We start from the raw sequence: 110,866 nt of genomic DNA, 5'->3' as shown, positions 1-110,866 counted from the left end.
TCGTCCACGGACTCGGCGGCGAGCCGCGCGAGGGTGTCGATGAGCTGGGTGGAGTCGCCCACCGGGGCCACCGGCTCGGCGTCCGGGAGCTGGCTGAGCAGCGTCGTGATGGACCGGACGGCGTCCGCTTCACCGACTGCCGGGAGGATCCTCGTGGGCATGCGGGCCTCTCACTTGTCCTTCGCGAGTTCGTACGTCCGGTCCTGCTCCGGGACCGTGCTGTCGCTGCCGGGCGCGACGAGGGCGAGCCGGACCCGCTGGGCGAACGACTCGGCGTAGGTGATGCGCTGGGCGTCGAGGGCGGACAGCGCGAAGGTGATGGGAACGGCGTCGGTGGGCCGCTGGGTGCGGTTGTTCTCGTCCGGCTTCAGCGCGGTCAGGTCGCCCACGTCGATGACCTTGGCGTTCGTCACGATGATCTTCGACTGGTCGGGGTCGCCCTCGCGCTTGCCCTCGAACGTGGCGTACACGTTGACCGAGGAGCCGGGCGTGATCTTGCCGGCCACGCCGGTCGCCGCGTCGATCATGATGGCGACCTCCTGCTGGCCCGGCTGGAGGGCGGGCCGGCGGACGATCATGTCGGACTGGAGCAGGGAGCCCGAGCGCAGCGTCGTGACGGCGATCTTGCCCTGGATCTCCCGCAGATCGGTGACGGCGTTGCCGGACAGCCACCGTTCGGGCATCTTGATCTTCTCGAACTGGCCCGTGGTGAGCGTGGTGTAGGGCGGCACGTCCGACTTCAGCCGGTAGGCGGTGACCTCGGGGCCGACCTTGGACTTCACGTCGCCTATGACGGAGAGCACGCCGGCGAAGGCGCCCAGGGCGCAGACGACCGACAGGAGCAGGAGAATCACGCCGCGGCGCTGACGGGAGTTCATGAACCGTACAACCTCGTTGGGGGTAGCGGTCGGTCGGGATCGGAGCCGTGCGGACGAGCGGTGTCAGGTGTCACCCCGGGCGACGTCCACCCGGCGCCCCGACGGCGGTTCGGTTCTCGAGCTGCTTGATGGGCGGGCTGTCGTAGACGGGTGGCATGGCCGAACAGAACACGCAGCGGTCGCCGATGACGTCGATGCCGCACCAGTGGCAGCTGCCGCGCCGTACGGAGGTGACCAGCTGGTAGAGGACCGACAGGTCGGGCAGAAAGCTGCAGAACTCGATCAGCTTGCCGGTGCCCCACCAGCCGGGCGACTCGGCCGGCAAAGGGATCTCGCGCAGCCCCTGCACCTTCCAGGAGGGGGCGAGGGTGGTGGTGACCCAGTCGGACTGGAGCTGTCCCTTGGCGACGAGCATCCAGGTGCCGAACTCGGGGCCGGGAAGGGCGGCTTCGGGGGTGATTCTGACGAGCTGCGGCTCGGGGTGGGCGAGTACGCCGAACTGGCTGCCCGGGACCCAGGACTTGGCGTGCGACTTCAGACCGACGGGGACGCGGTCGAGCCGGGTGACGGAGCCCAGCAGCGCCCCGGCGTGGATGTAGTGGACGAGCAGCCGGCCTGCCGAGGCGAGCACGCCGGGGCTGATGTCGCAGGACGCCAGCTGCCGTAACTGGCGGGCCAGGACCGCCAGTCCGAGCGGGGGAAGGTCCGGGTTGAAGAAGGCGATGCGGTCGCTCTCCATGAGGGAGCGCAGGGTGTGCAGCCGGCGCTGCACGGCGGTGGGCGCGGCCTGGGAGCAGACCACGATGACGTGTCCGTGGTGCTCGACCAGGGTCTGCAACTCGGCGAGCGCCTGTTCCATGGGGCGCCGGTCGATGTCCCTCAGCACGACGGCGGGCAGGGTGCGTTCGTCCTGTGGCGGCAGCGCCATGTCGGCACTGGTCACGGCAATGGCAGTTGGCACGCGCAGATCCCCGTTTCCCCATGCCCGTCGGCGCGCCGGTGTGACTCCGGCCCACTTCGGTGACTTCACTGCGTGACTACCTCAGCACTGTATCCACGGCTCTGTGACCGGAGAACAGCGTTTGTGTAGCTCGGGAGCAACTGTCGTTGCACAAGATGCGCCAAAACGGGGCAGGTTGAGCATCTCGCCGGTCGCAGTCAGGGCCCGGGCAAGGGGGCCCGGAGGGCTCAGCGGTGGGGCCACTGCTCGACAGGTTGGCCTGGACCTCTTGACAGTACATCTGGTCTGGACCATTTTCTTGTCATGTCCAGACACAGACGATCCATGCGACTGTGGTCGGGTGCCGTCACGGCTGCCCTGGCCCTCACCGTCACGACCGTCGGCCAGGCCTCCGCCGCCGACGTCAACAACGCCAGGAACGCCGGCTTCGAGTCGGGCCTGAGCGACTGGACCTGTTCCGCGGGCAGCGGTACGGCCGTCTCCTCCCCGGTGCACGCCGGCACTGCCGCGCTGAAGGGGACCCCGGCGGGGCAGGACAACGCCCGGTGCTCCCAGACGGTGCGGGTGAAGCCCGGCTCGACGTACACCCTGGGCGCCTGGGTCCGGGGCGGATACGCCTACCTCGGTGTCACGGGCACGGGCACGACCGACGTGTCGACCTGGACCCCGGACTCCTCCTCCTGGAAGCAGCTCTCGACGACCTTCAGGACGGGCTCGTCGACGACCTCCGTGACGGTGTACACGCACGGCTGGTACGGGCAGGCCGCCTACTACGCGGACGACGTGTCGGTGTTCGGGCCCGACGGGGGCGGCGGCACCGATCCCGGCCCCACGGTCCCGGCCACGCCCAGCGGTCTGAACGTCTCCGGTACGTCGTCCTCGTCCGTGTCGCTGGCGTGGAACACCGTCTCCGGGGCGACGGGTTACACCGTCTACCGCGACGGCACGAAGGTGACGGCCGTCTCCGGCACCTCGGCGACCGTGACCGGCCTCGCCGCCTCGACGTCGTACTCCTTCCAGGTCGCGGCGGCCAACGCGGCGGGCGAGTCGCCGAAGTCGGCGGCGGTGACGGGCCGGACGAACGCGCCGACGGGTCCCGGTCCCGCACTGCCCAGGCACGCCGTGACCGGCTACTGGCAGAACTTCGACAACGGCGCCACCGTCCAGAAGCTCGCCGATGTCCAGTCGCAGTACGACATCATCGCCGTCGCCTTCGCGGACGCGACCTCGACGCCGGGCGCGGTGACCTTCAACCTGGACTCGGCCGGTCTTGGCGGCTACACCGTCGACCAGTTCAAGGCCGACGTCAGGGCCAAGCAGGCCGCCGGCAAGAAGGTCATCATCTCGGTCGGCGGTGAGCGCGGCACGGTGGCGGTGAACGACGCGGCCTCGGCGGCGAACTTCGCGAACTCGGTGTACGCGGTGATGCGGGAGTACGGCTTCGACGGCGTCGACATCGACCTGGAGAACGGCCTCGACGCGACCTACATGACGCAGGCCCTGCGGTCGCTGTCGGCGAAGGCGGGCTCGTCGCTGATCATCACGATGGCGCCGCAGACCATCGACATGCAGTCGACGTCGAACTCCTACTTCCGGACGGCCCTGAACATCAAGGACATCCTCACGGTCGTCAACATGCAGTACTACAACAGCGGCTCCATGCTGGGCTGCGACGGCAAGGTGTACAGCCAGGGCTCGGTGGACTTCCTGACCGCCCTGGCCTGCATCCAGCTGGAGGGCGGGCTCGCCCCGTCCCAGGTCGGGCTCGGCCTGCCCGCCTCGACCCGGGGCGCGGGGAGCGGCCATGTGCCGCCGTCCGTCGTGAACAACGCCCTGGACTGCCTGACCAAGGGCACCGGATGCGGTTCCTTCAAGCCGTCGCGGACGTATCCCGACCTGAGGGGCGCGATGACCTGGTCGACGAACTGGGACGCTGCGGCGGGCAACGCCTGGTCGAACGCGGTCGGGCCGCACGTCCACGGGCTGCCGTAGCGGCGCCGGACGCCGTCACCCCATCGGCCGGTAATGGCCAAGCACCCAGGCCAGCTGCGGGAACCACTCCTGGAGCCGGGACCTGGGCTTGGCCTCCACCACGCATTCGTAGAACCTGCCGTCCATGTGGACCACCGAGACCATCAGGGCCTTGCCGTCGGGGCTCGCCCGGTAGTGGACGCCGCGGATCTCGGGCCAGCGGAACTCGATCGTCTGGCCGGACGACTCGAAGGCGACACCCGACGCGTCGACGACGACCGCGTTGCGTTTGTCGACGGCGAGGAATTCCGGGCCGGCAGGTGCGGGTGCCGGTTGCTGGGGCGGTGTCTGGGCGTACGGGGGTGGCGCGGGCGGATACGGGGACGGCAGGTACGGGGACGACGGGGGCGCGTAGGCGGGCTGAGCGGGCGCGTACTGCGGCGGGGGCGGGCCGAAGCCGGGGCCGGGTGGTGGGAGTGGCTGCTCGGTCATCCGTCGATTCTCCCCGCCTGTCTCCCCTCCTAGAAGAAGTCCCCCCACGGCTGGTCCCAGATCTGCTTCACGCACAGGACCAGGAACAGCAGCCCCGCGATGGCGAGCATGGCGTTGCTCACGGGGCCGTTGCGCCACTGCCTGGGCGTACGGCTGGAGTTCAGCAGCCAGAGCAGGGTGCCGGCGAGGAAGGGCAGGAAGGCCGCGCCGAGGACGCCGTAGATGATGACCAGGCGGAAGGGCTCGTCCTCGAAGAGCAGCACGATCGGCGGGAAGGTGAGCCAGAGGAGGTAGGCGCGGAAGGGCCAGGAGCGTTCGCGCCTGCCGGAGGCGATCTCCTCGCCCTTGACGCCCTCCTTGCCCGACAGCCGTGATACGAAGTCGGCGAACATCAGGCTCACGCCGTGCCAGACGCCGATCAGCGAGGTGAACGACGTGGCGAAGAAGCCGACCAGGAAGAACTTGGCCGTCGCCGCGCCGTACTCCGCCTCCAGGATGTCGCCCAGCTGGATCAGGCCCTTGTCGCCGCTCGCGATCGCGACGTTCGCCGAGTGGAGCAGCTCCGCGCCGACGAAGAGCATGGCGATCACGAAGATGCCGGTCGTGGCGTAGGCGACGCGGTTGTCCAGGCGCATGACCTTCATCCAGCCGGTGTCGGTCCAGCCCTTGGCGTTGACCCAGTAGCCGTACGCAGCGAGCGTGATCGTGCCGCCGACGCCGCCGATCAGGCCCAGGGTGTTGAGGATCGAGTCCTTCTCGTCGGGCAGCACCGGGAGAAGACCGGCGAAGGCGTCGAGGAGGTTCGGGGTGACCCGGATCGCCACATACACCGTCACCACGAACATGACGCCCACCAGGACCGTCATGACCTTCTCGAACACGGCGTACTTGTTGAACCAGACGAAGACCAGGCCGACCAGGCCGCAGGCGATGGCCCACCACTTCAGGTCCATCACGTCCGGGAACAGCGCCTGCAGCGGCAGCGCGCTCGACGACATCGCCGCCGCGCCGTAGACGAAGCCCCAGACGACGACGTACACGGCGAAGAACCACGTGGTCCAGCGGCCGAGGCTCGCCCAGCCGTCGAACAGGGTCCGCCCCGTGGACAGATGCCAGCGGCCCGCGGCCTCGGCCAGTGAGATCTTCACCAGGCATCCGATGATCGCGGCCCACAGGAGGGTGTAGCCGAAGTTGCTGCCCGCGATGAGTGTGGCGACCAGATCACCGGCGCCGACCCCGGTCGCCGCGACGACGATGCCCGGCCCGATGTACTTCCAACTCGCCTTACGGGGCTGAGGAGGGTGCTGGGCCGTGTTCTCCGTGGTGTTGCCCGTGGTGTCCGCCATGGAGGTCAAGAAACATCAAAGAGCCCGGGCCGACAAGAGGGCCTCACGGAATCCCCCCAGGGGCGCGGGGCTGTGTCGATTTGCGGCTCCGCCGCGTGGGCGCGAACAACCACAAGGAACCCGCGGCCCGGGAACAGGCCAAGGCGGCTATGACAAACCGCCATGGCCCACCCAGAGAGGGTCACGGCTGTCGCCGACCACAGCCGTCCGCCCCGCACGTGCCGAGCTCGAACCACACGGTCTTGCCCGGCCCGTCCCGGTGGCAGCCCCAGCGCTGGGCGAGTGCGTCCACCAGGAACATCCCACGGCCGTTCTCCCCGGTACCCGCGTCCAGCACCCGCGGCACCCGGCGCTCCGCGTCGGCGACCTCGCAGCGCAGTACGCCGTGCGCGGCGAACAGGGTCAGCCGGAAGCCGCTCTCGGCGTGCACCACGGCGTTGGTGGCCAGTTCGCCGACGAGCAGTTCGGCCACGTCCGCAACCTCCCCGCGCTCCGCGAGCCCCCAGCCTTCCAACTGTCTGCGGACCTCCGCGCGTGCCTCGCGGACGGCGGAGAGCCGGGGCCCGTACTCGACGCTGAGGTGGCCCGCTCCCAGGGGTGGCTGGGGGAACGGACCGTACCGTGCGTCGGGGTCCGGGAGGTGGCGCCCGGAGAGTTGCAGCATGGGTCCAGGGTGATCCCCGGGGACGGTCCGGCGCAGGGGGAGGACTACCCGATCCCCTACCTGCTTGTGCAGGTCACCCGTACTGGAGGCGGACCGTGGCTCCCTCGGTGTCGTCGCGGATGTCGACGTACGCGCACACCTGGCGCGCGTACCACAGGCCCGGTCCGGGGTCCTGGCCGGTGGGCGGTGGCGGGACGAAGCCGGCGAGTGGGTCGTCGATCCGGCGGGCCGAGCGCAGTTCGCAGACGCAGGCGGGCGCCTCGCCCCACAGCAGGGCGGTGCCGTCGAGGGGGGCCAGGGCCGCCGCCGTCTCGGCGACGGCCGTGGCGAACAGTTCGGCGTCGGCGGCGGGCAGGCCGCGGGTCTGCGCCCAGGACCGTACGGCCGCGGCGTGCGGCTGTGCGAGGCGCTCGGCGCCGACCGGGGGCAGCGGCAGCGGCACGGCGTCGAGTTCGGCCGCGAGCCGTGCCGGGTCCTCGTAGACCTCCGTGTCGGGGTGGGTGCGGCGGGCCGCGGCGACGACGGCGGGCCCGGCGGTGCGGGTGTCGTAGGCGCACAGGGCGGTGGTGGCCATCGGGGCGAAGAGGGGGTTGGCGAGGGCCTCGTAGCGGATCCACTCGGTGGTCTCGCGGGCCGAACGGCCGGCGCGGCCGCTCCACACGGGCTCCATGAGGAGGTGGATCCGGCCGCCCGGGGCGGCGTGGGCGGCGAGGTAGGCGGCGGCCCGGGCCACGGCGTTGGCGGCGGAGCCGGTGTACCAGTCGGTGTGCGGGATGCAGGTGATGTCCTTGGCGTCGCCGCCGAGGGCGTCCCGGAGCAGGTCCAGGTTGCGGGGGTCGGCGATGGCCACGGGCGGTGGTTCGCCGGGGGCGGCGAGGCCTTCGCCGAGGAAGGGCAGGGCGGCGGCCAGGAAGTCCTCGTCGGACTCGAAGACGGCCATGCGGTGGTCGAACGGGGCGGGTAGGGAGGGCTGTCGGACGGTCATCTGTTCCCCTCGGGAGGTGGGTGGGTGTTCCGGTGCGGGAGGGTCAGCGCTGTGCCGTCACCCAGGCGGCGATCTGGCTGCGGTTGCTGAAGCCGAGCTTGCTGAGGATGCGTTCCACATGGCCTTCGGCGGTGCGGCGGGCGATCACCAGGCGGTCGGCGATCTGCTGGTTGGCGAGCCCCTCGGCGACCAGCCGGGCGACCTCTGACTCGCGGCGGGTCAGGCGGACCGTGGTGTCGTCGTGCGGGGCCGGGGAGTCCCCGGGACGCGCGCGGACCGGCTCCTGGAGGGCCTGGCCGACGATTTCCGCGAGGCCGAGTCCGCCACCGCGCCGGTGAGCCCGTTCGAAGGCGTCCCGTCCGAGGGCCCGGCAGGCTCGCTCCTCGCTGTCCCGGCGTACGGAGTTGAGGGTGCGCGCGCCCCAGCGGCCGGTGTCGATGTCGGCCCAGACGCGGTCGGCGCCGCCCATCAGCAGGGCCGCGTGCCGGTGGGCACCGCGTTCGGCGGCGATCGACGCGAGCAGGTCGAGGGTCAGGGCGATGCCGATGATGTCGTGGACGGCGTGTTTGAGCCGCAGGGCCTCGCGGGCGTGCCGTTCGGCCCGGGGCCAGTCGTGGCGCACGGTGTGCGCGAGGGCGAGGATGCGCAGTACGTACGACCGAACCCACTGCTCGCCGTGCCGTTCGCACAGCCGCAGGGCCTGCTCGCAGACCTCGACGGCACGGTCGGCCTCGCCGAGGAAACCCAGCGCGCAGGCGAGTTCGACCTGGTCGAGGCCTACGAGGCTCAGGTGCTGGCCGGGTACGCGGCCGCGGGCGACGGTGGCTTCGAAGTGCGTCAGCGCGCCGGGCAGGTCGTCGCCGAACAGCCGGATGACGCCGATGACGTACTCGGCGTGGGCGGCCTCCGCGGTGTCGCCCAGGGCACGGGCGAGGGCGAGGGCGTCGGTGGCCTGGCGGCGGCCCCGGGGGAAGTCCTGGGTGGTGGCGGCCAGCAGCCCGGCGACCCAGAGGCCGCGGGCCCGTTCCCGGGTGGGTTCGGGGCTTGCGGCCAGGGCCCGTTCGAGCCAGTACAGGCCCTCGCGGGGGGCGCCGCAGGCGTGCCAGTAGAACCAGAGGGTGCCGGCGAGCCTGAGTCCGGCACGCTCCTCGCCCGGGGTGGACAGGCTGAAGTCGAGGGCGGCACGCAGATTGTCCCGGTCGGCACGCAGCCGCGCGACGGTCTCCGGCTGCCCCGGCCCGAACCAGCCGCGCTCGCACTCCTCGGCCTGCCACAGCATCCGGTCCCGCTGCCGCCTCCGCGCGGCCCCCTCCTCCCCCACCGTCCGCAACCGCTCGAGCCCGAACTGCCGCAGCGTGTCCAGCATCCGGTACCGCACCCCGCCGGGCCCCGGCTCCCGGCACAACACGGACTTGTCCACGAGCCCGGCGACGGCGTCGAGGACTTCATCGACACGGAGTCCGACCGGTCCTGGCCCGGCTTGCCAGCTGCCTACGGCGTCTCCGGCGTTCCCGGCCGGGGGCAGAGCGACGGCGCCGGGGTCGGACACGGGCGGGGACAGCGTCACATCCCCCAGGCCGGACACAGGCGGCAGCAGGGGCGCGCAGCCGGATCCGGCCACGGCCAGGGACGGGGTCACACCGCCCGGACACGGAACGGGCCGAGGCAGCGGCACGCCGCCCGGCCATGGCACGGGCGAGGGCGGCATCCCACCAGCGCCGAGCGGAGCGGCCGGGGGATGGCGGCGTGGCACGGGACTCGGCGTGGTCCCCTCGGCCGGGCCGGGTGCGAGTGGTGGGGAGTCGACGGGATCGGCGGCGAGCGGGGGCAGTGTCGTGGTTCGCGTGAGCGCCTGCGCGGGGTGAGGGCGCTCCAGGGTCGCGCCTGCCCGCACCGCCCCGCCACCGAAGCCCGTCGCGGCCTCCGGCAGGACGAACTGCGCCGAAACCAGACCCGTTCCCCACCCCGCGTCCCCCTCCCCTGTGTCGTCCGCGCACACCGCTTCCGCCGTCTCCAGGTCGAAGCCGCCCGCCAGAACCGACAGTCGGGCCCATACCGTCTGCTCGGGGCCGGTGCACAGGTCATGGCTCCAGGCGACGGCTGCCCGCAGGGTCTGGTGGCGGGGCAGGGCCGCGGGGCTGCCGGTGGTGAGGTAGCGGTAGCGGTCGTCGAGGCGGTCGAGGAGCTGGTCGACGTCGAGGACGCGCATCCGGACGGCGGCGAGTTCGATGGCCAGGGGAAGGCCGTCCAGGCGGCGGCAGAGGCGGGCCACGGACGCGAGGTTGCCGGGGGTGAGGCGGAAGCCGGGGACGACGGCGGCGGCACGGTCGGCGAAGAGGGTGAGGGCCGGATAGCCCTCGGCGGCGGACAGGTCTCCGTCGGGGTCGGGCACCGGCAGCGGCCGTACCTCCAGCAGATGCTCCTCGGTGAGGCCGAGCCGGTGCCGGCTGGTGGCGAGGATCCGGACGCCCTCGGTGCCGTGCAGCAGGGCCGCGGCCAGCCGGGCGCACGCGCCCGCCAGATGCTCGCAGTTGTCGACGACGAGGAGCAGCCGCCGGTCCCGTACCTGCTCGACGAGGGCGTCCAGCGGCGGCTGCGCGGAGTGGTCGTGCAGCCCCAGCGCGTCGGCGGCGGCGAGCGGGACGAGCGCCGGGTCGTGCAGCCCGGAGAGGTGCACGAAGCGCACGCCGTCAGGGAAGGCGCGCCGCACACGGGCCGCGATGCGCGCGGCGAGCCGGGTCTTGCCGACGCCGCCCGGTCCGGTGAGCGTCACCAGCCGTGCGCGGGACAGCAGTTCGCGGCCTTCGGTCAGTTCGCCACGCCGGTCGACGAAGCTGGTCGTCTCGGCCGGCAGCTGGTTGTCCCGTCGTGGCGCTGATCCGCCCATGATCAGCCAGTCCTCTGGGGGTGTGGTCCGAGGATCCGGACAGTCCGGCTCCCCTTGCGCGGATCCTCACTCTCCTCCGCCCCATTCACATACGCACGCGCGAGTCACACCCGTGGGTGTACTTCGCCCGGGACACCTCGACCGCCGCGCCGCACGCGTACACTGCGCGACCGCTTTCAGTCTTGACCTGCTCATGCCATTGGCAGAACGATGTGCGCCACCCGCACTACGTACGTCGCAGGAACAACCCCACCTCCCGCAAGGAGATTTCATGCGACTTCGCATACGAGGCTCCGGGGCCGGCACCGGCAGACGCACCGCCGCCCTCGCCGCCCTTCTCGCACTCGCCCTCGCGGCGCCCCTGTCCGCGACGGCGCCGGACGCCACCGCCGACAGTGCGCCCAAGGCGGCCCCTTCGGCAGACGACGTCAGGCAGTACGAGGTCCATCTGCACGCGACGGCCAAGGACCGCACGGCACTTCAGCGCACGGGCGTGACCGTGGACGAGTCCCACGGCCACGGGGTCGTCGTCTCCGGGCGCGCGGACCAGATCAGGAAGCTGCGGACACTGGGCTACGAGGTCACCGCCCTCGGCGCGGTGCCCGACCGGTCCGCGGGCGAGGACGACGTCCGGATCTACGACTTCCCGTCCGCCGACTCGCGCTACCACAACTACGCGGAGATGACGACCGAGATCAACTCGATCGTCTCGGCCAACCCGTCGATCGCGAGCCGGCGCGTGATCGGCAAGTCGTACCAGGGCCGGGACATCGTCGCCCTCAAGATCAGCGACAACGTGGGCAGCGACGAGGCCGAGCCGGAGGTGCTGTTCACGCACCACCAGCACGCCCGCGAGCACCTGACCGTCGAGATGGCGCTCTACCTGCTGCGCGAGCTGACCTCCGACTACGGTTCCGACTCCCGCGTCACCAGCATGGTGAACAACCGTGAGATCTGGATCGTCCCGGACCTCAACCCGGACGGCGGCGAGTACGACATCGCCACCGGGTCGTACCGCTCGTGGCGCAAGAACCGCCAGCCCAACTCGGGTTCGTCGTACGTCGGCACGGACCTGAACCGCAACTGGAACTACCGCTGGGGCTGCTGCGGCGGCTCCTCCGGCTCGGCGTCCTCCGACACCTACCGGGGCACGGCGGCGGAGTCGGCGCCCGAGGTGAAGGTCGTCGCCGACTTCGTGCGCAGCCGGGTCGTCGGCGGGAAGCAGCAGATCAAGGCCGGTGTCGACTTCCACACGTACAGCGAACTGGTGCTCTGGCCGTTCGGCTACACGTACTCGGACACGACAACCGGGATGACCGCGGACGACAACGCGGCGTTCAAGGCAATCGGGCAGAAGATGGCCGCGAGCAACGGGTACACGGCGGAGCAGTCCAGCGATCTGTACATCACGGACGGGTCGATCGACGACTACCTCTGGGGCACCCACAAGATCTTCGGGTACACGTTCGAGATGTATCCGAGGTCCGGTGGAGGCGGGTTCTACCCGCCCGACGAGGTCATCGAGCGGGAGACTTCGCGTAACCGCGACGCGGTGCTGCAGCTGCTGGAGAACGCGGACTGCATGTACCGGTCGATCGGCAAGGAAGGCCAGTACTGCGCCTAGTCGGCGTCCTCCTCTGCGTCCTCGTCGAAGTAGGCGTCCAGAACCGCGTCCAACTGGGCGTCCCACTCCGTGAAACGGCTCCTGGCCGGTGCTTCGATCTCGATCGGGTACCAGCGCCGGTCAGGGGTGTGGACGGTGACGGTGTAGCGCTTGCCGAAGCGGGCGGTCTCCGTCTCGACCGCGCCGATCTCGTCCCAGCGGAACTCGCACTCCTGGTCGTCCAGGGAGAGTCGTACGCCTCTGTGGTCGGCGACCAGTTTCGCGCGGCGGTCGGACGCCTCGAAGACGGGACCGCCTTCCGGTGCGGCGTCCTCCTCCGCGGCGTCCTCCACCGGCTCCGCGGCGTCCTCCACCGGCTCCGGGGCGGCCTCTTCGGCCCCCTCGGCTTCCTCGGTCTCCTCTGTGTCGTCGGCGGCTTCGGCGTCTTCGGCTTCCGCGACCTCGGCTTCCTTCTCCGGCTTCTCGTCCCCTGTCCGTGCGGACGCGGGGACGTGAGCCCGGGGATGAAGGCCGGGTCGAATCCGGCGCCTTCCAGGGGCTGGCTGCTCGAACCTATGCGCTGCTCCACAGCGCAGCAGTATGGTCGACAAACCTGTGCCGCACACAACCGGCCCCGGCATCGTTATCAGACGCCTACAAGCACCGAGCGGCGCCTGTGCGAACAAGCCGAGCACCGCCACCGCCCTCACGAACCCAACCGACCGTTCGGTAACATGTTCGACCGGCAGGGTCCGGGCGGCCGGCCCTGATCCCGAAGGACGGACCACGGAACGGACGGGGGAACACCGATGACGAGCACTCACGCCTTATCCGAGGCCGGGAGCAGCCCACCACCGGAGAACGACACGGTCATCGACGTTCGGGACCTGCGGATGCGCTACCGCAGCCAGGAAGTACTGAAGGGTGTCGAGTTCACGGCCCGGCGCGGCGAAGTCGTCCTGTTGCTCGGCCCCAACGGCGCGGGCAAGACGACCACGATCGAGGTCCTGGAAGGCTTCCGGATGCGCTCGGCCGGTGACGTGACCGTTCTCGGCACCGATCCGGCCGGCGGGGACGAGCGGTGGCGGGCCCGCCTGGGCATCGTGTTGCAGTCCTGGCGTGATCACGGCAAGTGGCGGGTGCGGGAGCTGCTGGCCCATCTCGGCTCGTACTACGCGCCGTACTCCACCGCCCTCGTGCGGCGGCCGTGGGACGCCGACGAGCTCCTCGCCGCCGTCGGCCTGACCGAGCAGGCGGACAAGCGGGTCGGAACCCTGTCCGGCGGGCAGCGCAGGCGTTTCGACGTGGCCGTCGGCATCGTGGGCAGACCCGAGGTGCTGTTTCTGGACGAGCCGACGGCCGGTCTGGATCCGGAGGCGAAGAACGAGTTCCACGGCCTGGTGCGCGGGCTGGCGGACGAGAACACGACTGTTCTGCTGACCACGCACGACCTCGCCGAGGCGGAGCGGCTCGCCGACCGGATCCTCATTCTGGCCGGTGGCCGGATCGTGGCCGACGGCTCGGCCGAGGAGCTGTCGCGGCAGGTGTCGGCCGAGGCCACGGTGCACTGGACGCGGGACGGTCGGCCCTTCGAGGAGACGACGGCCGATCCCACCCGGTTCGTCCGCCGGCTGTTCGAGGAGCACGGCGAGGCGATCGGCGGGCTGGAGGTGCGCCGGGCGAGCCTGGAGGACACCTACCTGACGATGGTGCGGGAGCTCGAGGCGGGGAGCGTCCCCGATGAACAGGCGGTACACGCTTTCGGAGAGGGTTCGCGATGAGTCCGGTGTGGAACGCGGCGGCGCTGGGGGTACGGCGCGGCTGGACGGAACTCCGGCAGACGTTCACCACCGGCCAGGACGTGTTCGGGTACGTGATCTGGACGGTGCTGCTCATCGTGCCCCTGTACCTGGCCAGGGACGAGCCGCTGAAGGGCGCCGGCATCTCCACCGGCGCGTTCATGCTGCCGAGCCTGCTGGGGATGACGCTCGCGTTCACCGGGATGATGACCACGGCCCAACTGCTCGCGAGCGAGCGCGAGGACGGCACCCTGCTGCGGGCCAAGGCCGTGCCCCACGGCATGGTCGGCCACCTGGTCGGCAAGATCGTCATGGTGTCGGGGACGGCTCTCGCCTCCATGGCGTTCCCCTTCGCCGTGGGGGTGTTCCTGGTGGACGGGGTGGCCCAACAGGGTGGCGGGGCGCTGCTGACGCTGGTGTGGGTGGTGCCGCTGGGTCTCCTGGCCACCCTGCCGATGGGCGCCGTCATCGGCTCACTCGTCGACAGTCCGCGCGCCGTCGCTTTGCTGATGCTTCCGGTGATGGGGCTCATCGTGATCTCCGGGATCTACTTCCCGCTGTCGAAGCTGCCCGAGTGGCTGCAGACCGTCGGGCAGATCTTCCCCATGTACTGGCTCGGCATCGGTCTCCGCTCGGCGCTGCTGCCGGCCGATGCGGCCGCCGTCGAGATCGGCGCATCCTGGCGGCACCTGGAGACGGCGGGTGTGCTGGCCGCCTGGGCGGTCGCCGGGCTGCTTCTCGCACCGTCCGTCCTGCGCAGGATGGCCCGCCGCGAGTCCGGGGCCGCGATGGCGGAACGGCACCGGAAGGCGATGCAGCGCGTCGGCTAGTGATGTGCCGGGGGCGGCCCGGCTCCTGTCAGTCCGGGCCGGGCAGGCCGCGGCGAGCAGGGCGCGGCGAGCAGGGAGTCCGCCTCGTCGGATGCCCTGCTCGCCGCGGATGCGGACGCGTTCCTCGCGCCGGGTGGCGAAACCCCGCGGTCACAGCACTAGACGAACAGGCTCAACACGGCTGCCACCACAAAACCCGCCACCGACAGCACACTCTCCAGCACCGTCCACGACTTCAGCGTGTCCCGCTCGCTGATGCCGAAGTACTTGGCGACCATCCAGAAGCCGCCGTCGTTGACGTGCGAGGCGAAGATGGAGCCGGCCGAGATGGCCATGATGACCAGGGCGACGAAGGCCTGGGAGTGGTCGCCCTCGGAGAGGAGCGGGGCGACGATGCCCGCCGTCGTGACGATCGCCACCGTCGCCGAGCCCTGGGCGACGCGCAGGACCACGGAGATCAGGTAGGACAGGACGAGCACCGGCAGGCCCACGTCGTTGAACGTGTCGGAGAGGGCCTGGGCGACGCCGCTGGCCTTGAGGACGGCACCGAAGATGCCGCCCGCGCCGACGACCAGCAGGATGTTGCCGACCGGCTTGAGGGACGCCGTGGACACCGTCTCCAGGGACTTGCGGGACCAGCCGCGCCGGATGCCGAGCAGGTAGTACGCGAGGAACAGGGCGAGTGTGAGCGCCACGAAGGGGCTGCCGAAGAACTCGATCACCGAGCGCAGCGTGGAGGGGTCCAGGGCGATCGAGGAGAAGGTCGCGGCCAGGATCAGGACCAGCGGGGTGCCGATGATGCCGAGGACCGTGCCGAGGGAGACCGGCTGCTCGCGCGGCTCCGTGCCGGTCGCCCGCTGCTCGTCGAGAACCGCCTGCTTGGCCTCCTCAGCCGCCTCGACCATGTCCTGCGGCACGGCGACGAAGATGCGGCGGCCGATCCACGCCGAGTACGCCCACGCGGCCAGCACGGCGGGCAGTCCGCAGACGATGCCCATGAGGATGACCCAGCCGAGGTCGACGTGGAGGAGACCGGCCGCGGCCACCGGGCCGGGGTGCGGCGGCAGGAAGGCGTGGGTGACGGAGAGGCCCGCGAGCAGGGGCAGACAGTAGAGCAGGATCGACTTGCCCGAGCGCTTGGCGGCGGCGTAGACGATCGGTGCCAGGACGAAGATGCCGACGTCGAAGAAGACCGGGATACCGAAGATCAGGCCGGTCAGGCCCATGGCGAGCGGGGCGCGCTTCTCGCCGAAGAGGTTGAGGAGCCGGCTCGCCAGTACCTCGGCGCCGCCGCTGACTTCGAGGATCGCGCCGAGCATGGTGCCCAGGCCGATGATGATGGCGACATGGCCGAGGATGCCGCCCATGCCGGACTCGATCGTGGAGACGGCGTCCGACTTCTGAACCGTGCCGAAGAGTTCGGTGACCGACAGTCCGGCCGCCAGGCCGACGGCTATGGAGACCGCGAGCAGGGCGACGAACGGCTGGAGTCTCATCTTGATGATGAGGAACAGCAGGAGCCCGATACCGAGGGCGGCGGTGAGGAGCAGTCCGGCCGTGCCGTCCACGAGGAGGAGCAGGCCTCCGGTGTGGGGTGGGGTCTCGGCAGGGGCGGACGCGGCGAGCGGAAGGGACATTTGGGGGTCCTCTACTTAAATGCATACTGTTTCGGGGTAGGGGGGAGCGCGGCGCGGCGCACCTGTGGCGCCGCGCCTGAAAGGGCGAGGTGTTGGAGGTCAGCCGAGGACGGCCAGCGCGTCGATCTCGACGAGGAGACCCGCGGGCAGACCGACGTAGACCGTGGTGCGCGCGGCGGGCGGCTGGGTCAGGCCCTGCTCCTCGAAGTACGCGTTGTAGATCGCGTTCATCTCGGCGAAGTGGTCGACGTCGGTGAGGTAGACGCGGATCATCATCACGTCGTCCCAGCCGGAGCCGCCCTCCTCGAGGATCGCCTTGACGTTGGCCAGGGTCTGGAGGGTCTGCTCGCGCAGGGTCGGCCCGGCGGGCGTGGGCGCCTTGCCCTCCTCGGCGGGCAGGAAGCCGACCTGGCCGGCGACCTGGAGGATGTTGCCCTTCCTCACACCGTGCGAGAACTTCGCCGGCGGCGTGGTGTGGGTCTTCGGGGTGAGTGCGATCTTGTCCGTCATACGGTGCCCTTCACTGGTGTTCTGCCGGAGTACTCCCCGCTGATGGCGTCCGCCGTACGGCGCACCAGCGGCAGGAGGGTGAGGAGTTCGTCGGCGGTGACCACGACGTTCGGCGCGGAGACCGACATCGCGGCGACGACCCGGCCGTCGGCGCCGCGGATGGGCGCCGCGACGCAGTTGATGGACTCCTCGTGGCCGCCGAGGTCGGTGGCCCAGCCCTGTTCGCGCACCTTGTCCAGCTCGCGCAGGAACGCGCCGGCGTTGGGTGTCGAACGGGACGTGTACGTGGGGTAGTCGAGCTTCTCCGCCACGGCCCGGCGCTCGTGCTCGGGCAGGTCGGCCAGCAGCAGCTTCGCGACCGCGGCGACGGTGATGGCGACGGGCTTGCCGATCCGGGAGTACATCCGCACGGGGTAGCGGCTCTCGACCTTGTCGATGTAGAGGACCTCGTTCTCCTCGTACACGGCGAGGTGCACGGTGTGCCCGCAGCTCTCGTTGAGGCGGACCAGGTGGGGATGGGCGATCTCGCGGACGTCGAGGTTCTCCATCGCCTCCTGGGCGAGCGCGAAGAGGCGGGCGCCGAGGCGGTAGCGCTGGTCGGACTGGCGGTAGACGAGGCCGTGCTCGTGGAGGGTGCGCAGCAGACGCAGGGCCGTGGACTTGTGCACGCCGAGGCGGTCGGCGACCTGCCCCAGGTCGGCGGGGCCCTCGGCGAGCAGCGGCAGGATACTCAGCGCGCGGTCGACGGTCTGGCTCATGGCGTACGTACCTCCTCGGCGGCCCGCTGTGCCTCCGCGGTCCAGCCCGGGCCGAGTCGCAGTCTCCCCCATGCCGCGTCGTCCAGGGCGGCGAGCAGGTCGGCGTGCTCCCGGGAAGGGGGTGTGGCGTGGTCGCCGGGGACGGTGAGCGCGGCGGCGGCCATGAGGTGCCCGTGCCGCAGCCGGTCCCGGACGGGCAGGCCGCGCAGGGTGGCGGAGAGGAACCCGGCGGCGAAGGCGTCGCCCGCGCCGACCTCGGCGACGACGTCGACCCGCGGGGCGGGGACGAAGGTGACGTCCCGCTTCTCGAAGACGGTGGCTCCCGCGGCGCCCTGCTTGACGACCAGCACGTCGGGTTCGGGGAGGGCGGCGCGGACGGCCTCGGGGCTGTGCAGCCCCCACGCCTCGTCCTGCCCGACGAAGACGAGGTCGGCGCCCCGGGCGAGGTCCCGCAGCACCTTCGGGGCGTCGGTGTCTCCCCAGAGTCCGGGCCGGTGGTTGACGTCGAAGGAGACCAGGGGACGGCCGGGTCGGCGGGCGGTCAGCTCGCGCATCAGCTCCAGGCAGCTCGCGGACAGCGCGGGCGTGATCCCGGACAGGTGCAGCACCCGCCCGGCGCGTACCGCCGCCGGATCGGGGTCCGTCACGCTCATCGCGGACGCCGCGGAACCGGCCCGGTAGTACGCCACCTCGTGCGCGTCGCCGGCCCGGTCCCCGGCGGTGCGGAAGTAGATGCCGGTGGGGCGGCCGGGATCGCGCCGGACGTGGGCCACGTCGACCCCGTACCCGCCGATGGCCTCGACCAGGTGATCACCGAAGGGGTCGTCCCCCACCCGGCTCACCCACCGCACGGAGTGCCCGGCGGCGGCCAGCACGCATGCCACGTTCGACTCCGCTCCGCCGATGCCCCGGTCGAAGGAGGGCACGTCGGCGAGTCGTCCCGGCCGGGAGGGCAGGAAGGTGACCATGGACTCGCCGAGCGCGACGACGTCCACGACGTCGGGGGCGTTGCAGGGTCCGGTGGGGGTCACGATGCTCGTAGCTCCTCGTCGAGGCGTCGGGTCGGTCGGTGGCCGATTCATTGACCGGGGGTGGCCGAGATGTTAGACAGCGTTCAGCGACATACGCAATGCAGATTGCAGAGAATGCAACACAGCTGATCAGGAGGCTCCATGACAGCCGACACCGCCGCCGAGTCCCTCGCCCGGCTCGCCGCCGAGCGCGTCGACCACCGCTTCAAGGGCCTCCCGCCGGACGCCGACGGGCTGACCGTGGGCGAGCTGGCCGCCCAGCGCCGCAGCCTCTTCACCGGCGGCTTCGGCACACCCGTGCTCGCGCTGTCCGCCGAGCGCCTGGAGCACAACCTGAAGCTCATGGAGACGTACGCGGTCCGGCACGGCCTGGCCTTCGCGCCGCACGGCAAGACCTCCATGGCGCCACAGCTGTTCCAGCGGCAGATCGAGCACGGGGCGTGGGGCATCACGCTGGCGGTCCCCCACCAGGCGCGGGTGGCGCGCGCGTTCGGGATCCGGCGGATCTTCCTCGCGAACGAGCTGGTCGACCCGGTGGCCCTGCGCTGGGTCTCCGCCGAGCTGGACGCCGACCCGGACTTCCGCTTCGTCTGCTACGTCGACTCCGTGCGCGGAGTCGAGCTGATGGACGCGGCCCTCGGCGGTGCCGGGCGGCCGGTGGACGTCGTCGTCGAACTCGCCGCCGGGGAGGGCGCCCGGACCGGGGTGCGTACGGAGGCGGAGTGCGCGGCGGTCGCGGACGCGGTGGCGCGCACCCGGACCCTGCGGCTCGTCGGTGTCGCGGGCTACGAGGGCGAGGTGCCGAAGGCCGACCAGGAGCGGGTGACGGCGTGGCTGCGGCGGCTGGTCGCGCTCGCCGCCGGCTTCGACGAGGCCGGGCGCTTCGAGGGCGTGGAGGAGATCGTCGTCAGCGCGGGAGGCAGCGCCTGGTTCGACGCGGTCGCCGAGGTCTTCGCGGAGATCCCCGGACTCTCCCGTCCCGTATGCAAGTTGCTGCGCTCGGGCGCCTACGTCTCGCACGACGACGGCCACTACCGCAAGCTGACCCCGTTCAACCGGGTCCCCGAGGAGGGCGCCCTGGAGCCGGCGTTCCGCCTGTGGACGCAGGTGGTGTCGCGGCCCACCGCCGAGCAGGCCTTCGTCAACGCGGGCAAGCGGGACGCGGCCTACGACCTCGATCTGCCCTTCGCCCAGGTGATCCGCCGCGACGGCACCGAGCGCCCGGCCACCGGGGTGTCGGTGACCGGCCTGTCCGACCAGCACGCCTGGCTGAGCACCACGCCGGAGGCGGATCTGGAGGTCGGGGACTGGGTCGGGCTCGGCCTGTCCCATCCGTGCACGGCGTTCGACAAGTGGCAGCTGATCCCGGTCGTTTCGGCGGACGGCACGGTCGTCGACTACGTCCGTACGTTCTTCTAGGAGGCCCGCGCGATGGAAGAGCTCGTCATCCGGGACGCGGAGGTCGTGGACGGCTCCGGCGGACCCTCGTACCGGGCCGATGTCGTGGTCGACGGCGGCCGGATCGTGTCGATCGTGAAGGAGGCCGCGGCGGCCGGCTGCCAGCGGCCGAGGGCGCGCCGGGAGCTGGACGCGGAGGGGCTGGTCCTCTCCCCCGGCTTCGTCGACATGCACGCCCACAGCGACCTGGCCCTGCTGCGCGACCCCGACCACAGCGCCAAGGCCGCACAGGGCGTCACCCTGGAGGTCATCGGCCAGGACGGACTGTCGTACGCGCCGGTCGACGACCGCACGCTCGGCGAGGTGCGCCGGGCGATCGCCGGGTGGAACGGCTCCGGTGACGACATCGACTTCGACTGGCGGTCGGTGGGCGAGTACCTGGACCGGCTGGACCGCGGGATCGCGGTCAACGCGGCCTACCTCATCCCCCAGGGCACGGTCCGCGCCCTCGCCGTCGGCTGGGAGGACCGCGAGGCCACCCCCGAAGAGCTCGACCGGATGCGGCGGTTGGTCGCAAAGGGCATGGAGCAGGGCGCGGTCGGCATGTCGTCCGGGCTGACGTACACGCCCGGCATGTACGCGCAGGACGCCGAACTGACCGAACTGTGCCGGGTGGTGGCGTCGTACGGCGGCTACTACTGCCCGCACCACCGCTCCTACGGCGCGGGCGCCCTGGAGGCGTACCGGGAGATGGTCGCCCTGACCCGGGAGGCGGGCTGCTCCCTGCATCTCGCCCACGCCACCATGAACTTCGGCGTGAACAAGGGCCGGGCGCCTGAACTGCTGTCCCTCCTGGACGAGGCACTGGCGGCCGGGTCCGACATCAGCCTCGACACCTATCCCTACACCCCGGGCTGTACGACGCTGGCGGCCATGCTGCCCAGCTGGGCGAACGAGGGCGGCCCCGAGCAGGCCCTCAAGCGGCTGGCGGACGAGGGGACCGCCGAGCGGATCCGCCACGACCTGGAGGTCACGGGCTCGGACGGCTGTCACGGCGTGCCCATCGAGTGGGACACGATCGAGATCTCGGGCGTGGGCGATCCGGCCCTGACGGAGTTCGTCGGCCGGACGCTGCGGGAGTCGGCGGACGTGCGGGGCGAGGACCCCTGGGCGACCGCGCGCGGGCTGCTGCTGGCCGACCGGCTGGCCCCGACGATCCTGCAGCACGTGGGCCACGAGGAGAACGTCCGGGCGATCATGCGCCACCGGGTGCACACCGGTGGCTCGGACGGCATCCTCCAAGGCGCCAAGCCGCACCCGCGCGCCTACGGCACCTTCCCGCACTACCTCGGGCACTACGTGCGGGAGTTGGGCGTTCTGTCGCTGGAGGAGTGCGTCGCGCACCTCACCTCGCGCCCGGCGGCCCGGCTGAGGCTGCCGGACCGGGGCCTGGTCCGCGAGGGGTACGTCGCGGACCTGGTCCTCTTCGATCCGGCGACGGTGGCGGCGGGGTCCACGTTCTCCGAACCCCGCACGCTCCCTACGGGCATCCCGTACGTCCTGGTCGACGGCCGCTTCGTGATCGAGGACGGCCGGCGCACGGACGTGCTGGCGGGCCGGGCGGTGCGCGGAACCGCCCGCGCGTGACCACCCGGCCCGGCACCCTGCCTTACGGCTTGGGCAGGGTGCAGCCGCTCGCGCTCAGGTCGAGCTTGTTGTCGACGCCGAAGCAGGCCGGGATCTGGTAGGTCTGCTGGGCGTAGTTGATGCCCTTGCGGACGGTCACGTTGCCGTTCGCGTCGACCTCACAGGGGTTGTTCACCGTGCAGCGCTCGCCGTCCTCGTTGCCGGTGTTGTTGATCGCGACGACCTTGCCGGTGGCCTGGTCGACGACGGGCGAGCCGGACGTGCCGCCGATGGTGTTGCAGGCGGAGGTGTAACGGACCGAGTCCTTGAAGGTCCAGTCGCCTTCCTTCAGGGTGTGCGCGAACCCGTCGATGTCGCAGCTGTAGATCCGCTTCCAGTAGCCCGAGGGGATGCTGATGGCGGTGCCCGCGACCGGGTGCGCGTCGTTCAGCGTCAGCGCGTTGATGCCGTACGAGCTCTTGATCTGCCCGTACGTGGTGGTGAGCTGGTAGAACGCGACGTCCGTGTCGGTCATCGTGCCGTACGCGAGCTTGGCGGCGCGCAGGGTGGCCACGCGCGAGCCGGAGGAGTTGAGCAGGCCGAAGGTACGGCTGGAGGCCTGGTCGACGCGGACCTCGCCGGGCCCGGGCATGCCGCCGTCCAGACAGTGGCCGTTGGTCATCACCAGCGCCGGGTCGTTGTCCTCGGAGTCCGGCATGCGGACGACGGATCCGGAGCAGTTGCTGAGCGCGACGGTGCCGGCGAAGTTCACGGCCTTGGCCGACGGGCCACGGAGCCCGGACAGGGCGTCCGTTGCGGACGTGACCACGTCGGAGACGGCGGACGTGACCTTGCCCGCTTCCGCGGCCTTGCCGAAGCCCTGGGGGCCAGCTTCGGCAGCGGTCGCGGGAGCCGCGCCGGCCCCGGCTATCGCCAGGGCGAAGAACGCGGCGGCGAGAGGTTTTCTCATGGGGGGTCCCCTCTTGCGACGGAGGCGGCCGGAAAACTTCCGGCCGCCCGCAGTGTTGTCATGCGCATTGTGATCGTCGCAAGGCGGGCGGCACAAGAACCTGTTTCACAACGGGCCCCTCGGCTTCCGCGCCGACCCTACGCAACCGCCGTGACCTGCCGGGAACTTGGGGGGCCGGGTTGGGTGACTTGGCGGCCGCTTCCGGCGTTCGTCAATCTTTGCCCGGGTACCGGCGCCTCTCTCCGGAGGTGCGGGGAACTGAGCACCCGTCGCCCCTTTGGCCTACTCCGCCGCACCACACACGGCCGGGGCCCCTGAGGCCAATGAGGCTGCGTATGGCGATATCGCGCCAAACCGGCGCGTCTCACGTGGCGGAAAACACGACCCGCGGGGCATTACCGGGCCGTAAGCTCCCTGACATGCAGGTGATCCAGTCGACCAAGCTCGCCAACGTCTGTTACGAGATCCGGGGCCCGGTGCTCGAGGAGGCGATGCGGCTGGAAGCAGCTGGTCATCGCATCCTCAAGCTCAACACCGGCAACCCGGCCGCGTTCGGCTTCGAGTGTCCGCCCGAGATCCTGGAGGACGTCCTCCGGAACGTGTCCACGGCCCACGGGTACGGGGACGCCAAGGGACTGCTGGCCGCACGCCGCGCCGTCGTCATGCACAACCAGACCCTCGGCATCGAGACGGACGTCGAGCACGTCTTCATCGGCAACGGCGTCTCCGAGCTGATCGTGATGGCGATGCAGGGGCTGCTCGACGACGGCGACGAGGTGCTCGTACCGGCGCCCGACTACCCGCTGTGGACCGCCGCCGTCTCCCTGTCCGGCGGCACCGCCGTGCACTACCGGTGCGATGAACAGGCCGACTGGATGCCGGACCTGGCCGACATCGAGCGCAAGGTCACCGACCGCACCAAGGCGATCGTGATCATCAACCCCAACAACCCGACCGGGGCCGTCTACGACGAGGCGATGATCAAGGGGCTCACCGACATCGCCCGCCGCCACAACCTGCTGGTCTGCTCCGACGAGATCTACGACAAGATCCTCTACGACGAGGCCACGCACACCCCTACCGCCGCTGTCGCCCCTGATCTGCTCACCCTCACCTTCAACGGCATGTCGAAGGCGTACCGGGTCGCCGGCTACCGGGTCGGCTGGATGTCGATCTCCGGGCCGCGCGCACACGCCGATTCCTACATCGAGGGCCTGACGATCCTCGCGAACATGCGGCTGTGCGCGAACATGCCGGGCCAGCACGGCGTGGTCGCGGCGCTCAGCGGACGCCAGACGATCAACGACCTGGTCCTTCCGGGCGGCCGGCTGCGCGAGCAGCGGGACGTGGCATACGAGCTGCTGACCCAGATCCCGGGCGTGACCTGCGTGAAGCCGAAGGGCGCGCTGTATCTCTTCCCACGCCTCGACCCCAAGGTCTTCAAGATCAAGGACGACCGGCGCATGGTCCTGGACCTGCTCCGGCGCGAGAAGATCATGGTCGTCCAGGGCACCGGCTTCAACTGGCCGGAGCCGGACCACTTCCGGGTGGTGACCCTGCCGTCGGTCGGTGACCTGCGGGACGCGATGAGCCGGATCGGGCACTTCCTGGACGGCTACAGCCAGCCCTGACCGGAGCCCCGCTCACACTGTGTGTGCAACCGGTCCGGTTTTGTGAACAACTCAACTTTAGACGAAATCTAAGCTAGGATGGCTTCCTGAAGCACTCAGGAGGCCGTCCCATGTACGAACCGATCCGCGCCAAGTCGGTCCACAGCACGATGGCCGGCACCACCGCCGACTTCCCCCACCGATCGCGTGAGGAAGAGCTGGACATCCAGCTCGCGGGCCATCTCGCCGCGCTGCTCGCCGTCACGGACGAACTGCGCGCGGCAGCACCGTCTGCTGACCTGGACGCCTTGGCGGAGCGGCTCACGGAGCAGGTGGCCCGGCTTCGGGGTGGACGCACGCCGATCCGCGCGGCCAGGGGCCGGCGAGAGCGGAGCGCCGTGGCGCTCCACCGGCGGGCGCATGCCCTGGCGGGGCGTGCGCTGGTCGTGGCCGCGTCGCGTGCCGATACGGCTGCCGCCATCCTTGCCGCCGAGTGCATGGACGCCCATACGGCGGCGCTGGATCCGCGCACACTCGCGTCCCACTGAGCCCTTTACGGGCTCCCATCAACGGCCCCGGTCCGCGCGCACCCGCAGCGACGCGCGGGCCGGGAGCCATAGCTTGTGGGCGAGTGCGGGCTCAGTGTGGCTTGTCGCGCAGTTCCCCGCGCCCCTGAAAAGGTCGGTCAGCGTCTGACGTAGACCTCCGCTGACGCTGTTGAGGCCTCGTGCAGATCATCGCCCGGCCACGTGACCGTGCAGGTCACGTCGCGGTAGGTGCGGGGGATGTCGTCAGCGAGCCGTCTGGAACGGTGTGCGGTATTCAACCGTGCCCCCCACAGGCTGTTCTGAGAGCCCCACCGGGACCGGCGGGCCGCCTGCAGAGCATGTAACAGGCGTGAAGATTCCGTGAGCAAGGGGGCGCGACGGGAACGACGGAGGCAGGGGCTCGCACGCCGTTGTGCGAACCCCTGCCTCCGATGGTGCTGTCACCGCGGCCGGCCGTGACGATGTTGCTGGTCAGGGCTCTCTCGGTAGACCGGCCGCGGAGTCTTGGGTGCGGGTCTCAGCCCAGGCGCTTCACCAGCGCGTGGTACTCGTCCCACAGTTCCTTCGGCGTGTGGTCGCCGAAGGTGTTGAGGTGCTCGGGGACCAGGGCGGCCTCCTCGCGCCAGACCTCCTTGTCGACAGTGAGCAGGAAGTCCAGGTCGGCGTCGGACAGCTCGAGGCCGTCCGTGTCGAGGGCGCCCTTCGCCGGCAGGACACCGATCGGCGACTCGACACCCTCGGCCGTGCCGTCCAGACGCCCCACGATCCACTTCAGGACACGGGCGTTCTCGCCGAAGCCGGGCCACACGAACTTGCCCTGGTCGTCCTTGCGGAACCAGTTGACGTAGTAGATCTTCGGCAGCTTGGACTGGTCCTTGTCCTTGGCCACGTCGACCCAGTGGGCCATGTAGTCGCCCATGTTGTAGCCGCAGAACGGCAGCATCGCGAACGGGTCGCGGCGCAGCTCGCCGACCTTGCCCTCGGCGGCGGCGGTCTTCTCGGAGGCCACGTTGGCGCCGAGGAAGACGCCGTGGTTCCAGTCGAAGGACTCCGTCACCAGCGGTACGGCGGTGGCGCGGCGGCCGCCGAAGAGGATCGCCGAGATCGGCACGCCCTTGGGGTCCTCCCACTCCGGCGCGATGATCGGGCACTGCGAGGCCGGGACGGTGAAGCGGGCGTTGGGGTGCGCGGCCGGGACGCCGGACTCGGGGGTCCAGTCGTTGCCCTTCCAGTCCGTCAGGTGGGCCGGAGTCTCCTCCGTCATGCCCTCCCACCAGATGTCGCCGTCGTCGGTGAGGGCGACGTTGGTGAAGACGGAGTTGCCCCAGAGCGTCTTCATCGCGTTGGCGTTGGTGTGCTCGCCGGTGCCGGGGGCGACACCGAAGAAGCCGGCCTCGGGGTTGATGGCGTAGAGCCGGCCGTCCTCGCCGAAGCGCATCCAGGCGATGTCGTCGCCGATGGTCTCGACCGTCCAGCCGGGGACGGTCGGCTCCAGCATGGCGAGGTTGGTCTTGCCGCAGGCGCTCGGGAAGGCCGCGGCGACGTACTTGGCCTCGCCGCGCGGCGGGGTGAGCTTGAGGACCAGCATGTGCTCGGCCAGCCAGCCCTCGTCACGCGCCATGACGGAGGCGATGCGCAGGGCGTAGCACTTCTTGCCGAGCAGGGCGTTGCCGCCGTAGCCGGAGCCGAAGGACCAGATCTCGCGGTCCTCGGGGAAGTGCGAGATGTACTTGGTCTGGTTGCAGGGCCAGGGGACATCCTCCTGGCCGGGCTCCAGCGGGGCACCCAGGGTGTGCACGGCCTTGACGAAGAAGCCGTCGGAGCCGAGCTCGTCCAGGACCGCCTGGCCCATGCGCGTCATCGTGCGCATGGCGACAGCGACGTACGCCGAGTCGGTGATCTCGACGCCGAGCGCGGAGAGCGGCGAGCCGAGCGGGCCCATGCAGAAGGGCACGACGTACATCGTCCGGCCGCGCATCGAGCCGCGGAACAGGCCGCCCTGGCCGCCGGCGCCCTGGAAGATCTCCCGCATCTCGGCGGGGGCCTTCCAGTGGTTGGTCGGGCCGGCGTCCTGCTCCTTCTCGGAGCAGATGAACGTCCGGTCCTCCACGCGGGCGACGTCGGTGGGGTCGGAGGCCGCGTAGTAGGAGTGGGGGCGCTTGATCGGGTCGAGTTTCCGGAAGGTGCCCTTCTGGACGAGCTCCCCGCACAGGCGCTCGTACTCGGCCTCGGATCCGTCACACCAGACCACATTGTCCGGCTGGGTCAGCTCGGCGATCTCGTTCACCCACGAGATCAGCCCCTGGTGAGTGGTGGGGACGGTGGGAGCCGCGATGTCGCGCGCCACGATTGCTCCTAAATGAGGGTTTATTTGTTGATGTGGAGGCCCCGTGGGGGCTGCGACCCGGATGCTTCACGGTGAGACCTGGCGCTCATCCGGTGCCGACCGCACTCATTTGATCATCCGACGTCCGCGCCCATCTGTCCAGAGGAGCGCACAGGTGAGCAACGTGAGGATCGCCACGGTTTCTGGTGTCCGCTTTGCGTTCACGTTGGGTGCACGTGACCGTCCGTTTGCGTAATCAGTGTCGAGCGTCGGTGAGAGGATGGCCACTCTTCATCGGCCAATCGACCCGGCTGATGGGCCACTTACGGTTCCGTAGCTACCATTCGGCCATGACTGCGTTCGTCCCCGACGCGCCCTCGGATACGCCGGCCGACGGCCGTGGCCCGGTGGCGCTCTCCCTGCCGCACCCGGTGAAGCCCAAGCTGCGCGGCTGGCTGCACCTCGGCATGTTTCCCGCCGTTCTCGTCGCGGGCCTGGTGCTCACCGCCCTCGCCGACTCGTCCAGAGGACGCATCGCCTGCGGTATCTACGTACTGACGGCGTGCCTGCTCTTCGGCGTGAGCGCGTTGTACCACCGGGGCAACTGGAGTCCGCGCATGGACGGCGTTCTGCGCCGTCTGGATCACGCCAACATCTTCCTGATCATCGCGGGCACGTACACACCGCTGACCATGCTGCTCCTGCCCGGGGCCAAGGGGCAGTGGCTGCTGTGGGGCGTCTGGGGAGCGGCGGCGGCCGGCATCGTCTTCCGCGTCTTCTGGGTCGGCGCCCCGCGCTGGCTGTACACCCCGTGCTACATCGCGATGGGCTGGGCGGCCGTCTTCTACCTGCCGGACTTCATGCGGACCGGCGGCATCGCCGTCCTCGTCCTGGTCATCGTCGGCGGCCTGCTCTACAGCGCGGGCGGCGTGGTCTACGGCATCAAGAAGCCCAACCCGTCACCGCGCTGGTTCGGCTTCCACGAGGTGTTCCACTCCTTCACCCTGGCGGCCTTCATCACGCACTACGTGGGGATCTCACTGGTGGCGTACCAGCACGGGTAGACCGCTCCTCGACCTCCACGGCCACGGCTCTTCAGCCGTGGCCGTTTTCGTCGTGCACGGAGCGGGCCGACAAGTTGACAGCGGCTGGCTTTTGATAGTTACTTCCATGCCATGACGGCCCCACGCACCACCCCTTCGGACCGGCCCCCGCTGGGACTCCGGGAGCGGAAGAAGATCAAGACCCGCCGGGCGATCCGCGGCGCGACCTACGCGCTGATCGAGGAGCAGGGCTACGACGCCACGACGATCGAGCAGATCGCCGACCGTGCCGAGGTGTCGCCGTCGACCGTCTTCCGCTACTTCCCGACCAAGGAGGACATCGTCGTCACCGACGAGTGGGACCCGTTGATGACGGCGGAGCTGCGGGCCCGGCCGGAGGACGAGTCGTGGGCCGACGTCCTCAGGCACGTGATGCGCAAGGCGCTCGACCTGAGCCTCGCCGAGGAGCCCGAGGTGACCCGGCTGCGGGCCCGGCTCGGGGTCGAGGTGCCCGCGGTCCGGGCCCGCATGATCGAGAGCACGGCGGCCACCGGCCTGCAGCTCCGCGAGGCCCTCGCCGAGCGCTCCGGTCTCGCCCCGGACAGCCTGGAGCTACGGGTCTTCGCCATGTCCGTGATGGGCGGGCTGATGGAGGTCTCCCACTACTGGGCCGAGACCGGCCACCGGGAGAACATCCGGGACCTCGTCGACCGCGCCCTCGACGTCCTGGAACACGGCCTGCCGACCGGGAAACCCTGAGGCTGCGGCCTCGCCGCCGTGTCATCCTGACCGGGTGAACGGTCCCGAGATCCACGTCGAGTTCGCCCCCGAGCTGCATGTGTTCGTCCCCCGGGCCGGGCGTACGGGCACCGTACCGGCCGCCACCGACGGCGTCGCCGGCCTCGGCCATGTCATCGAGTCGCTGGGCGTGCCGCTGACCGAGGTGGGCGCCCTGGTCGTCGACGGCCGCGAGGTGCCCGTCTCGCACGTCCCCGCCGCCGGCGAGTCCGTGACCGTACGGACCGTCGCACGCCCCCAGGAGGTCCCGGGCGCTCCCCTGCGTTTCCTCCTCGACGTGCACCTCGGCACGCTGGCCCGCCGGCTGCGGCTGCTCGGCGTGGACACGGCCTATGAATCGACCGACATCGGCGACCCGGCGCTGGCCGCGCTGTCGGCCGCCGAGCAGCGGGTGATGCTGAGCCGCGACCGGGGGTTGCTGCGGCGCCGGGAGTTGTGGGCGGGGGCGTTCGTGTACAGCACGCGGCCCGAGGAGCAGCTCCGGGACGTCCTGGACCGGTTCCGGCCCGTATTGCTTCCCTGGACGCGGTGCACCGCCTGTAACGGGGTGCTCCGCAAGGCGACCAAGGACGAGGTCGCCGATCAGCTGAAGCACGGGACGCATGCGACGTACGACGTGTTCGCACAGTGCACGACGTGCGGGCGGGCGTACTGGAAGGGCGCGCATCACGAGCAGCTGGAGCTGATCGTGGAGGAGGCGATGCGTTTTGGTTCGAGCGCCGTTGACGGTTGAGCGTCGTGGGAAACCGCGCGGCCGTCGTGGCTGGTCGCGCAGTTCCCCGCGCCCCTGAGGGGCTGCGACTTCAGTCGCTCAGCACCGCACGCAGCCTCTCGGCTTCGGTCGTCGGGGCATCACAGGTGAAGTTACGGCAGACGTACGCGGCCGGATCACCGCCGACCAGCGGACGGTCCATGAGCAGCGGGAACTCGTCGCTCTCCGGAGCGCCGACGGCGACGACCGCGCCCGGCGCGGTGCCCAGAAGTGCCGTGCGGTGCAAGGTCCTCGTGCCCTCGTGATCGAGCGACGGCCCCACGATCGCGACCTCACGCGGCCCGTCCAGCACGGCCTCGGCCGCGGCGAGACCCCAGCCGATGAAGCGGGGCACGCGCGGCCCGAGCGCCTTGACGACACCCAACGCCCGCTCCGCGGCGGTGCGGTGGGGCTCGGACCCGGTGTGAGCGGCATAGCCGAGCAGGGCGTTCGCCGCCGCGGTCCAGCCGGACGGGGCGGCGTTGTCGGTCGGGTCCTGCGGGCGGCGGATGAGCTGCTCGGCGTCGGCGGCGGTGTCGTACAGCGAGCCCGACTCCGGGTCGGCGAAGCGGACCAGGACGTGGTCGAGGAGGAACCCGGCGAACTCCAGCCAGACGCCCTCACCGGTCACGGACGCGAGCGCGAGGAAGCCTTCCGCCACATCGGCGTAGTCCTCCAGTACGCCCGCGTTGGCGCCGGCGTGGCCGTCCTTGCTGGTGCGGGTGAGCCGGGCCTGCTCGTCGAGGTGCAGCCGGACCAGGAGATCGGCGGTGGCGACGGCGGCCTCTACGAGGTCGGGCCGGTCGAAGTAGGCGCCGGTCTCGGCGAGCGCGGCGATCGCGAGCCCGTTCCAGGCGGCCACGACCTTGTCGTCCCGGCCGGGCACGGACCGCTCGGCCCGAGCCGCGAGCAGCCGCTCCCGCACCGAGGCGATCTTCCCGGCGTCGAACAGCCCTTCCTGCTGCTGAGGCAGCTGCAGAACGGAGGCGCCCTCTTCGAAGGTGCCCTCTTCGGTCACACCGAAGTACTGCGCGGCGAGCTCGGCGTCCTGCTCCCCCAGCACCTCACGCAGCTGCTCGGGCGTCCACACGTAGTACGCGCCCTCGACGTGCTTGCCGGTGCCGTCGTCGCTGTCGGCGTCCAGCGCGGAAGCGAACCCGCCCTCGTTCGTCCGCAGTTCGCGCACCATGAAGTCGGCGGTCTCCAGCGCGACCCGGCGGGCGAGCTCGGAGCCGGTGGCACGCCAGAGGTGGGCGTACACGCGGCACAGCAGGGCGTTGTCGTACAGCATCTTCTCGAAGTGCGGCACGACCCAGTCGCGGTCGACGGAGTAGCGGGCGAAGCCGCCACCGAGCTGGTCGTAGATGCCGCCCCGGGCCATGCGTTCGCAGGTGTCGGACGCCATCTGCAGGGCGCCCTCGGCGCCGGTGCGCGCGTGATGCCGCAGCAGGAACTCCAGCACCATGGACGGCGGGAACTTCGGCGCCCCGCCGAATCCGCCGCGCTGCGGGTCGTACTCCCGGGTGAGCCCGAGCAGCGCCTGCGCGAGTTCCTCCTCACCGGGGGTCCGGTCGTCCCCGTAGGAGATCTCCCGGCCCGCCAGATCCCGGACGATCTTCCCCGCGACCTCGGTGACCTCGTCCCGCCGCTCGTCCCACGCCTGGTGCACGCCTTGGAGCACCTGCCGGAAGGAGGGCATGCCCTGGCGGGGCGAGGGCGGGAAGTACGTACCGAAGTAGAACGGCTCCGCGTCCGGCGTCAGAATCACGGTCATGGGCCAGCCGCCCTGCCCCGTCGCCGCCTGTACGGCCTCCATGTAGACGGCGTCCACGTCGGGGCGCTCTTCGCGGTCGACCTTGACGCTCACGTAGTGGGCATTGAGGTACTCGGCGGTCTGCTGGTCCTCGAAGGACTCGTGGGCCATGACATGGCACCAGTGGCACGAGCTGTACCCGACGCTCAGCAGCACCGGCACGTCCCGCCGCCGCGCCTCCTCGAACGCCTCAGGTGACCACGGCCACCAGTCGACCGGGTTGTCCGCGTGCTGGAGCAGGTAGGGAGAGGTCTCATGGGCCAGTCGGTTCGCCATGAATCCATCCTGCCGCAGGAGACCGCGCGGCGAGGGGCGCCCCTCCCGGCCGGGGCGTCGGGGTGGTGATCACGGTGGGTTTGCTCTTCGCTACCGGGGCGCCGTAGCTTGCCTGAGGCCTGCCGTCCGGATCGGGGCGCAGGTGATCGGCGGCATCTGGTCGGCGCCGGTGAACGGGGTCGGGTGTGTGCGGCCGCAAGGCGGGGCGGCAACAAGGGGGACGTGTGTTCGGCCGAAGGACGGGGCGCGGGGGCACCTCGTGCGTCCGGCGTCACCGGAGACGGGAATGCCGCGGCCGTGCTCCCGTGGGCGGGCCGCTGTGAAGGACTTCGTGAATCTGCTGGCCATCGTGACGCTGCTCGGTGGCACGGCGTGGACGCTTCCGCTGCTGATCCGGCAGCGCTTCCGTGCCCCCATGCGGGTGCGTCTGTGCCTGTCGCTCTTCCTGCTGGCCGCGGGAAACGTGCCGGCCCAGCTGTCCGATCCGGCGGCGCTGGACGGCCTCGCCTTCACCGGCTTCACGAAGCTCGCGTACAACGTGGCGATCCTGACCGGGCTGGGCCTCATGGTCGGCTTCCTGTGCGAGCGGCGCCGGCCGCTGTGGCGCAGGTGGGAGGTGGTGCTCTGCCTCCTCTGCCTGACCGCCATGGCCGGCGTGACCGCGCTGATGCCGCCGGACCTGCGCGACCACACCTTCACGCTGCCGTACCTGGACCACTGGCAGGTGCGCGCGTTCTACGACATCGGCGGCCTCTACCTGGTCTTCGGCTACACCACGTGCGCCGTGCTCGCCGCGCGGCACGCCCGGAGCAGTCGCCGGCCGCTGCTCCGGGCGTCCCTGGGCACCGTCTCCGCGGGTCTCCTCGGGCTCTCCCTCAGCTGCGTCCTGCGGATCCTGTGGGTCAACTGCCCTGCCTGCCGTGGCTTCGGGCATCACTTCACCTACCCGAACATCTTTTTGTCCGGCCAGGTGGCCACCATCGCGGTGTGCGCCGGGCTGAGTCTGCCGGCCTTCGCCAGCGCCGCTCAGTTCCTGCGGGAGCGCTCTGTCCAGCGGGCCCGGTTCCGTGAGCTGGAAGAGCTGTGGCGGCGGCTCGTGGACTTCTATCCGGAGCTGGTCCTGGAGCAGCGCCGGGGCCGTCGGTGGCTGCCGCTCCTGGACTACACCTCGGCCGTGTACCGCAGGTATGTGGAGTGCCGGGACGGGCTCACCCGGCTCAGCCCCTATCTGCACCGCGCCGCACGGGAGGCTGCCGGAGATCAGATCGGAGAGACGGCCGGGGAGAAGGCCGGAGAGCAGCCCGGGGAGACGGGCATGCCGGCGGCCGGGCCGGACCTGGTGCGCCTGGTCGACCGGTCGCTGCGGCTGCGCGGTGAGGCGGACCTCGCCGCTGCCGCGACACCGGAACCCGCGGTCTTCGTGGCCCCGGGGGACGGTCACGACGCCGGCTACGAGAGCGACTTGGCCGGCCTGATCGCGCTCTCCCGGGGGCTGCGGGAACTGCGCTCCGCCCCGGCGGAGAGCGACTCCCGCGCCGTCCGCCTCTGACACACCGCCGAGACCGGAGCCCGCCTCAGGCCGTGGGTACCGGCTCGGCTGCGCTGTCCCCGGCGCTGTCCCCGGCCGGTACTCGGGCCGGCCCGGTGCGGGTCGCCGCGGGCGGCGACACGAGGACCGGTTCGGACGGTGTCCGGGGCGTGCGCCCGCGGGGCCGGGCCCACCGGCGCATGACGGGGCGTTCCACGCACACCATCACCAGCCAGCCCAGGGCTAGCGTGACCAGCAGCAGGACGAGCAGTTCGAGCACGCCGCCGGCCAGGCCGTAGGTCGCGTTGTGCAGTACGTGGGTCCGGCCGTAGTAGAGGACCACGTACTGCGCGAGGTAGAAGCCGAAGGACACCTCCCCCAGCCAGCGCATCACGCGGCCGCTCAGCAGCGTGCGCTCGCCGCGGATGTCGGCCATGGCCACCGCGCACACCAGCACACCGACCGGGACGACGGTGGCCACGGTGAACCCGTACAGGAACGGCACGTTCAGCGCGAGCGCGTAGCCGGCCACGGCCAGCGCGAGCGCACCGGCGAGCGGTACGCGGGGGAACCGGCCCGCGAGGACCAGCCGGGCGAGCAGCATGCCGAGGACGAACTCGAACAGGCGGCCAGGGGGGAAGTTGTAGCCGAGCCAGAACTGGAGGGAGGAGATGGGGAATCCCTCGGGGGTGCGCGGCTGCGCCGGGACCAGCAGGTCGACGGCGGCTTCGAGGGCCACCATGCCCGCCACCATGGCACCGGCCCAGGCCCACAGCCGCTCCGTACGGATGCGCCGCACCGGCCTGATGAGGAAGGGGAAGAGCAGGTAGAACAGCAGCTCGCTGCAGAGCGACCAGCTCGGTGCGTTGACGCTGATGTAGATGCCGTGCTGCGGGAACCACGAGTGGATCAGGAAGAGGTTCGGCAGCCACGCGGTGAGCGGGGTCGCCGCCCCGGCGAAGAGCACCATCGCCAGGGCCCACATGGCGAGATGGTTGGGAAAGATCTTGAGCAGCCGGCGGCGCCAGAACGCCACGACCGTGTCGTCCCGCCTGCTCGACCAGGTCAGCACGAAGCCGCTCAGCACGAAGAAGAAGGACACCCCCATCCAGCCCGCCTTGCTGAACAGCCACTGGAATGCCTCGGCCTGGCCGCGGTCCGCGAAGGGGTTCGTCAGGGGCTCGAAGAAGGAGGAGTGGAAGAAGAAGACCAGGACCGCCGCGATGAACCGCAGGCCGGTCAGCGAGGGCAGGGGTGCCGGGCGTCTGGAGGGGGCGTCGTGCGGTGTGGTCACCACGGGGTCACCTCTCGGGGGTGGGGACGGCGAGGGGAAGGGGGTCCGGCGTGCGGTCGGCCGGAGCGCGGCGGGCCGCGCGGGCCAGGCCGAGCACGAGCAGCGCGCCCGCGGCGGTGAGGGCGGCGGCGCCGAGGGGCACGGCACGGGTGCCGAAGCCGGAGTCGATGAGGAGACCGCCGATCCACGAACCGAGCGCGGCGCCGAGCCCGAAGGCGGACATGTTGGCGGTCAGGGACAGCGTGGGCGCGTCGGCCGCCTCGGCCAGCACCTTGGCCTGGAGGCCGGGGATCAGGGCGAAGGTGGCGAGCGAGAACAGCACGAGGGCGAGGGCGCCGCCGGCCGGGTGGGGGCGAGGAGCCAGGCGAGCAGGCAGACGGCCACCAGCGCCCAGGACAGCTGTCCCACGGCCCGGTCGACGCCGCGGTCCGCGTACCGCCCACCGAGCAGGTTGCCCACGATGGAGCCCACTCCGTAGGCGAGGAGCACGGCGGGCACCCACTGCCGGGAGAGCCGGCCCACGCCGGTCAGCAGCGGCACCATGTAGGTGATCAGGGTGAACATGCCGCCGGAGCACAGCACGGTGGCGCCCACCGTGCCCCAGACGGCCGGGCGGCGGAACACCCGTGCCTCATGAGCCGCCGTCACGGTCGGGGCGGGGGTGTCGGGCACCCAGGCGAGGACGAGGACGACGGCCACCGAGGCCAGCGCCGCGACGATGCCGAACGGGGCCCGCCAGTCGTAGTGCTGGGCGAGGAAGGAGCCCATGGGGACGCCGAGGACGGTGGCGAGGTTGATCCCGAGCTGGGTGGCGGCGATGGCGGCCCCGCTCTTGCCCTCCCCCACCATGGCGCCAGCGGTGACGACGCACACCGCCATGAAGGTGCCGTGCACCACCGCGGTCAGGACCCGGCCGGCCATCAGCACGCCGAAGCCCGGCGCCAGGGCGCAGACGACGTTGCCCAGGACGAAGACGGCCAGCAGGCCCACCAGCAGCGTCTTGCGGCGTACGCGGGTGGTGAGCGCGGTGACCAGCGGGCCGCCGACCACCATCGTCAGCGCGTAGGCGGTCACCAGCAGGCCGGCCATGGCCAGGCTCACGGTGAGGTCGGCGGAGAGATCGTCCAGCATGCCGCTGGGTGACAGCTCCGCGGTGCCGACACAGAAGATCGCGAGGATCAGGGCGGCGAGTCGGAACGGCATGAGTGTGCACCTTCGAGTCGTGCGGGAGGGACAGCGGGTGGCCGCCGGGCCCGGGGGTGGCGGCCGGTCAGGCGACCGTGGCGGCGGGTGCCTTGGCCCGGGGGCGGGCCCAGCGGCGTACCAGCGGCTTCTCCACCCAGGCGTACATCGCCCAGGAGACCAGGACCGACACGGCGCACTCGGCGACGACGAAGGCGGTCACGGCCCAGCCGGACTCCAGGCGGGCGCCGAAGAGGTCGCGCGCCTCGGAGAGCACGATGAAGTGGAGCAGGTAGAAGGCGAAGGAGACCTCGCCGAGCCAGACCATCGCGCGATGCCGGAAGGGAGTGGGCCGGCCCGACGCGTCCGCCAGCGCTCCGGCCGCGATCAGCAGGGCGCAGGGTACGAGGCACACCGCGCGCTGGGCGAACAGGTACGGCACGCCGGGGAGTTCGGCGATCGCATAGCTCGCCGCAAGCAGCAGGCCGGAGGGGACGAGGCCGATGTCGCGCCAGCGGCCCAGCATGACGGCGCGGGCGACCAGGATGCCGAGCAGGAAGTCGAGCAGCCGGGCGGGCGGGAAGACGTAGGCGAACCAGAGGTGGAGACCGGAGACACCGGGCTCGTTCGACATGTAGACGTCGCCGGGCGGAATGAAGGTGGTGGCCAGCCAGGGCGTGGCGCACACGGCGGCGATGACACCCGCGATCCAGAACTTCAGCCGCTGCGGGGCGATCCGCCGGACGCCGGCGAAGAGGAGCGGGAAGCAGAGGTAGAAGAAGACCTCGGTGGACAGCGACCAGCCCGGGGAGTTCACGGCGAAGTTGGTGGCGTAGTCCGGCACCCAGGACTGGAGCATGAAGAAGGTGGCCGCCGACTGCCACGGAGCGGTACCGGCCGCGATCAGCAGCATCGCGAGCGCCCAGGCGACGACGTAGTTGGGCACGATCTTGACGTACCGCCGGCGCCAGAACGAGGTCCGCGGGTCCCCGTCGCGGGCGGACCAGGCGAGGACGAAGCCGCTGAGGAGGAAGAAGAACGTGACGCCCAGGCCGCCGGCCTGCTCGACCATGCGCGCGAAGAGGGTGTCGTTCGCGTCGCCGGCCATGAGCCAGTGGGCGGGCAGGGAGAGGTGGAACAGGAAGACGAGCAGGGCCGCCGGGAACCGCATGCCCGTCAGGGAGGGCAGCCGGACCGCCGGACCGCCGACCCGTGGTGCGTCGGCGCCGGCCGGCGCTGCGCCGACGGGTTCCGTGCCGGCGGGTCCTTCGCGTCTGGGTGCCGGAGGCGGCGGCGGTATGAGCTCGGTCGGGGCGGTCTGGGGTGTGGCCATGGGCGGGCTTTCCTTGACTGGACGGGCTCGACGAGCGCACGACGGGCAGGGCTTGGGGCTGGGCTGTGCTGCGGCTGCGGCTGGAGCGGTGGCTGCGGCTGCGGCTGGAGCGGTGGCTGGAGCGGTGGCAGTGGCCCGGGGCGGGTCAGGGCGACGGCCCGAGGGGCGGCCTCAGGGGGCGGCCTCAGGAGGCCTGCCGGGGCCGGGGCCGGATGGGCGGGGCGAGCCAGGGCTGTTCAGCCGGAAGGGCAGGCGGTGGGCGTACGGCCGGCCGGGACCGGACCGAAACCACCGGGCCGGGGCAGCTCAGCCAGGAGGCCGGCGATGAGGGCGGGCAGCCGAGAGGGCCGGGCGACGGCGGGAGGTGGTCGGCCGGTCCGGGCCGGGGCGAGACGAGCCGGTGGGGGCGGGTCACCGGGGAGCGGCGGGCGGTGGGCTTACGGCCGGCCGCCCCGAGAGGTCCGTGGCGTCCGGGTCAGTCCAGGAACTTGCGGATGGCGTTCACCAGTTCCTCCGGCGCCTCGGCCGGCACCAGGTGACCGCTCTCGATCTCCAGGTAGTCACTGCCCGGGATCGACTCGTGCAGCTCGCGGGAGTGGTCGACGGGCACGAGCTGGTCGTGACGGCAGCCGACCACCAGCGTGGGAACACCGATCTTCGGCAGCAGCTCCCGGATGTCGGCGTCCAGGCCGAGTTCGATCTGCCGCAGCGTGCCCTCGTTGACCTCGGCGCCGCCCACGGCCGCGTCGAAGCCCTCCTCGTCCAGGTTCGCAAGGAAGCCCGGGGTGAAGAGCAGCAGGCTGATGTAGTGCGAGTACAGCTCCGGGCTGAGGTCGGCCAGCCGGCGCCAGACGGTGAAGCCCAGGCGCTTGCGCAGGTCGTCGTTGCGCGCCCAGCCGGCCACCAGCACCAGCCGGCGGACCCGCTCGGGGCGGCGGGCCGCGGCCATCACCGCGATGAGCGCGCCGAGCGAGAAGCCCACGACGTCGACGGGTTCGTCGGTCGCCTCGTCGGCGGCACCGAGCACCTGGTCGGCGAGCCGCTCCAGCGACAGCGGGCTGCCGTCGTCGACGGTCCCGCCGCTGCCCGCGTAGTCGGGAAGGATCACGGTGCGCCGGTCGGTGAACTCCTCGACCAGGTGACCGTAGTTGGCCTCGCCGGTGGCGCCGGTGCCGTGCACCAGGAGCAGACCGGGGCCCTGGCCCTCGGTGCGGTAGTGCACGGTCGCGCTGTCGACGGATGTCTGAGGCATCTCATTGCCTTCCTGGGTGGGGGGAACGGTCGGGAGTGGAAGCGAATCTATAGAAGCGTAGCTGCCACTATATAAGCAAGTTGATTTTCAAGGGTGCACCGGTGCTTCGCTCGCGGGCACCGGGCGCAGCACCAGGACCGCCAGCAGCACGGCCGCCACGAGCGCGGTCGAGGCGACCGGCAGCCAGAACGAGGAGTGGCCGAGCAGCGCGGCGCCCAGCGCCGAGCCCCCCGCGATCCCGATCTGAAAGCCGGTGACGTAGACCGAGGAGGCCCGGTCGGCGTCCTTGCCCGCCAGGCGCATCACGCCGGTCTGGAAGACGGGACCTGCGGCGGCGAACGCACCGCCCCACAGGGCCACCGCGGCCGCGGCCGCCGCGCCGCGCACCGCGGCGGAGCCCAGGGCCGGCGACAGCGCCAGCAGGGCGACGCCCGCGGCGAACACCCCGATGGTCACGACCGCCGTCCGCTGCGGAGCGGAGTCGTTGTTCCGGCCCGCCAGATACGTGCCCACGGCTCCGGCGAGCCCGAAGACCGCGAGCAGCACGACCACGGCGGTGGAGGTGCCGGTGATGTCGGCGACGAGGACGGCGAAGTAGGTGTAGCTCAGGAAGTGCGCGGTGATCAGCACCACCGCCACGGCGCACAGGGTCAGTACGCGCGGCCAGTGCACGGCCGGCAGCGCCGCCTCCGTGACGGCCGTCCCGTGCGGTCCGCCGGTGTCCGGCCGCGGCGCGTCGCCGCGCGGCCGGAGGGCCCACACCAGTCCGACGGTCACGGCCACGGTCGCCGCCGCGAGGACCAGGGCCGTGGCGCGCCAGCCGATCAGCTCGCCGATGAGCGTGGTCCCCGGGCTGCCGGCGATCGCGGCGAGCGTGGACCCGCCGAACACCGCCGCGGTGGCGGTGCCCACCCGCGACCGCGGCACCAGCGTGGCCGCGGCCGGGGCGATGAGCGACCACAGCACCCCGTGCGTCAGGGCCGCGGCGACCCGGCTGACCACCATCATCGAGAAGCTGGTCGCGGCCGCCGCGAGCAGCTCGGCGGCGACGAGGACGAGCAGGGAGACCACCAGCGCGGTGCCCCGGGAGACACGGGAGGCCAGCGCGACCGTCGGCACGGTGACGACGGCGGCGACCACGGCGTACCCGCTGATCAGCAGCCCCACCCGGCCGGTCGGGACATCCAGACTGCGGGCGATGTCCGTGATGAGCCCGACCGGGAAGACCTCGAAGGTGACATAGACGAAGGTGGCGCACGCCAGGACGGCCAGCCGCGCGGCGGTCGCCGCGTCGATCCGTTCCCGTTCCCGGGCCACTGCCGTGCCGCTCATGCGGTCTCGGATACGGCGAACGCCGGGTCGGATGCGCCGGGCGGCGGGCCGAGCCGCACCAGGACCTTGGGGCGGCTCCGGTTCCCGTCGGTGAGGCGGGCGAAGGCGGCGTCCAGTTCGTCCAGCGGGAAGACCCGGTCGACGAGGGCGTCCAGGTTCACCGCGCCCGACTCGACGAGGCCGACGAGCCGGTCCCAGTAGCCGATGCCGGACAGTACGCCGTGCAGCGTCACGTCCCGGATCACCAGGCCCGCCGCGTCGAATCCGTCCACGGCGTGGTGGGGGGTGCCCAGCTGGGCGATGCGTCCGCCCGCCGCGACCAGGCGGACGGCGGAGCGGACCGCCGCCTCGTTGCCCGACGCCTCGATCACGGCGTCGTAGGCCTCCTCGTCCGCCGCGCCCGGGCCGGCCTGGGCGCGCAGGCCCAGCTCGGCGGCCAGCTCCCGGGCGGCGGGGTGCGGGTCGAGGACGACGGTGTCCGCCCCGATCGCGCGGGCCGTCTGCGCCGCGGCGAGCCCGAGCGTGCCCGCGCCCAGCACGGCGACGCGGTCGGAGGCGGTCACGGCGAGCCGGTCCACGGCGTGCACCGCTGCGGCGGTCGGCTCCAGCAGGGCACCCGCCGCGTCGGACAGGGCGTCCGGAATCCGGGTGAGGGTGTCGACCGGCACGGTGATCAGCTGGGCGCCGGCGCCCGGGCGGGGGCCGAGCACACCGATCTCGCTGCGGTCCGGGCAGGAGCGGACGCGTCCGGCGCGGCAGTGCGCGCACTTGCCGCAGCCGCGGAAGTTGTGGCCCGACACGCGTCGCCCGAGCAGTTCCGGGCCGGTCTCGGGGCCGGTCTCGACGACGGTGCCGATCCACTCGTGGCCGAGGACGAAGGGGTAGCTCTTCAGCCCGTCCCGCACGTAGTTGCTGCTGCCGTCGAAGAAGCCCAGGTCGGTGCCGCACAGCCCGAGCAGGCCCACCCGGACGAGGACTTCGCCGGGGCCGGGTTCGGGCGGTGCGGTGTCGGTGACCGACAGGGTGCGGGGGGCGATGAGCTGGATGGCTTTCATGGTGCGTCCTTCGGGTGACGGTTTTCGGCCGCGCGGCGGCATCGTGCGATGTCCTCGCGCAGACGGTCCGGGGCGTCCCGGTAGTCGTTCTCCACCAGCACCGAGCGAGCGCCGGAGCCGCGCAGCAGGGCCGGGAGGCCGGCGGTGGAGAAAGCCGTACGGGAGCCGTCCTTGATGTGCAGGTCCGGCAGCAGCAGCCCGGCTGCCCCGACCAGTTCGGCGAAGGCGAGCGGCCGCTGCCCCGCGTCGAGCAGGTTGCCGGTGTCCAGGACCAGGCGCAGGGCGGGATGGTCCACCGCCCGGGCAAGCTCCAGGGAGTCGTGCGGGCCGAGCGGCGACTCGTAGGCGACCAGCGGGTCCGCCCCCGCGAGCCGCTCGCACAGGCCGCGCAGCGCCTCGGCCGTCCCGGCGCGCAGGGGGGCGGTGACCGGCAGGCTCCGCCGGAACCCGGGCACGTGCAGTACGGCGACGCCGAGCTGCCGGGCGCAGTCCAGGGCTCGCAGCAGGAGGTCCACGGCCGCCGGGTCGGGGGTGCCGTCCTCCCGCGCCAGGCCGATGTCGTTGAGGTGGTTGACGGCGAGGACGGGCACCGGGATCTCCCCGGCGGTCGTCTCGGCCGCCCGCAGCGCGACGGGGTCGCTCAGCGGCGGCCCGCGGTGGGCGCCGCCGTAGTCCAGGTGCAGTCGGTCGGCCCCCGCCGCGGCAGCGGCCCGTGCCGCCGCCCGGCGGTCGGTGCCGATACGCCACTGCGGCGCGGCCACGGCTATCGGCGCGGTCATGACATGCCCCCGATGCGCACGGCCGCCTTGAGCACCCGGCGCCCGCCGGCCCTGCGCGTGGACGAGGTCAGCACGGTGTTGACGAGGTCGGCGGCCTCCTCCAGGCCGACCTGGTGGGTGAGCACCTCCTCGCCGAGGGCCGGGGTGGTGCGCAGCAGGTCGACGGCCTCCCGCAGATGGTCACCGGAGACACCCCGGTGGCCGCAGAGCAGGAGCCTGCCGTGCGGTCGGGTGAACTCCTCGACCCTCGGAGGCCAGGGTGTGCCGCCGCAGTTGACCGCGCGGATCGTGGCGGCGTCGATGTCGCCCGTGGTCAGCGGCACCGGGCCCGAGGGCACGCCGGCGTGCAGGTCGACCAGGAGCGTGCCCGGCACGTACCGGTCCAGGGCGGTCAGCGCCTCCCGCGTGCCGGTGCGCGGTGTGGCGATCACGGCGACGACAGGCGAGGGCAGGCCCGCGAGCAGCCGGGGGAGGCCGGCGGCGTGCGGATCGGTGGCGTCGTCGCCGTGCCCCACGAGGAGGGTGTGCGGTCCGGGCCGCTCCGACAGCCACAGGTCGCGTGCGAGGCGCCCCACGATGCCGTCCCCCCAGACGACCAGGGCCGCCGGGGTCAGGGCGTGGCACGCGATCCGGGCGCCGTACAGGGCGGAGGCGAGCGGTTCCGCGAGCGCGGCCACGCGCGGCTGCGCGGCGTCGGCGGGCACCGGGACGACCAGTCCGGCGCGTACGGCCGTGGCGGGGATGCGGGTGCGTTCCGCCCACAGGCCGGGGAGATTGTGGCCGAGCAGGAAGGACGCGTCGTGCGGGTGCGTGGGGTTCACGGTGACCGGCGTGCCGGCCGGCAGCCCGGACTCCCCGGGCTCGACCACGTACGCGACGCCCTCGTGTCCGAGGACGGGGCTGGGGTCGTCACGCAGGCCGCGCAGGATCTGCCAGTCGGTGCCGCAGATGCCCACGGCCGTCGGCGCCAGCAGCATGTCGCCCGGGTCGAGCCGTGGTGTGCGCACCTCGGCCACCTCGACCAGGGTGCGGCCCGAGCCGTCGGGCGCCCGGCGGACCAGGGCGCGGTGGGTGGCGCCGGTCACGGGCCGACCCGCGGCGCTCACCGGCCGGCCTCCGGGCAGCAGGCCCCCCGCGCTCATCGGCTGATCCCCGGAATCCAGTCGCCGACGCGTCGCACGCCGCGCAGGGCGTCCACCTGCCCCGGTCCGCAGAACACGAGCCGGTCGTCGAGCCAGGCGTCGTCACGCCCCCGGTCGGCGTAGGAGGTAGCGGTGGAGAGCCGGCGGCGGATCTCGGCCGCGTAGGGGGCGCCGAGTCCCTCGGCCACTCCCCCGCCGATCCCGATCAGGTCGAGATGCGGGTCGAGGCACCACAGGGTGCGCAGCAGCTGGGCCACCGGGGCGGCGCACAGCTCCAGCAGCCGGCGCGCGCCGGGGTCGTCCGAGGCGAGGGCGCCGGGGAGCCAGTCGGCGATCCGCGGGGCCTCGGGGAGTCCGAGCCGCCGGGCCGCGCGGACGAGGCCCGGCCCGGATGCGACCGAGGCGAGATGGTCCGTCGCGCCGCACTCGCAGGGCAGCCCCGCGAGGACGTCCGCGCCGGGCTCGGTGAGCGGGACCGGCAGATGGCCGACCTCTCCCTGCAGTCCCCAGGCGTCGACCGGGATCCTGGTCCGCTCCAGGTCCGCGATGCGCAGCGCGATGCCGCTGCTGACGGTCAGATAGGCGACCCGGCGGGTACCGGGACGGGCGTGCACGGCGGCGAAGTCCAGCAGCGCTGCGGTGACGTCGTTGACGAGGTGCCAGGTGACGTCGGGCCGGTGCCCGCGCAGGTCTGCGGCGAGGTCGTACGGGGCGGCCTCGTCCCCCACAGCGGGGCCGATCCGTAGACGGTGCCGGTCAGATGGTCGATGGCCGCGCCGAAGGACAGGGCGGCGCGGGCACCGGCCGGGACCCGGTCGCCGAGCAGCTCGACCATGTCCGCCCGCAGCCGGGCGGTGGAGCGGTCCGGGTGACGCAGGCGGCTGGGCGAGGGCACTCGTTCCACCGGCGCGTCCGGCCCGCCGACGCGCATCCGCACCCAGGTGCCGCCGATGTCCGCCGCGAACGTGGCGGCCGGTGCGCCGGGGCCGGTCCGGCGGCCCTCGGGGGATTGTCGGCCCTGGGGGACGTGCCGGCCCTCGGGGACATCCCGGCCCCCGGCGACATGCCGAACCTCAGAAGCGTCCCGACCCCCGGCGACACCCCGCCCCCCGGAGGCACCTCGGCCCTCGGAGGCGTCCCGACTCCCGGGGACATGCCGAACCTCAGAGGCATCCCAACCCCCGGAGACGTCCCAACCCCCGGCGACATCCCGGAGCGGCGTGGCGGCCCGGGTCACGACTGGACCACCGCTCCCGCAGGGACCCCCGCTCCCGCGGCGACCGGCTCGGGCACGTCCAGGGTCACCCCGGCCCGCCCCGGCTCCCTCGGGAGGACCCGGAATCCGCGGAAGTCGGCCCAGCGGGGAGCCACGTCGTCGTACGCGTCGAGTCCGCCGATGACCACGGTGTGTCCGCAGCCGGCGAGCCCGGCCCGCACTCCGGCGCCGGAGTCCTCGACCACGACGGCGTCCTCGGGCGCGCAGCCGAGCGCGGCGGCGGCCCGCAGATAGCCCTCGGGGTCCGGCTTGCCGTGCGTCACGTCGTCCGCGCTCACCAGGAGCCGGGGCAGCGGAAGCCCCGCCGCCGCCATCCGCACCTCCGCGAGGCGGCGGCCGGCGGAGGTGACCACGGCCCAGGCGTGCGGCGGCAGCGCGGTCAGCAGCGCCCGGGCGCCGGGGACCTCCGTGATGCCGGTGGTCTCCGACTCCTCGTGCGCGACGAGGCGCCGGGTCTCCGCGGCCGCCTGGTCAGGGTCGGGGAGGAAGTGGCGCACGGTCTCCCGGGTGGGGCGCCCGTGGGCGAAGGCCAGCACCTCCGTGAGATCGAGCCGGTGCCGTTCGCAGAAGCCGGCCCAGGTGGCCTCGACCAGTACGGTCGAGTCCACGAGAGTGCCGTCCATGTCGAACAGCAGTGCTGCCGCGTGCAGTTGAGGCAAGAGTTGCTCCAGAGAAGGGTCAGCGGAGGAACCGGTGACGACGGAAACCCGGCTAGACGCGGGCGATCGGACGCGACTGCGACACGGGAAGGTCCTCCGCGACGGACGACCAGGTGGTGTCGGGGTGCACGACGAGCGCGTCACCGGCGTACGGCACGCCCCGGGTGCGGGCGAGTTCGGCGGCCAGCGGTGCGAAGGTGGCCGGGGACATGTAGCCGCTGTAGTCGAAGTCCGTGGACCGGCGGGCCCTGATGCCGGGGCTGTCCACCATCCCGGCGGGCAGGGCCTGCACGAACGTCGTCTCGGCGGGATCGATCTCCTGGGCGACCGACCGGATCAGCGAGTCGGCGGCGGCCTTGGTGGCGGCGTAGCCCGAGCGGTTCGGACCGGCGTTGTAGACGACCTCGGACGAGATGTGCAGGAACAGGCCGGGACCGGCCGTGCGCAACGCCGGGAGCGCCGCGCGCAGCGCCCAGGACAGGCCGTGCACGTTGATCGCGAACTGGTCCAGCCAGTCGGCCTCGCTCACCCGCGTGAACGGCTCGCGCCGGGCGGTGAAGTAGACAGCGGAGTAGCAGGCCAGGTCCACCCGCTCCGGGATACCCGTACGCAGGGCCTCCTTGGCCTGCTCCGGGTCGCGGAAGTCCAGCCGGTGCCAGACCAGCCGGTCGCCGCCGGCACCGGCGGGCCGGCTGCGGCTGAAGACATGGGTCTCGATGCCGGAGGCGGCCCAGGCGTCGGCGACGCCCCGCCCGATCCCGGTCGATCCGCCGAACACCACGGCCCGCTCGGGCCTGCGCTCGGGAATGTGCGCGGGGGTGCTCACGCGCCCACCAGGGCCTCGGCCGGAGCGCCCTGTGCCGTGCCCCGGGCCCGGCCGCGCAACAGCTCCGTCGCCGCGCGCAGTTCGGCGGGCTCGACGTCGTTGACGAAGCGGTGTCGCCCGATGCCGACCGGCAGCGGCAGCCGCTGGTGGCCGTCGCGGTGGCGCACCGTGTCGCGCAGCGCCTCCTCCAGCAGGCTCGGGTCGTCCAGCACGTCGTTCCACAGCGGCAGCCCGAGTGCCTGGATGACGGAGAAGATCCGGTCGGCCTGCGCCTGGCTGACGTCACCGCGCAGGGTGCTCAGCGCCGTGGTGAGCGCCATGTCGATCACGACGGCCTCGCCGTGCAGCAGCTCGGGGAGGGCGTGCATCTCGATGGTCGGGCTGAAGGTGTGGCCGTAGTCCACGCAGCGCTCCAGCGCGGACTCCCACAGGTTGGGCTGGAGTTCCTCGAGCATGAGGTGGATGGACTCGGCGACGATGGCGTCGGCGGCCTGGGCGAGGTCGCCGGTGGATCCCTGGAAGCGGTCCGCCCGCACCTCGGGACCGCGCTTCTCCAGCAGCTCGAACAGCTCCTCGGAGCGGATCAGCGCCATCTTCAGTATCTCGGCGAGGCCGTTGCTGATGTGCCGCAGGTCCAGGCTGCTCAGGAAGGAGCGGTCGAGGAAGGTGGCCGTGGCCGCCGCGTACGTGCCCAGCCGGTTCTTGCCGGTGTCGTAGTTGACCCCGGTCTTGACGCCGACTCCCGCGTCGACGAGGCCGATCAGCGTCGTGGGGATGCGGATGTACGGGGTGCCCCGCCGGTAGAGGCTCGCCGCGAATCCGACGATGTCGGTGAGCACCCCGCCGCCGATGGCGATGACGGGCTCGCGGCGGCGGTCGATGCCGAAGTCGTTCATCGCGTCGACGACCCGGGACACGGCGTCCCACTGCTTGACGGTCTCGTCGGCGCGCAGGACGAGCACCGTCGTCCCGATGCCGTGGAAGGCGAAGAACTCGCGGATCCGCGCGCCGTGCAGCGCGTCCACGTTCTCGTCGATCACGACGAGCCGCCGCTCACCGGCCCGCAGCGGGGTGTCCGGGCAGCCGGTCAGCAGCGTGGTGTTGTCCGGCGAGAAGAGGTGGTCGGAGCTGACGACGTGGTACCGCACCTGGCGTACCGCCTCGATCGTCCAGGCCGGACCGTCGTCCATGGCCAGGCGGAGCCCCTGGGTGAACTGAGTACCGCTATGCATGTCCCCTCCGAAGATCTTGTGCCACATCACTGAACAACAGGCAGGTTTATCGGCACTGCGTCCAATATAGTAGCAGCGTGACCCGCTGGGTGTCGCAGTGCTACGCTCGTGATCAAGGAGACGAGGTTGTCGGCGCACGGGGGAGCACGCTGCGCGCACCCGTCGGACAGAGCCGCCCGACGCATTGCCTCCGCCCCCCTGAGTCGCCGGAGCCTTAGGAAGGTCGACCGCATGGCCACGCTGGCAGAACGTCTGAATGCCTGGTTCGCGGATGCCGCCACGGCCAATGCCGTGGGCCGCCTGCGTGAACCGACAACCTCCGAGGTCGCCCAGGCGATCTCGCAGGACCCGAGCCACGACGTCACCATCTCCCGGAGCTATCTGACGGCGTTGCGCAACGGCTCGCAGACCAACCCGACGGTGAGTGTGCTCTCGGCGATCGTGCGCTACTTCCAGACCCGGGAGATGACGCTGCCGGTGTCGGTGAGCGCCCTCATCTCCGAGGCCGCGCCGCCCGCCGCCGTCCAGGAGGAGAAGGACGAGTGGGCCGAGGCGCTCTCCGACCGGCAGGTGCGCTCGATCGCGATGCGCGCCGGCCGGCTCACGCCGGAGATGCGTGAGCAGCTTTTGTCGATCATGGACGTCCTGGACGACCCGAAGTCCGCGAGGTCCGGCAGCGAGGAGGATGACATATGAGGGCTGTCTGCCTGTCACGGACCGGAGGACCGGAGGTGCTGGAAGTCCGGGACGTGCCGGAGCCGGAGGCCGCGGAGAGCCTGGTGGTGATCAAGACCGCAGCCACCGCCGTCAACCCGGTGGACCTGGCGACCCGTTCGGGGCAGATACCCACCTCCCTGCCCGCCGTACTCGGCTGGGACCTGGCGGGCACCGTCGAGCACGCCCCCGAGGGCTCCGGCTTCCGCACCGGCGACCGTGTCCTGGCGATGACCGCCCAACTGGGCACGGGCGTGGGCAGCATGGCCGAGTACGTCGCCTTCGATCCGCGCTACGTCGCACACGTCCCGGACGGAATGCCGCTCACGGACGCAGCCGCGCTGCCCCTGGCGGGTGTGACCGCCGTGCAGTTGCTGCGCCGGACCCCGGAGCGCCACGGCAAGCGGATCCTGCTGATCGGCGCCCAGGGCGGCGTCGGCGGTCACATCGCGGCCCGCCTGCTCGACGAGGAGTCGGCCCGCACCGACCTGCTCGTCCGGCCCGCCGACCGTTCCGCCTGGCAGGAGCAGCGGGCCGGACGCCCCGCCGAGGGCGCGGTGCTCACCGACCCCTCGCAGGTCGAGGCCGGGGCCTACGACATCGTGATCGACGCCGGTGGCGCACCCGGCCTGATCGAGGCCGTACGTCCGGGGGGTGCCTTCCTCACCATCACCCCGTTCAGCGCCCCGGACCCGGCCAGCCACCCCGACGTGGCGTACACCCTGATCGGTGTGGAGCTGGACCGGGACGACCTGGTGAGCGTGGCCGAGGCCGCGGCCCGGGGAACCGGCCCGGGCCAGGGGATCACGGTGCTCCCCTTCGAAGAGGCGGCGGAGGCCCACCGCCGCCTGGAAAGCGGCGGCTTCCGCGGCAAGCTGGTGCTGGTCCCTTAGGGGCTCCAGGCCCCTGGGAGACCCTCAGGGGCTCAGGCCCCTCAGGGACCAGGGGCCTGAGGGGCCCTCAGAAACCCTCAGGGCCCTTCACGTCAGCCCGTTCCCGAAGACGAGGCTGCCGTGGACGGAGGGCCGCCACGGCTCGTCGAGGCCGTAGCGCTGCGCCTGCCGCTGCATCGACATCGCCTGGTGCATGAGCGTGGACGCGACGATCTCGGCGTCCCGCTCGTCCCGGTCGGAGTAGCAGGAGCGCCACTGCGGCAGCTCGGGCCGTTCACCGGCCAGGTCGTAGGCGACGATGTGGCCGACCTCGTGCAGGATGATGTGCTGCTGGTGCGCCCTGGTGGTCTTCGCCTGATAGACGATGACATCCTCGTCCTTACGGGCGAGCAAAATCCCGAACGGCCCGTCGGCGGGCAGATCCCACTTCAGCAGCTTGATGGGGGTGCCGCGCTGCTCGGCCAGTAAAGCGCACAGCGTGGTGACCCCGAGCGGCAGCGGTGGCGCGAGCTCTCGCATCAGCCGACGGCTGTGCGCTCTCAACTCGGCGTCTCTGCGCCGGTCCTCGACAGCCGCCGGGAAACGCCCCGCCCCACGCCGGAACAGTCTGCTGAACACCTGACCCCCTGTGTCTGACGACATCGACTCACGGACCGCACACGACGCACCGTTGAGCCAGAGCAGGCCGGTACCCAATCTACGCCCCCGGGCTCCCCGCCCGTCCGACGGGCCCGCGAACCCCGGCGGGCCCGGCCTTTCACACCATCCGGCCACGCACGCCCTCTCGCCCCGATGCGCCGTCCACCGCACACTTGACCAAGAAACGACCGTGGGCACGAGCAAGGGCACGCCGTGCCGCCGAAGGGGACGTGACATGCGGGACAGTCATCGGGCGGAGGCCGAGGGGCTGTTGGCGCGGGCCGTGGAGGAGGAGGTGCGGCGGACCGGCGGGCGCAGCGACGGGAAGGTGCTGCTCGCGCGGGCGCGCGGTGGGCTCGACGCGATGGCGCGGAGCTCGGCGGAGGAGTACGAGGCCTACACCCGCGCCCTGGACGAAGCGGCGGCCGGGCAGCTCACGTTCGGACAGCGGTACGCGCGTGAGGGCGCCGGGACTCCGCTGCTGGTGGCCGGGGTCGCGGCGGTCGCGGCCGTCGTCGCCGACCTGGCACTCGGTACGGGCACCGGGACGGCGCTGGGCGCGGGCGTGGCCGTCGGCATCGTGGCCGCCGCGGCGACGGTCGCGAAAGTGGTCGGATCGCATGTGCCGGCCGCGCACCGCCGCGCCGGGGCCGTGAGCCAGCCGGGCGGGCCCGAACAACTGCGGCTGCAGTGGCTGACGGCACTGGAGGTGCGGGGCATCAGGCCGTTCCTGGACCAGCAGCGGGTGCTCGCCGCCTCCACCGGGCCGAAGAAGACCGGGCCGCGACTGCGGGGAGCCGACAAGAGCGCGGCGGCGCGCGGGCGCAATGTGCTGGAGCAGTCCTTCGCGCAACTCCCGGATCCAGCCGAGCCGTTCGCGGGGCGGCGGCCGGAACTGGCACAGATCAGGCAGTGGGTGCAGGCGGCCCGCGCGAGCACGGAGACTCAGCCGACGGTGGTCGTCCTGCACGGCACACCCGGCAGCGGCCGTACGACGCTCGCGGTGCGGGCCACGCACGATCTGCGGGACTACTTCCGCGGCGCCTGCGTCGTCGATCTGCGGGCCGAGGGCCCGGGCGGGTCCCCGCTGTCCACCCGCGACGCCCTGCTGCATCTGCTCAACCGGCTCGGCGCGCCCCGTGAACAACTGCTGTTCCGTGAGCGCTCCTCTCCCGACCAGCAGGTCAAGCGGCTGAGCGAGCTGTACCACCAGCATCTGACGGGCCTGCCCGTCACGATCGTCCTGGACGACGCCTCGGACGCCGAGCAGATCCGCGCCCTGGTCCCGGAGCGGTCCGACAGCCTGGTGCTGGTGACCGCGCGGGGCCCGCTGACATTGGACGAGCTTCCCGCGCGAGTGCATCAGCTGGCGGTGGAGCCGCTGGACGCGGCGGGTGCGGAGGAACTGCTGGGCGCTGCGGCGCAGGACCGTTCCGGGCCGTACGACGCCGAGTCCGCGGACCAGGTCCGGGAGCTGTGCGGCGGACTGCCGCTGGCGCTGCGCATCGTGGGGTCGTGCCTCGGCCCGCGCTCCCCGCGCGCGCTGGCGACGGACCTCGGCGCGTACGGCCCGGTCGAGCCGGTGGAGCGCGCCCTGTGGCTGCGCTACACCGACCAGCCGGACACCGTACGGCGGCTGCTGCGCCGGCTGGCCCTGGCCGGCCGGGCCTCGCTCGGTGCCGCCGCGGCCGCCGCGCTGCTGGCCACCGACGAGGCGGAGGCCAAGCGCCAGCTGCAGGCCCTGACCCGCGCGGGCCTGATCGACCATGTCCGGGGCGACCGCTACCGGCTGCACGACCTGGTCCGCGCCTTCGCCCAGGCCCGGCTCCTCGACGAGGAGGAACCCGCCGAGCGCACGGCGGCGCAGGAGCGGCTGATCGTGAACTACGCCGAGCTGGCCGACTCGGTGCTGCGCATGGTCGACGGCAACATGTCGACCCGCACCAACCGCTTCAGCCCGTACGGCTTCACCTCCCTCGACGAGGCACTGCGCTGGCTGGACGACGAGTCGAGCTTCATCACGGCGGCGCTGCGGCACGCCGAGGGCGTGGACCAGGCGGCGGTGCTGAACCTGCTGGGCGCCCTGTGCGACTACTGCCTGCTGCGCGGCGACCTCTACCGGCTGGGCGAGATCAGCGAACTGGCGCAGGCGGTGGACGAGGGCCTGCTGGTCCGCTCGGTGCAGTGGCGCACCGGCATCGCGGCGCGGCAGCTGGGCGAACTCGACAAGGCCCGCACCACCCTCGCCTCGGTCGTCGACCTCTACCGGGAGGCCCACCACGACGCGGGTGCCGCCCGCGCCCTGTGCTCCCTCGGCATCACCCTGCACCACCAGGGCAATCTGACGGAGGCGTCGGCGAAGCTCCGCGAGGCCCTGGCCCTGCAGTCCTCCGCCGAGCTGGCGACGGACCGGGCGTGGACGATGCACGCCCTGGCGGCGGTGGAGCGGGACCGCGCCCGGGTCGCCGAGGCCCTGGAGCTGCTCACCGAGTCCCTGGTCCTGCACCGCGCCGGCGAGTCCGTGCACGGCCAGGCCTGGGCCCACTTCCAGCTCGGTCAACTGGGCCTGCGCATGGGCGACGTCCCGCGCGCCGAGTCCGAACTGCGCGCGGCCCTCGACCTCTACGGCCGTACCCGCGACGCCCGCGGCGAGGCCTGGGCCCTGACCCAGCTGGCCCGGGCCCTGCTGGTCGCCGGTGACGCGTCCCCGGCCGTGGAGGAACTGCGCGGCGCGGCGGCCCGGCACCGCGACAACGAGGACGCGCGGGGGGAGGCCTGGACCCTCTACTACCTGGGCCAGGCCCTGGAGGAGACGGGCAACCTCGACCAGGCGGTCCGCGAACTCGAACGCTCCCGCACCATGTTCTCCCGTATGCGCGACGTCTACGGCCTGGCCTGCGCCCGCCACCACTCGGCCCGCGTCACCCGCGACCAGCGCGCCGCCCAGACGGGCTCCCTGCGCAACTCCGGCTTCGCCCGCCAGCTCCTGGTCGACGCCCGCGCCGACTTCCAGCGCATCGGCGTCGCCCACGGCGAGGCGTGGACCTGCCTGGAACTGGCGGTCGTGGACGCGGGCAACGCCCGCACCCAGCAGGCGCTCGCCCTGTGCGAGGAGGCGACGGCCCTCTTCACGTCGTACGACGACCGCCGGGGCGAGGACTGGGCGCGCTTCCTGCGCTGCACGCTGCTGCCGTACGCGGCCCCCGGCGGCGCGGAGGTCGGCACGGCCGTCGCCCAGGAGGAACTGTCCCAGCTGTCCCGCGCGGGCCATCCCCTGCGGGACGAGAAGCTCGACGAGTACATCGACGCCTGGGGGCTGTTGCTGGAGCGGGGCGTGAGCCTGGAGGCGGGGTGGCAGGCGTGGGGGCTGGGGATGACGCCGAGCCGGCATGCGCGGGAGGTGATGGGGGTGGCGGTTTCGGCGGAACGGGGGTGAGGCGGGCCCGGAGGGGTTCTAGTCGGACGCTGACGACGTGTGCGGGACTGCGACCGCAGGAGAAGAGTCGCGGCGGGGCGGGACGACGGGGGGAGCCCTTGGAACAGCAACTGCGGGGTCCGACGCCGCCTCCGGACTGCCCGGACTTCTTCGGGCGGGCGGAAGAGCGCAGGGAGGTCGTGGAGTGGCTGCGGCTACGTCGTGCCGACCCGACGTCGCACTCCGTCCGCTCCCCCGCCGTGCTGGTGCTGCACGGCCCCGCCCGGTGTGGGCAGATCCGCCTTGGCCGCCATGGCCTGTCGTCACGAGAGCGCGGTGACGCACTGGGTCTCCCTCGACGACGCCACCAGCGCGGACGTCGAGCCGACGCTGTTACGGCTGCTCGGCGAGTGCGGGGCCTCGCGCACCGCCATCGTGCGGGCAGCCCTGGAGCGCGGCCGGTTCGGGCGCGTCCTGCGGCACGAACTCGCGGAGGGACTGAGCGACCGTCTGCTGCCGCGCGCCGAGCCCCACCCCCTCGCCGCGCTCGACCATCGCTTCGTCAGCGTGGACGCGAGCGACGTCTTCGTCCGGGGGCACGGCCCGGCGGTCGCCCACTCCGACCATCTGCGGCCGGAGACGGCGCACCTGCTGCTGTCACTGGCCGCCCACAGCCGGTGACAGTGCGCTGCCGACGGGCGGCAGCCGGGTGGTCAGCCGTTCGCGGACGGCTTCTTCGCGGACCCCGCGGCGCTCTCGGCGGCACCCTTCGACTCCGGCTGCGGCTCGGACTCCGCCTCCGCCTCCGCCTGCTCGGCCTTGGGGTCCGGGACCTGGGTGAAGTCGACCCGGTTCATGTGCCGGCTCATGGACTTCATCAGGGCCCACACCGCCAGGGCCATCGCCGCGAACACGATGAAGCCGAGGACGCCGGGGGTGACCTTGTCCTCGTCGACCTCCTTGGCGAAGGAGACGAGGTGCGTCATTGCCAGGCTTGCGCTTGCGCTCATGTCAGGCATTGTCGCGGACGCCCGCGAAGAGGTCGTCCTCGGGGAGGGAGGTATCGGCGAGAGACTTCGCCAGCTCGTACTCCTCCGTCGGCCAGACCTCCTTCTGGATGTCCATCGGCACCCGGAACCAGCCCCCGTCCGGATCGATCTGCGTGGCGTGCGCGATCAGCGCCTTGTCGCGGATCTCGTAGAAGTCGCCGCACGGCACGTGCGTGGTGAGCGTGCGCTCCTTCATGCCGAACTCGTCCCAGCGCTTGAGCCAGTCCCCGTAGGGCGACTCCAGGCCCCGGTCCAGCATCGCCTGGTGCAGCGCCTCGGTGCGGGGGCGGTTGAAGCCCTGGTTGTAGTACATCTTCAGCGGCTGGTACGCCGGGCCGTACTCGGCCTCCGGGTACTTCTCGGTGTCCGCCGCCCCCTCGAACGCGACCATCGAGATCTTGTGGGTCATGATGTGGTCGGGGTGCGGATAGCCGCCGTTCTCGTCGTAGGTGGTGATCACCTGGGGGCGGAAGGCGCGGATCTTCCGCACCAGCTCACCGGCCGCCACGTCGACGTCCTCCAGGGCGAAGCAGCCCTCCGGCAGCGGCGGCAGCGGGTCGCCCTCGGGCAGCCCCGAGTCGACGAAGCCGAGCCACTCCTGCTTGACCCCGAGGATCTCCCGGGCCTCGTCCATCTCCTTCTTGCGTACCTCGTGGATGTGCTCCTCGACGTACTTGTCGCCCTGGAGCCTGGGATTGAGGATGGAGCCGCGCTCCCCGCCCGTGCAGGTCACGACCAGCACGTCCACCCCCTCGGACACGTACTTCGCCATGGTCGCCGCGCCCTTGCTCGACTCGTCGTCGGGGTGGGCGTGAACGGCCATCAGTCGCAACTGGTCAGTCAAGACTCAATCCTCAGTAAGTCGGCGCCCTGTGTGCGTCGGCGCAATCAGCGGCTTCTATAGTGACCGAACCGGGGGGCGAATAATTCCGGGACCGGGCCACAGGGCCTCTTCCGGGACCCTCGCCCCGGCCCTGCCTGGAGGACGATCATGAGTACGGCGAGCACGCGACCGCCCGAGGGCCGTTACGGCCGTGCCTCGGACGAGCGCGCCGACCGCAAGCTCAAGATCATCGGCGCTGTCCTCTCGGTGGCACTGCTGGGCCTGGTCGGCTGGTTCGGCTACCACTACGTCGTCCAGAACAAGATCAGCGCCGAAGTGATCACCTTCGAGCCCGGCAAGGAATCCGTGAAGGTGCATCTGGAGGTCCGCAAGGACGCCGGTACCACCGGCTACTGCACCGTGCGCTCACAGGCCGAGGACGGTTCCGTCGTGGGCCGGGCCGAAGTGCGCTTCGACGGGGACGCCACCGTCATCGACAAGGTCTTCACCCTGCGCACGACCGCACCCGGGACGACCGCCGAGCTGCAGGGCTGCCAGGCCGACTGAGGCCGCACGGACGTCACCTGCAATACGTAGCGCCTGACCTGCGCTGACGTGAATCTGGCGGCTTATGTCCTCCCCCTTCTGCTCCTGAATTGTTAGGCTCGTGGTTTCGCCCATCCGTGAAGGAACATTCTTCTGGGTAGGGCGATGCTTTGTATTCCCAGTACCTACGAGGAGCACCTGTGACCCAGACCAGCGAGAACGTCACCTGGCTGACCCAGGAGGCGTACAACAAGCTCAAGGCTGAGCTTGCGCACCTTACTGGTCCCGCGCGAACGGAGATCTCCGCGAAGATCGCCGCTGCGCGCGAGGAGGGCGACCTGCGTGAGAACGGCGGGTACCACGCGGCCAAGGAAGAACAGGGCAAGCAGGAACTCCGTGTGCGCCAGCTCACCCAGCTCCTCGAGAGCGCGAAGGTCGGCGAGGCGCCCGCGGCGGACGGTGCGGTGGCGCCCGGCATGGTCGTCACGATCGCGTTCGACGGCGACGAGGACGACACGCTGACGTTCCTGCTCGCCTCACGCGAATACGCGAGCTCCGACATCGAGACGTACTCGCCGCAGTCCCCGCTGGGCACCGGCGTACTCGGCCACAAGGTCGGCGAGGACGCCGAGTACGAGCTGCCGAACGGCAAGAAGGCCTCGGTGAAGATCATCAAGGCCGAGCCGTACGACGGCTGAACCACCCGTCGAGCCTTGACCTGCCCCCGGTGCCGCTGCGGTACCGGGGGCATCGTCATGCCCTGTCATGCCGTCGCGGACCGGTACTTGCGCACCGCCAGCGTCCGGAAGACGACCAGGATGAGGACCGAGTAGATCAGCGAGGCCCAGACGGGGTGCTGCATGGGCCAGGCGTCCGACGGTGACTGGCCCGGGTTGGCGAACAGCACACGGCAGGCCTGGACCGTGGCACTGAAGGGGTTCCACTCGGCGATGTGGCGCAGCCATGGGGTCATGTGGCTGGTGTCGACGAACGCGTTCGAGATGAAGGTGACCGGGAACAGCCAGATGAGCCCGCTGGACGTGGCCGCCTCAGGGGTTCTGACGGACATGCCGATCAGGGCACCGATCCAGGTGAACGCGTAGCCGAGGAGGAGCAGCAGGCCGAAGGCCCCGAGTACCTTGCCGGCGTTGGTACTGCCGTCCGACCCGACGCGCCAGCCCACCAGGAGGGCGACCACCGCGAGCACCACCAGGGTCAGGGCCGTCTGCACCGAGTCGGCGAGGGTGCGCCCGGTGAGCACCGCGCCGCGGGCCATGGGCAGGGAACGGAAGCGGTCGATGAGGCCCTTGTGCATGTCGTCGGCGATGCCCGCGCCGGAGCTGGCGGTGGCGAACGTGACGGTCTGCGCGAAGATGCCGGCCATCAGGAAGTTCTTGTAGTCGACGGCGCTGGTGCTGCTGCCGATCTGCATGGAACCGCCGAAGACATAGGTGAAGAGCACCACGAACATGATGGGCTGGATCAGCCCATAGATAATCATCTCGGGAATGCGGGACATTCTGATCAGATTGCGTTTCGCAACGACCATCGAGTCCCGGATCGACTGGCTGACCGGGTTGGCGGCCGGCGCGACCCGCACGGCATCGGTGACGGCGCTCACTTGGCGGCCTCCTTGTCGGTCTCCCTGTCGATCTCTTCGTCGCTCTCCTCGTCCTTGGCCTCGGCCACGTGTCCCGTCAGGGACAGGAACACGTCGTCGAGGGTCGGACGACGCAGGCCGATGTCGTCGATCTCGATGCCGCGCGTGTCCAGTTCGCGGATGACCTCGGCGAGGAGCTTGGCGCCGCCTGTCACGGGCGCGGTCAGCTTGCGCATGTGCTCCTCGACCGTGGTCTCGCCCTTGCCGAAGCCGGCGAGGACCTCGGTGGCGGCCTGGATGTGCTCGCGCTCGTGCACCACGAGCTCCACACGCTCGCCGCCGGTGCGGGCCTTGAGCTGGTCGGAGGTGCCCTGGGCGATGACCCGGCCCTGGTCCACCACCGCGATGTCGTGTGCCAGGTGGTCGGCCTCTTCCAGGTACTGGGTGGTCAGCAGCAGCGTCGTACCGCCGGAGACCAGTTGCTTGATGACCTCCCACAGCTGCTGGCGGTTGCGGGGGTCGAGGCCGGTCGTCGGCTCGTCCATGAACATCACGGGCGGAGAGACGACGAGGGCCGCCGCGAGGTCGAGCCGGCGGCGCATGCCTCCGGAGTAGGTCTTGGTGGGCCGGTCGGCGGCGTCCGTGAGGTGGAACTGCTCCAGCAGCTCGACCGCGCGCTCCTTCGCCGCCTTCGCCCTCATCTGGTAGAGCTGGCCGACCATCTGGAGGTTCTCACGGCCGGTCAGATATTCGTCGACGGCCGCGAACTGGCCGGACAGGCCGATCGAGCGGCGAACGGCGTCGGGCTGCTTGAGCACGTCTATGCCCGCGACAACCGCCCGTCCGCTGTCGGGTCGGAGCAGGGTGGTCAGGCAGCGGACGGTGGTCGTCTTGCCCGCGCCATTGGGCCCGAGCAGGCCCAGGACCGTGCCCTCGGGCACGTCGAGGTCGACGCCGTCCAAGGCTTTGACGTCACCGAAGGTCTTGACCAGACCTTCGGCATGGATGGCACCTGGCATGTGAGTCTCCACGTCTTCGGGGATCTCCGGACAGATCAATGAGGCATTGCACGGACACACCATAACGCGATGTATCGCGTCTCACAATCGAATTTTCCACGTCTCGTTCCGTGAGAGGAAGGGATCTTGACGGGCTCCGGCGCCGGGTCAGTTCATGACCGTGTAGCCCGCCTCGCGGAGCGCCCGGCCGACCTCGCCGCAGTGCTCCGGGCCCTTCGTCTCCAGGTGCAGCTCGACCTCCGCCTCCGTGAGCCCGAGCCGTGGGTCGGTCCGTACATGGCTCACGTCGAGGACATTAGCGTCGACCACTGACAGCACACCCAGAATTGTGGCGAGAGCGCCAGGGCGGTCCGTCAGCCGCAGCCGTACGGCCAGGTAGCGGCCCTGCGCGGCCATGCCGTGCCGCAGCACCCGCTCCATCAGCACCGGGTCGACGTTGCCGCCCGACAGCACCGCGACGACCGGCCCCTCGAACGCGCCGGGCCGGCTCAGCAGCGCCGCGACCGGGCTCGCCCCGGCCGGCTCCACGACCAGCTTGGCCCGCTCCAGGCACAGCAGCAGCGCGGCGGACAGCTCGTCCTCGCTGACCGTGCGCACCTCGTCGACCAGTTCGCCGACGAGCCCGAACGGCACGTCGCCGGGCCGTCCGACCTTGATGCCGTCGGCCATCGTCGCCGGGTTCTCGACCGACACGGGCCGTCCCGCCGCCAGTGAGGGCGGGTAGGCCGCCGCGCCCTCCGCCTGGACGCCCACGATCCTGAGGTCCGGCCGCAGGGTCTTCACCGCCACCGCGATCCCGGCGGCGAGACCGCCCCCGCCGATACCGACGACGATCGTGCGCGCCTCGGGGCACTGCTCGAGGATCTCCAGGCCCACCGTGCCCTGGCCCGCGATGATGTCGGGGTGGTCGAAGGGGTGGATGAACACCGCGCCCGTCTCGGCCGCGTACTCCTGCGCGGCGGCCAGCGTCTCGTCGACCACCTGGCCGTGCAGCCGCACCTCGGCCCCGTAGTCCCGGGTGGCGCTGACCTTGGGCAGCGGGGCGCCCTTCGGCATGAACACCGTGGAGCGCACACCGAGCAGCGAGGACGCCAGGGCGACGCCCTGCGCGTGGTTTCCGGCGCTCGCGGCGACCACACCGGCGGCGCGCTCCTCGGGCAGCAGCCCGGCGATCCGGACGTACGCGCCGCGCAGCTTGAACGAACCGGTCCGCTGGAGGTTCTCGCACTTGAGGTGCACCGGCGCGCCGACCATCTGGGAGAGGTGCCTGCTGCCTTCCATCGCGGTCACCCGCGCCACACCCGAGAGCATCTTCTGGGCGCCGCGCACATCGTCGAGCGTGACGGGTCGCAAGGAGTCAGCCGTGCTGTAGCTCATGACACCAGCATCGCAGTTCACAGGCGGGAACGACGGTTGTGACCAACCTCCGAGACCCGCTTTGTGAAGCGCCGGTACGACCCGCCTCCCGGCCGCGTACCCTGTCCCCCAATCAGCCAGCCCTCCACGAAGTGAGCCCCCGGCGATGCCCACAACACCTGAAATGTCGATGGACATGACGACCGTCGGTGACACCGGTCTTCTCGACACGCTGCAGCACGAGGTGGCACTGTTCGCCCGCCGTGCCGAACAGACCCGGCTCGGCGGAGTCGGGCAGGTGCGCAACTCCATGGACCGCGCCGCGTATCTGCTGCTCAACCGTCTCGACAAGGAAGGCCCGATGGGCGTGAAGGCGCTCGCCGCGAGCATGGGGATCGACTCGTCGACGGTCACCCGGCAGGTGGCTCCGCTGGTCGACACGGGCCTGGTCAAACGCACCTCGCACCCCGAGGACGGACGCGCTGTGGTGCTCCAGCTGTCCCCGCGCGGGCAGGCCCGGCTGGAGGAAGTGCGTTCGTCGCGGCGGCAGTTGATGGCGGAGCTGACCGAGGAGTGGGAGCCGGAGGAGCGCGAGGCGTTCTGCTCGCTCCTGACGCGCTTCAACAGCGCGCTGTCCGCCCGGATGGCGGTCCCGGGGCTGCCGGGGCCGGAGACGCAGTCGCCCTCCTGAGCACCGGCCGTGCGCGGCTCTTGACCGCGGGGCCGACCCTGGCCTGATATGAGACCGGGTCCTGTCGTCCACGTGTACGCGACCGGGCCCGCATCCTCAGGGTCGCCGGTAGGCGGGAGGCGCGATGCGGCAACGGCATGCGTCACGGGAGACCCGTCGGGCCCGGGAGTTCGAGGCGTTCGTCGCGGGCGCGGCGGGGCGGCTGCTGCATGCCGCCACCCTGCTCACGGCGGAGGCCCCGGACGACAACCCGCGCGCGCGGCGCCTGCTGACGCTGTCCTTGGCGCACACGTACGCGTGCTGGGACCGGCTGCGCGGTGAGGATCCCTACGACCGCACCCGCCAGTTCCTCGCCACCCGCTTCGCCCGCGGCACCTGGCACCACTACGGCGGCCTCGGCCGCACCCGCCCGCACCCCTCCGCACCGCTGGCGCCGCTCACCCCGCAGGAACGCCTGATCCTGGTCCTCATGCTCTACGAGGGCGTCGCCGAGGAGCAGACGGCGGCCCTGCTGGGCCTGTCCGCGGAGCGCGTGCGGGCCATCTGCCACCGGGCGACGTCGGCCCTGCTGCACCGGCCTCGGGGACCGGCACCGGCGGTGGCGGCCGCGAAGGCGGTGCCGTCATGAGCCCTTCCTACGACCGGGGGCCGACATGAACGGCAACGATGGGGAAGCGACCGTGCGGGCCTGGGCCGCCTGGCCCGGTCCGGCCGTGCCACCGCCCCGGGAACCACTGCCGGCTGACGGCCGTGCCGTCATGAACCCCTCCGGCAACCGGGGGCCGACATGAGCGGGAACCACCGCGAGGCGACCCTGCGGGCGGCCGAAGGCCGCGCCGTCACGAACCCCTCCGGCGACCGAGGACCGACATGAGCGGCAACGACCGTGAGGCGATCGTGCGGCGGCTGATGGAGCAGGCGCCGCGGCCCGTGCCGCCCGAGATCCACACGGCGGCGGTGCGCCGGGGCGGCCGCATGCTGCGGCGCAGGGCGCTGGCCCGCCGGCTGCTGTGGCTGCTGCTGCTCGCGGCGGCCGTGGCGTTCACGGTGTGGGCGCTGACGGCCCGTCCGTGGGTGGAGCCGCCGTCGGACACGACTCCACCCCTCACCGGCTGGTGACCCTGGAGGGCCGGGGCCGTCCTAGCCGAGCGCCTGCTGAAGGTCTTCCAGCAGGTCGTCGGCGTTCTCGATGCCGACGGACAGACGCACCAGGTCGGCCGGGACCTCGAGGGCCGAGCCGGCGGCGGACGCGTGCGTCATGCGGCCGGGGTGCTCGATGAGCGACTCGACGCCGCCCAGGGACTCGCCCAGTGTGAACACCTTGGCGCGGTTGCAGACCTCGACGGCCGCCTCCTCGCCGCCCTCGACACGGAACGAGACCATGCCGCCGAACGACTTCATCTGCTTGGCGGCGATCTCGTGGCCGGGGTGCTCCGGCAGGCCCGGGTACAGCACGCTCGTCACGCGCCCGTGCCGGGTGAGCATGTCGGCGACCTTGACGGCGTTCTCGCTGTGCCGGTCCATGCGGACCGAGAGTGTCTTGGTGCCGCGCAGCACCAGCCAGGAGTCGAAGGGCCCGGCGACGGCGCCCATCGCGTTCTGGTGGAAGGTCAGTTCCTCGCCCAGGTCGGCGTCGTCGGTGATCAGCGCGCCGCCGACCACGTCCGAGTGGCCGCCCATGTACTTGGTCAGCGAGTGCACGACGACGTCCGCGCCCAGTGCCAGCGGCTGCTGGAGGTAGGGCGTGGCGAAGGTGTTGTCGACGACGAGGCGGGCGCCCGCCTCCCGGGCGATCTGAGCGACGGCGGCGATGTCGGTGATGCCGAGCAGCGGGTTGGAGGGGGTCTCCACCCACACCACCTTGGTCTTCGGGGTGAGAGCGGCCCGTACGGCCGCCGGGTCGCTCGTGTCGGCGACCGACCACTCCACGCCCCAGCGGGCGACGACCTTGGCGAACAGCCGGAACGTGCCGCCGTAGGCGTCGTTGGGGATGACCACGTGGTCACCCGGGCTGAGCAGCGTACGCAGCAGGCAGTCCTCGGCCGCCAGCCCGGACGCGAACGCGAGACCGCGGCGGCCGCCCTCCAGGGCGGCGAGGTTCTCCTCCAGCGCTGTCCTGGTGGGGTTGGCGCTGCGGCTGTACTCGTAGCCGCCGCGCAGGCCGCCGACGCCGTCCTGCTTGTAGGTCGAGACCTGGTAGATCGGCGGGACGACCGCGCCCGTCAGGGGGTCGGCGGTGTTGCCCGCGTGGATCGCGAGCGTCTCGAAGTGCTGACTGATGTGCCTGTCGCTCATGAGGACCGAGGGTAGTGCGCCGACGCGAAGAGTGCCGGAGTACGAGTCGACGCGCGCCCGGCGCCGGGTTTTCCACAGGGCCGCGGGGCCGCTCGTGCCGGGTTTTCCACAGGTTCGGGGATGAGGTTGGCCAATTGTCGGCGCGGTCTGGTTCGCTTGTCGCATGGAGATTCTCTGGGTCCTGATCGCACTGGTCATGCTGGGCTTCGTGCTGCTCCCCTTCCTGCGGCGCAGGCGCGGTGCGGTCGGACTGGTCTCGCCCGACCACCCGGACGCCGCGGACCCGGCGAACTACGGCTTCGTCCGCGAGGAGGAGCTCGACATCCGCATGCCCGGCCCCGACCAGGACCTGCTGGACGTCCTGGACGTGGTGCAGCGCTCGCAGGACTACCGCGCGGCGCAGCAGCTCCTCGCGGGCACGGAGACGGAGGGCGAGCGGCGCTGGCAGCGGGTGCAGGCCTTCGCGGGTGCCGCCTCGCTGGAGCTCGCGCGGCGGCCCGGCGGGGTCGGCGAGGCGCCGGGCGGTCAGTGGCTGCGGGTGTGGCGGACGGAGGCACCCAAGGACGCGGGCGGCGCGGCGGTGCAGGCCGAGTTCCTGGTGCAGCAGGCGTGGCGGACGGCGACGCGGGGGACGGACGAGTTCCGGATCATCATGGAGGAGGCCAGGTCGGCGTGCGCCGACGCGGCGCTGCTGTCCCCCGGCGATCCGGTCCCGTACATCGTCGAGCTGTCGGTGGCCCGCGGGCTCGGCTACTCGCGGAAGGACTTCGAGCAGCTGTGGCTGAAGATCCTGGACCGCGACCCGGCGCACATGGGAGCGCATCTGGCCGCGCTGCACTACTGGTGCGAGAAGTGGCACGGCTCGCGTGAGCTGGCGTACTCGTTCGCCGAGGCCGCGGCGGCCCGCGCACCCCAGGGCTCGCTGCTCGCGGCGATGCCCCTCTTCGCGGTGTTCGAGCACCTTCCCGAGGTGACGCTGGTCAGCAGTTTCTGGCAGTCCGAGGTCGTCACGAAGGCGATGCACGGCGCGCTGCACGCGGTGCACTCGGCCCGCCCCGACGACCCGATGCTGGCGCACGCGCGGCACCTGCTGGTCTTCTTCCTGGTCCGCAGCGAGCGCTGGGCGGAGGCCATGAGCCAGCTGATACACATCGACGGCCATGTCGGCGCCCTGCCCTGGACGCTGTCGGAGGACCCGGCGGCGGAGTTCGCGGTGTACCGGGCGCTGGCGGTGGCGGGCTACGAGGCGAACGGCGGCAGCCCGGCGAGCCTGCCGCACTGAGGGCTCGGGCCGCGGGAGGCCGGAATTCCCACCGGTCTCCGCACGTTGTAGAGGGCGTCCCGTAGATGGCGTCGCCCCCCTGGAAGACCGCTGGAGACCTCATGTTCCTGCACAGCCGTAAGCCCGAGCTGCCGTCCCCCGGGCAGGCGCTGCCCGGCCGCCCGGTCCCGGCGTTCACCGTCCCCGACCGCCACACCGTCCTCGGCAACCCCCTGCTCGGCCCCTACCCGGAGGGTCTGGAGGTCGCCGACTTCGGTCTGGGCTGCTTCTGGGGCGCCGAGCGCAAGTTCTGGCAGCTCCCGGCAGGGGTGTGGACGACACTGGCCGGCTACCAGGGCGGCGAGACCGAGAACCCCACGTACGAGGAGGTCTGCTCGGGCCTGACCGGCCACACGGAGGTCGTGCGCGTGGTCTTCGACCCGAAGGTGATCTCGTACGAACGCCTGCTGAAGACGTTCTGGGAGTCGCACGACCCCACGCAGGGCTTCCGCCAGGGCAACGACGTGGGCACGCAGTACCGCTCGGCGGTCTACACCCACACCCCCGGGCAGGCGGCCACCGCCAAGTCCTCGCGCGACTCCTACCAGCAGGTCCTCGCGTCCTCCGGATTCGGCGAGATCACCACGGAGATCGCCCCGGCGCAGGGCCGGCCCTTCTATCCCGCCGAGGGCTACCACCAGCAGTACCTGGACAAGAACCCGGCGGGATACTGCGGCATCGGCGGCACGGGCCTGTCCTGCCCGATCGGTGTGGCCAAGGCCGAGGGCTGAACACCGGTAGCTCTGGAGCCGAACCCCGGCACCACTGCATACGCGGGAGCACCCTGGCAATAGGGTGCCCCCGTGACTGCCCCCTCGAATTCGACCCTGAGTCCGGCGAAAGCCCGTCACGCGCTGCGGCTGTCCGCGCGGGTGGCCGTGGAGTTGCTGCTGGTCTTCGTGACGCTGACCGTGGCTCTGTGGCTGCTGGGCCGGATGTGGTCGGTGGTGTGGCCGCTCGTCGTCGGACTGCTGCTGACCACGCTGACCTGGCCCGCGGCCCGCTTCCTGCGCCGTCGCGGGTGGCCGCCCGCGCTCGCCGCGTCGCTCGTGACCGTGCTGTTCCTGCTGGTCGCCGTAGGCGTCGTGGCGTTGATCGCGGTGCCGGTGGCGTCGCAGTCCGGTGAGCTGACCGACGGCGTGGTCGAGGGCATCCAGAGGCTGCGCGAGTGGGCCGCCGGCCCGCCGCTGAACATCGGTGACGCCCAGATAAACAAGGCGTTCGACACGGCGGTCGCCCGCGCCCAGGAGGGCGTCGGCAGCATGGTCGGCACGGTCGTCACCGGCGTCAGCACCGTGGTGAGCGGAGTGGTCACCGCCGTCCTCGCGCTGTTCCTGATGTTCTTCTTCCTCAAGGACGGGCCGAAGTTCCTCCCGTGGCTGTCCCGGCAGCTCCCGGGCCGGTTCGCCACCGACGTCCCGATCGTGTTCGCGCGCGGCTGGGCCACCCTGGGGAGCTTCGTACGGTCCCAGGCGGCCGTCGGCCTGCTCGACGCGGTGCTGATCGGGCTGGGCCTGTGGATCCTGGGCGTGCCGCTGGTGCTGCCACTGGCGGTGCTTACGTTCGTCTCCGCCTTCGTGCCGATCATCGGCGCCCTGTTCGCCGGTTTCGTCGCGGTCCTCATCGCGCTGGTCTCCAACGGCCTGACGGACGCGCTGATGGTGCTGGCCATCATCGTGGTGGTGCAGCAGCTGGAGGGGAACGTCTTCCAGCCCATGATCCAGAGCCGTGGGCTCGGCCTCCACGCGGCCGTGGTGCTGCTGGCAGTGACGCTGGGCGGGAGTCTGGCCGGCATTGTGGGCAGCCTGCTCGCCGTCCCCATCGCCGCGCTGATCGCGGTCGTGTGGAACTACGTGCGCGAGCAGCTCAGCGACCCGCCACGGGAACCGGACGGCACCGACGAGCCGGACACCGCCGCCCCTGTGCCGTCGTAACGGTCCGCGACCGCCACTCCCGTCCTGGCGTGGCGGTCCGTGACCGCCGCCCCCGTGGCGTCGTGACGGCCCAGGACGCGCGAACGGCCCCGCCCAGGTCGCGGGGCTCCTCCTCGCTTGCGAATCTGCAGGCGAAGGGAGTTCCGCCACATGATTCCTGTCACCGCGTCGCCCGTGCGTATCGAGGCGTCTGTCGACGCCCGGCTGTCCCGATGGCTGTGGCTGGTGAAGTGGCTGCTCGCCATCCCGCACTACATCGTGCTGTTCTTCCTGTGGATCGCGTTCGCGGTCGTGACGGTCATCGCGTTCTTCGCCATCCTGTTCACCGCCCGGTACCCCCGGTCCCTCTTCGACTTCAACGTCGGTGTGCTGCGCTGGAACTGGCGGGTCGGCTACTACGCCCACACGGCGCTCGGCACCGACCGGTACCCGCCGTTCACCCTCGCCGACGTGCCCGACTATCCGGCGCGCTTCGACGTCGTCTATCCCGAGCGGCTGTCGCGCGGCCTGGTCCTGGTGAAGTGGTGGCTGCTGGCGATCCCGCAGTACATCGTCGTCGCGATGTTCGTGGGCGGCGGCTGGGGCTCGGGCGGGAGCGGCTGGCGGGGCGGTGGGCTGATGACCTGGCTCTCCCTGGTCGCGGTGGTCATCCTGCTGTTCACCGCCCGCTATCCACGGCACCTCTTCGACTTCCTGCTGGGCCTCGCCCGCTGGTGCGCGCGAGTGACCGCCTACGCCGCCCTGATGACCGACCAGTACCCGCCGTTCCGACTCGACCAGGGCGGGCAGGAATCCTCCGGCAGAGATCCCCTGACGAAGAGCCCCTGACAAAGGGCCCCTGACAAAGGGCCCCCGACAACGCCCGCCTCCCCGTCGTAATTCCCCAGCGGAATCGATTCCTCCCGCTCTACGCTCCTTCGCATGGTTCTCAGACGAGCGTTACAGGTGATCATGGTCGTCACTCTGGCCCTCGCGGGGGCGGTCCAGGGCGGGGTGAGTTCGGCGCGGACCGGAGACGCCGGACGGCAGTTGTTGTTCTACAACCACGCGTACGGCGTCCTCGACCGGGAGACCGCCGACGCCATCGAGCACTCCGCCTATCTGCGCGACTTCGCCAACTTCCAGGTCCGCACCACGACCGGTTCCGGCGGGCAGACCTGGACCGGCCGCTATCTGATGGGTCGCGAGACCTATCTGGAGCTGTTCGGGGTCGGCGACCTGCCCGGCAAGGACGGCACTCTCGGCTCCACCGGCATGGGCGTCTCGACCGAGCGGAAGGGCGACCTGGTGACGGTGCTCGCGCGGCTGCGCGAGCAGGGGATCAGCGACCCCGTCGAGTTCCAGCAGACGCGCGACTTCGGCGACGGCGTCCCCGTGCCGTGGTTCGACGCCGTCTTCACCACCGACCAGTACGACCTCTTCGGCGCCTGGGGCAGCGAGTACCGGCCGGAGTACTTCGCCGACCCGCGCGGAAACACCGAACCCGCCTCCCACCCCGGTGACGTGGGCCGGGAGCGCTATCTGCCTGACGCCTACCGCGACCATCTGATGCGGGACGTGACCGGCATCCGGCTCGCGGTGACCGCACGCGACCTCGCCAACACGGTGCCGCTGCTGAAGGCCGGCGGGTTCTCCGTGCGCTCCCTGCCGGGCGGGGGCGTCGTCGCGAAGGGCGGCGGCACCACACTCCGCTTCGACGCCGTGCCCCTCGACCAGGTCGGTCTGCGCCAGGTCGAGATGTCGCTGAACGGGCCGGTGTCGTACCGGCACGAGGAGCGCATCGGTCACTCGACCCTCACCGTCGGCCCGGGGCCCCGTGCCGTGTGGACCTTCGACGACCAGGACCGGCCGGCTTCCCGGTAAGACAGAGCCCCGCTAACCCAGCCGCTCCGCCAGGAACTCCTCCCAGGTCCGCTTCCCCACCTCCGCCCCCCGCAGGGTGAGGTTCGCCCCTGCCCGGTACGCCCGCCCGGCCTTGCCGGGGATGCGTACCGGCAGCATCGGGCGGCGCCGCCCCCGGAGGCGGAGGTAGGGGCGGGCCAGGTCCGCGAGGCCGTGGACGTGCGGCCCGGTCAGGTCCGGGACGAGGCCGGAGGGGGCGCCGAGAGCCAGCTCCGCGAGGCGGGCGGCGACTTCGCGGGAGTCGACCGGCTGGAGCCGAAGGCCGCCGGGGACCGGGAACACCGGCAACTTCGCCATCTTCTCGACCATGGTCAGCGCGAGGTCGTGCAACTGGGCCGCGCGCAGGGTCGTCCACGGGATGCCCGAGTCGGCGACGGCCCGCTCCGACTCCCGCTTCGTCCGCATCCAGGCCAGCGGCACCCGGTCCGCGCCGATGACCGAGATGTAGACCAGGTGCCCCACACCGGCCCGGGACGCGGCGCGCACCAGATTGCGGGTCGCCTCGTCATCGCCCTTGGGCCCGCCCGCCAGGTGCAGCACGGTCTCCGCGCCGTCGAGGGCGGCCTCGACACCCTCGCCCTTGAGCAGGTCGCCGGTGACGTACCCGATGCCGTCCTCGGCGGGGCGGGCGTTGCGGCTGAGGATCCGCACCTCGTGGCCGGCCGCGTGCAGCAGCGGGACGACATGGCCGCCCAGGGTGCCCGTGCCGCCGGTGACCAGGATGGATGACGTCATGACTACTCCCCGACTGTCGACTTCGCCGTTCGCCTTCGCCGGTATGACGGAGGGCGGCGGAGAGATGTGACAGGCGGAGCGGTCCGGGAGTCAGGGGGGATGGATCAGCCGCCGCTGCCGTACGGCCTCGTGATGATCTCCAGTCGGTGGCCGTCGGGGTCGTCGAAGTACGCGCCCCGGCCGCCGTCGTTGTGGTTGATCTCGCCGGGGCGGCTGTGGAACGGGTCCGCCCAGTACGTCAGACCGGCCTCCTGGATACGGCCGAAGATCACGTCGAACTCGTCCTCGGAGACGAGGAAGGCGTAGTGCTGCGGCGTGATGGCGCCGGGGCTGTCCATGAAGTCGAGCGTCACGCCGTTGGGGATCTCGACCGGGAGGAACGGGCCGTAGGGCGGGCTCACGTCGAGCCCCAGGAGGTCGGCGAGGAACCGGGCTGAGGCGCGCTTGTCATGCGCGACGACGATGGTGTGGTTCAGCTGCACGGTCATGGTGGGCCTCCCCTCCCGGCCCACGATACTGAACGCCGAGGGCCCCGGCGCACGATCAAAGTGCGCCGGGCCCCCGTGGTCAGGCTCAGATCGTCGCCGTGTCGATCACGAACCGGTACCGCACATCGCTGTCCAGCACCCGCTCATAAGCCTCGTTGATCTGGTCACCGCTGATCAGCTCGATCTCGGCACCGAGGCCGTGCTCGGCGCAGAAGTCCAGCATCTCCTGGGTCTCCGGGATGCCGCCGATCATGGAACCGGCGAGCGACTTGCCGCCGCCGATCACCGAGAAGAGGCTGAGGGAGATCGGCTCCTCGGGGGCGCCGACGTTCGCCAGCGTGCCCTCGGGCTTCAGCAGCGCCAGGTAGGCGTTGAAGTCCAGCGGGGCCGACACCGTGGACACGATCAGGTCGAACGTGCCGTTCAGCTCCTCGAAGGTCTTCGGGTCGCTCGTGGCGTAGTAGTGGTCGGCGCCGAACCGCAGGCCGTCCTCCTGCTTGCGCAGGGACTGGGACAGCACGGTGACCTCGGCACCGAGGGCGTGCGCGATCTTCACGCCCATGTGGCCGAGACCGCCCAGGCCCAGGATGGCGACCTTCTTGCCGGGGCCGGCGCCGAAGCGCTTGAGCGGGGAGTAGAGGGTGATGCCGGCGCACAGCAGCGGGGCGGCGACGTCGAGGGAGAGGCCGTCGGGGATGCGGACGACGAAGTTCTCGTCGACGACGACCTTCTGCGAGTAGCCACCGTAGGTGGGCTCGCCGTCCCTGCCGACGGCGTTGTACGTCTGGATGTTGCCCTCGACGCAGTACTGCTCGTGCCCGGCCTTGCAGTTCTCGCATTCGCGGCAGGAGTCGACCATGCAGCCGACGCCCACGCGGTCGCCGACGGCGAACTTCGTCACGCCCGGGCCGACCTCGGTGACGACACCGGCGATCTCGTGGCCGGGGACCATCGGGAAGATGGCCTCGCCCCAGCCCTCACGGGCCTGGTGGATGTCGGAGTGGCAGATACCGGCGAACCTGATGTCGATCAGGACATCGAACTCGCGGACCTCTCGGCGCTCGATGGTGGTGCGCTCCAGCGGAGCCTTGGGGGCGGGTGCGGCGTACGCGGCGACAGTGGTCATGCCGGGGTTCTCCTAGCGGGGGTTCCGTGCCCGGCTGCCTTCTGGATCTTCCGACCGGGCACGATCACCAGCGTGCCGAAAACGCGAGCGTCTACCCAGACCACCGTTTTGCGTACGCACACGGTGCGTACCACTGGCGGGGTCAGGCTCGTGTGCGTACGACCATGAATACTGGAAGGCATGGACGAACAGCCCGAACCCGCACAGGAGCCCGCATCGCAGTCCGGCGGGGGCCTGGACCGGCGTGCCGAGCTCAGTGAGTTCCTGCGCACCCGGCGCGCCCGGCTGAAGCCGGAGGACGTGGGGCTGCCCGAGTTCGGGCGGCGGCGCGTGCCGGGGCTGCGCCGCGAGGAGCTGGCGCAGCTGGCCGGGGTCTCCGTGGCGTACTACACACGGCTGGAGCAGGGCAACGGGCGCAACGTCTCGGCGGAGGTGCTGGACGCGATCGCGCGCGCCCTGCGGCTGAGCGACGCCGAGCACGCCCACCTGACGCACCTGGCGAAGCCGAAGCAGCACAAGAAGAAGCCGGCGGCGCGCACCCAGCAGGTGCGGCCGACGCTGCGGCATCTGCTGGACTCGATCGACACCGTCCCGGCGTACATCGTGGGTCGCCGCTCGGACGTCCTGGCGTGGAACCGGATGGCCGCGGCCCTCTTCGGTGACTGGGGAGAACTGCCGGCGCCGGAGCGGAACTGGGCGCGGCTGGTGTTCCTGCGGCCCGAGTACCGCGACCTGTTCGTGGAGTGGGACCAGAAGGCGCAGGACATGGTCGGCTATCTGCGCATGGACGCGGGCTGCCACCCGGACGACCCGCGGCTGTCCGCCCTGGTGGGCGAGCTCTCCGTGAAGAGCGAGGAGTTCCGCCGGCTGTGGGCCGCGCACGACGTCAAGGAGAAGGGCTTCGGCGTCAAGCGCCTGCGGCATCCGCTGGTCGGCGATCTGACCCTGTCCTTCGAGACGTTCCGCCTGGTCGACGACGCCGAGCAGTCCCTGATCACCTACCACGCGGAACCGGACACCCCGTCGGCCCAGGCGCTGCGCCTGCTGGCGAGCTGGGGCGCGGACGCGACCCGGGCGGGGGCCGGGAGCACCGCCCCACCGGCCTGAACAACACTTGCCCGACCCACGCGAACGGCCCGCCGGAAACCGAGGCTTCCGACGGGCCGTTCGCTAACGGGTACTCACTTGCCGTAGTACGCGTTGTAGATCGAGATCGTCGACTTGTTGCCCTTCTTGTCGGCGATCTTGGCGTGGAAGGAGATGGCCTTCCCCTTCGCCGGGTTCTTGACGCTGACCTTGCCGTCCTTCACGGTCAGCTTCTTCCAGGTCTTGCCGTAGTCGTACGACACGTACACCGACAGCGACTTCAGGTTGCCGCCCTTGGCAGCGCCCTCGACGGTGACCGGGATCTTGACGGTCTTACCGGCCGGGACCTTGCTGTCCAGGCCCGTGACCGCGTTGAAGCGGGCCGTGGAGGCGGGCAACTGCTTGCTGCCGGTGGTCTTCTTCGAGCGGAACGTCCAGCTGGCGTCGATGCGGGTGGAGGCCGCCGCGACCTTGACGCTGCGCTTGACCGACGTCGTCAGCTTGTACTCGGCGTCGCCTGCCGGGACCTTGAACGCCTCACCGCCGAACAGCGGGTCGTCGTTGCTGCCGACCTTGGTGCCGTTGCGGTAGAGGGTCGTGTTCACCGAGGTGAACACCGAGGAGCCCGGGTTGCCCTTGCCGTCGGCGAACAGCGGCAGGGAGCCGCTGATCTGGTTGCCATCACGGAACAGACCGAAGTCGGCGTTGAGGCGCGGCCCGAAGACGGCGGTGTTGAACGTCTTCGAGTAGCTCTTGCCGCCGGTGAACTTCTGGCCGTCCAGCGAGTAGCCGGCCTCGGAGACCGGGAAGCCGTCGGCGTCGACACCGCCGTTCTGAGCGAATCGGAAGTCCCACTTCACACCGCCCAGGGTGGACAGGTGCAGCGTCCGCGTGCTCGGCAGGGTCTGCTCGAAGCCGATCGAGGAGGCGCCGCTGCTCCACGGCAGCCAGCCCACCGCGTCGATCGAGCCCTTCTTGCCGCTCGCCGCGGCACCGAGGCCCGCCTTCACCGTGGCGAGCTCGCTCGCCTTGTAGTGCTTGGTGTAGCCGGTGGCGAGCTGCTTGACCGGACCGCCGCCCGTGACGCTGTACTGCTCCTTGTCGCCCTTGCTCCAGTGGGCGTCCCACTGCTGGGTCACCGAACCGTCGGTGATCTGCGGGCCGACGTGCGCGGTGCGGAAGCCGGCGTACGAGTCCAGCCACCAGCCGAAGCCGAAGCTGGAGTCCCCCGCATCCACCGTGTAGTCGGCCGAGGCGAACTCCGGCTTGGCGGCGGCGTCCGGCACGGTGATGTTCACCGGCTTGGCCTTGCGGGCGTCCAGCGTGATCGTCGTGCCCTTCGCGACGTTCAGCTTGGGCTGGGCCAGCCAGTCGGCGCCCTCGAACTTCTCCGGGTCGTCGCCCGCGTAGATGTTCGTGTTGAGGACGTAGCCGCCCCTGGGCACACGGGCGGTCACGGTGCCGTCCGCGTCGTGCGGCGTGAAGAACTTGCCGGTGCCCAGGCCGGAGATACCGGCCAGGTCGGCGCTGTAGTTCTTGGCGGGCTTGCCGTCACGGTCGAGGAACTTCAGCGTGACGTCGTACGACTCGACCTCGCGCTGCACGGCGGCGGCCGTGCGGACGGTCTGGCCGCCGCCCGTCGCCGTCACATACGCCGAGTACGCGCCGTCGACCGTGCCGCCCAGCTTGGTGTTCACCGTGAACGGGACGGAGGCCTTGCCGCCGGCCGGGACGGTCACCGAGGTGGCACCCAGCTTGAAGAAGCCGGCCGGGGCGGCCTGGCCCTTGGGGTTGGTGGCGGTCGACGTCAGCTTCAGCGTGACGTCCTTCGTACCGAGGTTGCGGTACGTCAGCTCCTTGGTGACCGGCTTGTCGTCGGTGTGCGGCCACTGCTGGATGCCGAAGCTCACCGAGCCCGGCTCGGCGAGCACGGACTGCTTGATGGCCTGGTCGACCTGGATACGGCCGGAACCCTGCTGGAACGGGGTGTACTTGCCGCCCTTGGTGGAGCCGGTGAGGGCGCCCTTCAGCTCGGCGTGCTTCCACGTCGGGTGCTGCTGCTTCAGGATCGCCGCCGCGCCCGCGACATGCGGGGTCGCCATCGACGTACCGGAGATCGACATGTACCCGGCCGGGTTCTCGCCGACCTCCTGGGCTATCTGGTTGCCCGGGGCGGAGGCCGCGGTGATGTCCACGCCGGGCGCGGTCACGTCGGGCTTGAGAGCGCCGTCCATGCCGGGGCCGCGGCTGGAGAAGTCGGCCAGGACGTCCTTGTCGTCGACCGCGCCGACGGTCAGGGCCGCCGCGGCGCTGCCCGGGGAGCCGATGGTCTGTTCGCCGTCGCCCTCGTTGCCGGCGGCGATGGCGAACAGGATGCCCTTCTCCTCGGACAGCTTGTTCACCGCCGCTTCCAGCGGGTCGATCGCGGGCGTGTCGCCGCCGCCCAGGCTCATGTTGACGACGTCGGCGCCCTCGGCTGCGGCCCACTCCATGCCGGCGAGGACCTCGGAGTCGCTGCCGAAGCCGCCGTCGTCGAGGACCTTGCCGTTGAGGACCTTCGCGCCGGGCGCGACGCCCTTGTACTTGCCGCCGGACTTCGCGCCGGTGCCCGCCGCGATCGAGGCGACGTGCGTGCCGTGGCCGACCTTGTCGGTGGTGTCGGGCGAGGTGGTGAAGTTCTTGGCGCCGATCACCTGACCCTTGAGGTCGGCGTGGGTGGCGTCGACACCGGTGTCCAGGACGGCGATCTTCACACCCTTGCCGTCGTAGCCGGCCGCCCACGCCTTGGGGGTGCCGATCTGCGCGACGGACTTGTCGAGGCTGGCCTTGCGGACGCCGTCGAGCCAGACGTGCGCGATGCCGGAGGCGGTCCTGTCGCCGTTGGTGACCGCGTCCCACAGGTCCGGCGTGTCTTCCTTGGGCGTCTGCACCGCGTCCGCGTTCACGGACTTCAGCGAGTGGCTCAGCGTGCCCGCGTCGCGGACGTCGGCCTTGGTGGCCGCGGCGCTGCCCCGGTAGCCGACGATGACCTTCAGGCCCTTCTTCTGGGCCTTGCGGGTCGTGGACTTGTTGAGTTCGGTGACGTCGAAGAGCCGCTGGTCGAGCTTGCCGGTGGCGACCAGGCGGGCCGCGTCGGCGGGGATCACGAGGGTGTGGCCGTCGAGCTTGCGGACCTGGACGGGAATGTCCTCCCGTCCCTTGGCCCGCTCCAGGCCGACGACGCGCCCCTTGGCGTCCAGGACGACCCGGTCGCCGGTGATCAGCGTGACGCGGTGCTCGGCGGTGAGCGAGGTGGGCTTGGAGGCTGCGGCCGTCTGCTCGCCGTTCGCCGACGCCGGGCTGGTCATTCCCGCCGCCAGGGCCACGGCTGCCGCTGTGGCGACCGTGGCCGCGCACGCCTTTTTCACTTGTCTGCGCAAGATTCCCCCTTGCAGAAGAACCAGGTGAATTCCCCGTTCACCCGGCCGGGGGTGGTCTCGTACGCATGCACGTACACCCCCCGGAATACGCAGTATGAGCGAGGGGTGATCAGGTACTCAATAGATGAGAGGAAGGTAAGAGATCCGCGGGCCGACTGTTACACGGCCGCTGGAACTCCGTTACAGAGCCGCGTGGTTACCGGGCTTTTCGCAGGAGAGCGGGAGGAGCGAGAAGAACGGCAGAAAGACAGAAGCCGCGGCCCGCCCCGAGGTGCGGGGCGGGCGGCGGCTTGTCCGTGTGTCGCTGCCGGACCGTCAGACCGCCGAACCGGCCTTCCAGTCGGCCCAGCTCATGTTCCAGCCGTTGAGGCCGTTGTCCGGCGCGACCGTCTTGTCGCCGGTGTTCTGGACGACGACCACGTCACCGAGGATCGAGTTGTTGTAGAACCACGCGCCCGGCGTCTTCGGGTCGTCGGCGCCCTTCGCGTCCTGGAGGCCGACGCAGCCGTGGCTGGTGTTCACGCCGCCGAAGATGGACTTCGCGCCCCAGTAGTTGCCGTGGATGAAGGTGCCGGAGCTGGAGAGACGGATGGCGTGCGGCACGTCCTTGATGTCGTACTCGCCCTTGCCGTCGTCGTCCGTGAAGCCCACGGTCGCGCCGTTCATGCGCGTCTCCTTGAACTTCTCGGACATCACCATGATGCCCTCGTAGGTCTTGTTCTCGGGCGAGCCGGCGGAGATCGGGATGGTCCGCACGGTCTTGCCGTCCTGCGTGATCTTCATCTGCTTGGTCTTCGCGTCGACGTACGAGACCTGGTTGCGGCCGATCTTGAAGGTGACCGTCTTCTGCTGGACCCCGTAGACACCGTCGGCGCCCTCGACACCGTCGAGCGCGAGCTTCAGCGTGACGGTGGAGCCTTCCTTCCAGTACTCGTCGGGGCGGCAGTCCATGCGGTTGGCGTTGAACCAGTGGCAGGCGACCTCCTGGCCGCCGGTCGTGCTGACCTTGATGCCCTTCTGGACGGCGGCCTTGTTGGTGATCGCCTTGTCGAAGTTGATCGAGACCGGCATGCCGACGCCCACGGTGGTGCCGTCGTCCGGCGTGAAGTTGCCGATGAAGCTGTTGGCCGGGGAGACCGTGGTGAAGGAGGCGTTCTCGTGGGCGACCCGGCCGTCGGAGTCCTTCGCCTCGGCGGCGAGCTTGTAGTTCGTGGAGCGCTCCAGCTGGGTGCTGGGCTTCCAGCTCTTCTTGTCGGCGGATATCTCGCCGCTGACCTCCTTGCCGTCGGACGTCGTCATCGTGACGTCCGTGAGCGTGCCCTTGCTCACGGTGACGGCGGCGGAGTTGTTGATGGAGGCGTTGTCGGAGCCGTCCTCGGGGGTGATCTTGATCTGGGCCGCGGAGGTCTTCTTGGCCGCGGCCTCGTCGACCTTCGACTGCGAGCTGTCGCCGCCGTCACTCCCGGAGGCGTTGTCGTCGCCGCCGGTACAGGCCGAGAGCGCCAGCACTCCACCGAGCAGTGCGGACGCGACCGCCAGGCCCCTGCGCCGCTTACTGACCGTTATCACACGCTTCTCCATCGTTGCCGATTTCCCCAAGACCCCGAGTGTGTCCTCGTCAAAGACCAAGTGCCCCCGCGCGGACTCGTGAGTCCTCGTCGAGACCTTTCAACGCTACGACCGGTTCGTCCGGTTCCCCATGGCGCACAAGTGTGGGGATCACCACGTCAACCGCGTCCACCCCATGCGCCAGGTGCGTCACGTCCGCCGCTTGAGACGAGAAGACCCCGGGCGGCGGTTGCCCGCCCGGGGTCACTGTTTCCCGAGCAGCCTCAGCCGAGGTTGTCTTCGTCATCATCCTCGTCGTAGTCCCAGTCCGGCGAATCGGGGTCGTACTCGATCCGCTCGCTGCTCCAGGAGGCCTGCTGGAGTTCGACCCCCGGGACCTGGCTGACCAGGTCGAACGGGTCCACCAGGTACGCGAGGGCCTCAGCGGTGTCTTCTGTCACAGCGCTCTCGGCGTGTACCCGTTCCGACGCCGGCAACTCGGCGTCGTCGGCGTCGGCGATCCTTCGCAGCGCGGACTTGGTGACCGCGTCCGCGTCGTCGACCTCCAGAACGAGTTCCACCCGAACCCGCACAAAACGTGATGCCTCAGGAGTGCTCATGGCGGGAGCGTACGTCCGGGGCCTCCCGTGACTTTCCCGTGACCCGCGCCTTTTACTAACATCACCCCACACGGCCAATTCGCCAGTGCCACAAGGGGATCGATATTCCGTGTCATCCGCTCGCCGCCCGTTGCTGACCACCACCGCCGCAGCGACCCTGCTGGGCGCCCTGTGGTTCGTCCCGTCCGCCAACGCGACGTCGGACTCCCCGGTGAGAGACGCGGTCTCGGCAAGCCCGTCGCCGCAGGTCACAGAGCAGGCGCGGATCGCGGCCACCACCGCGGGCGACTCCGTCACCGACACCCGCCTCGCCGACACGGGCAGCTTCGACAGCACGCCCTACGTGGCCGGCGGCACGATGTTCCTCATGCTGGGCGCGGGCTTCGTCGCCTATTCGGTCCGCCGGGAACGCCTCGGCCTCTGAGCGCACTTGGCGCAAGGGCGACCGCCCCGGGGCCCTGCCCCCCGGCAAGGCCCCGGCCGCATGCGTCGCACCAGCCGCATGCGTCGTACTACTGGAGCGGCCCGGTGACCGTCTCCACGGCGGCGAGCAGCCGCCCGTCGCGCACGAACGCGTCCGCGGCGGCCAGGTCGGGCGCCAGGAACCGGTCGGGCCCGGGACCCTGAACTCCCGCTTCCCGTACGGCGTCGATGACCGCCCGCGTCGCGGGCGCCGGCGTCAGGCCCTCGCGCAGTTCGACGGCGCGCGTGGCGGCGTACAGCTCGACGGCCAGGACCCGGGTGAGGTTGTCGACGGCCGTGCGCAGCTTGCGCGCCGCCGACCAGCCCATCGAGACATGGTCCTCCTGCATCGCGGAGGACGGGATCGAGTCGGCGGACGCCGGTACGGCGAGCCGCTTCAGCTCGCTCACGAGCGCGGCCTGCGTGTACTGAGCGATCATCAGGCCCGAGTCCACACCGGCGTCGTCGGCCAGGAACGGCGGCAGGCCGTGGCTGCGGTTCTTGTCGAGCAACCGGTCGGTGCGCCGCTCGGCAATGGAGCCGAGGTCGGCGGCGGCGATGGCGAGGAAGTCCAGGACGTAGGCGACGGGCGCCCCGTGGAAGTTGCCGTTGGACTCCACGCGCCCGTCGGGCAGCACGACGGGGTTGTCCACGGCCGAAGCCAGCTCGCGGTCTGCGACCAGCCGGGCGTGCGCCATGGTGTCCCGTCCGGCGCCGGCGACCTGCGGGGCGCAGCGCACCGAGTAGGCGTCCTGGACCCGCGGGGCGTCGTCCTGGTGGTGCCCGGTCAGGCCCGAACCCTTCAGCACGGCGAGCATGTTGGCGGCGCTGGCGGCCTGCCCAGGGTGCGGCCGGATGGCGTGCAGCTCGGGGGCGAGGACCCGGTCGGTGCCGAGCAGGGCCTCCAGCGACAGGGCGGCCGTGATGTCGGCGGACCGGTAGAGCGTGTCCAGGTCGGCCAGGGCCATCACCAGCATGCCGAGCATGCCGTCGGTGCCGTTGAGGAGGGCGAGGCCCTCCTTCTCGCGCAGTTCGACCGGCTGGATGCCGTGCGCGGCGAGGAGTTCGGCGGCCGGGCGTACGACGCCGTCGGGGCCCTCGGCGTCGCCCTCCCCCATGAGCGCGAGCGCACAGTGGGACAGCGGTGCGAGGTCGCCGGAGCATCCGAGGGAGCCGTACTCGTGCACGACCGGGGTGATACCGGCGTTGAGGAGGTCGGCCATCGTCTGCGCCACCTCGGGCCGTACGCCGGTACGCCCGGAGCAGACGGTCTTCAGCCGCAGGAACATCAGGGCGCGTACGACCTCCCGCTCGACCTTCGGCCCCATCCCGGCGGCGTGCGAGCGGACGATGTTGCGCTGGAGCTGTGCGCGCAGCTCCGGGCTGATGTGCCGGGTCGCCAGGGCCCCGAAGCCGGTGCTCACGCCGTACACGGGGTCCGGCTTGGCCGCCAGCGCCTCTACGATCTCGCGGGCCGCGGCGAGGGCGGCCACCGCCTCCTCGGAGAGCTCGACGCGGGCACCGGCACGCGCCACGGCGAGCACGTCGGACGCGGTCACGCCGGAGGTCCCCACCACCACAGTGTGCATATCCATATTCAGGAGCGTACGCAGTGAATTCGATGATGTCACCACTGGGGGCGGGGTTCACCCCTTACCGATGCGTCACACCCCCGGGCCGCTCCCCGAACGGCTACGGCGCGTGCCGCCCGCGGAACCGCCGGCGCTCCCCGTCGGCCCCCTGGGACGGCTCGTCCGCCAGCCGCATGACGGGATCGTCGGGCCCGGCCCGGCCCGCGACCACCGGCCGGGCCGCCCGCTCGGCCTTGGCCCGGTACTGGGCGGCGTCCGCGAGCCGGAACAGCCGCCGCGCGGAGCGTACGGGCCCGATCGGGTCCTCGGTGGAGGCGACCCCGCAGGCCACTCCCTCCCCGAGCTCCAACTCGGACGCCCGGCGGCACAGTTCGCCGGCCGCCTTCACGACCTGGTCGGCGGGCGGCCCGACGGCGAGCAGACAGAACTCGTCCCCGCCGAGCCGTGCCGCGAGCGCCCCCGGCAGCATGGCCCCGCACAGCGACAGCACCGAGCCGAATCGCTCCAGGAGCCGGTCGCCCACGGCGTGCCCATGGGTGTCGTTGACCTGCTTGAGCCCGTTCAGATCGCAGACCACGAGGCTGACGACCGCACCGTCCCTGCGGTGCCGCTCGATCGCCTGCTCCAGGCGTACGTCCACGGAACGACGGTTGGCGAGCCCCGTCAGCGCGTCGGTGAACGCGAGGCGCCGGGCCTCCTCCAGCCGCTCGGTCTGGGCGATGCCGGCGGCCACGACGGAGGCCAGGACGGTGGCGAAGTCGGCGTCGGCCCGCTCGAAGACGGCCTCACCGGCCGGCCGGGCGACGTACAGCTCGCCCCAGGCCCGCCCGTGCAGCACGATCGGCGCGACCACGCAGCAGCCGCGGCCCCGGCGGCGCAGGGCGGCCACGCGCTGATGGCAGTACCCGGGACGCCGCCCGGCGGCGGGCCCCTCGGCGGTCTCCACCCACGCGTCGGGCTCCCCGCCCCCCGCCGCCCACTGCTCGTGCAGGAACTCGGTGATCTCCGCGAACTGGTGCACCGGATAGGCCTCGTCCTCGGGGAACTCCTCCTCCCCGTCGGCCAGCGCACCCACGTTCACGAGCACTTTCAGCCGTCCGAGCTCCCGCTCCCACACCGACAGCGCGGCAAAGCTCCCGCCCAGCGCCCGGCACGCCCCGGCGGCCGCCGCACGCCACGCCTCACGCGACCCGTGTGCGGCCGCCATCCCCTGAGCCAACGCGACGACGGCCAGCAGCCGTCTGTCCTCACCCATCACTCCAGGCTAGGGACTTTTCAGCCAATCCGTTCTGTCGACGACGCGAACGGGGAGCATCTCCAGTCGGGCCAGGACTCCGAGATCACTCCCCCGGCCACTCCGGCTTCCGCCTCTCGTTGAACGCGGCAACCCCCTCCGCCCGGTCCCCGGAAAACGCCACGGCCCTCCACGCCGCGTCCTCCACCTCGAGCCCCGCCCGCAGATCCAGCCCCTGCCCCAACCGCAACGCCCGCTTCGCCGCCCGCAACCCCACCGGCGAATTCCCCGCGATCCGAGTGGCCAGCTCCAACGCCGCCTCCCGGTCCCGCCCCTCCTCCACCACCTGATCGACCAACCCCAACCCGCCCGCCTCCACGGCCTCCACCCGCCGCGCCGAGAAGATCAGCTCAGCCGCCCGAGCCGCCCCCACCCGACGCGGCAGCAGCTGCGTGCCCCCACCCCCGGGAATCACCCCCACCGACACCTCCGGCAGCCCCACCACCGCCGTACGGTCCGCCACGATCACGTCACACGCGAGCGCCAGCTCGAACCCGCCGCCCAGCGCGAACCCGTGCACGGCCGCCACCGTCGGCACCGGCACCTCCAGCACCCCGGTGTACGCCCCACGCGTCACCGGCCGCTGTCGCACCAGATCCGCGTCGCTGAACGAGTTCCGCTCCTTCAGGTCGGCCCCCACGCAGAACGCCCGCTCATGCGTCGAGGTCAGCACGACCACCCGCACATCCCGGTCCTCCCCCAGCGCCGCACACGCCCCGGCGATGGACCGCGCCATCTCCGTGGACACGGCGTTCATGGCCTTGGGCCGGTCGAGGACGAGCTCCGCGACACGCCCCTGCTCGTGCCGCCGCACCAGCACGAACTCCCCGAACCGTTCCTCACTCATGACACCCTCCGGTTAACGCGGGTTAACAGCCATCGCCCCGATCATCGCAGCCGCACCCCACGCGCGAAAGAGCGGACGCGGCCGGTTCCCGCACCCTCACCCGGCCACCCGTTCGAGTGACATCACCTCAATTCCATCCCGACCGCCCAAGGGAGCGCATAGCGTGCGTCCGCCAACGGCGCACAGGGGGCGCGTGCGCGGCGGGGAGGAACCGTGATGAGGACGAACACGCCGACGAGGCCACAGCAGGACACCGGGGTGACGGAGACCGGCCTCTTCACCCCTCGCGTACGAGGCCGCCACCGCAAGCCCCGCTCCCACAAGGCCCTCCTCGCAGCCGGCGGCCTCGCCCTGGCCGCCGGAACGCTGGGCCTCGTACGCCTGGCCTCCGTCCCGAGCCCCGACGGCATCGGCACCGTGGAGGCCGAACCCCGCCCCGACCCGGTCACCACCGGCACGGACTCGGATCAGGCCGTCGACACCGCCGCGACCATCCCGGCCGCCGCCCCCGAGGTCAGCCCCTCGTCACCGACGGCCCTGGGCGGCCTGACCCCGTCCCCGGTCACCAGGGGCGCTCGCCCGGCCCCGTCCGCCCCGGCCGACACCCGAGGAGCCGCCACGACCGCCGCTCACCGGCCCACGACCATCCCCGACACACCGAACGCACCGGCACCGGGACCGGCCACCCAGGGCAACGCCCCACGCCCCGCCCCGGAGGCGCCCGCTCCACCGAGCCGGACGACGCCCTCCCCGGCGCCGGGGCCCGAGGGCCCGGGGAAACCGGACGACGGCCCCGGCCTGTGCGTGCCGGTCATCGGCGTGTGCGTGGACGCACCGGGCCGCCGGGGCTGAGCGCCCTGTCAGCCCAGGTCCCGCCGCGTGAGGAGCCACGGTTCCACGACGCCCAGCCCACGCACGGGCCGCTGCCACATCGGCTGCAGCGCGAACCGGTAGGCCGGAGGCTCCTCGCCCTCCTTCTCCGCCGCCGCGGCCTCCTCGACCGCCTCGGCCTCGGAGGACGGGGCGTCCTGCGTGCGGATCAGCTCCTCAGCGAAGGCGGTGTCGACGAGGACGGCGTCCTTCGGAGCTATCGAGGTGAGCCGGGAGGCCAGGTTCACGGTCGTACCGAAGACATCACCCATTCGGGTGGTCACGGTGCCGAACGCCATGCCGACGCGCAGCTCCGGCATCGTCTCGTCGTGCGCCATGGTCTCGATCAGCCGCAGGGCGATCTCGGCGGCGATGCCCGCGTCGTCGGCGGCGTACAGCACCTCGTCGCCGAGGGTCTTGATCAGCCGTCCGCCGTTCGCCGCCACCAGGTCGGCGGCCGTCGTCTCGAAGGCCTCGACCAGCTCGCCGAGCTCCTCCTCCTCCATCCGGCGGGTGAGCCGGGTGAAGCCGACCAGGTCCGCGAAGCCGACGGCGAGGCGCCGGTCGACCATCTCCTCGTCGTCGGCGGCCTGCACGACCCGCCCGGCCGAGGCGGCGAGCTGACGCCGCCAGACGTAGACGAGGAATTCCTGCAGCTCGGGCAGGAGCAGCTCGACGATCGGGTACGTCACCTCGGTACGGGTCATGCCCGGCTCGGGCGGCTCGGTCAGCCCCTCCAGGAACGAGTCGATCTGCCACTCGGCGAGCCGTGCGGTGGTCTGCCCGGTGGACCGGGCCACCTGTACGGCCATCGCCTCGCTCAGCAGCCCCGCCTCGACGAGACCGGCGAGACGCCGCAGGGCGAGTACGTCCGCCTCGGTGAGGGCCTTGGCCTGCCCGATGTCCGCGAAGCCCATCGCCCGCCAGAATCGGGAGGCCAGCTCCATGGAGACACCGGCGCTGCGGGCCGCCTGAAACGGGGTGTACCGGCGCTCGGCCCCCAGAATGAGCCCTTCGAGGCGCAGGGCGAGCGGGTCCTCGCCGGGGTCGGCGCCCTGCGCGTCCGTGCCGGAATCCGGGTCTTCGACGGTCACGCGTGCTGCCCTTCCGATCTGTCACGGTCATGTATCGACCGGCCTCAACTCTACGGCAGGTGTGCGCCAGCTCACTCCGTCAGGTCCAGCCGGGGGTGGGTGCCCGGCGTTTCCCTCGGCACTCGGAGCTGCCCAACCGTCCCCAGGGGGCTCCGCCCCCTGGACCCCCGATCGGCCTGAACGGCCTCGTCCTCAATCGCCGGACGGGCTGCGAGGTCGGTCCGGCTCAGCTGCGGGCACGCGCACCCACCCCACCCCGGCCTCAGACCGGCCTCAGATGCACGATGTCCCCCGCCCCCACCGGCTCCTGCACGCCGTCCTCCGTAGCCAGCACCAACCGCCCGTCCCCATCCAAGGCCACGGCCTCCCCCACCACGCCCCGATCCCCCGGCAACTCCGCCCGCACGGTCCGCCCGAGCGTCGCGCACGACGCCGCATACGCCTTCTGCAGCCCGCTCGCCTCCGGGTCACCCCCGGCCGCCCGCCACTTCCCGTACCACTCCTCCAGGGAACGGAGCACGCCCCGCAGCAGCGGATCCCGATCCGTGCTCACTGCCCCGGCCAGCCCCACCGACCCCGCCGTAGGCACCGGCAGCTCGTTCTCCTTCAGCGAGACATTGACGCCGACCCCGATCACGACCCCGTCGTCACCGGCCCGCTCGGCGAGGATTCCCCCGGCCTTGCGTTCCTCGCCCCGCACCGTGACCAGCACGTCGTTCGGCCACTTCAGGGCCGTGTCGACTCCCGCCGCCCGGGACAGCCCCGTAGCCACCGCCACACCCGTGAGCAGCGGCAGCCACCCCCACCGCGCCACCGGCACCTCGCTCGGCGTGAGCAGCACGGAGAAGAACAGGCCCGACCGCGGCGGCGCCGTCCACTGCCGGTCCAGGCGCCCGCGCCCGGCCGTCTGCTCCTCGGCGACGAGCACCGCCCCCTCGACGGCCTCCCCCTTCGCCGCCCGGGCCACGAGGTCGGAGTTGGTGGAGCCGGTGCGCTGCACCACGTCCACCTCGGACCACAGCCCTCCCTCACGCACCAGCCCCCGGCGCAGGGCGGTGACATTGAGGGGCGGACGGTCCAGATCCGACCAACGGCTGCCGTTCGGCTCTTGCGGCTCTGCTGCATCTCGCGGCGTCATGCAAGCCAGACTAGGTGTGGTAAACGCCGCACTGCCGACCCGAGGGCACCGCACTACTCTACGGATGAGTAACCGTCCCCCTTTTGAGCAGGCAGGGAGCCGCATCCCGATGTCCGAGCCGGAAGAGCTGCAGCAGCCCGACATCCACACGACCGCGGGCAAGCTCGCGGATCTCCAGCGCCGTATCGAGGAAGCGACGCACGCCGGCTCCGCACGCGCCGTCGAGAAGCAACACGCCAAGGGCAAGCTGACGGCCCGTGAGCGGATCGAACTCCTCCTGGACGAAGCCTCCTTCGTCGAGCTGGACGAGTTCGCCCGGCACCGGTCCACCAACTTCCAACTGGACAAGAACCGCCCGTACGGCGACGGCGTCGTCACCGGGTACGGCACCGTCGACGGCCGCCCCGTCGCCGTCTTCTCGCAGGACTTCACGGTCTTCGGCGGGGCGCTCGGCGAGGTCTACGGCCAGAAGATCGTCAAGGTCATGGACTTCGCCCTGAAGACCGGTTGCCCGGTCATCGGCATCAACGACTCCGGCGGGGCCAGGATCCAGGAGGGCGTCGCCTCGCTCGGCGCCTACGGCGAGATCTTCCGCCGCAACACCCACGCCTCCGGCGTGATCCCGCAGATCAGCCTGGTCGTGGGCCCCTGCGCCGGCGGCGCCGTCTACTCCCCGGCCATCACCGACTTCACGGTCATGGTCGACCAGACCTCGCACATGTTCATCACCGGCCCCGACGTCATCAAGACGGTCACCGGTGAGGACGTCGGCTTCGAGGAGCTGGGCGGAGCCCGCACCCACAACGCGACTTCGGGCGTGGCCCACCACATGGCCGGGGACGAGAAGGACGCCATCGAGTACGTCAAGCAGCTGCTGTCGTACCTGCCGTCCAACAACCTCTCCGAGCCGCCGGTCTTCGCGGAGGAGGCCGACCTCGACATCACCGACGAGGACCGCGAGCTGGACGTCATCGTCCCGGACAGCGCGAATCAGCCGTACGACATGCACGCGGTGATCGAGCACGTCCTGGACGACGCCGAGTTCTTCGAGACGCAGCCACTGTACGCGCCGAACATCGTCACCGGCTTCGGCCGGGTCGAGGGCCACCCCGTCGGCATCGTCGCCAACCAGCCGATGCAGTTCGCCGGCTGCCTCGACATCACCGCCTCCGAGAAGGCGGCCCGCTTCGTGCGGACCTGCGACGCCTTCAACGTCCCGGTCATCACCTTCGTGGACGTCCCCGGCTTCCTGCCCGGCGTCGACCAGGAGCACGACGGCATCATCCGCCGCGGCGCCAAGCTGATCTACGCCTACGCCGAGGCCACCGTCCCGCTCATCACGATCATCACGCGCAAGGCCTTCGGCGGCGCCTACGACGTCATGGGCTCCAAGCACCTGGGCGCCGACCTCAACCTCGCCTGGCCCACCGCCCAGATCGCCGTCATGGGCGCCCAGGGCGCGGTCAACATCCTGCACCGCCGCACCATCGCCGAGGCGGAGGCGGGCGGCGAGGATCTCGAGGCGGTCCGGGCCCGGCTGATCCAGGAGTACGAGGACGCCCTGCTCAACCCCTATGTCGCGGCCGAGCGCGGCTACGTCGACGCGGTGATCATGCCGTCCGACACCCGTTGCCATGTCGTACGGGGTCTGCGTCAACTGCGCACGAAGCGGGAATCCCTGCCTCCGAAGAAGCACGGCAACATCCCCCTCTAGCCCGCAGCGAGCCCAGGAGGGCCCACATGACGATCAAGGTCGTACGGGGCAACCCGACCCCGGAGGAGCTGGCCGCCGCACTGGCGGTGGTCAGGGCCCGCGCCGCGGCGGCGGCAGACACCCCGCCCGGCGCACCGGCCCCCCGCGACTCCTGGTCCGATCCGTCCCGCATCGCAGCCCACCGCCTGCCCCAGCCGGGGCCGACGGCATGGGGCAGGACGTACTGGCCGGGCTGAGCCCTCAGGGGCGGGGCGCCGATTTGAGTACCTCTACTCAGGCGCCCCGCCCTGCCAGGCCGCACGCTGGACTCATGCTGTGGTCCGACCCCGAGAACGAACCGCCGAAAGAACTCCGCGACATGCAAAACATGCTCCGGCGGCTGGGCGTTCTCATGGCGTTGGCCATGTTCGTGGCCATGCTCGTGATCGGCGTGAGGTGAGTCGGGGGCCCTCGGGTGACTAACCTGATCGCATGACCGCTCAGCGCCGCAGGCGACTCGTCCTCGCCTCCCAGTCCCCCGCCCGGCTCGGACTGCTCCGCCAGGCCGGACTCACCCCCGAGGTGATCGTGAGCGGCGTCGACGAGGACGCCGTCACCGCGCCCACCCCCGCCGAGCTGGCGCTCGCCCTCGCCGAGGCGAAGGCCTCCGTCGTGGCGGCCCGGCCGGAGGTCAAGGGCGCGCTGGTGATCGGCTGCGACTCGGTGCTCGACCTGGACGGCCAGGCCCTCGGCAAGCCCGCGGACGCCGAGGAGGCCACCGCGCGCTGGAAGTCGATGCGCGGCCGCGCCGGCACCCTCCAGACCGGCCACTGCGTCTACGACACACTCACCGGCCGCTACGTCTCCGCCACCGCGTCCACCGTCGTCCACTTCGGCGACCCGACGGACGAGGAGATCGCCTCCTACGTCGCCTCCGGCGAACCTCTCTACGTCGCGGGGGCCTTCACCCTGGACGGCCGCTCGGCCCCGTTCATCAACGGCATCGACGGCGACCACGGCAACGTGATCGGCATCAGCCTGCCCCTGGTCCGGCGGCTCCTGGCCGACCTGGGCGTGGGCATCACGGAGTTGTGGGCGCCGGCGGAGCGGTGACCCGCTCGGCCGTGCGGTCGTACGTCATCAGCAGCAGGACGATCAGGCCCAGCACCAGCATCATGAACAGGAACGCGGGCCAGCCGACCAGCCCCCAGGTGAAGGCGCCCAGCAGCCCGTGCACGACCGCCGCGCTGATCAGCAGCACCCGCCCGAGGCCCGCCGGGGGGCGGTCCCGCAGCGCCACGAGCAGGGCGACCAGGCCGCACAGCGCGAAGTAGAGGCCGAAGGCGACCCCGCCGGTCTTCGACGACACCGACATCATGTGCGGATCGAGCCCGGCCAGGGACATGTCCTGCCGGTCGACGACGACCCCGAGAAACCAGTTCAGCGCGGCGATGCCGAACGCCTCACCGAACAGCACCACCGCCACGACCCACGCGACCGGCCTGCGCACCACCGGGCCCACCTCTTACCGCTAGACCGTTCGAGACATCGCGAACGCTACTGACAGGTAAACCCCGGGACAAGGGTTCTGCAGAGGGCAAAGAATCATTGGGCCATTCGTAGGGACTCCACAAAGAAACAGAGTGGCCCGCAGCACGTGATGACAGAGACCTTGACCACAGGAGACGGCTAGGGTTTCCCGCAGGAGTGCTGCATCCCGCGGTGCGACAAGGGATTTCGCGGGTCGAGCGAGCCTCGCATCACGCTCCGTGTGGGCAAGCTCACCACTGGGGACGGGTCGAAGTGCCGTGTCGGCAGTCCCTAAACTCGGCTTGTTTCAAGGAGGGAGCCTCATCGTGCGCAAGGTGCTCATCGCCAACCGTGGCGAAATCGCTGTCCGTGTGGCCCGGGCCTGCCGGGATGCCGGCATCGCGAGCGTGGCCGTCTACGCCGACCCGGATCGGGACGCTCTGCATGTCCGCGCCGCGGATGAGGCGTTCGCCCTGGGCGGTGACACCCCGGGCACCAGCTATCTCGACATCGAGAAGGTGCTGAAGGCCGCGCGGGAGTCGGGCGCGGACGCCATCCACCCCGGCTACGGCTTTCTCTCCGAGAACGCGGACTTCGCCCAGGCGGTCCTCGACGCGGACCTGATCTGGATCGGCCCGCCCCCGCAGGCGATCCGCGACCTCGGCGACAAGGTCGCCGCCCGGCACATCGCGCAGCGCGCGGGCGCCCCGCTGGTGGCGGGCACGCCCGACCCGGTCTCCGGTGCCGACGAGGTCGTCGCCTTCGCCGAGCAGCACGGTCTGCCGATCGCCATCAAGGCGGCCTTCGGCGGCGGCGGCCGAGGCCTGAAGGTCGCGCGCACGCTCGAAGAGGTGCCCGAGCTGTACGACTCGGCGGTGCGCGAGGCGGTCGCCGCCTTCGGTCGTGGCGAGTGCTTCGTCGAGCGCTACCTGGACAAGCCGCGGCACGTGGAGACCCAGTGCCTGGCCGACCAGCACGGCAACGTCGTCGTGGTCTCCACCCGTGACTGCTCCCTCCAGCGCCGGCACCAGAAGCTGGTCGAGGAGGCTCCCGCCCCCTTCCTGTCCGACGCGCAGGTGGAGGAGCTGTACTCGTCCTCCAAGGCGATCCTGAAGGAGGCCGGCTACGTCGGCGCCGGCACGGTCGAGTTCCTCGTCGGCCTCGACGGCACGATCTCCTTCCTGGAGGTCAACACCCGTCTCCAGGTGGAGCACCCGGTCACCGAGGAGGTCGCCGGCATCGACCTCGTCCGCGAGATGTTCCGCATCGCCGACGGCGAGGTCCTCGGCTACGACGACCCGGCGCTGCGCGGCCACTCCTTCGAGTTCCGCATCAACGGCGAGGACCCGGGCCGCAACTTCCTCCCGGCCCCCGGCACGGTCACGACGTTCGCCCCGCCGTCCGGCCCGGGTGTCCGCCTGGACGCGGGCGTGGAGTCCGGCTCGGTCATCGGCCCGGCGTGGGACTCCCTGCTGGCCAAGCTGATCGTCACCGGACGCACGCGCGAGGAGGCCCTGGAGCGGGCCTCCCGCGCGCTGGAGGAGTTCCAGGTCGAGGGCATGGCGACGGCGATCCCGTTCCACCGTGCCGTGGTGAAGGACCCGGCGTTCGCCCCCGAGCTCACCGGCTCGTCCGACCCGTTCACGGTCCACACCCGCTGGATCGAGACGGAGTTCGTCAACGAGATCAAGCCCTTCGCCGCGCCGGCCGATGCGGCCGAGGAGGAGGAGCTGGACCGCGAGACGGTCGTCGTCGAGGTCGGTGGCAAGCGCCTGGAGGTCTCCCTCCCGGCCTCGCTGGGCATGTCCCTGGCCCGTACGGGCCTGGCGGCGGGCGCCAAGCCCAAGCGCCGCGCGGCGAAGAAGTCGGGCCCCGTAGCCTCCGGCGACACCCTCGCCTCCCCCATGCAGGGCACCATCGTCAAGGTAGCCGTCGAGGAGGGCCAGGAGGTCAAGGAGGGCGATCTGGTCGTCGTCCTGGAGGCCATGAAGATGGAACAGCCCCTGAACGCCCACAGGTCCGGCACGATCAAGGCCCTGACCGCGGAAATCGGCGCATCGGTCACCTCCGGCGCGGCGATCTGCGAGATCAAGGACTGAGACAACAAGAGACGGGCGGGCAGGCGCACAAGCGCCTGCCCGCCCGTTGTTGTGCCCGCCCAGTTGCGGGCATGCCTGCCGCTAGGTGTATTGAGCACGAGCGTTGTTGACAGCCGTGGGGGTCCCCCTGCTCATGGGGTCCCCCCTGCTCATGGGGTCCCCCTGCTCGAGCGAAGCCGAGAGTGGGGGAGAAGCCGAGAGTAGGGGAGGCACCCCGCTACACCGGGCTGCGGGCCCACCTGGCCCCAGCGACAACGCCGGTGCCCGTCACCCCACGGCAACTGGACCGACCTGCCCGGCTCCCTACCGCCGCCGCAGATCCGCCACCCGAGCCCGCTCGGCCCCGGGACTCTGCTCCCCCAGCATCGCGGCGGACCGCAACCCACCCCCCGCACCGGGAACCTGCCGCCGAGGCCCGGGCACCGGCACGTCCCGACGCTGCTGGCGCGCCGGAACGGGCTCACCCCCCGACCCGGCGGCAGCCCCGGCCGAGCCACCTTGTCCCCCGGCCACAGCGATCTGCACGCCCTGGTCGGCAAGCGCCTGAAGTTCCGTACCCGCACGATCGTCATGCGCGGGCGGCTCATCGGTCACGAGCCGGGTGATGAGATCCGTAGGCACGGTCTGGAACATCGTGTCCATCCCGAGCTTCGTATGGTCGGCGAGCACCACCACCTCCGCGGCCGCCTGCACCAGCGCCCGGTCGACGGACGCCGACAGCATGTTGGACGTGGACAGCCCGCGCTCGGCGGTCAGACCGCTCCCGGACAGGAAGGCCCGCGACACCCGCAGCCCGTGCAGGGACTGCTCGGCACCACTGCCGACCAGGGCGTAGTTCGAACCGCGGAGCGTACCGCCGGTCATCACCACCTCGACCCGGTTGGCGTGGGCCAAAGCCTGCGCCACCAGGAGCGAGTTGGTGACGACGGTCAGTCCGGGCACCCGGGCGAGCCGGCGCGCCAGCTCCTGGGTGGTCGTACCCGCCCCGACCACGATCGCCTCGCCCTCTTCCACGAAGTTCGCGGCGAGGTCGGCGATGGCGGTCTTCTCGGCGGTCGCGAGATGGGATTTCTGCGGAAAGCCGGACTCCCGCGTGAAACCGCCCGGCAGTACCGCACCGCCGTGCCGGCGGTCGAGGAGTCCTTCTGCCTCCAGCGCGCGCACGTCCCGCCGTACGGTCACTTCGGAGGTCTGGACGACGCGGGCGAGCTCACGGAGCGACACGGCCCCGTTCGCTCGCACCATTTCGAGGATCAATTGGCGACGTTCTGCAGCGAACACGAAACTGACAGTAACGCCAGCGACCGTCTGCTTTCAGCAGTTTGCGCTGAATAGCAGAAGATGTTCGCACTGAGCAGCGGGAAATGGTATAGAGCCCAGTCCCGCCGCCTATGCCGGACGCATGGTCGAATACAGCCCGTGACCAGGGAGGAGCCGATTTCGGCCTCAGCCCTCGCCGGTCTCCTTGCGCGTGTGCAACTGCCGTGCCACCTCGGCGATCGAGCCCGACAGCGAGGGGTAGACAGTGAAGGCGTTCGCGATCTGCTCGACGGTCAGATTGTTGTCGACCGCGATCGAGATCGGGTGGATCAGTTCCGAGGCCCGCGGCGCCACGACGACGCCACCGACCACGATCCCGGTGCCCGGCCGGCAGAAGATCTTGACGAAGCCGTCGCGGATGCCCTGCATCTTGGCGCGCGGGTTGCGCAGCAGCGGCAGCTTCACGACCCGGGCGTCGATCTTCCCGCCGTCGACGTCGGCCTGGGTGTAGCCGACGGTGGCGATCTCCGGGTCGGTGAAGACGTTCGACGAGACGGTCTTCAGGTTCAGCGGGGCCACGGCGTCACCGAGGAAGTGGTACATCGCGATCCGCCCCTGCATGGCGGCCACGGAGGCGAGGGCGAACACACCGGTCACGTCACCGGCGGCATATACACCCGGAGCGGTCGTACGGGACACCTTGTCGGTCCAGATGTGGCCGGACTCGCGCAGCCTGACCCCGGCGTCCTCAAGACCCATGCCCGCGCTGTTGGGCACGGCGCCGACGGCCATCAGACAGTGCGATCCGGTGATGACGCGCCCGTCGGAGAGGGTCACCTCGACCCGGTCCCCGACCCGCTTGGCGGACTGCGCCCGGGTACGCCCCATGACGTTCATGCCGCGCCGCCGGAAGACGTCCTCCAGCACGGCGGCCGCGTCCGGGTCCTCGCCCGGCAGCACGCGGTCCCGCGACGACACGAGCGTCACCCTGGAACCCAGCGCCTGGTAGGCGCCCGCGAACTCGGCACCGGTCACACCCGACCCGACCACGATCAGCTCGTCGGGGAGCTCGTTCAGGTCGTACACCTGGGTCCAGTTCAGGATCCGCTCACCGTCCGGCAGGGCGTCGGGCAGCTCACGCGGATGCCCACCGGTGGCGATGAGCACGGCATCCGCCGTCAGGGTCTCCTCGCTCCCGTCAGCGGCGCGCACCACCACCTTCCGCGACCCGTCGAGCGCCTGCATGCCCTCCAGCCGCCCGCGCCCGCGCATGACACGCGCCCCGGCACGCGTCACGGAGGCCGCGATGTCGTGCGACTGGGCGAGGGCGAGCCGCTTCACACGCCGGTTGACCTTCCCCAGGTCGACGCCCACCACCTTGGCGGCCTGCTCCATGGGCGGGGTGTCGTCGGCGACGATGATCCCCAGCTCCTCGTACGACGAGTCGAAGGTGGTCATCACCTCGGCCGTCGCGATCAGAGTCTTCGACGGCACGCAGTCGGTGAGCACCGACGCCCCGCCCAGACCGTCGCAATCGACGACGGTCACCTCCGCGCCGAGTTGAGCGGCCACCAGCGCCGCTTCGTATCCGCCGGGTCCGCCACCGATGATCACGATCCGAGTCACGTACTCCATTGTCCCGCACCCCTCACCGCGACACCGCCCCGGGGCCCACCGCGATGCGGCTCCGTTACGCGAGTGACGCGAGTCCACCTGCCGTACCCTTCCCCCATGTCGCTCTACGCCGCGTACGCCGGCAACCTCGACGCGCGGCTGATGTCCCGCCGCGCCCCGCACTCGCCGCTGCGCGCCACCGGCTGGCTGAGCGGGTGGCGGCTGACCTTCGGCGGCGAGCACATGGGCTGGGAGGGCGCCCTGCCGACGATCGTCGAGGACCCCCTCTCCCAGGTCTTCGTCTCCCTGTACGACATCGCCCCCATGGACGAGGACTCGATGGACCGCTGGGAGGGCGTGGGCCTGGAGATCTACCGGCGCACCCGCGTACGGGCGCACACCCTGGACGGCGAGGAGCCGGCCTGGTCCTACGCCCTCAACGCCTACGAGGGCGGCCTCCCCTCCGCCCGTTACCTGGGCGACATCGCCGACGCGGCCGAATCGGCGGGCGCCCCGCACGACTACGTGATGGCACTTCGCAAGCGCCCCTGCTGAGCCCCGCCGTCGGAAACGACAAGACAACGATCGCCGGCCCGTCGGCTCCACCATCTACGCGCGTAGGCATTCACCGGCTACCCTCGTCGGCGTGAACGCATCTCTTCTTCCGGACGACATCCAGGGCGCCGCCCCGATCGACCCCAGGGCCTCCGCCGACGCCGCCGCCGCCCGCCTGCGCGAACTGACGGGCGCCGAGACCCACGACGTCGCCCTCGTGATGGGCTCCGGCTGGGCCCCGGCCGTGGACGCCCTGGGCGCCCCCGACGCCGAGTTCCAGGTCACCGAGCTGCCCGGCTTCCCGCCCCCGGCGGTCGAGGGCCACGGAGGCAAGATCCGCTCGTACAAGACCGGCGACAAGCGCGCCCTGGTCTTCCTCGGCCGCACGCACTACTACGAGGGCCGCGGCGTGGCCGCCGTCTCCCACGGCGTCCGCACCGCCGTAGCGGCCGGCTGCAAGACGATCGTCCTCACCAACGGCTGCGGCGGCCTCCGCGAGGGCATGCGCCCCGGCCAGCCGGTCCTGATCAGCGACCACATCAACCTCACGGCCACCTCCCCCATCATCGGCGCCAACTTCGTCGACCTCACCGACCTCTACTCGCCGCGCCTGCGCGCCCTGTGCAAGGAGGTCGACCCCACCCTGGAGGAGGGCGTCTACGCGCAGTTCCCCGGCCCGCACTACGAGACTCCGGCCGAGATCCGCATGGCCCGTGTCATCGGCGCGGACCTGGTGGGCATGTCGACGGTCCTCGAGGCGATCGCCGCGCGGGAAGCGGGCGCGGAGGTTCTCGGCATCTCCCTGGTGACGAACCTGGCGGCGGGTATGACCGGAGAGCCGCTGAACCACGAAGAGGTACTGCAGGCGGGCCGGGACTCGGCGACGAGGATGGGTTCCCTGCTGGCGCAGGTTCTGGGGCGGCTCTAGGCCCCACGTTCCCGAGGCACCCGGCATCGGTGCTGAGGCCGGGTGGGCCCGCAACCCGGCGGAACGGCGTGCCGCTGCGCCCACCCGTGCCGCCCTAGCGGCACGCATGCCCGCAGCTAGGGCGGCAGCGGGGGCGGATGGCCCGAGCCACGACGCACCCGCACCCGCACCCGCACCCGCGCACGGCGAGCAGGGGACGTGTCGGGGGGTGTCCGCCCGCAGCGGTTGTCGCGTCAACGAACAGCGAGTCGGCGCCCAACCCCATCGCGACGTTCCGAGGACGGACACCCCCCGGCGCGGCCCCGACCCACCACCCGGCGAGAAGGCGCTACGCGCACCCCCGCCAAGGCCCCCAGACCGCCGCAGGCACCCCGCACCCCCGACAACCGAGAGGCTGACCCGACCGTGCACGACGAACTCATCGCACAGGCCCAGGCGTGGCTCACCGAGGACCCCGACCCGGACACCCGCACCGAGCTCGCCCGCCTCCTCGACACCCAGGACCACACCGAACTCGCCGCCCGCTTCTCCGGCACCCTCCAGTTCGGCACCGCGGGCCTCCGAGGCGAACTCGGCGCCGGCCCCATGCGCATGAACCGCTCGGTCGTCATCCGCGCCGCCGCCGGCCTCGCCGCGTACCTCAAGAAGCAGGGCCACGACAACGGCCTGGTCGTCATCGGCTACGACGCCCGCCACAAGTCGTACGACTTCGCCCAGGACACCGCCGCCGTCATGACCGGCGCCGGCCTCCGCGCCGCAGTCCTCCCCCGCCCCCTCCCCACCCCCGTCCTCGCCTTCGCCATACGGCACCTCGGCGCGGCCGCCGGCGTGGAGGTCACCGCCAGCCACAACCCACCCCGCGACAACGGCTACAAGGTCTACCTGGGCGACGGCTCCCAGATCGTCCCCCCGGCGGACATCGACATCGCGGCAGAGATCGCCGCCGTAACGTCCCTCGCCACCGTCCCCCGCCCCACCCACGGCTGGGACACCCTCGACGACAGCGTCCTCGACGCCTACCTCACCCGGACCGACGCCGTACTGGCCAAGGATTCCCCCCGCACGGCCCGCACGGTGTACACGGCGATGCACGGCGTAGGCAAGGACGTCCTCCTGGCCGCCTTCGCCCGCGCGGGCTTCCCGCCCCCGGCCCTCGTCACGGAACAGGCCGACCCCGACCCGGACTTCCCGACCGTCGCGTTCCCCAACCCGGAGGAACCCGGCGCGATGGACCTGGCGTTCGCGAAGGCCCGCGAAACCACCCCCGATCTGATCATCGCCAACGACCCGGACGCGGACCGCTGCGCCGTCGCGGTGCGGGACGGCACCGACTGGCGCATGCTCCGCGGCGACGAGGTGGGTGCCCTCCTCGCCGCCCACCTGGTCCAGCGTGGAGCGACCGGCACGTTCGCGGAGTCGATCGTCTCGTCCTCCCTCCTCGGCCGTATCGCCGAGAAGGCGGGCCTCCCCCACGTCGAAACTCTCACCGGCTTCAAGTGGATCGCCCGCGCCGAGGGCCTGCGCTACGGCTACGAGGAGGCCCTCGGCTACTGCGTGGACCCCGACGGCGTACGCGACAAGGACGGCATCACGGCCGCCCTCCTGATCACGGAACTGGCGTCGCGGCTCAAGTCGGAGGGCCGCACCCTCCTGGACCTCCTCGACGACCTGGCCGTGGAGCACGGCCTGCACGCCACGGACCAGCTGTCGGTCCGCGTGGAGGATCTCTCCCTCATCGCCGCCGCGATGCACCGCCTGCGCGAACAGCCCCCGACGGAACTGGCCGGCCTCCCCATCACCCGCACCGACGACCTCACCCAGGGCACGGAGACCCTCCCGCCCACCGACGGCCTGCGCTACACACTGGACGGCGCCCGGGTGATCGTCCGCCCGAGCGGCACGGAGCCGAAGCTGAAGTGCTACCTGGAGGTCGTGATCCCGGTCGCGTCCCACACCGACCTTCCCAAGGCCCGAGCGAAGGCGACGACGCTACTGGAGTCGATCAAACGAGACCTGTCGACGGCAGCGGGCATCTGACCACACGAAAAGGGTGCCCCTCCCAGGGCACCCCAGGTCAACCCGGCTCCACGGTCTAGCCCACAGCCAGCAGAATCGCGACGAGCACCAGCCCGGCGACCGCCGGCCCCACCACCTCATAGGCCCACCGCACGGTCACCTCACCCTGCGCGGTCTCCGCCCGATGCCGCGCCTCACGCAGCCCCCGCAACTCGTCCATGATCCGGTCGGTCTCCGCACGCGCGGGCCCGTCGGCCTCCGGACCGCCGCCACCGAGCCCCTGCCCCAGCCCCGCACGCATCCCGAGAGCGCTGCCCCGCCCCTCGTCCCGCCCCATGGCCCGCCGAGCCTGCGCGGTCGCCCGCATCTCACGCCGCGCGGCCTTCTTACGGGCGCGCAGCGACACGGGGACGGCCCACAGTTGGTACTTGGCGCCGGACTCGGTGAGGACCTCGTTCGAGTAGGCGGACTTCAGCGAGGCGACCTGCCCCCAGGGCACCACGACGAGGCGGAAGGGGTTGCGAATCCGCAGCCGGTCCTCACCGGCGTACACGGCGGGCCGCAACGTGAAGGCGACGACGAGCGGCACGACGAGCAGCATCAGCGCGAGCGCGAGCCACTGCGTGCGCCCCTCCCCCGAGACGAGCGCGTCGATGCCGAGCCACCCGGCGATGGCGAGCAGCAGCACACCACCGGCGATGGCCGGGGCCGACCGGTAGACCCGGTCCTTGGACTCGGGCTCCGGCTGCGGCGCGGGCGACTGGGACTCGGGACTCGTCATACGTCGATTCTGCCGGACGCCGACACCCCAGCCCCCGGCACCCCGGCCCGAACCACCGCCCCCACCCCACCGCACCCCCACCACAGGACAACCCCGGGGCTGTACAGCCGCTACGCGCGTAGATATGCTCGTCTGGTGACCATGCCCAGTTCTGCACTCACCGCAGCTCACCCCCTCAAGGACGTCGCCTCGTCCGACAGCGCGCTGCGCCGCTTCCTCCACGGGCTTCCCGGCGTCGACGCGGTCGGACTCGAGGGACGCGCGGCCTCTCTCGGTACACGTTCGATCAAGACGACCGCGAAGGCGTACGCCATCGACCTCGCCATCTCGATGGTCGACCTGACGACGCTGGAAGGCGCGGACACCCCGGGCAAGGTCCGGGCGCTCGGCGCCAAGGCGGTCAAGCCCGACCCGACCGACCGTACGACGCCCGCCACCGCCGCGGTCTGCGTCTACCCCGACATGGTGGCCGTGGCCAAGGAGGCCGTCGCCGGCTCCGGCGTGAAGGTCGCCTCGGTGGCCACGGCGTTCCCGGCCGGCCGCGCCGCGCTCGACGTCAAGCTGGCCGACGTCCGCGACGCCGTCGCCGCCGGCGCCGACGAGATCGACATGGTCATCGACCGCGGCGCGTTCCTCGCGGGCCGGTATCTGAAGGTGTACGACGAGATCGCCGCCGTCCGGGAGGCCTGCGGGACGTCGGCGCGCCTGAAGGTCATCTTCGAGACGGGCGAGCTGTCGACGTACGACAACATCCGCCGCGCGAGCTGGATCGGGATGCTGGCGGGCGCGGACTTCATCAAGACCTCCACCGGAAAGGTCGCCGTCAACGCGACCCCGGCGAACACCCTCCTCTTGCTGGAGGCCGTCCGCGACTTCCGCGCCCAGACCGGCATCCAGGTGGGTGTGAAGCCGGCCGGCGGCATCCGCACCACCAAGGACGCCGTCAAGTTCCTCGTCCTGGTCAATGAGACCGCGGGCGAGGACTGGCTGGACAACCACTGGTTCCGCTTCGGCGCCTCCTCGCTGCTGAACGACCTGCTGATGCAGCGCCAGAAGCTGGCCACGGGCCGCTACTCCGGTCCCGACTACGTGACGGTGGACTGATCGACATGACTTTTGAGTACGCACCGGCGCCCGAGTCCCGCTCGGTCGTCGACATCGCCCCGTCCTACGGCCTGTTCATCGACGGTGAGTTCACCGAGGCGGCCGACGGCAAGGTCTTCAAGACGGTCAGCCCCTCCTCCGAGGAGGTCCTCTCCGAGATCGCCCAGGCGGGCGAGGCGGACGTGGACCGGGCCGTGCAGGCCGCCCGCAAGGCCTTCGAGAAGTGGTCGGCACTCCCGGGCGCGGAGCGCGCGAAGTACCTCTTCCGCATCGCCCGCATCATCCAGGAGCGCTCCCGCGAGCTCGCCGTCCTCGAGACCCTCGACAACGGCAAGCCGATCAAGGAGACGCGCGACGCCGACCTGCCCCTGGTCGCGGCGCACTTCTTCTACTACGCGGGCTGGGCCGACAAGCTCGACCACGCGGGTTTCGGCACGTCACCCAAGCCCCTGGGCGTGGCGGGCCAGGTCATCCCCTGGAACTTCCCGCTCCTGATGCTGGCGTGGAAGATCGCCCCGGCGCTCGCGACGGGCAACACGGTCGTCCTCAAGCCCGCCGAGACGACCCCCCTCTCGGCGCTGTTCTTCGCGGACATCTGCCGCCAGGCCGGTCTCCCCAAGGGCGTCGTCAACATCCTCCCCGGCTACGGCGACACAGGCGCCGCGCTGGTGGCCCACCCGGACGTGAACAAGGTCGCCTTCACCGGCTCCACGGCCGTCGGCAAGGAGATCGCGCGCACGGTCGCCGGCACCCGCAAGAAGCTCACCCTCGAACTGGGCGGCAAGGGCGCCAACATCGTCTTCGACGACGCCCCCATCGACCAGGCCGTCGAGGGCATCGTGACCGGTATCTTCTTCAACCAGGGCCAGGTCTGCTGCGCCGGCAGCCGCCTCCTGGTGCAGGAGTCGATCCAGGACGAGCTGCTCGACTCCCTCAAGCGCCGCCTGTCGACGCTCCGCCTCGGCGACCCGCTCGACAAGAACACGGACATCGGGGCGATCAACTCCGAGGAGCAGCTCACCCGCATCACCTCCCTCGTCGAGCAGGGCGAGGCGGAGGGCGCCGAGCGCTGGTCCCCGGCCTGCGAACTGCCGGAGAGCGGCTACTGGTTCGCCCCGACGCTCTTCACGAACGTCACCCAGGCGCACCGGATCGCCCGCGACGAGATCTTCGGCCCGGTGCTGTCGGTCCTGACCTTCCGCACCCCGGACGAGGCGGTCGCCAAGGCCAACAACACGCAGTACGGCCTCTCCGCCGGCATCTGGACGGAGAAGGGCTCGCGCATCCTGGCGGTCGCGAACAAGCTCCGCGCGGGTGTCGTCTGGTCCAACACGTTCAACAAGTTCGACCCGACCTCGCCGTTCGGCGGGTACAAGGAGTCGGGCTTCGGCCGCGAGGGCGGCCGCCACGGCCTGGAGGCGTACCTCGCCCCGTCGTCGAGCCCGGAGGGCGAGCGTTAAATGAATGCAGTTGACCGACTCAGTGTCCTCAAGACCTACAAGCTGTACGTGGGCGGAAAGTTCCCGCGTTCCGAGAGCGGCCGGGTGTACGAGGTGAGCGACTCGAAGGGCAAGTGGCTGGCGAACGCGCCCCTGTCGTCCCGCAAGGACGCCCGTGACGCGGTCGTCGCGGCCCGCAAGGCGTTCGGCGCCTGGTCCGGCGCGACGGCGTACAACCGCGGCCAGGTCCTCTACCGCGTCGCCGAAATGCTGGAGGGCCGCCGCGACCAGTTCACGCGCGAGGTGGCCGACGCGGAGGGCCTGTCGAAGTCCAAGGCGGCGGCGGTCGTGGACGCGACGATCGACCGCTGGGTCTGGTACGCGGGCTGGACCGACAAGATCGCCCAGGTGGTGGGCGGCGGCAACCCGGTGGCGGGCCCGTACTTCAACCTGTCCTCCCCGGAGCCGACGGGCGTGGTCGCGGTCCTGGCTCCCCAGGAGTCGTCCTTCCTCGGCCTGGTCTCGGTGGTGGCCCCGGTCATCGCCACCGGCAACACGGCGATCGTGGTGGCCAGCGAGAAGTCCCCTCTCCCCGCGCTGTCCCTGGCCGAGGTGCTGGCCACCTCGGACGTCCCCGGCGGCGTGGTCAACGTCCTCTCGGGCCGCACGGCGGAGATCGCCACCCCGCTCGCCTCCCACCAGGACGTCAACGCGATCGACCTCGCGGGTGCCGACGAGTCCCTCGCGAAGGAACTGGAGATCGCGGCGGCCGACAACCTCAAGCGCGTTCTCCGTCCACAGCCTGTGGATTACACGGAGACTCCGGGCACCGACCGCATGACGGCGTTCCTGGAGACGAAAACGGTCTGGCACCCCACGGGGTCACTGGGCGCGTCGGGTTCCTCGTACTAGCCCCCTCCCGGCACTCCTCGATACGGAAGCCCCGGCCCTCCTCCGTCCAGGAGGGCCGGGGCTTCTTCCGTGCGCCCCCGTCAGATCCCGAGACGCTGCGCGATGCCGTCGAGCACGCAGTCGAGGCCGAACGCGAACTCCCAGGCGCGGTCGTCCTTGTGGCTCGCGCCGAGGGCGTACTGCTCGAAGGCCGGATAACGGCCCGTGCTCATCAGGTAGCGCATCTGCGGGGCCAGCGCCTCGCGGGTCTCGTCGCCGCTGGTCCAGCCGTGGCGTTCCTGGTAGTCGCGTAGCGCGATCTCGGTCTGGGCCGCGCCGTGCACGTAGGAGGTGACGGTCCGCAGGACGGCCATCACCGAGTCGGGGTCCAGACCGTGGGCGGCGAGCGCGGACAACCCCCGTTCGGCCACGGCCATCCGCGCGGGTGTGAGCATGATGACCGGGGTGGGCATGACCGCCATCCACGGGTGCGCGAGCATCAGCTGCCGCGCCTGGAGAGCGTGGGAGCGCAGCACCTCGCGCCAGTCCGTGACGTCGTCCGGCACGGTCAGCTCCCGGGACACCCGGTCGATCATGAGCGCCCAGAGGTCGTCCTTGCCGTTGACGTGCCGGTAGGCGGCCATGGGCGCGACGCCGAGCTTCGTGGCGAGGCGGCGCATGGTGACGGCCGCGCCGCCCTCCTCGTCGGCGATCTCGACCGCCGCGGCGGCGATCCGCTCCAGGGTCAGTGAAGTGCGCGGGGCCGGGGCGGGCCGCTCCATGCGCTCCCAGAGGGAGGGCGGTTGCGCCCCGCTCTCCTCGGCCTCCTCGCCCTCCTTCTTCTTCGCGACCGCCATGGTCCGCTCCTCCCGGTCGAAATGTCGCGTACAGCGTATCCCCAGTAGACGACGTACACATCGATGTGTACGTTGTACGCACAGAAGACACGCTGTACACATCCAGGGGGAGACCCATGCCCGCCACCGCCGAACCGCTCCGCGTCGCCGTTCTCGTCGGCTCGACCCGGGAGGGACGCTTCGCGCCCGTCGTGACGAAGTGGCTGACCGGCCACCTCGACCAGCGCGACGACCTGCGCGCCGATGTCGTCGATCTCGCGGAGACGCCGCTGCCGACGGTGCTCCCCGCCTTCGGACAGCAGCCGCCGCCCGGCACCGTGGAGCAGCTGGCCCTCGTGTCACCCCGGCTCGCGGCGGCCGACGCCTTCGTCCTCGTCACACCCGAGTACAACCACAGCTTCCCGGCGTCCCTGAAGAACGCGATCGACTGGCACGGCGAGGAGTGGCACGGCAAGCCGGTCGGCTTCGTCTCCTACGGCGGCCTGTCCGGCGGTCTGCGCGCGGTGGAGCAACTGCGGGTCGTCATGGCCGAGGTGAACGCCACGACCATCCGCAACACCGTCAGCCTCCACAACGCCTGGAGCCGTTTCGACGAGGACGGCACCTGCACGGACCCCGCCGCCGACACGGCCGCAAAAGCCCTGCTCGACCAGCTCGCCTGGTGGGGCCACGCCCTGCGGGACGCCAAGTCCGTCCGCGACTACGTCGCATGACGGCCGAGCCCCACGCCGGGGAGAGCACCGCCTCGCCCGCGAGCACGGCACTTCCGGCCCGGCCGGACACCCCGCCCTCCCGGCTCGTCATCCTCGGCCTGCTGCTCGGCATCGTGCTCGCCACGCTCGACGGAACCGTCGTCGGCACCGCGCTGCCCACCATCGTCGGCGACCTGGGCGGCCTCGACCATCTGTCCTGGGTGATCACGGCCTATCTGCTCACCACCGCCGTCTCCACCCCGATCTGGGGGAAACTCGGCGACCTCTTCGGCCACAAGGGCAGTTACCTCACCTCCATCACGGTGTTCCTCGCCGGTTCCGTGCTGTGCGGACTCGCACAGGACATGGGGCAGTTGATCGCCTTCCGAGCCCTTCAGGGCATCGGTGCGGGCGGCCTGTTCGTGGGCGCGCTCTCCCTCATCGGCACCCTGCTCACCCCGGCGGAGGCCGGGCGGGCCCAGTCGCTGATCGGGGTGCTGCTGCCCGCCGCGATGATCGGCGGACCGCTGGCGGGCGGCTTCCTCACCGACCAGCTCGACTGGCGCTGGGTGTTCTACGTCAACGTCCCGGTCGGCGCGGTGGCGCTCGCCCTGATCGGCTTCGGGGTGCGGTTGCGAGCCGCCCGGGTCAAGGCCCGGATCGACCTGGCCGGAGCCGGGCTGCTGACCGGCGCGATCCTCGCCCTGACCCTCCTCGCGAGCTGGGCCGGGACGACGTACGCCTGGTCGTCACCACAGGTCATCGGGCTCGCCCTGGTCTCCGCGGCCGCCCTGGCCGCCTTCGTGCGGGTCGAGCGGCGTACCCCGGAACCGGTGATCCCGCCCCGGCTGTTCCGCGACCGCAACTTCTCGGTGGCGCAGGTCCTCAGCTTCGTCACGGGCGCGGCCATGCTGGCGGCGGCGAGCTATCTGCCCCAGTACCTGCAGTTCGTAAGGGACATGTCGTCCACCGAGAGCGGACTGCTGCTGCTCCCTCTGATGCTGGGCATGATGGCCGCTCAGCTCGTCATCGGCCGGCGGATCGGCGACGGCGGGCGCTACCGCGGCTACCCCATCGCGGGCGGTGCGCTGGCCGCGGCGGGGGCGCTGGCCCTGCTGGCGCTCGGCACGGCCACGACAGCACCGGTCGCCTCCGGCCTGACGCTGGTGCTGGGCGTGGGCATCGGCTGCCTGATGCAGCCGGCGATGCTCATCACGATGAACAGCGCGGATCCACGCGACATGGGCGCGGCCAGCGGCACCCAGACGTTGCTGCGCACCGTCGGCGGCTCGCTCGGCGTCGCCGTCCTCGGCTCCGTCTACACCGGCCGGCTCACGGCCGCGGTCACGGACCGGCTCGGTGCCGACGGCGCCCGGCTGACGGGCGGCGAGCTCACCCCCGAGGCGCTGCGGGACCTGCCGGAGCCGGTCCGGGACGCCTTCCGGGCGGGCGTGGTGGACGGGCTGCACGGTGTCGCGCTCGGCACGGCCGCGCTGTGCGCCGTGGCGTTCGCGGTGTCCTGGCTGGTCCGGGAGGTCCCGCTGCGGGGCCGGTGAACTACCCCGAGATCAGCCTGGTGACCTGGCCCAGCACCAGGGCGTCCCCGACCGACGGCGCCTGGGCCACCGGGCCCGTCACCTCCTGGGAATCCACCGGCTTGAAGTCGGCGACCTCGGTGCCGACGCTGTTGTCGAGCGGGTCTACTCCCGTGCCGGCGAGGGGATTGGGCTTGAGGCCCGTGACCGTGCCGGTGGTGTAGGCAAGGGTGTCGCTCGCGGCCTGGAGGCCTGCCCGGGAGTCGGTCTTCCCCGGGGAGGTGTGGACCACGTCCAGGACCGAGCCGGTGCCCGCAGCGGCCGTCGCCGCACCCGCCCCCAGTGCCACTCCCGCGGTCGCGAGAACGGCGAGAGCACGCTGGACGGTCGGCTTCTTGGGTGAGACGTGTCGGGCCATCACTGCCACCTTTTGACGCTCTGGGTAATCGGATCGATACGAAGGGTAGTTGAGATGTGACGCGCGCATCAAAGACGACCCGCGGGGTCGTACGGCCCCCGATGGATGCCTCACACTGGTGTCCCGTGAGTTCCCCTCTGCCCATACCGACGCGAGTCGTGCTGCTCTGCGGCCCTTCCGGCTCCGGCAAGTCCCTTCTCGCGGCCCGCTCCGGCCTTCCGGTGCTGCGGCTCGACGACTTCTACAAGGAGGGCGACGACCCGACTCTGCCTCTGGTAACCGGAAGTTCGGACATCGACTGGGACCATCCGGACTCCTGGGACGCGGACACGGCCGTCGCCGCGATCACCCGGTTGTGCCGCACGGGCCGTACGGCCGTCCCCGTCTACGACCTCTCCCTCAGCGCCCGCACCGGCGAGGAGACGGTCGAGATCGGACGGACCCCGCTCTTCCTCGCGGAGGGCATCTTCGCCGCGGAGATCGTCACACGCTGCCGGGAACTGGGCGTCCTGGCCGACGCGCTGTGCCTGAGCCGCGGCCCGGTGAAGACGTTCCGCCGCCGCTTCCTGCGGGACCTGAAGGAGGGCCGCAAGTCGGTGCCGTTCCTGCTGCGCCGCGGCTGGCGCCTGATGCGGCAGGAGCGCTCGATCGTCGCCCGGCAGAGCGCGCTGGGCGCGTACGCCTGTGACCGCGACGAGGCGATGGGCCGGCTGGCGGCGGCCGCTGCGGGCCGGTGCGCGAGTCTCCGTACGGCGGCCTGAAAGACAGGTCTGAGACACGGAAACGAGAAAAGCGGGACTGGACGGACCCCCCGGCCCTCCAGTCCCGCTCTTGTGTTCCCCCGTGGTGCTCCCCCCCCTGGGGTGCTCCCCCGATTCCCCCCCCGTTTCCCCCGTGTCCCACTCTCCTGAGAAGACGCCCCCCAGCGTCTCCACAGTCCCCCGTGGGCCCCCTTGTGGTGCTCCCCCCCGAACCTTCAGGCCACGAGCTCGCCGAAGGCGTCTTCCTCGTCACGGCCGAAGCTGAGGACCTCGTCCTCACGCAGCCGGCGGAGCGACCGCCAGATGCTGGACTTCACCGTGCCGACACTGATGTCGAGGATCTCCGCGATCTCCGGGTCCGTGCGGCCCTCGTAGTAACGAAGGACCAGCATCGTGCGCTGGAGTTCGGGCAGCCGGGCCAGCGCCTGCCACAGGACCGCGCGCAGCTCGGTGCCGCGCATCGCGTCCGTGTCGCCGGGCGTCTCCGGCAGTTCCTCGGTCGGGTACTCGTTCAGCTTGCGTCGGCGCCACGCGCTGATGTGCAGGTTGGTCATGGTGCGGCGGAGGTACCCGCCGACCGCCGCCTTGTCACTGATCCGTTCCCACGCCCGGTAGGTCGAGAACAGCGCGCTCTGCAGCAGGTCCTCGGCTTCGAAGCGGTCGCCGGTGAGGTGATAGGCGGTGGCGTACAGGGAGGCGCGGCGCTCCTGGACGTAGGCGGTGAACTCCGCCTCCGACAGCGAACGGCGCTCCCCCGAGTCCTCCCTGTACGCGGCTCCCCCGTGGGCCCCCTTGTCGATCTCCCCCGTGGGTGTGTCAACCACCGTCATGAACGCGGTGTGCTGACGCCCGGTGCCGCGAGCGCACCCCCGCCCGCTCACGGCACCGGACTTCTCGGAACCCCGGTGCACGTCGTGCAGACGCGTGATCACTGCGCTCGTGCTGATGCCGTGCAGCGTGTTCATCTCGCGCCCCCCGTCGTGGACTTCCGGTGTGCGGCCCGCCGGTCGGGCGGACTTCCTTGCTTGTGCCGAGAAGCTTGCCCCGGCACTTTCATCGCCTTGTCCGCCGACTGTCACAGGCCTGTCACAGGGGTCGGCCACAGGACGAGCACGGTTCGCACACACGCGTCGGCGGTAGGCGCGGCCCTGATCTCGGCCCACGGGTCGAACCGCGCCCCCCTCATGGGCCAGAATGAGCCCGTGCCTTCCCTGTTGCTGATCGAGGACGACGACGCCATCCGGACGGCCCTGGAGCTCTCACTGACGCGCCAGGGTCACCGCGTGGCGACCGCTGCCAGTGGTGAGGACGGTCTGAAGCTGTTGCGCGAGCAGCGGCCGGATCTGATCGTGCTGGATGTGATGCTGCCCGGCATCGACGGGTTCGAGGTGTGCCGGCGCATCCGGCGCACGGACCAGTTGCCGATCATCCTGCTGACCGCGCGCAATGACGACATCGACGTGGTCGTCGGGCTGGAGTCCGGCGCCGACGACTATGTCGTCAAACCGGTGCAGGGGCGTGTGCTCGACGCCCGGATCCGGGCCGTGCTGCGGCGCGGCGAGAGGGAGTCCAACGACGCGGCGTCGTTCGGCAGCCTCGTCATCGACCGCTCGGCGATGACCGTGACCAAGAACGGCGAGGACCTCCAGCTCACGCCGACCGAGCTGCGGCTGCTGCTGGAGCTGAGCCGGCGGCCGGGGCAGGCGCTGTCCCGGCAGCAGCTGCTGCGGCTGGTGTGGGAGCACGACTACCTGGGCGACTCACGGCTCGTGGACGCCTGTGTCCAGCGGCTGCGTGCCAAGGTCGAGGACGTGCCGTCGTCCCCGACGCTGATCCGTACCGTGCGGGGTGTCGGCTACCGGCTGGACACGCCTCAGTGACCCAGGCGCACCAAGGGGGGGCCCGCGGCTGGACCGGGGCACGCAAGGGAGCTCTGTCGCGGCTGCGCTTCACCAGCCTGCGGCTGAGGCTGGTCGTCGTCTTCGGCCTGGTGGCGTTGACGGCCGCCGTGTCCGCGTCCGCCATCGCGTACTGGCTCAACCGCGAGGCCGTGCTCACCCGCACCCAGGACGCGGTGCTGCACGACTTCGAGCAGGAGATGCAGAACCGGGCGGGCGCGCTGCCCGAGCGGCCGACGCAGGACGAGCTGCAGCACACCGCGGGCCAGATGGCGGGCAGCGACCAGCGCTTCAGCGTGCTGCTGGTCGCCCGCGACGCCGACGGCAGGACCGTCTACGGCAGCTCCGGCGGGCTGAGCGGCTTCTCGCTGCGGGACGTGCCGGCCTCGCTGCGTACGGCGGTGAACAAGACGCAGAAGGTCGACGGTGCCAACAAGCACCCGTACCACCTGTACTGGCAGCGGGTCATAGACCACGACACCCCGTATCTCGTGGCCGGGACGCGGGTGATCGGCGGCGGCCCGACCGGCTACATGCTCAAGTCGCTGGAACCGGAGGCGAAGGATCTGAACTCGCTCGCCTGGTCGCTGGGGATCGCCACGGGACTCGCGCTGATCGGCTCGGCGCTGCTCGCGCAGGCCGCCGCGACGACGGTGCTGAAGCCCGTGCAGCGGCTGGGCACGGCCGCGCGGCGGCTCGGCGAGGGCAAACTGGACACCCGGCTGCGGGTGTCCGGGACCGATGAACTCGCCGATCTGTCACGGACGTTCAACTACGCTGCCGAGGCGCTGGAGAAACGGGTCGCCGACATGGCCGCGCGGGACGAGGCGTCCCGGCGGTTCGTCGCGGACATGAGCCATGAACTCCGAACCCCTCTCACCGCGATCACCGCCGTGACGGAGATCCTGGAGGAGGAGCTGGAGGCGGAGACCGGGAGCATGGACCCGATGATCGAGCCCGCAGTCCGGCTGGTGGTCAGCGAGACGCGGCGGCTGAACGACCTGGTCGAGAACCTGATGGAGGTCACCCGCTTCGACGCGGGCACCGCCCGGCTCGTCCTGGACGACGTCGACATCGCCGACCAGATCACGGCGTGCATCGACGCCCGGGCCTGGCTGGACGCGGTGGAGCTGGACGCCGAGCGCGGCATCCACGCCCGCCTGGATCCGCGCCGCCTCGACGTCATCCTGGCCAACCTCATCGGCAACGCGCTCAAGCACGGCGGCTCCCCCGTACGGGTGACGATCCGCGCGGATGACGACTCGCTCGTCATCGCGGTGCAGGACCACGGGCCCGGCATCCCCGAGGACGTGCTGCCGCACGTCTTCGACCGGTTCTACAAGGCCAGTGCCTCCCGGCCGCGCTCCGAGGGCAGCGGCCTCGGCCTGTCCATCGCCCTGGAGAACGCCCACATCCACGGCGGCGAGATCACCGCGGCCAACTCGGCCGACTCGGGCGCGGTGTTCACCCTGCGGCTCCCGCGCGGCATCTCGTCCTCGGCTGACCAGCCCGCCGAGGACGAGCAGCAGGCCGGGCCCGACGCCGACCGGAGCCAGGCCGAGGACTCGAAGGGGGATGCCTGATGACCATCCGACGTCCACGAACCCTGGTACGGCTGGCCGGGCTGCCCGTGCTGGCCGCTCTGCTCGCCGGCTGCGGGATCCGGGCGACGGAGGTACCGACGAATTTCGGGCCCGCGCCCTCGCGGGTGCAGTGCTCGCTCGCGGAGCCGGACGCGTCGGCGCAGGCCGCGCGGGGGCTGCCGGTGCGGGTGTTCCTGCTGTGCGGGTCCTCGCTGGTGACCGTCGACCGGACCGTACGGGTCCCGGACGGCGCGGCCGACTCCGAGCGGCGCATGCTGGTGGCGCAGGGCCTGCTGGACCAGCTCGCCGAGACTCCGTCGCCCGCCGAGAAGGAGGCCGGCTACAGCACGGACGTACGCGGCGGCATCACCGTGGGCGGGCCCCTGAAGGGCGACCCGGAGGACACGCTGCGGCTGAGCACGGCGCCGGACAACCTCACCTCGTACGCCCTGGCCCAGATCGTCTGCACCTTCTCCGACTCCGCCGCCGCCGAGGGCGACGGCTCCGTGGTCCTCGGCGGCCCCGGCCCCGAGTCCCCGCGCCGCTACGCGTGCACGGACGAGGTGCGGGCCCGGCCGGGCAGCACGGAGCCGCCGTCCAAGGACGTGGCCGGCGAGTAGGGACCCCGCACGGCAGGCGGGCTCCGCCCTGCTGTGGCGCACGCCTCACAGGCGTCCCGGGGGGCATCCCGGAACCGATCCTGCCGGAGGCCGCGTCTAGGGGGACGTGCAGCGTCAAGGCTCCATCGGCGGCAGTGCCGAGTTCCGCATCCGTGTGACGGGGGGTGTCCTCCTCGTCGCACACCTCGCGTTCGTCGCCTGGTTCACGCTGCGGCCGCTGGAGGTGCCCTGGGTGATGCCCGCCAATCTGCGGCCGTTCGCCGGGATCCGGGCCGATCTCGCCCTGGGCTGGCCGGAGGCGGCCCGGCACATCGGCGAGAAGCTGGCCCTGCTCGCCCCGCTGGGCGTGCTGCTGCCGATGGTGAGCGGCAGGCTGGCCGTCTCGCCGCTGGCGTCCCTGCTGCGCGCCGTCGCGGCCGGTGCGCTGCTGTCGATGGGCATCGAGCTGTTGCAGACCGGCGTGCCCGGTCAGGTCGTGGATGTCGACTCGCTGTTCCTGAACACCGCGGGCGTGGGCCTCGCGCACCTCGCGCTGGTCCCCGTCGGCCGCTCCTGGCTGCGCCGCCGCACCACCGCGCCCCTGACCCGCGCGCCCCTGGTCCCGGAGGAGTTGGCTCAGGGTCGGACCCCGACGATTCCCAGGGTTGGGATCGCCCCGTGGAGCGACGCTTTGCCCCCTTCGTCTCCGTAGCGTGGAGTGCAGATGGGGTACTCGGACGAGAGACCTCGCACATCGACGCTGAAGGAGTCGCACATGTCCCGCCTCGCCCGCCCCACCCACGGCCGCATGATCGGCGGAGTGTGCGCCGCGCTGGCACGGCGCTTCGGCACCTCCACCACGACGATGCGCGTGATCTTCCTGGTCTCGTGCCTGCTGCCCGGCCCGCAGTTCCTGCTGTACATCGCGCTGTGGATCGTGCTGCCCTCGGAGGACAAGGTGCGGAACAAGGCCCAGACGGCCTGGTGACCGCCCGCCGCAAAAACGCCGATGGGGCGCACACCCTGAGTCCAGGGTGTGCGCCCCATCGGCGTGTGTGCCCGCACGGGCGGGAGGGTCAGGCGAGGGGAACGCCGTTCACCGGGAGCCCGCCGAGCAGCCCTCCGGCCGGACCGGTCGGGCCCTGGGCGAGCAGCTGCCCGGCGACCGGCTGGGCGGCGGCGAGACCGGTGCCGGCCAGGCTCTGGCCCTGACCCACCGCCTCGCCCGTGCCCGCCGGCAGCGTCTGGGAGAGCTGCTCCGCCGGGAGCGCCTGGGTGACGCTCTCCAGCCCCTGGGTGGCGTCCGGGACGGCCGGGGCGGCGTTGGCGGCGCCCGCACCGGTGGCGGCGAAGGCGGCACCGAGAGCGGCGACACCGAGGGACTTGGCAGCAGACTGCTTCATGAAAACGCGTCCTCGCAATGGGATGACGGGGTGTGTGAGCGGTGCGGCGACCGTAATCACGCGGCACCACCCGCCGCAAACATCGAAATGCGGACGGCTTGTGAACACCGTCCGCATTCCCTGTGTGCCGATTCCCCCGGCTTCAGCCCTCCGAATCCACAGAGCCGCTGGTCGAAGCGGTCTGCCGGAACAGCCATTCGGATTTCAGCTCGGCGTATCCCGGCTTGATCACGTCATTGATCATGGCCAGTCGTTCATCGAAAGGAATGAACGCTGATTTCATCGCATTGACTGAGAACCACTGCATGTCGTCGAGCGTGTAACCGAACACCTCGACAAGATGCTCGAATTCCCGGCTCATGCTGGTGTTGGACATGAGGCGATTGTCCGTATTTACGGTGGCGCGGAAATGCAGCCGCCGCAGCAGCCCGATGGGGTGTTCGGCGTACGAGGACGCCGCCCCGGTCTGGAGGTTGGAGCTCGGGCACAGCTCCAGCGGGATGCGCTTGTCCCGGACGTACGAGGCGAGCCGCCCGAGTTCGACCCGGCCGTCCTCGTGGACCTGGATGTCGTCGATGATCCGCACCCCGTGCCCGAGCCGGTCGGCGCCGCACCACTGCAGGGCCTGCCAGATGGACGGCAGCCCGAAGGCCTCGCCGGCGTGGATGGTGAAGTGGTTGTTCTCGCGCTTCAGGTACTCGAAGGCGTCCAGGTGCCGGGTGGGCGGGTAACCGGCCTCGGCGCCCGCGATGTCGAACCCGACGACTCCCAGGTCCCGGTGGCGGTTGGCGAGTTCGGCGATCTCCAGGGCGCGGGCCGCGTGCCGCATGGCGGTGAGCAGGGCTCCGACGCGGATGCGGTGGCCGTTCTCCCTGGCGCGCCGCTCCCCTTCCCGGAAGCCCTCGTTGACGGCCTCGACGACCTCTTCGAGGCTCAGCCCGCCCTCGAGGTGCTGCTCGGGGGCGTAGCGCACCTCGGCGTAGACCACGCCGTCCTCGGCGAGGTCCTCGGCGCACTCGGCGGCGACCCGGACCAGGGCGTCGCGGGTCTGCATGACGCCGACGGTGTGGGAGAAGGTCTCCAGGTACCGCTCGAGAGAACCGGAGTCGGCGGCCTCGCGGAACCAGATGCCGAGCTTCTCCGGGTCGGTCTCGGGGAGCTGGGCATAGCCGTTCTCGCGGGCGAGTTCGACGATCGTGGCGGGGCGCAGGCCGCCGTCGAGATGGTCGTGCAGCAGAACCTTGGGCGCCCGGCCGATCTGGTCCGGTGTCGGGGTGTTCGCGATGGTCTGGCTCGTCATTTCCGCACTGTAACTCCTACGCGCGTAGATGGCGCCTCTTCGGCCCCTTTACGTTTTCGTCGATACGTAACGGTGACCCCGGGGACGGGCCGAATACACCCGGCCTTCTGACACTGTTCTGTCATGGCACACCAAGCGACGCCGGTTCGCAGGGCCCGGCTGGGCAGGACACTCGGTCCGGAGCCGACGGCGGTGAGCGGCGTGGTGCTGCTGCTGCCGGGCGGGGACGAGAACTCCGGCCGCAGACCGTCGCCCATGCTGGCGACCGCCTCCGTACGCGCCCTGGGACGCCGCCTGGCCCGCGCGGGCCGCGACGAGGGGCTGGCCGTACACGTGGTGCACTACCGCTGCCGCGGCTGGAACGGCGGCGAGGCCAACCTGGCGGCGGACGCCGCCTGGGCGGCCGACGAGGTCGTACGGCGGTACGGGGACGTGCCCGTCTGCCTCGCGGGGACCGGCATGGGCGGCCGGGCCGGGCTGCGCGCGGGTGGGCACGAGGCCGTCAACTCCGTGCTGGCGCTGGCCCCCTGGCTGCCGGAGGAGGATGTGGCGGCGCCACCCGAACCGGTGAAGCAGCTGGTGGGGCGGCAGGTGCTGATCGTGCACGGCACGAACGACGAGCGGACGGATCCCGAGCTGTCGTTCCGGCTGGCGGCGCGGGCGAAGAAGGCGAATCGGGATGTGTGCCGGTTCGAAGTGCATACGGACGGCCACGGGTTGCATCAGTACCGGGATGAAGTGCTGGCGCTGGCCGAGGACTTCGTGATGGGGGCGGTGTACGGGCGGGCGGTGTCCCGGCCTGTGCGGGACGCGTTCGCCGCGCCGCCGCCGTTGGGGTTGCGGATGCCGTTGGCTGCGGGGTTCAGTCCTTCGAGGCGGTAGCGCCGTCGGGGTGCTTGTGGTCTCGGGGTGCGGGTTCGTGGTGGGTTGCTCGCGCCCACGCGGCGGAGCCGCAGATCGATACAGCCCCGCGCCCCTAGGTCGGCAACAAGC

Annotated in this window: 104 protein-coding genes and 2 pseudogenes (2 of these 106 running past the window's edge); 49 read left to right on the top strand and 57 right to left on the bottom strand. The window is 71.4% G+C overall.

Annotated elements, in window-relative coordinates:
- The 3 genes and pseudogenes from ACQEV8_RS28520 to ACQEV8_RS28510 all read right to left on the bottom strand — a co-directional run.
- A pseudogene (locus ACQEV8_RS28520) lies at positions 1-161 on the bottom strand (AAA family ATPase); it reaches 1,092 nt to the left of the window's first position.
- Between the two features lie 9 nt (positions 162-170).
- A complete protein-coding gene (gene cpaB, locus ACQEV8_RS28515; protein ID WP_432965820.1) occupies positions 171-878 on the bottom strand; it encodes a Flp pilus assembly protein CpaB in 708 nt (235 codons plus the stop codon).
- A gap of 70 nt (positions 879-948) precedes the next feature.
- Positions 949-1,806, bottom strand: coding sequence for a hypothetical protein (locus tag ACQEV8_RS28510; RefSeq protein WP_432973062.1), 858 nt, complete (start codon positions 1,804-1,806; stop codon positions 949-951).
- 336 nt (positions 1,807-2,142) lie between these two features.
- Here ACQEV8_RS28510 and ACQEV8_RS28505 point away from each other — a divergent pair, with 336 nt between their 5' ends.
- Entirely contained in the window at positions 2,143-3,831 is a 1,689-nt protein-coding gene (locus ACQEV8_RS28505; protein WP_432965817.1) for a chitinase, read from the top strand.
- 15 nt (positions 3,832-3,846) lie between these two features.
- On the opposite strand, the gene ACQEV8_RS28500 is transcribed toward ACQEV8_RS28505, so the two are convergent.
- From ACQEV8_RS28500 to ACQEV8_RS28480, 5 genes are all read right to left on the bottom strand, one after another.
- On the bottom strand, positions 3,847-4,302 hold the full coding sequence (locus tag ACQEV8_RS28500; protein WP_432965814.1) for a hypothetical protein: 456 nt from the start codon (positions 4,300-4,302) through the stop codon (positions 3,847-3,849).
- A 29-nt stretch (positions 4,303-4,331) separates the two neighbouring features.
- Positions 4,332-5,648 (bottom strand): Nramp family divalent metal transporter, encoded by a 1,317-nt coding sequence (locus tag ACQEV8_RS28495; RefSeq protein ID WP_432965811.1) that lies wholly within the window; start codon positions 5,646-5,648, stop codon positions 4,332-4,334.
- A 181-nt stretch (positions 5,649-5,829) separates the two neighbouring features.
- Entirely contained in the window at positions 5,830-6,312 is a 483-nt protein-coding gene (locus tag ACQEV8_RS28490) for an ATP-binding protein (protein WP_432965809.1), read from the bottom strand.
- Between the two features lie 73 nt (positions 6,313-6,385).
- Positions 6,386-7,297: an anti-sigma factor RsbA family regulatory protein gene (locus ACQEV8_RS28485; RefSeq protein WP_432965806.1), complete on the bottom strand. Its 912-nt coding sequence runs from the start codon at positions 7,295-7,297 to the stop codon at positions 6,386-6,388.
- 43 nt (positions 7,298-7,340) lie between these two features.
- Positions 7,341-10,184 (bottom strand): LuxR C-terminal-related transcriptional regulator, encoded by a 2,844-nt coding sequence (locus ACQEV8_RS28480; protein ID WP_432965803.1) that lies wholly within the window; start codon positions 10,182-10,184, stop codon positions 7,341-7,343.
- 271 nt (positions 10,185-10,455) lie between these two features.
- Between ACQEV8_RS28480 and ACQEV8_RS28475 the strand changes: the two genes are divergently transcribed.
- Positions 10,456-11,808 (top strand): M14 family metallopeptidase, encoded by a 1,353-nt coding sequence (locus ACQEV8_RS28475; protein ID WP_432965800.1) that lies wholly within the window; start codon positions 10,456-10,458, stop codon positions 11,806-11,808.
- Here the strand turns inward: ACQEV8_RS28475 and ACQEV8_RS28470 are convergent.
- Positions 11,805-12,376 (bottom strand): annotated as a pseudogene (locus ACQEV8_RS28470) (hypothetical protein). The gene ACQEV8_RS28475 and the pseudogene ACQEV8_RS28470 overlap by 4 nt on opposite strands.
- A 220-nt stretch (positions 12,377-12,596) precedes the next feature.
- On the opposite strand from ACQEV8_RS28470, the gene ACQEV8_RS28465 reads away from it, so the two are divergent.
- Positions 12,597-13,568 (top strand): ABC transporter ATP-binding protein, encoded by a 972-nt coding sequence (locus ACQEV8_RS28465; RefSeq protein WP_432965797.1) that lies wholly within the window; start codon positions 12,597-12,599, stop codon positions 13,566-13,568.
- On the top strand, positions 13,565-14,416 hold the full coding sequence (locus tag ACQEV8_RS28460; protein ID WP_432965794.1) for an ABC transporter permease: 852 nt from the start codon (positions 13,565-13,567) through the stop codon (positions 14,414-14,416). The genes ACQEV8_RS28465 and ACQEV8_RS28460 overlap by 4 nt, the downstream gene beginning before the upstream one ends.
- 158 nt (positions 14,417-14,574) lie before the next feature.
- On the opposite strand, the gene ACQEV8_RS28455 is transcribed toward ACQEV8_RS28460, so the two are convergent.
- From ACQEV8_RS28455 to ACQEV8_RS28440, 4 genes are all read right to left on the bottom strand, one after another.
- Positions 14,575-16,053 (bottom strand): GntP family permease, encoded by a 1,479-nt coding sequence (locus ACQEV8_RS28455; RefSeq protein WP_432965791.1) that lies wholly within the window; start codon positions 16,051-16,053, stop codon positions 14,575-14,577.
- A gap of 99 nt (positions 16,054-16,152) precedes the next feature.
- A complete protein-coding gene (locus tag ACQEV8_RS28450) occupies positions 16,153-16,563 on the bottom strand; it encodes a RidA family protein (RefSeq protein ID WP_432965788.1) in 411 nt (136 codons plus the stop codon).
- Positions 16,560-17,321 carry an IclR family transcriptional regulator gene (locus ACQEV8_RS28445; RefSeq protein ID WP_311127496.1) on the bottom strand — a complete coding sequence of 254 codons (762 nt, stop codon included), beginning with the start codon at positions 17,319-17,321 and terminating at the stop codon, positions 16,560-16,562. Before ACQEV8_RS28445 ends, ACQEV8_RS28450 begins: the two co-directional genes overlap by 4 nt.
- Positions 17,318-18,352: a sugar kinase gene (locus ACQEV8_RS28440; RefSeq protein WP_432965784.1), complete on the bottom strand. Its 1,035-nt coding sequence runs from the start codon at positions 18,350-18,352 to the stop codon at positions 17,318-17,320. Before ACQEV8_RS28440 ends, ACQEV8_RS28445 begins: the two co-directional genes overlap by 4 nt.
- Before the next feature lie 141 nt (positions 18,353-18,493).
- On the opposite strand from ACQEV8_RS28440, the gene ACQEV8_RS28435 reads away from it, so the two are divergent.
- Together ACQEV8_RS28435 and ACQEV8_RS28430 are read left to right on the top strand one after the other, a co-directional pair.
- Positions 18,494-19,771 (top strand): amino acid deaminase, encoded by a 1,278-nt coding sequence (locus ACQEV8_RS28435; protein ID WP_432965781.1) that lies wholly within the window; start codon positions 18,494-18,496, stop codon positions 19,769-19,771.
- A gap of 12 nt (positions 19,772-19,783) precedes the next feature.
- Positions 19,784-21,397, top strand: coding sequence for an N-acyl-D-amino-acid deacylase family protein (locus tag ACQEV8_RS28430; RefSeq protein ID WP_432965778.1), 1,614 nt, complete (start codon positions 19,784-19,786; stop codon positions 21,395-21,397).
- A gap of 22 nt (positions 21,398-21,419) precedes the next feature.
- Here ACQEV8_RS28430 and ACQEV8_RS28425 read toward each other — a convergent pair whose 3' ends face one another.
- Entirely contained in the window at positions 21,420-22,346 is a 927-nt protein-coding gene (locus ACQEV8_RS28425; RefSeq protein WP_432965775.1) for a S1 family peptidase, read from the bottom strand.
- Positions 22,347-22,765: 419 nt separating this feature from the next.
- Between ACQEV8_RS28425 and ACQEV8_RS28420 the strand changes: the two genes are divergently transcribed.
- Together ACQEV8_RS28420 and ACQEV8_RS28415 are read left to right on the top strand one after the other, a co-directional pair.
- Positions 22,766-23,977, top strand: coding sequence for a pyridoxal phosphate-dependent aminotransferase (locus tag ACQEV8_RS28420; protein ID WP_432965772.1), 1,212 nt, complete (start codon positions 22,766-22,768; stop codon positions 23,975-23,977).
- 110 nt (positions 23,978-24,087) lie between these two features.
- A complete protein-coding gene (locus ACQEV8_RS28415) occupies positions 24,088-24,504 on the top strand; it encodes a hypothetical protein (protein ID WP_432965769.1) in 417 nt (138 codons plus the stop codon).
- Positions 24,505-25,021: 517 nt separating this feature from the next.
- Here ACQEV8_RS28415 and ACQEV8_RS28410 read toward each other — a convergent pair.
- Complete coding sequence (locus tag ACQEV8_RS28410) at positions 25,022-26,851, bottom strand: phosphoenolpyruvate carboxykinase (GTP) (RefSeq protein WP_432965766.1); 1,830 nt, start codon at positions 26,849-26,851, stop codon at positions 25,022-25,024.
- Between the two features lie 329 nt (positions 26,852-27,180).
- Here ACQEV8_RS28410 and trhA point away from each other — a divergent pair, with 329 nt between their 5' ends.
- From trhA to ACQEV8_RS28395, 3 genes are all read left to right on the top strand, one after another.
- Positions 27,181-27,894 carry a PAQR family membrane homeostasis protein TrhA gene (trhA, locus tag ACQEV8_RS28405; protein WP_432965763.1) on the top strand — a complete coding sequence of 238 codons (714 nt, stop codon included), beginning with the start codon at positions 27,181-27,183 and terminating at the stop codon, positions 27,892-27,894.
- Between the two features lie 111 nt (positions 27,895-28,005).
- Positions 28,006-28,632: a TetR/AcrR family transcriptional regulator gene (locus tag ACQEV8_RS28400; RefSeq protein WP_432965760.1), complete on the top strand. Its 627-nt coding sequence runs from the start codon at positions 28,006-28,008 to the stop codon at positions 28,630-28,632.
- Between the two features lie 34 nt (positions 28,633-28,666).
- Positions 28,667-29,404 carry a Mut7-C RNAse domain-containing protein gene (locus ACQEV8_RS28395; protein WP_432965757.1) on the top strand — a complete coding sequence of 246 codons (738 nt, stop codon included), beginning with the start codon at positions 28,667-28,669 and terminating at the stop codon, positions 29,402-29,404.
- A gap of 70 nt (positions 29,405-29,474) precedes the next feature.
- Here ACQEV8_RS28395 and ACQEV8_RS28390 read toward each other — a convergent pair whose 3' ends face one another.
- Positions 29,475-31,511, bottom strand: a complete 2,037-nt coding sequence (locus ACQEV8_RS28390; protein ID WP_432965754.1) for a thioredoxin domain-containing protein — start codon at positions 31,509-31,511, stop codon at positions 29,475-29,477.
- 331 nt (positions 31,512-31,842) lie between these two features.
- Here ACQEV8_RS28390 and ACQEV8_RS28385 point away from each other — a divergent pair, with 331 nt between their 5' ends.
- A complete protein-coding gene (locus ACQEV8_RS28385) occupies positions 31,843-33,060 on the top strand; it encodes an MAB_1171c family putative transporter (RefSeq protein ID WP_432965751.1) in 1,218 nt (405 codons plus the stop codon).
- A gap of 25 nt (positions 33,061-33,085) precedes the next feature.
- Here the strand turns inward: ACQEV8_RS28385 and ACQEV8_RS28380 are convergent, their stop codons facing one another.
- From ACQEV8_RS28380 to ACQEV8_RS28320, 13 genes are all read right to left on the bottom strand, one after another.
- On the bottom strand, positions 33,086-34,333 hold the full coding sequence (locus tag ACQEV8_RS28380; RefSeq protein ID WP_432965748.1) for an acyltransferase family protein: 1,248 nt from the start codon (positions 34,331-34,333) through the stop codon (positions 33,086-33,088).
- A gap of 7 nt (positions 34,334-34,340) precedes the next feature.
- Positions 34,341-34,655 (bottom strand): hypothetical protein, encoded by a 315-nt coding sequence (locus ACQEV8_RS28375; RefSeq protein ID WP_432965745.1) that lies wholly within the window; start codon positions 34,653-34,655, stop codon positions 34,341-34,343.
- Entirely contained in the window at positions 34,625-35,536 is a 912-nt protein-coding gene (locus ACQEV8_RS28370; RefSeq protein ID WP_432965742.1) for an MFS transporter, read from the bottom strand. The genes ACQEV8_RS28375 and ACQEV8_RS28370 overlap by 31 nt, the downstream gene beginning before the upstream one ends.
- 67 nt (positions 35,537-35,603) lie before the next feature.
- Positions 35,604-36,848 (bottom strand): acyltransferase family protein, encoded by a 1,245-nt coding sequence (locus tag ACQEV8_RS28365; RefSeq protein ID WP_432965739.1) that lies wholly within the window; start codon positions 36,846-36,848, stop codon positions 35,604-35,606.
- A 475-nt stretch (positions 36,849-37,323) separates the two neighbouring features.
- On the bottom strand, positions 37,324-38,100 hold the full coding sequence (locus ACQEV8_RS28360) for an alpha/beta fold hydrolase (RefSeq protein WP_432965736.1): 777 nt from the start codon (positions 38,098-38,100) through the stop codon (positions 37,324-37,326).
- 87 nt (positions 38,101-38,187) lie between these two features.
- Entirely contained in the window at positions 38,188-39,432 is a 1,245-nt protein-coding gene (locus tag ACQEV8_RS28355) for an MFS transporter (protein WP_432965733.1), read from the bottom strand.
- The gene (locus ACQEV8_RS28350) at positions 39,429-40,487 is read right to left on the bottom strand and encodes a zinc-dependent alcohol dehydrogenase (RefSeq protein WP_432965730.1); all 1,059 of its coding nucleotides are present in this window, start codon (positions 40,485-40,487) and stop codon (positions 39,429-39,431) included. The genes ACQEV8_RS28355 and ACQEV8_RS28350 overlap by 4 nt, the downstream gene beginning before the upstream one ends.
- The gene (locus tag ACQEV8_RS28345) at positions 40,484-41,266 is read right to left on the bottom strand and encodes a sugar phosphate isomerase/epimerase family protein (protein ID WP_432965727.1); all 783 of its coding nucleotides are present in this window, start codon (positions 41,264-41,266) and stop codon (positions 40,484-40,486) included. Before ACQEV8_RS28345 ends, ACQEV8_RS28350 begins: the two co-directional genes overlap by 4 nt.
- On the bottom strand, positions 41,263-42,408 hold the full coding sequence (locus ACQEV8_RS28340; protein WP_432965724.1) for an alcohol dehydrogenase catalytic domain-containing protein: 1,146 nt from the start codon (positions 42,406-42,408) through the stop codon (positions 41,263-41,265). The genes ACQEV8_RS28345 and ACQEV8_RS28340 overlap by 4 nt, the downstream gene beginning before the upstream one ends.
- Positions 42,405-43,136 (bottom strand): ROK family protein, encoded by a 732-nt coding sequence (locus ACQEV8_RS28335; protein ID WP_432965721.1) that lies wholly within the window; start codon positions 43,134-43,136, stop codon positions 42,405-42,407. Before ACQEV8_RS28335 ends, ACQEV8_RS28340 begins: the two co-directional genes overlap by 4 nt.
- A gap of 505 nt (positions 43,137-43,641) precedes the next feature.
- Entirely contained in the window at positions 43,642-44,343 is a 702-nt protein-coding gene (locus ACQEV8_RS28330) for an HAD-IA family hydrolase (RefSeq protein WP_432965718.1), read from the bottom strand.
- Between the two features lie 52 nt (positions 44,344-44,395).
- Complete coding sequence (locus tag ACQEV8_RS28325) at positions 44,396-45,169, bottom strand: SDR family NAD(P)-dependent oxidoreductase (RefSeq protein ID WP_432965715.1); 774 nt, start codon at positions 45,167-45,169, stop codon at positions 44,396-44,398.
- Positions 45,166-46,401 (bottom strand): sedoheptulose 7-phosphate cyclase, encoded by a 1,236-nt coding sequence (locus ACQEV8_RS28320; protein ID WP_432965712.1) that lies wholly within the window; start codon positions 46,399-46,401, stop codon positions 45,166-45,168. The genes ACQEV8_RS28325 and ACQEV8_RS28320 overlap by 4 nt, the downstream gene beginning before the upstream one ends.
- A gap of 231 nt (positions 46,402-46,632) precedes the next feature.
- Here ACQEV8_RS28320 and ACQEV8_RS28315 point away from each other — a divergent pair, with 231 nt between their 5' ends.
- Both ACQEV8_RS28315 and ACQEV8_RS28310 read left to right on the top strand, forming a co-directional pair.
- Positions 46,633-47,097 (top strand): hypothetical protein, encoded by a 465-nt coding sequence (locus ACQEV8_RS28315; RefSeq protein WP_432965709.1) that lies wholly within the window; start codon positions 46,633-46,635, stop codon positions 47,095-47,097.
- A complete protein-coding gene (locus tag ACQEV8_RS28310; RefSeq protein ID WP_432965706.1) occupies positions 47,094-48,008 on the top strand; it encodes an NADP-dependent oxidoreductase in 915 nt (304 codons plus the stop codon). Before ACQEV8_RS28315 ends, ACQEV8_RS28310 begins: the two co-directional genes overlap by 4 nt.
- A gap of 87 nt (positions 48,009-48,095) precedes the next feature.
- Here ACQEV8_RS28310 and ACQEV8_RS28305 read toward each other — a convergent pair whose 3' ends face one another.
- Positions 48,096-48,626, bottom strand: a complete 531-nt coding sequence (locus ACQEV8_RS28305; RefSeq protein WP_432965703.1) for a hypothetical protein — start codon at positions 48,624-48,626, stop codon at positions 48,096-48,098.
- A 256-nt stretch (positions 48,627-48,882) separates the two neighbouring features.
- Between ACQEV8_RS28305 and ACQEV8_RS28300 the strand changes: the two genes are divergently transcribed.
- Positions 48,883-52,083 (top strand): tetratricopeptide repeat protein, encoded by a 3,201-nt coding sequence (locus ACQEV8_RS28300; protein ID WP_432965700.1) that lies wholly within the window; start codon positions 48,883-48,885, stop codon positions 52,081-52,083.
- A gap of 291 nt (positions 52,084-52,374) precedes the next feature.
- Positions 52,375-52,743, top strand: coding sequence for a hypothetical protein (locus ACQEV8_RS28295; protein WP_432965697.1), 369 nt, complete (start codon positions 52,375-52,377; stop codon positions 52,741-52,743).
- A 32-nt stretch (positions 52,744-52,775) separates the two neighbouring features.
- Here ACQEV8_RS28295 and ACQEV8_RS28290 read toward each other — a convergent pair whose 3' ends face one another.
- Both ACQEV8_RS28290 and mca read right to left on the bottom strand, forming a co-directional pair.
- Positions 52,776-53,081, bottom strand: coding sequence for a hypothetical protein (locus tag ACQEV8_RS28290; protein WP_432965694.1), 306 nt, complete (start codon positions 53,079-53,081; stop codon positions 52,776-52,778).
- Complete coding sequence (gene mca / locus ACQEV8_RS28285) at positions 53,074-53,955, bottom strand: mycothiol conjugate amidase Mca (RefSeq protein ID WP_432965691.1); 882 nt, start codon at positions 53,953-53,955, stop codon at positions 53,074-53,076. Before mca ends, ACQEV8_RS28290 begins: the two co-directional genes overlap by 8 nt.
- 147 nt (positions 53,956-54,102) lie before the next feature.
- Here mca and ACQEV8_RS28280 point away from each other — a divergent pair, with 147 nt between their 5' ends.
- Together ACQEV8_RS28280 and greA are read left to right on the top strand one after the other, a co-directional pair.
- Complete coding sequence (locus tag ACQEV8_RS28280; RefSeq protein WP_432965688.1) at positions 54,103-54,501, top strand: DUF4307 domain-containing protein; 399 nt, start codon at positions 54,103-54,105, stop codon at positions 54,499-54,501.
- Between the two features lie 179 nt (positions 54,502-54,680).
- The gene (greA, locus tag ACQEV8_RS28275) at positions 54,681-55,178 is read left to right on the top strand and encodes a transcription elongation factor GreA (RefSeq protein WP_382490090.1); all 498 of its coding nucleotides are present in this window, start codon (positions 54,681-54,683) and stop codon (positions 55,176-55,178) included.
- Positions 55,179-55,243: 65 nt separating this feature from the next.
- Here greA and ACQEV8_RS28270 read toward each other — a convergent pair whose 3' ends face one another.
- From ACQEV8_RS28270 to ilvA, 3 genes are all read right to left on the bottom strand, one after another.
- Positions 55,244-56,101: an ABC transporter permease gene (locus ACQEV8_RS28270; RefSeq protein WP_432965684.1), complete on the bottom strand. Its 858-nt coding sequence runs from the start codon at positions 56,099-56,101 to the stop codon at positions 55,244-55,246.
- Positions 56,098-57,099: an ATP-binding cassette domain-containing protein gene (locus ACQEV8_RS28265; RefSeq protein WP_432965681.1), complete on the bottom strand. Its 1,002-nt coding sequence runs from the start codon at positions 57,097-57,099 to the stop codon at positions 56,098-56,100. Before ACQEV8_RS28265 ends, ACQEV8_RS28270 begins: the two co-directional genes overlap by 4 nt.
- 147 nt (positions 57,100-57,246) lie before the next feature.
- Complete coding sequence (gene ilvA, locus ACQEV8_RS28260; RefSeq protein ID WP_432965678.1) at positions 57,247-58,476, bottom strand: threonine ammonia-lyase; 1,230 nt, start codon at positions 58,474-58,476, stop codon at positions 57,247-57,249.
- Between the two features lie 163 nt (positions 58,477-58,639).
- On the opposite strand from ilvA, the gene ACQEV8_RS28255 reads away from it, so the two are divergent.
- From ACQEV8_RS28255 to ACQEV8_RS28245, 3 genes are all read left to right on the top strand, one after another.
- On the top strand, positions 58,640-59,146 hold the full coding sequence (locus ACQEV8_RS28255; protein ID WP_432965675.1) for a MarR family transcriptional regulator: 507 nt from the start codon (positions 58,640-58,642) through the stop codon (positions 59,144-59,146).
- Positions 59,147-59,270: 124 nt separating this feature from the next.
- A complete protein-coding gene (locus ACQEV8_RS28250; RefSeq protein WP_432965672.1) occupies positions 59,271-59,774 on the top strand; it encodes a sigma factor-like helix-turn-helix DNA-binding protein in 504 nt (167 codons plus the stop codon).
- Positions 59,775-60,016: 242 nt separating this feature from the next.
- Positions 60,017-60,265: a hypothetical protein gene (locus ACQEV8_RS28245; RefSeq protein WP_432965669.1), complete on the top strand. Its 249-nt coding sequence runs from the start codon at positions 60,017-60,019 to the stop codon at positions 60,263-60,265.
- A 21-nt stretch (positions 60,266-60,286) separates the two neighbouring features.
- Here the strand turns inward: ACQEV8_RS28245 and ACQEV8_RS28240 are convergent, their stop codons facing one another.
- Positions 60,287-61,441, bottom strand: coding sequence for a cystathionine gamma-synthase (locus ACQEV8_RS28240; RefSeq protein ID WP_432965666.1), 1,155 nt, complete (start codon positions 61,439-61,441; stop codon positions 60,287-60,289).
- Between the two features lie 163 nt (positions 61,442-61,604).
- Between ACQEV8_RS28240 and ACQEV8_RS28235 the strand changes: the two genes are divergently transcribed.
- The 5 genes from ACQEV8_RS28235 to ACQEV8_RS28215 all read left to right on the top strand — a co-directional run bounded on the left by ACQEV8_RS28235 (position 61,605) and on the right by ACQEV8_RS28215 (position 66,559).
- Entirely contained in the window at positions 61,605-62,723 is a 1,119-nt protein-coding gene (locus ACQEV8_RS28235) for a hypothetical protein (RefSeq protein WP_432965663.1), read from the top strand.
- Positions 62,724-62,824: 101 nt separating this feature from the next.
- Positions 62,825-63,493, top strand: a complete 669-nt coding sequence (msrA, locus tag ACQEV8_RS28230; protein ID WP_432965660.1) for a peptide-methionine (S)-S-oxide reductase MsrA — start codon at positions 62,825-62,827, stop codon at positions 63,491-63,493.
- A gap of 96 nt (positions 63,494-63,589) precedes the next feature.
- A complete protein-coding gene (locus ACQEV8_RS28225; protein ID WP_432973059.1) occupies positions 63,590-64,696 on the top strand; it encodes an AI-2E family transporter in 1,107 nt (368 codons plus the stop codon).
- 150 nt (positions 64,697-64,846) lie between these two features.
- A complete protein-coding gene (locus ACQEV8_RS28220; RefSeq protein WP_432965657.1) occupies positions 64,847-65,524 on the top strand; it encodes a DUF4389 domain-containing protein in 678 nt (225 codons plus the stop codon).
- Between the two features lie 93 nt (positions 65,525-65,617).
- Positions 65,618-66,559 (top strand): DUF5829 family protein, encoded by a 942-nt coding sequence (locus ACQEV8_RS28215; protein WP_432965654.1) that lies wholly within the window; start codon positions 65,618-65,620, stop codon positions 66,557-66,559.
- Positions 66,560-66,571: 12 nt separating this feature from the next.
- Here ACQEV8_RS28215 and ACQEV8_RS28210 read toward each other — a convergent pair whose 3' ends face one another.
- The 3 genes from ACQEV8_RS28210 to ACQEV8_RS28200 form a co-directional block, all read right to left on the bottom strand.
- Positions 66,572-67,333, bottom strand: a complete 762-nt coding sequence (locus ACQEV8_RS28210) for an SDR family oxidoreductase (protein ID WP_432965647.1) — start codon at positions 67,331-67,333, stop codon at positions 66,572-66,574.
- A gap of 104 nt (positions 67,334-67,437) precedes the next feature.
- Positions 67,438-67,821: a VOC family protein gene (locus ACQEV8_RS28205; protein WP_432965644.1), complete on the bottom strand. Its 384-nt coding sequence runs from the start codon at positions 67,819-67,821 to the stop codon at positions 67,438-67,440.
- An 85-nt stretch (positions 67,822-67,906) separates the two neighbouring features.
- Entirely contained in the window at positions 67,907-68,947 is a 1,041-nt protein-coding gene (locus ACQEV8_RS28200) for an NAD(P)-dependent alcohol dehydrogenase (RefSeq protein WP_432965641.1), read from the bottom strand.
- A 180-nt stretch (positions 68,948-69,127) separates the two neighbouring features.
- Between ACQEV8_RS28200 and ACQEV8_RS28195 the strand changes: the two genes are divergently transcribed.
- Positions 69,128-70,054, top strand: coding sequence for a helix-turn-helix domain-containing protein (locus ACQEV8_RS28195; protein ID WP_432965638.1), 927 nt, complete (start codon positions 69,128-69,130; stop codon positions 70,052-70,054).
- Between the two features lie 74 nt (positions 70,055-70,128).
- On the opposite strand, the gene ACQEV8_RS28190 is transcribed toward ACQEV8_RS28195, so the two are convergent.
- From ACQEV8_RS28190 to ACQEV8_RS28180, 3 genes are all read right to left on the bottom strand, one after another.
- Positions 70,129-73,440 carry a S8 family peptidase gene (locus tag ACQEV8_RS28190; RefSeq protein WP_432973056.1) on the bottom strand — a complete coding sequence of 1,104 codons (3,312 nt, stop codon included), beginning with the start codon at positions 73,438-73,440 and terminating at the stop codon, positions 70,129-70,131.
- Between the two features lie 327 nt (positions 73,441-73,767).
- On the bottom strand, positions 73,768-75,033 hold the full coding sequence (locus ACQEV8_RS28185; RefSeq protein ID WP_432965635.1) for a L,D-transpeptidase: 1,266 nt from the start codon (positions 75,031-75,033) through the stop codon (positions 73,768-73,770).
- A 251-nt stretch (positions 75,034-75,284) separates the two neighbouring features.
- Positions 75,285-75,620 carry a hypothetical protein gene (locus ACQEV8_RS28180; protein ID WP_432965632.1) on the bottom strand — a complete coding sequence of 112 codons (336 nt, stop codon included), beginning with the start codon at positions 75,618-75,620 and terminating at the stop codon, positions 75,285-75,287.
- A gap of 109 nt (positions 75,621-75,729) precedes the next feature.
- Here ACQEV8_RS28180 and ACQEV8_RS28175 point away from each other — a divergent pair, with 109 nt between their 5' ends.
- Positions 75,730-76,044: a hypothetical protein gene (locus tag ACQEV8_RS28175; RefSeq protein ID WP_189722908.1), complete on the top strand. Its 315-nt coding sequence runs from the start codon at positions 75,730-75,732 to the stop codon at positions 76,042-76,044.
- A gap of 88 nt (positions 76,045-76,132) precedes the next feature.
- On the opposite strand, the gene hutH is transcribed toward ACQEV8_RS28175, so the two are convergent.
- The 3 genes from hutH to ACQEV8_RS28160 all read right to left on the bottom strand — a co-directional run bounded on the left by hutH (position 76,133) and on the right by ACQEV8_RS28160 (position 79,815).
- Positions 76,133-77,671 (bottom strand): histidine ammonia-lyase, encoded by a 1,539-nt coding sequence (gene hutH / locus ACQEV8_RS28170; RefSeq protein ID WP_432973053.1) that lies wholly within the window; start codon positions 77,669-77,671, stop codon positions 76,133-76,135.
- Between the two features lie 103 nt (positions 77,672-77,774).
- Positions 77,775-78,929 (bottom strand): diguanylate cyclase domain-containing protein, encoded by a 1,155-nt coding sequence (locus tag ACQEV8_RS28165; protein ID WP_432965628.1) that lies wholly within the window; start codon positions 78,927-78,929, stop codon positions 77,775-77,777.
- A gap of 85 nt (positions 78,930-79,014) precedes the next feature.
- Positions 79,015-79,815: an enoyl-CoA hydratase/isomerase family protein gene (locus tag ACQEV8_RS28160; protein WP_432965625.1), complete on the bottom strand. Its 801-nt coding sequence runs from the start codon at positions 79,813-79,815 to the stop codon at positions 79,015-79,017.
- Positions 79,816-80,031: 216 nt separating this feature from the next.
- On the opposite strand from ACQEV8_RS28160, the gene ACQEV8_RS28155 reads away from it, so the two are divergent.
- Entirely contained in the window at positions 80,032-80,667 is a 636-nt protein-coding gene (locus ACQEV8_RS28155) for a hypothetical protein (protein ID WP_432965622.1), read from the top strand.
- An 8-nt stretch (positions 80,668-80,675) separates the two neighbouring features.
- Here the strand turns inward: ACQEV8_RS28155 and ACQEV8_RS28150 are convergent, their stop codons facing one another.
- Both ACQEV8_RS28150 and ACQEV8_RS28145 read right to left on the bottom strand, forming a co-directional pair.
- Positions 80,676-81,779, bottom strand: coding sequence for an adenylate/guanylate cyclase domain-containing protein (locus ACQEV8_RS28150; protein ID WP_432965619.1), 1,104 nt, complete (start codon positions 81,777-81,779; stop codon positions 80,676-80,678).
- Positions 81,780-82,041: 262 nt separating this feature from the next.
- Positions 82,042-82,917 (bottom strand): biotin--[acetyl-CoA-carboxylase] ligase, encoded by an 876-nt coding sequence (locus ACQEV8_RS28145; RefSeq protein WP_432965616.1) that lies wholly within the window; start codon positions 82,915-82,917, stop codon positions 82,042-82,044.
- Positions 82,918-83,026: 109 nt separating this feature from the next.
- Here ACQEV8_RS28145 and ACQEV8_RS28140 point away from each other — a divergent pair, with 109 nt between their 5' ends.
- The 4 genes from ACQEV8_RS28140 to ACQEV8_RS28125 all read left to right on the top strand — a co-directional run bounded on the left by ACQEV8_RS28140 (position 83,027) and on the right by ACQEV8_RS28125 (position 85,723).
- Positions 83,027-84,631 carry an acyl-CoA carboxylase subunit beta gene (locus ACQEV8_RS28140; protein WP_432965613.1) on the top strand — a complete coding sequence of 535 codons (1,605 nt, stop codon included), beginning with the start codon at positions 83,027-83,029 and terminating at the stop codon, positions 84,629-84,631.
- Between the two features lie 26 nt (positions 84,632-84,657).
- Positions 84,658-84,867 carry an acyl-CoA carboxylase epsilon subunit gene (locus tag ACQEV8_RS28135; RefSeq protein ID WP_432965610.1) on the top strand — a complete coding sequence of 70 codons (210 nt, stop codon included), beginning with the start codon at positions 84,658-84,660 and terminating at the stop codon, positions 84,865-84,867.
- A gap of 74 nt (positions 84,868-84,941) precedes the next feature.
- A complete protein-coding gene (gene mmpB, locus ACQEV8_RS28130; protein WP_432965607.1) occupies positions 84,942-85,070 on the top strand; it encodes a morphogenic membrane protein MmpB in 129 nt (42 codons plus the stop codon).
- Positions 85,071-85,102: 32 nt separating this feature from the next.
- Positions 85,103-85,723 carry a Maf family protein gene (locus ACQEV8_RS28125; RefSeq protein ID WP_399026283.1) on the top strand — a complete coding sequence of 207 codons (621 nt, stop codon included), beginning with the start codon at positions 85,103-85,105 and terminating at the stop codon, positions 85,721-85,723.
- Here ACQEV8_RS28125 and ACQEV8_RS28120 read toward each other — a convergent pair.
- The gene (locus tag ACQEV8_RS28120; RefSeq protein WP_432965603.1) at positions 85,692-86,123 is read right to left on the bottom strand and encodes a hypothetical protein; all 432 of its coding nucleotides are present in this window, start codon (positions 86,121-86,123) and stop codon (positions 85,692-85,694) included. The genes ACQEV8_RS28125 and ACQEV8_RS28120 overlap by 32 nt on opposite strands.
- A gap of 343 nt (positions 86,124-86,466) precedes the next feature.
- Here ACQEV8_RS28120 and ACQEV8_RS28115 point away from each other — a divergent pair, with 343 nt between their 5' ends.
- Complete coding sequence (locus ACQEV8_RS28115; protein WP_432965600.1) at positions 86,467-88,239, top strand: acetyl/propionyl/methylcrotonyl-CoA carboxylase subunit alpha; 1,773 nt, start codon at positions 86,467-86,469, stop codon at positions 88,237-88,239.
- A 303-nt stretch (positions 88,240-88,542) separates the two neighbouring features.
- Here ACQEV8_RS28115 and ACQEV8_RS28110 read toward each other — a convergent pair whose 3' ends face one another.
- Both ACQEV8_RS28110 and ACQEV8_RS28105 read right to left on the bottom strand, forming a co-directional pair.
- Positions 88,543-89,520 carry a DeoR/GlpR family DNA-binding transcription regulator gene (locus ACQEV8_RS28110; RefSeq protein WP_432965597.1) on the bottom strand — a complete coding sequence of 326 codons (978 nt, stop codon included), beginning with the start codon at positions 89,518-89,520 and terminating at the stop codon, positions 88,543-88,545.
- Positions 89,521-89,685: 165 nt separating this feature from the next.
- Positions 89,686-91,134, bottom strand: coding sequence for an NAD(P)H-quinone dehydrogenase (locus ACQEV8_RS28105; RefSeq protein WP_432965594.1), 1,449 nt, complete (start codon positions 91,132-91,134; stop codon positions 89,686-89,688).
- Between the two features lie 96 nt (positions 91,135-91,230).
- Between ACQEV8_RS28105 and ACQEV8_RS28100 the strand changes: the two genes are divergently transcribed.
- From ACQEV8_RS28100 to ACQEV8_RS28090, 3 genes are all read left to right on the top strand, one after another.
- On the top strand, positions 91,231-91,668 hold the full coding sequence (locus tag ACQEV8_RS28100) for a gamma-glutamylcyclotransferase (RefSeq protein WP_432965591.1): 438 nt from the start codon (positions 91,231-91,233) through the stop codon (positions 91,666-91,668).
- 91 nt (positions 91,669-91,759) lie between these two features.
- Positions 91,760-92,596, top strand: a complete 837-nt coding sequence (locus tag ACQEV8_RS28095; RefSeq protein WP_432965588.1) for a purine-nucleoside phosphorylase — start codon at positions 91,760-91,762, stop codon at positions 92,594-92,596.
- A 405-nt stretch (positions 92,597-93,001) separates the two neighbouring features.
- A complete protein-coding gene (locus tag ACQEV8_RS28090) occupies positions 93,002-94,633 on the top strand; it encodes a phospho-sugar mutase (protein WP_432965585.1) in 1,632 nt (543 codons plus the stop codon).
- 55 nt (positions 94,634-94,688) lie between these two features.
- On the opposite strand, the gene ACQEV8_RS28085 is transcribed toward ACQEV8_RS28090, so the two are convergent.
- Positions 94,689-95,393: a PH domain-containing protein gene (locus ACQEV8_RS28085; protein WP_432965582.1), complete on the bottom strand. Its 705-nt coding sequence runs from the start codon at positions 95,391-95,393 to the stop codon at positions 94,689-94,691.
- 141 nt (positions 95,394-95,534) lie between these two features.
- Here ACQEV8_RS28085 and deoC point away from each other — a divergent pair, with 141 nt between their 5' ends.
- Genes deoC through ACQEV8_RS28070 form a run of 3 tightly spaced genes read left to right on the top strand, consistent with a single transcriptional unit; the run spans position 95,535 to position 98,848 of the window.
- Positions 95,535-96,497, top strand: a complete 963-nt coding sequence (gene deoC, locus ACQEV8_RS28080) for a deoxyribose-phosphate aldolase (RefSeq protein ID WP_432965579.1) — start codon at positions 95,535-95,537, stop codon at positions 96,495-96,497.
- 5 nt (positions 96,498-96,502) lie between these two features.
- The gene (locus ACQEV8_RS28075) at positions 96,503-97,957 is read left to right on the top strand and encodes an aldehyde dehydrogenase family protein (RefSeq protein WP_432965576.1); all 1,455 of its coding nucleotides are present in this window, start codon (positions 96,503-96,505) and stop codon (positions 97,955-97,957) included.
- Positions 97,958-98,848 carry an aldehyde dehydrogenase family protein gene (locus tag ACQEV8_RS28070; RefSeq protein WP_432965573.1) on the top strand — a complete coding sequence of 297 codons (891 nt, stop codon included), beginning with the start codon at positions 97,958-97,960 and terminating at the stop codon, positions 98,846-98,848. It begins immediately after the preceding gene.
- An 80-nt stretch (positions 98,849-98,928) separates the two neighbouring features.
- On the opposite strand, the gene ACQEV8_RS28065 is transcribed toward ACQEV8_RS28070, so the two are convergent.
- Positions 98,929-99,684 carry a TetR/AcrR family transcriptional regulator gene (locus tag ACQEV8_RS28065; RefSeq protein WP_432965570.1) on the bottom strand — a complete coding sequence of 252 codons (756 nt, stop codon included), beginning with the start codon at positions 99,682-99,684 and terminating at the stop codon, positions 98,929-98,931.
- A 116-nt stretch (positions 99,685-99,800) separates the two neighbouring features.
- Between ACQEV8_RS28065 and ACQEV8_RS28060 the strand changes: the two genes are divergently transcribed.
- The gene (locus ACQEV8_RS28060) at positions 99,801-100,397 is read left to right on the top strand and encodes an NADPH-dependent FMN reductase (RefSeq protein ID WP_432965567.1); all 597 of its coding nucleotides are present in this window, start codon (positions 99,801-99,803) and stop codon (positions 100,395-100,397) included.
- Complete coding sequence (locus ACQEV8_RS28055) at positions 100,394-101,932, top strand: DHA2 family efflux MFS transporter permease subunit (RefSeq protein ID WP_432965564.1); 1,539 nt, start codon at positions 100,394-100,396, stop codon at positions 101,930-101,932. Before ACQEV8_RS28060 ends, ACQEV8_RS28055 begins: the two co-directional genes overlap by 4 nt.
- A gap of 1 nt (position 101,933) precedes the next feature.
- Here ACQEV8_RS28055 and ACQEV8_RS28050 read toward each other — a convergent pair whose 3' ends face one another.
- Positions 101,934-102,329: a hypothetical protein gene (locus tag ACQEV8_RS28050; protein ID WP_432965561.1), complete on the bottom strand. Its 396-nt coding sequence runs from the start codon at positions 102,327-102,329 to the stop codon at positions 101,934-101,936.
- A gap of 101 nt (positions 102,330-102,430) precedes the next feature.
- Between ACQEV8_RS28050 and ACQEV8_RS28045 the strand changes: the two genes are divergently transcribed.
- Positions 102,431-103,090 (top strand): uridine kinase family protein, encoded by a 660-nt coding sequence (locus ACQEV8_RS28045; RefSeq protein WP_432965558.1) that lies wholly within the window; start codon positions 102,431-102,433, stop codon positions 103,088-103,090.
- Positions 103,091-103,305: 215 nt separating this feature from the next.
- On the opposite strand, the gene ACQEV8_RS28040 is transcribed toward ACQEV8_RS28045, so the two are convergent.
- The gene (locus ACQEV8_RS28040; protein WP_432965554.1) at positions 103,306-104,055 is read right to left on the bottom strand and encodes a SigE family RNA polymerase sigma factor; all 750 of its coding nucleotides are present in this window, start codon (positions 104,053-104,055) and stop codon (positions 103,306-103,308) included.
- Positions 104,056-104,292: 237 nt separating this feature from the next.
- Between ACQEV8_RS28040 and afsQ1 the strand changes: the two genes are divergently transcribed.
- The 5 genes from afsQ1 (at position 104,293) to ACQEV8_RS28015 (ending at position 108,158) form a co-directional block, all read left to right on the top strand.
- Positions 104,293-104,970 carry a two-component system response regulator AfsQ1 gene (gene afsQ1, locus ACQEV8_RS28035; protein ID WP_432965551.1) on the top strand — a complete coding sequence of 226 codons (678 nt, stop codon included), beginning with the start codon at positions 104,293-104,295 and terminating at the stop codon, positions 104,968-104,970.
- Complete coding sequence (locus ACQEV8_RS28030; RefSeq protein ID WP_432965548.1) at positions 104,967-106,571, top strand: ATP-binding protein; 1,605 nt, start codon at positions 104,967-104,969, stop codon at positions 106,569-106,571. Before afsQ1 ends, ACQEV8_RS28030 begins: the two co-directional genes overlap by 4 nt.
- On the top strand, positions 106,571-107,191 hold the full coding sequence (locus ACQEV8_RS28025) for a hypothetical protein (RefSeq protein WP_432965545.1): 621 nt from the start codon (positions 106,571-106,573) through the stop codon (positions 107,189-107,191). Before ACQEV8_RS28030 ends, ACQEV8_RS28025 begins: the two co-directional genes overlap by 1 nt.
- Positions 107,192-107,297: 106 nt before the next feature.
- A complete protein-coding gene (locus ACQEV8_RS28020; protein WP_432965542.1) occupies positions 107,298-107,882 on the top strand; it encodes a VanZ family protein in 585 nt (194 codons plus the stop codon).
- A 63-nt stretch (positions 107,883-107,945) separates the two neighbouring features.
- Complete coding sequence (locus ACQEV8_RS28015) at positions 107,946-108,158, top strand: PspC domain-containing protein (protein ID WP_184591126.1); 213 nt, start codon at positions 107,946-107,948, stop codon at positions 108,156-108,158.
- Positions 108,159-108,246: 88 nt separating this feature from the next.
- Here ACQEV8_RS28015 and ACQEV8_RS28010 read toward each other — a convergent pair whose 3' ends face one another.
- Positions 108,247-108,573 carry an ATP-binding protein gene (locus ACQEV8_RS28010; RefSeq protein ID WP_432965539.1) on the bottom strand — a complete coding sequence of 109 codons (327 nt, stop codon included), beginning with the start codon at positions 108,571-108,573 and terminating at the stop codon, positions 108,247-108,249.
- 142 nt (positions 108,574-108,715) lie between these two features.
- A complete protein-coding gene (locus tag ACQEV8_RS28005; protein WP_432965536.1) occupies positions 108,716-109,873 on the bottom strand; it encodes an adenosine deaminase in 1,158 nt (385 codons plus the stop codon).
- Positions 109,874-109,996: 123 nt separating this feature from the next.
- Between ACQEV8_RS28005 and ACQEV8_RS28000 the strand changes: the two genes are divergently transcribed.
- Positions 109,997-110,755: an alpha/beta hydrolase gene (locus tag ACQEV8_RS28000; RefSeq protein WP_432965533.1), complete on the top strand. Its 759-nt coding sequence runs from the start codon at positions 109,997-109,999 to the stop codon at positions 110,753-110,755.
- Positions 110,756-110,849: 94 nt separating this feature from the next.
- Here the strand turns inward: ACQEV8_RS28000 and ACQEV8_RS27995 are convergent, their stop codons facing one another.
- Positions 110,850-110,866, bottom strand: partial view of a LysR family transcriptional regulator gene (locus ACQEV8_RS27995; RefSeq protein ID WP_432965530.1) — the end only. Its footprint extends 946 nt past the window's final position; only the last 17 of its 963 coding nucleotides appear in the window; its start codon lies off the right edge, out of view; the stop codon is at positions 110,850-110,852.

Origin of the sequence: Streptomyces sp. CA-179760, assembly GCF_050937045.1 — a bacterium.
In the GTDB taxonomy this organism is placed as follows: Bacteria; Actinomycetota; Actinomycetes; order Streptomycetales; family Streptomycetaceae; genus Streptomyces.
Note: the sequence above shows the minus strand (reverse complement) of the source record. Positions and strands in the feature narration are given on the sequence as shown.

Bases quoted from the DNA above. Each gene is read 5' to 3' on its own strand.
- ACQEV8_RS28425 (WP_432965775.1), bottom strand. From the start codon at position 22,346: ATGAGAAAACCTCTCGCCGCCGCGTTCTTCGCCCTGGCGATAGCCGGG.
- ACQEV8_RS28315 (WP_432965709.1), top strand. From the start codon at position 46,633: ATGGCCACGCTGGCAGAACGTCTGAATGCCTGGTTCGCGGATGCCGCC.
- ACQEV8_RS28025 (WP_432965545.1), top strand. From the start codon at position 106,571: ATGACCATCCGACGTCCACGAACCCTGGTACGGCTGGCCGGGCTGCCC.
- ACQEV8_RS28195 (WP_432965638.1), top strand. From the start codon at position 69,128: ATGGACGAACAGCCCGAACCCGCACAGGAGCCCGCATCGCAGTCCGGC.
- ACQEV8_RS28465 (WP_432965797.1), top strand. From the start codon at position 12,597: ATGACGAGCACTCACGCCTTATCCGAGGCCGGGAGCAGCCCACCACCG.
- ACQEV8_RS28360 (WP_432965736.1), bottom strand. From the start codon at position 38,100: ATGCCTCAGACATCCGTCGACAGCGCGACCGTGCACTACCGCACCGAG.
- ACQEV8_RS28505 (WP_432965817.1), top strand. From the start codon at position 2,143: ATGTCCAGACACAGACGATCCATGCGACTGTGGTCGGGTGCCGTCACG.
- ACQEV8_RS28510 (WP_432973062.1), bottom strand. From the start codon at position 1,806: ATGGCGCTGCCGCCACAGGACGAACGCACCCTGCCCGCCGTCGTGCTG.
- ACQEV8_RS28340 (WP_432965724.1), bottom strand. From the start codon at position 42,408: ATGAGCGCGGGGGGCCTGCTGCCCGGAGGCCGGCCGGTGAGCGCCGCG.
- ACQEV8_RS28015 (WP_184591126.1), top strand. From the start codon at position 107,946: ATGTCCCGCCTCGCCCGCCCCACCCACGGCCGCATGATCGGCGGAGTG.
- ACQEV8_RS28245 (WP_432965669.1), top strand. From the start codon at position 60,017: ATGAGCGGCAACGACCGTGAGGCGATCGTGCGGCGGCTGATGGAGCAG.
- ACQEV8_RS28010 (WP_432965539.1), bottom strand. From the start codon at position 108,573: ATGAAGCAGTCTGCTGCCAAGTCCCTCGGTGTCGCCGCTCTCGGTGCC.
- deoC (WP_432965579.1), top strand. From the start codon at position 95,535: ATGCCCAGTTCTGCACTCACCGCAGCTCACCCCCTCAAGGACGTCGCC.
- ACQEV8_RS28005 (WP_432965536.1), bottom strand. From the start codon at position 109,873: ATGACGAGCCAGACCATCGCGAACACCCCGACACCGGACCAGATCGGC.
- ACQEV8_RS28500 (WP_432965814.1), bottom strand. From the start codon at position 4,302: ATGACCGAGCAGCCACTCCCACCACCCGGCCCCGGCTTCGGCCCGCCC.
- ACQEV8_RS28435 (WP_432965781.1), top strand. From the start codon at position 18,494: ATGACAGCCGACACCGCCGCCGAGTCCCTCGCCCGGCTCGCCGCCGAG.
- ACQEV8_RS28290 (WP_432965694.1), bottom strand. From the start codon at position 53,081: ATGCCTGACATGAGCGCAAGCGCAAGCCTGGCAATGACGCACCTCGTC.
- ACQEV8_RS28460 (WP_432965794.1), top strand. From the start codon at position 13,565: ATGAGTCCGGTGTGGAACGCGGCGGCGCTGGGGGTACGGCGCGGCTGG.
- ACQEV8_RS28430 (WP_432965778.1), top strand. From the start codon at position 19,784: ATGGAAGAGCTCGTCATCCGGGACGCGGAGGTCGTGGACGGCTCCGGC.
- ACQEV8_RS28310 (WP_432965706.1), top strand. From the start codon at position 47,094: ATGAGGGCTGTCTGCCTGTCACGGACCGGAGGACCGGAGGTGCTGGAA.
- ACQEV8_RS28370 (WP_432965742.1), bottom strand. From the start codon at position 35,536: ATGCCGTTCCGACTCGCCGCCCTGATCCTCGCGATCTTCTGTGTCGGC.
- ACQEV8_RS28140 (WP_432965613.1), top strand. From the start codon at position 83,027: ATGTCCGAGCCGGAAGAGCTGCAGCAGCCCGACATCCACACGACCGCG.
- ACQEV8_RS28350 (WP_432965730.1), bottom strand. From the start codon at position 40,487: ATGAAAGCCATCCAGCTCATCGCCCCCCGCACCCTGTCGGTCACCGAC.
- ACQEV8_RS28240 (WP_432965666.1), bottom strand. From the start codon at position 61,441: ATGAGCGACAGGCACATCAGTCAGCACTTCGAGACGCTCGCGATCCAC.
- trhA (WP_432965763.1), top strand. From the start codon at position 27,181: ATGACTGCGTTCGTCCCCGACGCGCCCTCGGATACGCCGGCCGACGGC.
- ACQEV8_RS28100 (WP_432965591.1), top strand. From the start codon at position 91,231: ATGTCGCTCTACGCCGCGTACGCCGGCAACCTCGACGCGCGGCTGATG.
- ACQEV8_RS28075 (WP_432965576.1), top strand. From the start codon at position 96,503: ATGACTTTTGAGTACGCACCGGCGCCCGAGTCCCGCTCGGTCGTCGAC.
- mmpB (WP_432965607.1), top strand. From the start codon at position 84,942: ATGCTGTGGTCCGACCCCGAGAACGAACCGCCGAAAGAACTCCGCGAC.
- ACQEV8_RS28355 (WP_432965733.1), bottom strand. From the start codon at position 39,432: ATGAGCGGCACGGCAGTGGCCCGGGAACGGGAACGGATCGACGCGGCG.
- ACQEV8_RS28490 (WP_432965809.1), bottom strand. From the start codon at position 6,312: ATGCTGCAACTCTCCGGGCGCCACCTCCCGGACCCCGACGCACGGTAC.
- ACQEV8_RS28255 (WP_432965675.1), top strand. From the start codon at position 58,640: ATGTCGATGGACATGACGACCGTCGGTGACACCGGTCTTCTCGACACG.
- ACQEV8_RS28365 (WP_432965739.1), bottom strand. From the start codon at position 36,848: ATGGCCACACCCCAGACCGCCCCGACCGAGCTCATACCGCCGCCGCCT.
- ACQEV8_RS28040 (WP_432965554.1), bottom strand. From the start codon at position 104,055: ATGAACACGCTGCACGGCATCAGCACGAGCGCAGTGATCACGCGTCTG.
- ACQEV8_RS28280 (WP_432965688.1), top strand. From the start codon at position 54,103: ATGAGTACGGCGAGCACGCGACCGCCCGAGGGCCGTTACGGCCGTGCC.
- ACQEV8_RS28295 (WP_432965697.1), top strand. From the start codon at position 52,375: ATGGCCTGTCGTCACGAGAGCGCGGTGACGCACTGGGTCTCCCTCGAC.
- ACQEV8_RS28480 (WP_432965803.1), bottom strand. From the start codon at position 10,184: ATGGGCGGATCAGCGCCACGACGGGACAACCAGCTGCCGGCCGAGACG.
- ACQEV8_RS28475 (WP_432965800.1), top strand. From the start codon at position 10,456: ATGCGACTTCGCATACGAGGCTCCGGGGCCGGCACCGGCAGACGCACC.
- ACQEV8_RS28455 (WP_432965791.1), bottom strand. From the start codon at position 16,053: ATGTCCCTTCCGCTCGCCGCGTCCGCCCCTGCCGAGACCCCACCCCAC.
- ACQEV8_RS28155 (WP_432965622.1), top strand. From the start codon at position 80,032: ATGAGGACGAACACGCCGACGAGGCCACAGCAGGACACCGGGGTGACG.
- ACQEV8_RS28320 (WP_432965712.1), bottom strand. From the start codon at position 46,401: ATGCATAGCGGTACTCAGTTCACCCAGGGGCTCCGCCTGGCCATGGAC.
- ACQEV8_RS28160 (WP_432965625.1), bottom strand. From the start codon at position 79,815: ATGAGTGAGGAACGGTTCGGGGAGTTCGTGCTGGTGCGGCGGCACGAG.
- ACQEV8_RS28265 (WP_432965681.1), bottom strand. From the start codon at position 57,099: ATGCCAGGTGCCATCCATGCCGAAGGTCTGGTCAAGACCTTCGGTGAC.
- ACQEV8_RS28250 (WP_432965672.1), top strand. From the start codon at position 59,271: ATGCGGCAACGGCATGCGTCACGGGAGACCCGTCGGGCCCGGGAGTTC.
- msrA (WP_432965660.1), top strand. From the start codon at position 62,825: ATGTTCCTGCACAGCCGTAAGCCCGAGCTGCCGTCCCCCGGGCAGGCG.
- ACQEV8_RS28420 (WP_432965772.1), top strand. From the start codon at position 22,766: ATGCAGGTGATCCAGTCGACCAAGCTCGCCAACGTCTGTTACGAGATC.
- ACQEV8_RS28445 (WP_311127496.1), bottom strand. From the start codon at position 17,321: ATGAGCCAGACCGTCGACCGCGCGCTGAGTATCCTGCCGCTGCTCGCC.
- ACQEV8_RS28180 (WP_432965632.1), bottom strand. From the start codon at position 75,620: ATGAGCACTCCTGAGGCATCACGTTTTGTGCGGGTTCGGGTGGAACTC.
- ACQEV8_RS28345 (WP_432965727.1), bottom strand. From the start codon at position 41,266: ATGACCGCGCCGATAGCCGTGGCCGCGCCGCAGTGGCGTATCGGCACC.
- ACQEV8_RS28105 (WP_432965594.1), bottom strand. From the start codon at position 91,134: ATGGAGTACGTGACTCGGATCGTGATCATCGGTGGCGGACCCGGCGGA.
- cpaB (WP_432965820.1), bottom strand. From the start codon at position 878: ATGAACTCCCGTCAGCGCCGCGGCGTGATTCTCCTGCTCCTGTCGGTC.
- ACQEV8_RS28415 (WP_432965769.1), top strand. From the start codon at position 24,088: ATGTACGAACCGATCCGCGCCAAGTCGGTCCACAGCACGATGGCCGGC.
- ACQEV8_RS28215 (WP_432965654.1), top strand. From the start codon at position 65,618: ATGGTTCTCAGACGAGCGTTACAGGTGATCATGGTCGTCACTCTGGCC.
- ACQEV8_RS28045 (WP_432965558.1), top strand. From the start codon at position 102,431: ATGGATGCCTCACACTGGTGTCCCGTGAGTTCCCCTCTGCCCATACCG.
- ACQEV8_RS28220 (WP_432965657.1), top strand. From the start codon at position 64,847: ATGATTCCTGTCACCGCGTCGCCCGTGCGTATCGAGGCGTCTGTCGAC.
- ACQEV8_RS28205 (WP_432965644.1), bottom strand. From the start codon at position 67,821: ATGACCGTGCAGCTGAACCACACCATCGTCGTCGCGCATGACAAGCGC.
- ACQEV8_RS28145 (WP_432965616.1), bottom strand. From the start codon at position 82,917: ATGACGCCGCGAGATGCAGCAGAGCCGCAAGAGCCGAACGGCAGCCGT.
- ACQEV8_RS28450 (WP_432965788.1), bottom strand. From the start codon at position 16,563: ATGACGGACAAGATCGCACTCACCCCGAAGACCCACACCACGCCGCCG.
- ACQEV8_RS28210 (WP_432965647.1), bottom strand. From the start codon at position 67,333: ATGACGTCATCCATCCTGGTCACCGGCGGCACGGGCACCCTGGGCGGC.
- ACQEV8_RS28065 (WP_432965570.1), bottom strand. From the start codon at position 99,684: ATGGCGGTCGCGAAGAAGAAGGAGGGCGAGGAGGCCGAGGAGAGCGGG.
- hutH (WP_432973053.1), bottom strand. From the start codon at position 77,671: ATGCACACTGTGGTGGTGGGGACCTCCGGCGTGACCGCGTCCGACGTG.
- ACQEV8_RS28050 (WP_432965561.1), bottom strand. From the start codon at position 102,329: ATGGCCCGACACGTCTCACCCAAGAAGCCGACCGTCCAGCGTGCTCTC.
- ACQEV8_RS28000 (WP_432965533.1), top strand. From the start codon at position 109,997: ATGGCACACCAAGCGACGCCGGTTCGCAGGGCCCGGCTGGGCAGGACA.
- ACQEV8_RS28185 (WP_432965635.1), bottom strand. From the start codon at position 75,033: ATGGAGAAGCGTGTGATAACGGTCAGTAAGCGGCGCAGGGGCCTGGCG.
- ACQEV8_RS28485 (WP_432965806.1), bottom strand. From the start codon at position 7,297: ATGACCGTCCGACAGCCCTCCCTACCCGCCCCGTTCGACCACCGCATG.
- ACQEV8_RS28125 (WP_399026283.1), top strand. From the start codon at position 85,103: ATGACCGCTCAGCGCCGCAGGCGACTCGTCCTCGCCTCCCAGTCCCCC.
- ACQEV8_RS28300 (WP_432965700.1), top strand. From the start codon at position 48,883: ATGCGGGACAGTCATCGGGCGGAGGCCGAGGGGCTGTTGGCGCGGGCC.
- ACQEV8_RS28165 (WP_432965628.1), bottom strand. From the start codon at position 78,929: ATGGGTGAGGACAGACGGCTGCTGGCCGTCGTCGCGTTGGCTCAGGGG.
- ACQEV8_RS28070 (WP_432965573.1), top strand. From the start codon at position 97,958: ATGAATGCAGTTGACCGACTCAGTGTCCTCAAGACCTACAAGCTGTAC.
- ACQEV8_RS28135 (WP_432965610.1), top strand. From the start codon at position 84,658: ATGACGATCAAGGTCGTACGGGGCAACCCGACCCCGGAGGAGCTGGCC.
- ACQEV8_RS28060 (WP_432965567.1), top strand. From the start codon at position 99,801: ATGCCCGCCACCGCCGAACCGCTCCGCGTCGCCGTTCTCGTCGGCTCG.
- ilvA (WP_432965678.1), bottom strand. From the start codon at position 58,476: ATGAGCTACAGCACGGCTGACTCCTTGCGACCCGTCACGCTCGACGAT.
- ACQEV8_RS28400 (WP_432965760.1), top strand. From the start codon at position 28,006: ATGACGGCCCCACGCACCACCCCTTCGGACCGGCCCCCGCTGGGACTC.
- ACQEV8_RS28200 (WP_432965641.1), bottom strand. From the start codon at position 68,947: ATGACCACTGTCGCCGCGTACGCCGCACCCGCCCCCAAGGCTCCGCTG.
- ACQEV8_RS28055 (WP_432965564.1), top strand. From the start codon at position 100,394: ATGACGGCCGAGCCCCACGCCGGGGAGAGCACCGCCTCGCCCGCGAGC.
- ACQEV8_RS28235 (WP_432965663.1), top strand. From the start codon at position 61,605: ATGGAGATTCTCTGGGTCCTGATCGCACTGGTCATGCTGGGCTTCGTG.
- ACQEV8_RS28085 (WP_432965582.1), bottom strand. From the start codon at position 95,393: ATGACGAGTCCCGAGTCCCAGTCGCCCGCGCCGCAGCCGGAGCCCGAG.
- ACQEV8_RS28495 (WP_432965811.1), bottom strand. From the start codon at position 5,648: ATGGCGGACACCACGGGCAACACCACGGAGAACACGGCCCAGCACCCT.
- ACQEV8_RS28390 (WP_432965754.1), bottom strand. From the start codon at position 31,511: ATGGCGAACCGACTGGCCCATGAGACCTCTCCCTACCTGCTCCAGCAC.